Source organism: Agrobacterium sp. H141 (assembly GCF_057158725.1).
This window is the reverse complement of the sequence record NZ_CM169893.1, coordinates 3689185-3804527: the sequence shown is the minus strand read 5'-3', so window position 1 is coordinate 3804527 and position 115343 is coordinate 3689185. Positions and strand designations below refer to the sequence as shown.

The following is a 115343-nucleotide window of genomic DNA, read 5'->3' as shown; positions in this document are numbered from 1 at the left end:
GCCGTCATTCGAGGCGACAACGGCATCGACATTGTTGTCGTTGGCGGTCAGAAACTGCTCCATGTTCTTTTGGGCATTTTCCGGCTTCCAGCCGTCCGTGTAGGCTTCACCGACATTCTTGATCTTGCCGCTGTCGATGGCATCCTTGAGGACTTCCATCTGGCCGGAGAACAGGAAGTCGGCATTCGGATCCGAAGCGGAGCCCTTGATGAAGACATAGTTGCCTTCAGGCTGGACCTTGAACACTTCGCGAGCCTGCATGCGGCCCACTTCCTTGTTGTCGAAGGTGATGTAGAAGGCGGCTGGGTTCTCGATCAGGCGGTCATAGCCGACGACCGGAATTCCCTCTGCGCTGGCTTTCTCGATAGCCGGTCCAATAGCGTCGGAATCCTGAGCCAGAACGATCAGTGCAGTTGCGCCCTGCGAAATCAGCGATTCAACGTCAGTCAACTGCTTGGCTGCAGACGACTGTGCGTCAGCTGAAATATACTTTGCGCCAGCGGCCTCGAGGGCTGCCTTAATGGCGCCTTCGTCGGTTTTCCAGCGCTCTTCCTGAAAGTTAGACCACGATACGCCGACAACGACGTCTTCCGCGAACGCTGCGGTATGCATGGCAACGACGACGGCCGTGCTGGCCATCAGCTTGATAAGGCTCTTCATGATGTCCTCCCAAATGACAAAGCAACCACCAACTCCCCGGTGGCTACTGCAAGGTCTGTCGAAAAACTTATTTTTTCTCGACAGTCGAGAAATTAAATGTCAGATAAATCCGGGGCTGTCAACAAGAGCGGGCGAGGTTATAGAAGCCGGCCGGACAGTCCCGGGAGAAGCGCCGCGTAAGCCTGTCGATAGGGAGGGGACCTAGTGATGCTTGCCAAGTCGAGCACCGAATTGGTCCGGCTGCAAAACAGCATATTGGTACTGAAGGCAGTTCGCCGGAAGGGCCAGCTTTCGCATACTGAAATTGCAGACATCACACATTTGTCCTCGGCCACGGTCTCGGCCATCACAGCCGATCTCGAGCGCGCGCATATTCTGCAAAAGTCGGAAGCACAGGCTGCGGCGCGTCGCGGGCGTCCCCGTGTACTCTTCACGCAAAGACGCGACATCGCCTATCTCATCGTGATCATCATCTCTTCCGACGCCATGCAATATTCCCTTGCGGATTATTCCGGGCGCCTGATCGACCGTTTCGTCGAACCGCGTGTCGAGGGAGGCGCAGGCGCCTTTCTTCAGGCCATCCGCGACGGTTTGGGCCGGATTGCCGAGCGCTCGCAGATTTCTGCCGAACAGGTTCGGGCCATTTCAATCAGCAGCAAGGGCATCGTCGAGCCCAACGAACCGGTTTTGATGTGGTCGCCGGTGCTTGGCTCTGAACGTGTCGATTTCGCCGAAGGCCTATCGGATCGCTGGCCCTCGCGCATTCTTTTGAGCAATGAGACTTTGCTCGTCGCCCGCGCTCTTGGCCGGCGGGCCGCTCAGGAAAAGGGCAGGGCCTTCAAGGGACTGGCCAGCCTGTCGCTGGGCCACAGCATCGGTCTTGGATTGGCGCTGCGGCGCTCGGTCGATGGACTGGAAGTAACCGCTCCCAATTTCGGTCACATGCTGCATGTGCCCAATGTGGCTCTGTGTCGGTGCGGTGCGCACGGCTGTATCGAGGCCTATGCCGGTTTCTACGCCATTCTGCGCAGCGCCTTCGAGGTCCCAAGAGATACCATCCCGGCCAAATTCGTGCCCTTGGCCGAAGTCGACAAGCTTGCAGCCAGCGCCAGAAATGGCGAACGCCGCCCGGGCTATGCCTTCCGCGAGGCAGGCCTGGCACTCGGCTATGGGCTGTCGCGCGTTCTCAGCCTGAACGGCGGCATGCCAATCACGGTCACCGGACCGGGCGCTCGGTATTTCGACCTGTTGCGCGCGGGGCTGGTCGAGGGACTTTCACAGTCTCAGGTGGTCCGGATGGAGGGACTGCCGGAGATTTCAGTTGCTGCGGACGAACCGCAGCTCGTTTTCGAAGGTCATCTGGAGCGCGCGCTCGACCTCATTGACGAGGATATTGTTTTGACTGTTCCCTAAGCGGGAACAGGGGGAGGGAAGATGAAGTATTTGCAGAGGGTATTGCTATGGGGGCTGGTGGCAGCGGCATCGCCATCGGCGGCCGCTGAGCCCTGGGAGGAACGCACACCAGCGCTGGGCGCCGCCGGCCTGACCGTCTCTGGAGACTTGTCAGCAGAAGAGCTGGCCACCTTGCGGTTGATCGGGGAGGAGCTTTTCAAGGCCCGCTTCACCATGCTGGACGGTGCGGGGCGTCCTGGCGCCACCCAGGCGATCGTGCCCACCAAACGTCGTCACCCGGTGGCCAGCGAATTCAGTCGCACGGCCGGTCTCGACGCCAATTCCTGTGCATCCTGCCACAATATGCCGGTCGCCGGCGGGGCCGGGGACTTCGTCACCAATGTCTTTGTCTCGGAGGGGTTCGAGAGCGCAGATTTCGACACCACCGATCCGCAGTTCTCAAACGAGCGCGGCACCAATCACCTGTTTGGGTCTGGTCTGGTTGAACTCCTGGCCCGTGAGATGACATTAGACCTTCAGGCCGCGCGGGATGCAGCCCTGGAGAAAGCGGCACGATCGGGCGAAAGCCAGCGGGTCCCATTGTCGTCCAAGGGTGTCGACTTCGGCTGGTTGACGGTTCACCCCGATGGCATCGTCGATCTGGAGGATCTGGATGGCGTTGATATGGATCTCGTCATTCGTCCCTTCACCCAGAAGGGCGTGATGACATCGCTGCGTCAGTTCTCGGTCAATGCCATGAACCAGCATCACGGCATGGAAGCATCCGAGCGTTTCGGCTCTCGCTGGACGGGGACCGCCGACTTCGATGACGACGGAACCGCTGATGAAATGAGCGACGGCGATATTTCCGCCCTCGTTGCCTGGCAGGCCGGTCTGCCCGCGCCGGTCCGCATCACCCCGGATAACGAGCGCTGGCGGATCCTGGCCAAGGAGGGTGAACAGGTTTTCGACAAACTCGGCTGTGCCAGCTGCCATCGCCCCAGCCTTCCATTGAAAAGTCTGTCCTTTGCCGATCCCGGTCCAAGCGATGTCGCCGGCACCTTGAACGACACTCAGGTGGAGCAGGTCGCGACCTATGATCTGGCTCTGCTGGAATGGACGAAAACCCTGCCGCGCAACGAAAAAGGCGAGGTTCTGGTGCCGCTTTACGGCGATCTCAAACGCCATGTGATCACCGACAACAGTGTCGAACAACTGGGCAATGAATTGCTGGCCCAGCGCTTTGTCGATCGCAATATTTTCATGACCGCCGAACTTTGGGGCATCGCATCGACCGAACCCTACGGTCATCGCAATGATATCACGACCATGGACGAGGTCATTCGTGCACATGGCGGTGCAGCCCGCACCCCGCGCGATGCCTATATCGCTGCATCCGAAGACGACCGGAACCGCATCATTGCCTTTTTGAAAACGCTGGTGATCACGCCATGAAAAATCATTTCAGTTTACCCGTCATTGCATTGGCCATCACGGCTTTCGCCTCCTCCGTTGTCGCGGAAGACGAGAAGCCCTTCGCAGGCGACGTGCCGCGCTTCAACGAAGAGGCCTTGGCGGCCGGCATTGATCATTCCTACACCGGCGGCTGGGAATTCTTCGTCGGCGGCGGTGCGGCGAGCTTCGATTGCAACGGCGACCGCATGCCCGATCTACTGCTGGCCGGCGGCACGAGCGCACTTGGTCTCTATGTGAACCGGAGCGCCGCTGGCGGAGCATTGAAGTTCGAAAAGGTTACCCTTGATCTCACCGAACGCGACCTGAAATCCGTCCTTGGCGCCTATCCGGTCGATATCGACAATGACCGCCATCCGGATCTCGTTCTCCTCCGACTTGGCGAAAATATCGTGCTGAAGGGCGCTGCAGATTGCCGTTTTGAAAAGGCCAATCGTGCCTTCTCGCTCGCAGGCGGGCGCGACTGGACGACAGCCTTCTCCGCCACCTGGGAGGCGGCTGCGCACTATCCCACCCTTGCCTTCGGCAACTATGTCGACCGCAGCGCGCCCGGCACGCCGTTTGGCACATGCAGCCCCAACGAGTTGATGCGCCCCACGGCAAACAAGGAAACTCCGGACTATTCCGAGCCTTTCAAGCTCGATCCGAGCTATTGCACGCTCTCCATGCTCTTTACCGACTGGAACCGCTCTGGCCAGCCTTCGCTCAGGGTCACCAACGACCGGCAATATTATAGAGGTGGCAAGGAGCAGCTCTGGCAGATCGATCCGGGCCGTCCCCCACGCCAATACACAACCGCGCAGGGCTGGGCGTCGCTGAAAATCTGGGGCATGGGCATCGCCCAGGCCGATCTGAACGCTGATGGTCTGCCGGAATATGCGCTGACATCCATGGGCGATACCATGTTGCAGACACTGGATGACGAGGCCGAGGAGGACCGCCCCACCTATCGGGACATTGCCTTCGAGCGCGGCACCACCGCACATCGCCCTTATGCAGGGGATGATCGCCGACCCTCCACCGGCTGGCACAGCCAATTCGCCGATGTGAACAACGATACCAATCTCGACCTCTTCATCGCCAAGGGCAATGTCGAACAGATGCCGGAATTTGCCTCTTTTGATCCCGACAATCTGTTGCTGTCGGATTTCGCCGGCAAATTCCAGGAAGAAGGAGACGCAGCCGGCATTGCCCTTCGGACCAAGGGCCGCGGAGGTCTGGTGGAAGATTTCAATGCCGATGGCATGCTCGACATCCTCGTCGTCAACCGCAGCCAGAAAGCCAGCCTGTTCCGCAATCTGGGCGCCCGCACGGACTGGGGCTACCGCCCACTGGGCAACTGGACCAAGATCGAACTGGACAATGGCGAGATCAATCCGAACGGTATCGGTGCCAGGATCAACGTTCGTGCCGGCACACTCACGCAGGTCAGAACCGTGCAGGTCGGTGGCGGTCATGCCTCGGGGCAGTTGGGCTTTACCCATCTCGGGCTGGGCGTGAATGAGCGCGCGGTCGTGCGCGTTCAATGGCCTGATGGAGAGTGGAGTCCTCCCTATCGGATTTTCGCCAATCAGCACGTGGTCATCCGCCGGGGCGCAATAGCCGCCAAATACTGGTTCTCCTCAAGGCGGAACCTGCCGTAGTCGCTGATCTTGGGCGCCCCACATACGAGTTGCGTCTTTTTTAGGTCTTACTTGTATAAATGTGCCGTGGTGGTAACCTGAGTTAACCTTCGAGCAAGGAATTAACCATAAGACTTGGGGTATACGACGGATTGGACACACAAACGCGTGGTCCGCATATGGCATGACGCCGCACCGTTGTACCGGTTCTGGCCCGGTATGTTTTCATTAAAACAGTCTCAGGATTGATCTTTGGTGAGAACGGCTTTGCCTGCCGAGGAGTGATCCCCGGCACGGCGAAAACCCGCAATCTCACACAGAAAACCCTGATTGGTGTGGCCGCGCCGATGCCGAAAGGCATCGCGAGTGCTTGAGGACTTTGTGCTTGAACGAGGGGCAATCGACAGACAAGGCGACCAACACCCAGGCGGGCGGCCTGCGTGAACGGTTGCGCTTTGCCGGCTTCGATGCGCAAGCAGGCGAATGCCTGCGCTTGCACCGTTCCTTCATTGAGCCCTTTGTCAAAGCCGGCCTTCGTGACCTTTTCCACCGTTTCGCCAGCTTTCCGGATGCCGCCGCCTGTTTCACGTCTGAACAGCAGTTTGATCGTTTTCAGGACCTTCTGACCTCCCATTGGGATGTCCTGACGGATGCGCGCTTCGACGCACTGTATGCCGAGCGGGCCAAAGTGCTGGCCGATACCGAAAGTCGCCTTGGGCTCGATCCCCGCTGGCGCGTGCTTGGCCATGCCGTCGTGCTCGAGCATATCCTCACCGGTATCATGGCGGATCTGGGCAGCAGACGTTTTCTTTCATCGGCCAAGCGTCGCAACAACGAACTCAACAGTCTTGCCCACGCGCTGCTGCGTCTGGTCATGGTCGATGTCGACATCGCCGTTTCGCTGCGCTTCAACGAATTGCGTCAAAAGCACAAACGCGATCTGGCCGATCAGCGCAAGCATGACCGCGCAGATGTCGTCAATGCCTTCGGTGCCGTACTGGAAGCCTTTGCCGATCGTGATCTGAGCCGCCGCGTAGAGGGCGAACTCCCACGGGAATACAAGGGTCTCGCGGAGCAGTTGAATAACGGCATGGAAGAAATCCAGTCCGTTTTCACCCAATTCGACGAGCGCGTCGCCGTTGTCGAGGCGCAGATCGCAAAGACCCTGGCCAGCACGCAGCGCAACGCAACGCGTGCCGATACCCAGCTGCGTCTTCTCTCCGACACATCGTCGGAACTGGAAGACATGACCAGGCGCGTTCGCGAAAGTGCGGATCGCTGTCAGGTGGCAGAAAAAGCTGCCAGCCAAACGCGCAGTTCCGTTGAAGCAAGTGGTCAGGTCGCCGGCCGCGCAATTAGCGCCATGGCCGATATCGAAGCCTCGGCCGAACAGATCGGCAAGATCATCGGCTCGATCGACGAGATTGCCTTCCAGACCAATCTGCTGGCGTTGAACGCCGGTATCGAAGCCGCGCGCGCTGGCGATTCCGGCCGCGGTTTTGCGGTCGTTGCCCAGGAAGTGCGCGCACTTGCGCAACGCTCCGCAGAAGCCGCACGCGAAATCAAGAACCTTGTTGCGACGACCAAGAGCCAGGTCGAGGCGGGCGTGGATATTGTTGGCCAGACCCAGAAGGCCATCGGCGAGATTGCCGGACAGGTCGCCGGTATCAACGACACTGTCTCCATTCTGGCCCGTGGCACCGGAGAGCATGCGCAGGATGTCGATCGTGTCGCAGGTACCATCCGCGAGATCGGAGCCGGCGCCCGCGAGCATGCCCATGAAACAGAAGCGGCTCGCGCCGAAGCGGATGACCTTCAGACTGTCATCCTTGAATTGGGTGAAACAGTACGTCGCTTCCGCATTCGCCGCCGCGAAACGGTCACGGCCCGCCGGCCGGAAATAGCCCTTGCAGCCAATGGTGCACAGCACTCCGAGCTGTCCGGTTTCAATCGCGCCGACCCCGCGGTCGCGTTTGTTTCCTATGACGACGAGAATGTCTTTCCCGCCCAGATAGCGGGGTTGGCGACGTGAGGGGATTATTTACCACATTCGTATACACAGGAAGAAGGCGAACACGAAATGCGTCAGAAGGCGGCGGTTCACTGCTTCTGACACGGCTTTTCGCGAGCGCATGACATCCGGGAACGGAAGACAAGGAAAGAATTGATGGCACCCAAGAAAAGCGCGCAAGGCAGTTTGAAACTGTCCGCTGTGCTGGATCTCAATGAGGCCTCCACGCTTCGTGAAAGCCTTCTGTCTCTGCGTGGCAAGCCGCTGGCGATCGACGCCTCCGAGGTTGAGCGCGTCAGCACTCCATGCGTTCAGGTTTTGATGGCCGGCGCCAAGGCGTGGGAGGAGGACAAGAAGTCTTACTCATTCGCCAGCGTATCGGAGACTTTCACCAAAACTCTACAGCTCATCGGCGTAAATATTGATCATCTGCTCGCGAAGGAGATTCAGCAATGAAGAAGAAGGTTTTGACCGTCGATGATTCGCGGACAATCCGGAACATGCTTCTGGTAACCCTCAACAATGCCGGCTTTGAGACCATCCAGGCCGAAGACGGAATTGAAGGACTTGAAGTTCTCGAAGGTTGCGATCCGGACGTGATCGTCACGGACATCAACATGCCGCGTCTCGACGGCTTCGGCTTCATCGAAGGCGTTCGTCGCAACGAAAAATTTCGCGCTATCCCGATCCTGGTGCTGACCACGGAAAGTGATGCCGAGAAAAAGAACCGCGCCCGTCAGGCGGGGGCCACCGGTTGGATCGTAAAGCCATTTGATCCGACCAAGCTGATCGATGCGATTGAGCGTGTAACCGCCTAATACCGGGAACTTCTCCTATGGATATGAACGAAATCAAAGAGATCTTTTTCCAGGAATGCGAGGAGCAGCTCGCCGAATTGGAATCCGGTCTGCTGAAAATGAACGATGGAGATCGGGACCCGGAGACGGTAAACGCCGTTTTCCGCGCGGTTCACTCGATCAAGGGTGGTGCCGGTGCATTCGGTCTTGATGACCTGGTGGCCTTTGCGCATGTCTTTGAAACGACTCTTGATTGCGTTCGATCCAACAAGCTCGAGCCCGGCCCTGAAGTAATGAAGGTCATGCTCAAGTCGGCAGACGTGCTGGCCGATTTGACCAATGCCTCCCGCGACGGAACTTCGGTTGAAGCATCCCGCTCCGCCGGCCTCGTCAAGGAGCTGGAAGCGCTTGCAAATGGGGAGGCGCTGCCGGCGTCTGCACCGGCCGCAGCAGCGCCCGCACCGGCTGAAGCCGCAGCCCCGGCGCCTGCACCGACGGATGACAGTGGCTTCCAGCCCGTTCCGTTCACATTCGATGAGTTCGGTGGCGATGACGAAGCATCGGCCGCAACGACCTTCGACATCAGTTTCAAGCCACGCGCTGACCTCTACTCCAAGGGCAATGATGCGACGCTGCTTTTGCGCAATCTGTCCAAGCTTGGCGAGATGAGCATCAACTGCAACATGGATGACCTGCCGTCCCTGGCGGACATGGATCCAGAAGCAGCTTATTTCAAATGGACGATCCAGATTTCGCCTGAAGCGGGTGAAGAAGGAATTCGCTCGGTCTTCGAATTCGCTGAATGGGATTGCGAACTTGAAGTGACGGCGCGCGAAGAGACGGACGAAAGTGCAGCCAAGGAAGAACTTCCTATGGTGCCAGTACCTTTCGATCTCTCTGCTCTCGACGATGACGGACCGGCTGAAAGCGACACGGCGCAGGCTGTTGCCGCCGCACAGACTGCGACGGATGTGGTCAATGCGGCTGCAAGTGCGGCAGCAAGCCCGTCAAAGGCCATGTCTGCTGCAGCCGCCGCGGCCGCCGCTCAACAGAACAATGCCGCCGCCGCTGCCGCCAATTCATCGGCTGGCCAGACCATCCGCGTCGATCTCGATCGCGTCGACCGTCTGATCAACCTCGTCGGCGAGCTTGTCATCAACCAGGCCATGCTCTCGCAGAGTGTGACCGACAACGACAACAATGGTTCGTCCACTGTCAATATGGGCCTCGAAGAGCTGCAGCAGCTCACCCGCGAGATCCAGGACTCGGTCATGGCCATCCGCGCGCAGCCGGTGAAGCCGGTCTTCCAGCGCATGTCGCGTATCGTCCGCGAAGTGGCCGATATGGTCGGCAAGTCGATCCGCCTGATCACCGAAGGTGAAAACACCGAAGTGGACAAGACGGTCATCGACAAGCTGGCCGAGCCTTTGACCCACATGATCAGAAACGCCGTCGACCATGGCGTTGAAACACCTGAAAAGCGGACTGCCGCCGGCAAAAACCCGGAAGGCACCGTCAAGCTGACTGCGAAACACCGTTCCGGCCGCATTGTCATCGAACTGGCTGACGACGGCGCCGGGATCAACCGCGAACGCGTCAAGCAGAAGGCCATCGACAACGAACTCATCGCTGCCGATGCCAATCTGACGGACGAGGAAGTCGACAATCTGATCTTCATGCCGGGCTTCTCCACGGCGGACCAGATCTCCGATATCTCCGGTCGTGGCGTCGGCATGGACGTGGTCAAGCGGTCCATTCAGGCGCTGGGCGGTCGTATCTCGATCAACTCACGTCCGGGTCTCGGCTCAACCTTCACCATGAGCCTCCCGCTCACGCTTGCGGTTCTCGATGGTATGGTTGTCACAGTCGCTGGCCAGACCCTGGTGGTTCCGCTGACGGCGATCGTCGAGACACTGCAGCCGGAAGCCGAGAGCATCCACTCCTTCGGCGCCAATCAACGGCTTATCTCGATCCGCAATTCCTTCTGCCCGCTGGTCGATGTCGGTCGCATTCTCAACTTCCGCAGCTCGCAGGCCAATCCGGTGGATGGCGTCGCCCTGCTGGTTGAATCCGAAGGTGGCGGTCAGCGCGCGCTCATGGTCGATGCGATCCAGGGTCAGCGCCAGGTCGTCATCAAGAGCCTCGAAGCCAACTACACCCACGTGCCCGGCATCGCTGCTGCAACGATCCTCGGAGATGGCCGCGTTGCGCTCATTCTCGACGTCGATGCCGTTGTTGCCGCCTCGCGGGGGCAATCGTTGAAACAAGAAATGTCGCTAGCCGTCGCGGGATAAGGTCATGTCGGACGTCGTAAAAACTCTGAGCCAGGGCATACGGGAGCTTATTGCTTTCCGTATCGGCGATCAGGAATTTTGCGTCAACATCATGTCTGTACGCGAAATTCGAGGCTGGACGCCTGCAACGGGAATTCCCCATGCACCGTCTTATGTCCTCGGCGTCATTAATCTACGCGGTGCGGTTTTGCCCATCGTGGATACGGCGAAGAGACTTGGCATGCCGCCCACCCAACCCACGGCACGCCATGTCATCATCGTCGCGCAAGTGAAAAGCCGCGTCATTGGTCTTTTGGTCGATGCCGTTTCCGACATTCTGACAGTTACGGACGATATCATTCAACCAACCCCGGAAGTCTCATCAGACCTCGAAAAGCAATATGCCCGTGGCATTCTCGCCATCGAAAAGCGGATGATATGCCTTATCGAACTTGGTGCACTGTTCCCCGATGCTGAGAGTGAAGCTGCATGAGCATGTTGAGTCAAACAAAAACCCGGTTGAACGATGATGAGGTATTGGCATCTGGCGAATACCCTCTGACGCGCCGCGATCTCAATGAGATTGCTGCAATGATCTATTCGGATGCCGGTATTGCGCTCAACGATTCCAAGGCGTCTCTCGTTTATTCACGGCTGTCCAAGCATATTCGCAACCTCGGCCTGCGTGGCTTCCGTGATTATTGCAACCTGGTGTCCTCGCAGGAAGGTGCAGCCGAGCGTCGTGAAATGCTCTCGCATCTGACCACCAATTTCACCCGCTTTTTCCGCGAAAATCATCACTTCGAGCATCTGCGCGATGAGGTGTTGCCAGGTCTCATCGCCCGCGCCAAGAGCGGCGGGCGCGTGCGCATCTGGTCAGCGGCATCCTCAGACGGTCAGGAACCGTACTCCATCGCATTGACGGTGCTTGCCATGCTGCCGAATGCAGCGGAGTACGACTTCAAGATCCTGGCCACGGACATCGATCCGAAGATCCTGGCAATCGCCCGTCAGGGTGCCTATGACGAACAGGCGCTGGAGACGGTCAGCCCTGCCATGCGCAAGCAATGGTTCAAGGAAGTCGACATCAACGGACGTCGCAAATTCCAGGTCGACGACAAGGTCAAGCGCCTCATAACCTATAACGAGCTGAACCTGATGGCCCAGTGGCCGTTCAAGGGGCCGTTCGATGTGATCTTCTGCCGTAACGTCGTTATCTATTTCGACGAGCCCACCCAGGTGCGCATTTGGAACCGCTTTGCCGGTCTGCTTCCCCAGGGCGGTCATCTCTATATCGGACACTCCGAGCGCGTTTCGGGCGATGCGAAGAACCAGTTCGACAATATCGGCATCACCACCTATCGCTACACCGGAAAATTCGGCGGGAGGGGTGCATGACCAATCCGGCACGCGTTCTTGTCGTCGATGATTCACCTACGATGCGGGGACTGATCTCGGCTGTGCTCAATTCCGATCCGGAAGTGAACGTTGTCGGTCAGGCAGGCGATGCGATAGAGGCCCGTGCGGCCATCAAACAGCTCAATCCGGATGTCGTCACTCTCGATATCGAGATGCCGAACATGAACGGACTTGAGTTCCTCGAAAAAATCATGCGCTTGCGGCCAATGCCGGTGATCATGGTCTCCACCATGACCCATCACGGCGCGGAGGCCTCGCTCACGGCATTGGAAATCGGCGCTTTCGACTGCGTTGGAAAGCCGGCACCCGGCGAGCGTCAGCCCTTCGGTGACCTTGCTGAGAAGGTTAAAGCGGCCGCGCGTTCGGGATGGCGCTACAGCAACAAGCGTGCGGCTTCGCCGCCGCCAGCTGCCAATTCGGCGCCTACCGTTGAATTTCGGGTGGGTCGTAAAATCGTTGCCATCGGCTCTTCTACGGGCGGCGTCGAGGCATTGATCAACGTCTTGCAGAACTTCCCGCGTAACTGCCCGCCCACGGTGATTACGCAGCATATGCCGCCGACATTCACCAAAAGCTTCGCTGAACGGTTGAATCGTCTGTGCGCGCCGGTTGTTGAGGAGGCAACCGATGGAGCGCGCCTGGAGATCGGCAAAATATTTCTTGCGCCCGGTGGAAGCCGTCATTTACAGGTGACGAACGCATCGGCACCCTGCTGCAGGCTGGTCGAACGACCACCGATCAACGGTCATTGCCCGTCGGTGGATGCTTTGTTCGACTCCGTTGCCGAACTCGCTGGACGTAACGCTATTGGCGCTATCCTGACTGGGATGGGCCGCGATGGTGCGTCCGGTTTGTTGAAAATGCGGCACGCCGGTGCGCGCACGATCGGCCAAAACGAAAAAACGTGCGTCGTTTACGGCATGCCGCGCGTTGCCTATGAGCTGGGTGCCGTAGAGCACCAACTACCGTTGAATTCCATTGGCGAAGAAATTCTCAAACTTGCAGCCGCCCGAAAAGAAGGTATCGACTAATGTCTATCGCAGAAAAAATTAAAGTTCTGATCGTTGACGATCAGGTTACGAGCCGACTGCTTCTCAGTGATGCTCTGACGCAGCTCGGTTTCAAGCAAATTACTGCGGCAGGTGACGGCGAACAGGGCATGAAGATCATGGCCCAGCAGCCGCATCACCTTGTCATCTCCGATTTCAACATGCCCAAGATGGACGGACTGGTATTTCTGCAGCACGTCCGCGCGAACCCCACCACCAAGAAGGCTGCCTTCATCATTCTGACCGCACAGGGAGACCGTGCACTGGTGCAGAAGGCCGCTCAGCTTGGAGCCAACAACGTTCTCGCCAAGCCTTTCACCATCGACAAGATGAAGGCGGCGATTGAAGCTGTATTCGGAGCATTGAAATGATAGCAGAAGGCGCGGCCAAGCGGGTCCACATTATCCAGGGGGAGTACAAGGTTGTCAGTGATCCAGATGTGGTTCTGTCAACGATCCTGGGATCGTGTGTGGCAGCATGCCTGCGCGATCCTGTCGCCGGTGTTGGCGGCATGAACCACTTCCTGCTTCCAGGCTCGGCCACGCCGGGTGCGGGCGGCGGCGATGCGACACGTTACGGCGTTCATCTGATGGAGTTGCTGATCAACGGCCTCCTGAAGAAGGGCGCGCGGCGTGACCGTCTTGAAGCCAAGGTCTTCGGTGGAGCCAAGACAATTGCGACCTTCTCCAATGTCGGCGAACAGAACGCGGCATTTGCCATGCAGTTCCTGCGCGATGAAGGGATAACGGTTGTTGGCTCCTCCACGGGCGGGGACCATGGTCGAAAGCTCGAGTTCTGGCCGGTCAGTGGTCGGGCACGTCAGTATCCGCTGACGGGTGCAGAGACACAGAAGACGGTGGCACTGGAACAGAAGCCAGTCGTTCCGGTCAGCAAGCCGGTCGAGAGTTCAATCGAGTTCTTCTAGCCCAAGAGGCTGGAGCGTAATGTATGTAAGGGAGACCTCACTCGTGGAAGAAACTTTGCCTGACGTCCTGATGCGTGTGGTTTCCGAATTACATGATGTCGCATATCTGATCGAACGTATCGAACCGCAGGTTCTCGAACTTGGCGGTGAAAAGATCCTGGAGTCTCCCGACAGTCTCAAGATCATGCAAGGCATTGATCTGGCTGTGCAGAAGGCCCGCGGCCTGGCAGAATTCATCGACACGATCACCGGCACGATTTCGGACGATTGGGTCGTGGATGTCTCTACGGCCCTTAGCCTGGTGAAGCTTGCCGAGATGCAGAAATCTCTGGGCGCAGGCTTCCGTCACGGCCATTCGCAGCCCCTCGATAAAGCCTCGGGCGACTTTGATCTCTTCTAGGGAACGAGGCGAATACTGCGGCTGATCGGATGACGGCTTTCGAAGCATAACAAGGTCTTCGGGCGCACCTGTTGTGTCTGACCGACCATCTGTGCTGCGCGATCTACACCAATTCCGCCAGTATCTTGCACTGCATATATGCTCGCGAAACTTGCCTGAACGAAACGCTCGCACAAGTTTCGACTTATATTAGTCTCACTAAGGCAAGAAGCCTTAAACCCTTCGTTAGACGGTGTGAGACAGAATGAATCTGTTAAATCAATTAGTTCAGGTCACTAAAAACCTGGCCGGGCTTGGCCAGGCACGACTGATGGCTCTAGCAGGTGTCGGCATTGTTTCAATCGCCCTCATCCTGGCCGGTGCCATCTATGTCAACAAGCCTGCATATGAAACGCTCTATGTCGGTCTGGAGAATGTCGACCTTAATCAGGTGAGCATGGCGCTCGCCGAGACGGGCATCAACTTCGAAGTCGGCACCGATGGAAAGAGCATCAGTGTGCCCGCAGGCATGACCGGAAAAGCCCGGTTGATGCTGGCCGAGCGTGGCCTGCCCAACAGCGCCAATGCCGGCTACGAGCTTTTCGACAATGTCGGTTCGCTTGGCCTCACATCGTTCATGCAGGAAGTGACCAGGGTTCGCGCTCTCGAAGGCGAAATCGCCCGCACGATTCAACAGATCACAGGTATTGCCGCCGCACGCGTTCACATCGTCATGCCGGATGTCGGCAATTTCCGCCGTGGCGAGCAGAAACCAACCGCATCCGTCATGATCCGCGCCAGTTCGACGACTGGCCGCAAGGCGACCGCCTCCATTCGGCATATGGTCGCCTCGGCGGTACCGGGTCTCGATGTTGAAGACGTCACAATTCTCGATTCCACCGGTCAGCTCCTGGCCTCCGGCGATGAATCCGGTGGCGCTGCCACACGTTCCCTTGGCGTCGTCCAGTCGGTTCAGCAGGAAATCGAATCCAACATCGACAAGGCGTTGGCACCATTCCTCGGCATGGACAACTTCCGGTCCTCGGTCACTGCGCAGCTCAATACCGATACGCAGCAGATTCAGGAAACCATCTACGACCCGGAATCCCGTGTCGAACGCTCCGTCCGCGTGACCAAGGAAGCGACAAAATCGGAGTCACGGCAGCAGGATACCGCTGCAACGGTCGAACAGAATATCCCGCAGGGCGCCCCCGAAGGTGGCTCCGGTGGTCCGGCCTCCTCTGACGAAGCCGACAAGAAGGAAGAGCAGACCAACTACGAAATCAACAGCAAGTCTGTCGCCACAGTCAAGAACGGCTACACGGTAGAAAAGATCTCTGTTGCCGTTGTCGTCAACAAGGGTCGTCTTGCCAAAATGGTTGGCGAACCCGCTGACCAGGCCAAAATCGACGCCTATCTTGCCGAGATGCAGACAATCGTTGCGTCTGCCGCCGGCATTGACGACAAGCGCGGCGATGTGGTCACCCTGACCGCCATGGACTTCCTCGAGAACCAGTTGCTCGAAGAATCCGCGACCGGTCCAGGTGTCATGGACATGCTGAGCCGCAACCTCGGTGGCATCATCAACTCGCTGGCCTTTGTTGCAGTCGCATTCCTGGTCGTCTGGATGGGGATCCGTCCGATGGTTCGCTCGGTGGGCGGCGGAAGCACAGCCAGCATTGCAGCCGGCTCGTCGGAAGAAGGCGCTGGTCTGGAACTCCCCGACTTCTCGCCGGCCATGGCGGGTGGCGACAGCGGCGGGCTCATGGAAGGCTTCGGCTCGGACTTCGGCTTCGACTCGACGGACGATATGCTCGATCTGGACGACGATCCCAATGGCGGCTTCAATCGCCGGGTCAAGGAAGGCCCCGAACGTCGCCTGTCGCGGATGGTGGAGCTCAGCGAAGAACGCGCAGCCAAGATCCTCCGCAAATGGGCCGTCGAAAGAGACAAGGCGGCCTGATCGAGGCCGCAACAATCATCGAAAACCGCGCTTTTCAAAGGCGCGGTTTTTTTGTTTGCGAAGGAATAATGACGGGTCACGCCATAAAATCGCCTTTGTGACCGTCACGGCCGATCGAGCACGGGTGAGACCTGCCGCGCTGACGCTCGTCAATGATTTCATTCGACAAATGTTACCCACGCTTTTTTCTGCTGGCGGGATTGAGCACGGTAACACCCTGAACAATAAGCGTATGGATAGGCTGGCAGGCATGGCATGTTATGCTTGCGGGCTTCTGTGCCCCGTACAGGTTGTAGCCTTTCTAATCATATGACGTAGAATGAACTGATTCGTGGCCCGCTTCGAACAATATAAGATACGCCTTTGGGACGGTGCGGCATCCTGAAGCGCAGTATTAAAAGTGGGTACTGCCGTTTCATCCCGGAGAGGGGGAAACAAGAATGGAAGTGGAGTTTTCGAGAGGTGGAGCGAATTCGAGGCGCACGGCTGTGCCCGGTTCGGAGACGCCGGTTCGGAACCTCACCCGCGAAGAATTGATTGATCGGTTGTCGGTTGTTGTGGGTGTTGCCCATATATCCGCAGCTCTTCAGATGCTGACTGACTATGTCGGTGCTTCGCTTTTCCTTCTGATCCGCCACGAACTCATCCAGGAACAGGGCCTGGGCTCTGTGGTTTCGTCCAACTGGCCATTTGACCTTGTGCGCCGCGTGGAAACGGAACTGGCCGAGCTTCACACGCGCTCGACCGAGCTGGAAAAATGCATTTCGGTTCTCCAGCCCAAATTTGCCTTGCTTCCCGATGATGTCGAGCCCCCCGAAAACGTGAACCGCCAATATTGCTCGATGATGTTCAATGTCGGCCGTTCGCGATATTCCTTCATGCAGCTTTTTCCCTCAGATCTTGTTCTCTCGCCTGAAAAACTGAGGGAAGTGGGACTTCTGGCGAGCTATTGTGTGAGCCTTTCCGAGTACAAGGCCGAGCGGAGCGACCGCGAGTTCGAACTGACCGAGCGCGAACTCGAATGCCTGTTCTGGATTGCCGAAGGCAAGACCAGCGATGAAATCGCGGTGATCCTCGGCATATCCAAAAACACCATCAATAATTACATCACCAGCGTTATGCGCAAGACAGCCACCAAAACGCGCTCCGAGGCGATTGCCTATGCCGTGCGCAATAATCTCGTCTAGGGAGCCGTCCATGAGCCTAACATCAGGACCGTCAGGCGGGGGTCGAAAAGTCGAGATCCAGGCCATGCAGTTGCGGCCTTCCAGCCGAGCCGACGTATTTTCGAAATTTCTCGCCGTTCAAAAAACCTTGAAGGCAAGGTCTTTTGCCGTCTTCAAGCTCACCGCCGGCGGCGCACCGGGAAAACGAAAGCTCGTGTGCGAGATGGACAATACCGATAGCGCCGGCACTGCAACACCGGCAGATGTCGCGCGAGCCTATGGCGACAACCTGCTGTCACATATCGAAATGTCGATGCTGCCTCTCACGTGGTATGCAGAAGACGGTGTGAATATCGTCGACACGGCGGACATGCGGCCTTTCGTGGTGCATTTGAAACCCAGGCTTCTGCCTATCTCCGGCATTGCTTTTCCGGTTCGCCTGGGCGCGATCGGCAATGGCTATGTCATGTTCATCAGCAACAGCGGACTGGATCTGTCGGGCGAAGCCATTCTTGAGGCTCATGGCCGTAGCTGCAAGCTGATGATGGATATGCTGGCGCTCGACGAGCGACGAGCCATACCGGCCGAAACGCTCAGCGACCGTGAGATCGCCTGTCTTCAACTGGCTGGCGATGGTCGCATCAGCGACGAAATCGCTGGAAAGCTCAGCCTGTCGGTGCACACCGTCAACGCCTATCTCGGTTCTGCAACCATCAAGCTTGATTCGGTCAACCGGATCCAGGCGATCGCCAAGGCGATTCGCCTTGGCTACATCAACTGACGGTCAATTCGCTTCATAACGACAAAAAAGCCCCGGCGCTTGACGCCGGAGCCAGTTATCGATGCAGTCCGCGATGCTGTCAGGCAGCGATATCGTTCGTCTTGACGAATCGTGCCTCTTGCAGGCTGCGCGCGAGATAAGCGGTGTTGGAATTCGGATCGCCCATGGGCGTCTGAAAGGCGATGTGGTTGATCTCCAGTCCGGCATGGTCCCTGGTCAGCGTCAGCTTGGCATAGACCGTAATATCCTTGGGCTTGATCTCGATTTCCAGCGTGACTTCAGGAGCCTCGCCCCATTCGAGCTTGTATTCCCCTCCCGCGCCAAAATTGACGGTGCCGGGATGGAAATAGAGCTCTGCTGCCGACGAAACGAGGTCCGCCAGGCTGCTATGGAATTCAAAGCGCAGCAGTGAAATAAGGTCTGCTGCATCTAACAGGCGGAGTTCGGAGGCCACCGGGCTGATCGCTTCCGCAACAATCTTTTCGCGCTGATCGGTATAAGGGCATTTTTTCATTTTATTATGGCAACCGTTGTTTTGGGGCCTGCGCGGCGTAAACACGATGCACGAGTTCCGCCACGGCCTTGTAAAATATCGACGGTATGACGCTATCAACCGAGACTTGCGCAAACATGGAGCGAGCCAGCGGTGGATCCTCAAAAATGGGGATGTCATGCTCCCGGGCGATCTCGCGAATGCGCAGCGCAATCAGGTCCTGACCCTTGGCAATCACCACCGGAGCATCTGATTCTTCGCGCACATAGCGCAATGCCACGGCAAAGTGGGTGGGGTTCGTAATGATCATGGTTGCCCGCGGCACGTTGTCGATCATGCGCCGGCGCGCACGATCTCGCGCAATGGAGCGCTGGCGGGACTTGACGATCGGGTCGCCCTGCGCCTGCTTGTATTCGTCCTTGATCTCCTGCTTGGTCATGCGCAGGTTCGAATACCAGTGGTGTCGGGTCCAGAACAGGTCGACTACCGCCAGCAAGGCTGTGGCCATCAGGATGATGACCAGCACTTCCTTGATGATCGCGGTAAACTTGACGAGAATCACCTGCGGATCGGAAAACATCGCGTCCAGTGTCGCAAAATACTGACCACGCATGAAAACCATGATGATCGCCGACACGATGATGATCTTGAACAGCGATTTGCCGAACTCGACGAAACCGTTCACACTGAAAATACGGCCCCAGCCCTTGATGAGCGAGATGCGGTTTCCCTGCGGACGTATCCTCTCCAGCACGAATTGCGGCATGTTCTGTGCCACCGAGGCTGTCACCCCTGCCAGAATGATCAACAGAAGTGCCGGTGCCAGAACGCCTGCCATTGCCCAGCCCAGATACACAAACAGCGATATGACATCCGAGGCCGTCTCTATCTTCCATTGATCGGGCTGCTCGAACAGGTCGCGCAGGATAGCGCCCAGATGGGCTGCACCGGATGGCAGGAAGAAGACGAAATAGACATAGATGGCGAGCACCGAGACAAAGATCGGCAGCTCGCGGGAGGCGGGAATGTTCCCTTTGTCCGCGGCGTCCCGAAGTTTTTTGTCTGTCGGGTCTTCTGTTTTGCTGTCTTTGTCTTCATCGTCAGACAAAGTCGGTATTCCTTAATCCCGGAGTAAGATGCAGCACGATGCCTCGGCGGCAGCGTCAGCGAAGGGAATCAGGCAGAGATCGCCGGATGGCTGAAAATAGCAACCCGGCCGACTGGGGGCAATCGGCCGGGTTCGTAAGCTTCGTTTATCAACACTATGCCTGAGATCAGGCGGCAGCGCCTTCGCCGCCCTCGGATCCTTCCGTCTCCTTGAGCAGGATCTGACCGGAACCGGCAAGCCGGATGGCTTCCTGGGCAACAGCGCGGCGGGCCAGCGCCACTTCGCGCGGATTGATACCGCCAGTTCCGCCACCGAGATCGGCTTCGATCATGCGGCGCTGGCGAGGGCTGATGGCCGACAACACACATTCCTTGATTTCGTTGGATGCACCGCGAAGCGCCATCGTCAGAATGTCTGCGGAAATGTCGTTGAGCAACATGACGCGGCTGCGCTGCGGCATGGCCAGAAGGTCTTCGAACAGGAAGATCTTCGGGCGAACCTTGTTGACCGATTCCTTGCTGATGGTCTCGAGAGAGTTGAGCAAGGTATCGACCTGCGGCTTGTCCAGCTCGTTCATGAGCTCGGCAACCTTGTTCGAGCCGGTCGAATTCTTCTCTGCTTCGATTTCGTTGATCAGGTCCTGAACGCGATTTTCGATGATCTGCGCAGCCTTGGGGCTGACATTCTTCAGGTTGACCGTACGGTTCATGATATCGGCCCGGCGGCTGTCGGGCAGCTTCATCAGCACCTTGGCACCGAAGGAAGAGGGCATCATGGAAAGAATATAGGCAACAGTCTGGGGATGTTCGCGCATCAGGAACTTGCCGATGAAGTCCGGATCGGCATCCTGCAGGCGGTCCCAGATGGATGCTTCGAAGGCCTGGAACGCGGTCCGCCGACCGAGAAGGCCATCGACCTCCTCAGGTGTCAGGCCTTCTTCGAGAATGCTCTCGATGGCCTTGGCGTTGTCCATGAGACCTGCACCTTCAGTGAACAGATCTTCGAATTCATTAACGAGTTCAGCCAGTTCATCCGGTGGGATGGTGCGAAGCGTTTGCGCAGACGCGATGATCGTCTGCAGCTCCGCCTGGGTGAAATATTTCAGCAGCTTCCCGGCGACGCCCTTACCCATGGCAAGCAGCACGGCGGCTGCTTTATCTGCTTGGGATAGGGGCTTTCCAGCGACCGCGCCGCCAAAATCGTCAAAGTCCATCATGGTCTTTCCCCTCTGGCCCTAATCGGGTCAGTGTACCTTAGTACTCATTACTTCGATCAGTTTCACCCCGAAACGGGTGTCGTCATTCTCCAGGACAGTGATTTCGCCACGGGCGATTCGCCGGCCATTCACCATGATTTCAACAGGTTCACCGATTCGTCTGTCGAGAGCGATAATCGCGCCTTCTTCGAGATTCATCAAGCCCGAGACCTGCATACGGCTGGATCCCAGCACGATCTGCACATCAATCGGGATGTCCATGATCAGATCCATATTGGCATTCAGCGCGCTGCCGGGTTCCGGCATGGCCGATGCCCCGCCGAACGCGTCTCCGCCGCCGAAGCTGTCGCCGCCGAAATCGCCCATTCCGCCGGCATCATCGCCGAGCGGAGTGTCTGCGAGATCTCCGCCGAAATCCCCTCCGCCGAAATCGGCATCAAAAGACGAAGTTTCACCTTCCGCCCCTGCCGCATCGCCGAAGTCGCCGCCGAACTGGGCGTCGAGATCGAAGCCGCCGTCTGGCAAGGTGCCGTCAGCGTCGCTTTGCAGCACACCGCGAAGATCACCAACCGCCTGGTCGATGTCGGCATCGCTGTTTGGCATCGCCAGATCGTCGTCTTCGGTCACTGATGTTTTTTTAGGTGCCATGACTTTACTATTCCCATTGAAACTTGCCTCAACCTGCCTTTCGGTTTTTCAACCGCCGTCGGGTCAACGCTATCCCATTAGATGTTTGAGCAATTCGTCTTCGGTTGAAATATTATCTTTCACCCGAACGGTGTAGTTTTCACCGGACCGGCCAAATTCGCATTTGTACATTTCCTTGCCGTTCGCGTTGACGTCGACGGTCACCTCGCCCTTGTCGTTAAAGGCAATGACGTCGCCGATCGCGAGCCTGGAAACGGTGCCAAGTGTCAGCGACTGCAGGCGAATGCGTGCCTCGAGCGTGACTTGCGACCGGCGGACCTGTTCGGAAAGATGCTCCGCCCATTGTTTCTGGTCCCGGTTCTGCTGGCTGGTCGATTTTGGAACCGTCACAACCGTTTTCAAAAGCGCCTTCTGCGGAACGATCAGCACGAATTCGGACGACACGGACCCAAGGTCGATGCCCATCTTGATCGCGGCGGCATAGGGATCGACCTGATCGTCGTCGAGCTTTGGCCGGTTGTCGGCATTGTGCGGCGCTTCCACAAGCGGCTCGAAGCCGCCCGCGGCGTTGATGCCCGAACGAAGCACGTTTCCGATCTTGTCGAACACCATCTTGGCAAGATCGAGTTCGATATCCGAAAGCGGACGCTCGATCGGCTCTTCGATTGTTTCCGGCAGAGCACCCAGAAGGTTTTCCATCAAGGTGATGACAAAGCCGTTCCCGCAGGCGAGTGTGAAGCTCGGGCACCAGTTGCGCAATGACGTGTCGGCAAAGCAGAAATTGTCGCCCAGGTCGCCGATCAGATCGCTCATCAGGCCGGTTTCGTGGCTGTTGTAATAGACCTCGACCGTCATGCCTGTTTCGCTGTGCATGATGTCGGGCAGGAATTCGGAATAAAGACGTCCAAAGTCGCTGCACAGCTTTTCGACCGTCTTCGCGTCGCCAAGGCCGCCGGTCAGGCGAGCAAGCAACGCCGGATCCATAGGCTGTGGCGCAGGGGTGCCGGTTTTTGTCTCGCTCATGATCATGCCGCCTTGTTGTCGCCGCCAGGATTCATCATTTCCTGTTCAACAGCGTCGATGGACGGACGCTCGTAGGAAGAAATGGTCTTGCGTCCATATTCCAGAGCCACCTGCGGGACAGAACCGTTCATATAGGCAAGCAGGGTCTGCTTGACGATGATGTAGAGACGATGCTGCTTCGTTCTGACGGTCTTGATCTGCGAAATGACCGGGTTGCAAAGGCAGTAGGACAGGAAGATGCCGAGCATGGTGCCCACGAGTGCCGCACCGATGAGGCCGCCCAGAACTTCGGGAGATTCGTTGATCTTGCTCATCGCCTTGATAACGCCGAGCACGGCAGCAACGATACCGATGGCGGGAAAGGAATCGCCCATCGCCGTCACGGCGTGATACGGCTTCATCTTGTCGTAGAGGATTGTGTTGATTTCTTCATCCATCAACGCTTCGATCTCGTGCGAGCGCGCATTGCCGATAATGATCAGGCGGACATAGTCGCAGATGAAGGCAGTCAGTTCGGTGTTCTTCAGGACTGAAGGAGCCGCCTGGAAGATGCTTGATTCCGCCGGATTGTCGATATGGGCTTCGATCTCGTTGCGCGACTTTGTCCTCAGGTCGCGCATCAGGGAATAAAGCGCGCCCAGCACGTCGAGATAATGACGCTCCTTCGGCACCGAATGCTTGAAGGCCTCGCCCATCGCCTTGCCGGTATCTTTAACGACCTTCATCGGGTTTGCCATGATGAAGCCGCCGACACCCGCACCGCCGATGATCAAGAGCTCGAATGGCTGAATGAGCGCATCAACGTGTCCGCCCATGGCCATGAAGCCGCCGAGAATACAGCCGACAGTGATCACAAATCCAATGATAATATTCATTTCAAGCCCGCATCTGAGTGGTTTTCAGTACAACCGATACGATGGCTTCCTTGCGTGAGGCTGTTGGTCGGGCTTCACGGTTTGTGAACCTACAAACAGCTTCGCGCAAGCCTTTTGCGGCATTTAGGGAGATAACAGAAGTCCGATGGACCCCTTAGAGGTATAGGACAGTGACGACGACATTTGTAAGCTATCAGCAGATCAGCCGTGATTTGGCCACGTCTCTCGAACGTGTGTCGAAGAAACCGGACGTTGCCCGTGAGACCGAATACTATAATTCGAAGATCGGCGACATCAAATCGGTCGATGATTTCATGGCTGATACGCGTCTCTATAACTATGCGCTCAAGGCCCATGGTCTTGAAGACATGTCCTATGCCAAAGCCTTTATCCGTAAGGTTCTGACGGAAGGTATCGACGACGACGATGCCTTCGCCAATCAGCTTTCAGATACGCGTTACAAGGAACTCGCCACCTCATTCAATTTCAAGGCATTCGATACGGCAGCAACATCTTTCGACCGGGCCCAGACAGAGGTCGTCGACAAGTATATGCGCCAGACCCTTGAAGAGGATGCCGGCAACGAAAACACCGGCGTTCGCCTTGCGCTCTATTTTGACCGTACCGCTTCCACCATCACAACGGCGATGGATATTCTCGCCGACGATGCCTTGGCGCAGGTGGTGCGCACTGCTCTTCAGCTTCCTGCGGAAGTTGCAAGCTCGAATATCGACAAGCAGGCAGCTTATCTGGATCGGGTTCTCGATATCGAGGATTTTCAGGATCCGGAAAAAGTCGGCAAGTTTCTCGAGCGCTTCACCGCCATGTGGGAGATCGAAAATCCCTCGGATAACTACGATCCCCTGGCAGTGTTCAGCTCGTCCTCCGGTTACGGCATTTCGCCGGACCTTCTTCTATCCCTCAATTCCTTGAAATTAGGAGGCAGTTAAAGTGCAATCTGGGTTATATGTCTCCCTGTCCTCGCAAATGGCGCTCGAAAAGCGCCTGACAACCATCGCCGACAACATGGCCAATGTGAACACGGTCGGTTTCCGTGGCACCGAGGTCAAGTTCAACGAGGTTCTCAGCAAGACCGAGAACGACATCAACGCCAAGATCGCGTTCGTGTCGCAGGGTAACGACTACCTGTCCACCAAGAATGGCGAGCTTCAGCAAACCAACAACACGCTGGATTTTGCCGTCAAGGGCGACGCCTATTTTGCGCTGGATACGCCCGCCGGCCAGGTTTTGACCCGTGACGGTCGCTTCACCATTCAAGATACAGGTGCACTCGTCTCCGTGCGCGGCTTTCCTGTCCTGGATGCCGGCGGAGCACCGATCCAGTTGAATCGCGCCGGTAGCCCGCCGGTCGTCGGCCTCGATGGCAAGATTATGCAGGACGACAAGCTCGTCGCCACTATGGGCCTTTTCCAGGCAGACATTTCCAACGGTTTCGTGCGTTACGAAAACAGCGGCATCAATACCTCTGATCAGCCTCAGCCTGTCGTCGACGATGACACTGTTGGCGTCATGCAGGGCTATATCGAACAATCGAACGTCAACGGCATCTATGAAATGACCCAGCTTATTCAGGTCAACCGCGCCTTCGAAAGCGTCAGCTCGTTGATGCGCGATAGCGAAAGCGGTCTGAGCGAAGCAATCAAGATCCTCGGCGGATCCGGCTGAAATTAGGAATTTAAGACCCCATGGAAGCCTCCAACGCTGATATCACGCTGTCGCGCAAACTGACCGGTCTCGTCAGCCTCGCCGAGCGATATGCAAGCCCCGATCGTTCCGTGGCCCATGGTGGCCATGTGCGCACCATTGCAGCCGGTCACTATACGGTGACGGGCATGTCCAGACATGTCCGGCTTGGCGAATTCGTCGCGCATCGAAGCGCCACCGGCATCCATCTGGGCGAAGTCGTTCGCGTCGAGCCCGACCTGGCTTACGTCTGCCCGATTGAACCGGGCGAGCCTATCGGAATCCACGACACTGTCATTCGCAAGGGCGCATTCCGCATCGCGCCGGATGAAAGCTGGTGTGGCCGCACCATCAATGCGCTGGCCGAGCCGATCGACGGCGGAGCCCCCCTTGTCCCCGGATCCGTGCGTCGCTCCATTTCCAACAGTGCGCCGCCATCCATGGCGAGACGACGGGTGGAGCAGGGACTGCGGACCGGGGTGCGCGCCATCGATATCTTCTCACCGCTTTGCCTCGGCCAGCGCTTGGGCGTTTTCGCCGGTTCCGGCGTCGGCAAGTCGACACTCCTGTCCATGCTGGCGAAAGCGGATGCCTTCGATCGCGTCGTGATTGCCCTGGTGGGCGAACGCGGGCGTGAAGTCCGAGAATTCATTGAAGACACTCTCGGCGAAAACATGGCCAAGGCGATTGCGGTCGTTGCGACCAGCGATGAAAGTCCGATGCTGCGTAAGATGGCGCCGCTGTCTGCAATGACGATTGCCGAGCATTTCCGCGACAAGGGCGAAAATGTCCTCTTCATCGTCGACAGCGTGACACGCTTTGCCCACGCCATCCGCGAAGTGGCAACGGCTGCCGGTGAGCCGCCGATCGCTCGCGGCTATCCGGCCTCCGTCTTTACCGAACTTCCACGACTTCTTGAACGGGCAGGCCCGGGCGAAGAAGGTAAGGGCACGATTACCGCTATCATCTCGATCCTGGTCGACGGCGATAATCACAACGATCCGATCGCCGATTCGACCCGCGGTATTCTCGACGGCCATATTGTGCTGGATCGCAGTCTTGCCGATGAGGGGCGTTACCCGCCCATCAATCCGCTCACCTCGATTTCCCGTATGGCACGCAAGGCCTGGACAGCCGAACAGGAGAAGCTGGTGTCGCGTCTCAAGACGCTGATTCATCGTTACGAGGAAACGCGCGATCTGCGTCTGATCGGTGGCTATCGCGCCGGCAGTGACCCTGATCTCGACATGGCGATCAAACAGGTCCCTGTCGTTTATGAAGTTTTGAAGCAGACACCGTCAGACCCGGCGGCGGTCGATGCCTATGCGGATCTGGCAACGGCGTTGAAAGCGGCCCTTGGCGTCGGACAGAATGGCCAGGCGGGCATGCCCGCCAGGGGAAGGGGATAAGTCGTGGATGATTTGAACGGGCAGGAGCAGGCAGCTCCGGCAAAGCGGAGCGGTCCGCAGTCGTCCGGCATGGCCGACAAGGTATTGGCAACTGTAGGCGTCGCGATGGCGGTCGCCGCCGCAATGTATCCCTGGTACGTCTTCTTCAATCAGGATAAATTTGGTGTTCGGCTGGCCGATTGGGGCAACACCCGCGACCTTCCAGAAGGGCCGGGACGCAGTGTTTTCAGTGTGTCTCCGCTCGCGATGATCGACAAGGACAATAAAGGCCCCAAGATTGTCACGGAGCAGCAGATCGATCAGCTCTCGACCGCCACAGTCTCCAAGCGCGGTGCCGCCGGCGATAGTGACCCTGAAGCCAAGCCAAGTCAGCCATTCCCGGGACGCAGCGGCTTTCAGCTTCTGCACGTCGCCAATGGTCGCGCCCTGATTGAGGACAACGGCGGCATGTACATGGTTCAGGTGGGCTCGATGCTGCCAGACAACAGCCGCGTTGCCACGCTGGAAATGCGCGACGGCAAATGGGTGATCATCACCTCCAACGGCGATATTTACGAGAACCGCTAGCGGGTAAGTCCCACGCAAGATTAGCACCATAGGATTTACTCACGGAATATGGAGAAGCCTATGGACCCCATTCAACTTTTCTCGCTTGCATCAAGGCAAGCCGAATGGCTGTCGATCCGGCAGGAAGTCGTTGCCGGCAATATCGCGAACGCCAATACCCCGAAGTTCAGGGCTCGGGATATCACGCCGTTCAGCGCGGTTCTGGACACCACCACCTCGGTTGCCATGGCACGCACCAATCCTGGCCATATCTCTGCCAACACCTTGAGCGACGAGATCGAGGTCAAGGACGCCGAACTCAACAATGAGATCGGCATCCAGGAATCGGGCAACACCGTTTCGATTGCAGAAGAACTCACCAAGACCGGCGAAATCAAGCGTCAGCATGAGCTGAACACGCAGCTGGTTACCTCTTTCCATCGCATGATGTTGATGACCGTAAAGAAGTAAGATCATGGATCCTTTATCTGCCTCTCTCAAAATCGCCGGCAGCGGCCTGGAAGCCCAGTCCACACGCCTGCGTCTCGTTTCGGAAAACATCGCCAACGCCCGTTCGACAGGCGATACACCTGGCGCCGAACCGTACCGTCGCAAGACGATCACCTTTGGCAACGTGCTCGACAAGACGAGCGGAGCCGAACTGGTCAACGTCAAGAAGCTCGGCAACGATATGACCGATTTCACGATGGAATACGAACCGGGCAATCCGGCCGCTGACGAAAAAGGCATGGTCATGATGCCCAACGTCAACATTTTGATCGAGATGGCGGACATGCGCGAAGCAAACCGCACCTATGAGGCCAATCTCCAGACCATCAAGCAGACGCGCGATCTGATTTCCGCGACCATTAATCTTCTGAAGGCATCTCAATGATTGAAACTGTCCAGAAACTCAGCGCACTGTCGCCACTGAATGGCATCAGCGCCGTCACCAGCGAAACCACGGAAGCAGCCGGCAAGGCTCTTACGCCTGGAATGCAGACCGGGATGAGTTTCTCCGATGCGGTTGGCAGCATGGCAACCGACGCTGTGAAAAACCTCAAGAATGCTGAATTCATGTCCTTCGAGGGCATCAAGGGCACCGCCAACACGCGTGAGGTCGTCGATGCCGTCATGCAGGCTGAGCAGTCGCTTCAGACTGCTCTGGCGCTGCGCGACAAGATCGTGAGCGCCTATCTCGAAATTACGAAAATGCAGATCTGACCTGAATAAACCGGTTCAAAGGACAAAGACATGAGAGCGCTTGCCATTGCGGCTACGGGCATGGATGCCCAGCAAACCAATCTCGAGGTGATTGCTAACAACATCGCCAACATCAACACGACCGGTTACAAGCGCTCCCGCGCAGAATTCACGGACTTGCTTTATCAAAGCGAACGCACCCAGGGCGTACCCAACCGTGCCAACCAGTCCATCGTTCCGGAGGGTGCCAATATCGGTCTTGGTGTGCAGACAGCTGCCGTCCGCAACATCCATACCCAGGGCGAACTTGTGCAGACCGGCAACGAGCTCGATATGGCGCTGATCGGGCGTGGCTGGTTCCAGATTGCCTCGCCGGATGGCAATACGCTTTACAGCCGCGCCGGTGCATTCAATACCAATGCCGACGGCCAGCTCGTCACCATCGACGGCAATGTCGTTACGCCGGAAATCACGGTACCCACCGACGCCAGCGAAGTGGTCGTCAGCCGTACCGGTGTCGTCTCCGCCCGTATCGGTAACGATGTCGACTATACCGAACTTGGCCAGCTCACCATTGCCAACTTCGTCAACGAAGCAGGTCTGAAACCCCTCGGCGACAACCTCTTCGCGCAGACGGCAGCGTCCGGCCAGCCAATCGTGGCGGCACCGGAAGATCCGGGCTTCGCCTACATCAAGCAGAATTATCTGGAAACATCCAACGTCGATTCCGTCAAGGAAATCACCGACCTTATCTCTGCGCAGCGCGCCTATGAGATGAACTCCAAGGTGATCCAGACGGCCGACGAGATGGCCCAGATCGTCAGTAAGAACCTGAAGTAAACCGCCGGAACGGAAAAAGGGGCAAACATGATGTTTCGCCAGAAGTGGAATGGTCCGACATTGATGCTGGTGGCGCTGGCTGCCGCATCATTGTTTCTCAACACGGGAGAATTGGCCGCCGCGGACGGCAAATACGCGGTTGTCCCCACCCGTATCATCTATCCCGGCGATGTCATCGACTCCAGCCTGCTCGACGAGGTGAAGGTGACGAACCCCAACCTCGCCGGCGGCTACGCCGAATCCATTGATCAGGTTGTCGGCTTCGTGACCAAACGGACCCTTCTGCCAGGCCGGACAATTCCAATGTCCAGCCTGCGGGAGGCCTTTGCAGTCAAACGCGGCGCCAATCTTCGACTGACATTCATGATTGGCAATATGACCATCTCGGCTGCCGGCTCGCCATTGCAGGACGCCCTGATCGGTGACGTCATCAAGGTACGCAACCTGGACAGCGGCATAATCGTCAGCGGAACGGTTATGGCCGATGGCACGGTACAGGTGATGGCGAAATGAGTATCTTGAAGTCTCTGACGGCCGTGATCACAGCTGTCGTCTTCGTGGCGGCTCCCTTGGGCCAGGCCTCGGCGGCATCGCGCGTCAAGGATATTGCATCATTGCAAGCCGGACGTGACAACCAGCTCATCGGCTATGGTCTGGTCGTCGGTCTCCAGGGCACGGGCGACAGCCTCAGGTCGTCGCCGTTTACCGAACAATCCATGCGCGCCATGCTGCAGAACCTGGGAATTTCCACCCAGGGCGGCCAGTCGAACGCCAAGAACGTGGCAGCCGTCATGGTTACGGCAAACCTGCCGCCCTTCGCCAGTCCCGGCAGCCGCATCGATGCCAATGTCAGCTCGCTTGGCGATTCTACCTCGCTTCGCGGGGGTACGCTCGTCATGACCTCGCTTTCGGGCGCGGATGGCCAGATCTACGCCGTTGGCCAGGGTTCGGTGATTGTCTCCGGCTTCAACGCCCAGGGCGCTGCCGCATCGGTCACCGAAGGTGTGACCACTGCCGGCCGTGTCCCCGGCGGCGCCATCGTCGAACGCGAGCTGCCGTCCCAGTTCAAGGATTCCATCAACCTTGTCCTGCAGCTCAGGAATCCGGATTTCACCACCGCAATCGGCGTTGCAGACACCATCAATGCTTATGCTGCGGCCAATTACGGTGCCCCCATCGCGGAAGCGCGCGATTCCCAGGAGGTCGTCGTCGCCAAGCCGCGCACCGCGGATCTGACCCGCCTGATGGCCGATATCGAAAACCTCGTCGTCGAGACCGATACGCCAGCCAAGGTCGTCATCAACGAGCGGACGGGAACCATTGTCATCGGCGCAGATGTGCGTGTGTCGCGTGTCGCCGTCAGCTACGGCACGCTGACTGTCCAGGTCAATGAAAGCCCGCAGGTCATTCAGCCGCAGCCTTTCTCGAAGGGCACGACCGAGATCCAGCAGCAGACCGATATCTATACCGAGAAGACGGGCGACAAGATCGCCATCGTTGATGGCCCGGATCTTCGCACCCTCGTCGCAGGACTGAACAATATCGGCGTCAAGCCCGACGGCATCATTGCCATCCTTCAAGGCATCAAGTCGGCCGGCGCCCTTCAAGCGGAGCTCGTACTGCAATGATGGCAGACATGAACAAGTCGTTCGCGAGGAAGGCAGCACGTCTTCTTCTTGTGCCGGCACTGATGTTCGTTCCCGGATGGATGGCTGTCGCGGCGGAGCCCTCCGCACTCGACACGGTAACCCAGGAAGAAATCGCCAAATTTTGCGGCGGCATTGCCGATTCCGCACGCGACCAGCGCTATCTCCTGCAGAAGCAGGAGCTGGAAAAGCTGCAGGCCGATATCGACGGACGCATTGTCGTTCTCGAGGATCGCCGCGCCGAGTACGAAGACTGGCTGAAGCGTCGTAACGATTTCCTGCGCCAGGCCGAAATCGGCCTCGTCGAAATCTATAAGAAGATGAAGCCGGATGCGGCAGCACCGGCCCTTGCCGAAATCAATGTTGAACTGGCGGCCTCGATCATCATGAAGTTGCCGCCACGCCAGTCAGCGCTTGTGCTCAGCGAGATGGAGCCGAAGAAGGCTGCCATGGTCTCGGCAATTATATCCAGCGCAGCTGACCCGAATACCTCGAAGGAACCCTCATGAACAAGCGCGCCCCGGCCTTGATGGCCATACTTCTCCTTGCGGGTTGCGAAAGCCAGACGCTGAAGGAAATCGGCAATGCGCCGTCCATGAGCCCGATCGGCAGCGGTCTGCGCTATAGCCAGACCCCGCAGATGGCGCTTTATCCGAAGCAGCCGCGGCAGGTCGCCAGCGGCTATTCGCTGTGGAATGACAGTCAGGCAGCCCTGTTCAAGGATTCACGCGCCATCAATGTCGGTGACATCATGACCGTGAATATCCAGATCAACGACAAGGCGACGTTCGATAACAAGACAGATCGTAGCCGCTCCAATACTCAGGGCATAGGTTGGGGTGTCGCAGCTGACCTGATCGGCAAGACCGATGGTGATCTGTCTTCGAATTCCGATACCTCGACGGCTGGCAAGGGCTCGATCGCGCGGTCTGAAAAGCTGACACTCTTGGTTGCTGCCGTCGTGACGGGCATTCTCGAAAACGGCAACCTGTTGATCAGCGGCTCGCAGGAAGTGCGCGTCAACCAGGAAATCCGAATTCTCAATGTCGCGGGTATCGTGCGTCCGCAGGATGTCGATGCCGACAACACGATTTCCTACGACCGCATTGCCGAGGCACGCATTTCCTATGGTGGCCGTGGCCGTCTGACGGAAGTCCAGAATCCGCCTGTCGGGCAGCAGGTCATCGACCTGTTCTCGCCGATCTGACCAGGGCTGCTGCGGCAACAGAGGTAACGAGTGATGGATGAAGAAGAAGCCGAGGCCGGGAAAAAGAAGAAGTCAGCGACGATAATGCTTGTCGCGGCCCTGGCGATCCTGACCGTCGTTGGCGGCGGCGGCGGCTGGGTCATCGGTTCCATGATCACACCGCAAATCAAGGCCGCCGATGAGGCCAAGAAGGCGCAAGAGGCCAAGGCGGGTGGTCACGAGGGCGGAAAGGAAGAGGAGGGGTTACCCCATATCTCGACCGAGGAGAGAGGCGTCTACCAGCTGGAGCCGATCACCACCAATCTCGCTTATCCATCCGAAAGCTGGGTTCGTCTGGAAGTGGCCCTTCTTTTCAAGGGCCCGCCGGATGTCGCCATGGCCGAAAGCATCCACCAGGATATCCTCGCCTATCTGCGCACTGTGTCGCTTCAGCAGGTCGAGGGGCCGCGCGGGTTTCAATATTTGAAGGATGACCTTGAAGAGCGTGTTGACCTTCGCTCTGAAGGGCGCGTATCGAAGGTGATGTTCAGGACCTTTGTGATCGAATGATTCGATTTCTATTCTTGCTCGCTGTCATGATGATGGCGCCGGAGCTTGCTCACGCACAGCAACTCCCGACAGATCTTTTCAGCGCGCCGATCGATGGCTCGGTCGCCGCGTGGATTATCCGTACATTCGGGCTGCTGACCGTCCTCTCGGTCGCGCCGGGCATCTTGATCATGGTGACGAGCTTTCCGCGCTTCGTTATCGCCTTTTCCATCCTGCGTTCCGGCATGGGTCTGGCAACCACCCCGTCCAACATGATCCTCACCAGCCTTGCCTTGTTCATGACATTCTATGTGATGGCACCGACGATGGATCTGGCGTGGAACCAGGGCGCCAAGCCGCTGCTGGACAATCAGATCACCGAAGGCGAGGCCGTACAGCGCATTGCAGAGCCATTCCGCACATTCATGCAAAACAACGTGCGCGACAAGGATCTGGCGCTGTTTGTCGATATTGCCAACGAACGCGGGCAGCCGACCATTACCGATGACAAGGTTGACTATCGTGTCCTCATCCCGGCCTTCATGCTGTCGGAAATCCGCCGCGGTTTCGAGATCGGCTTCCTGATCATATTGCCGTTCCTGGTCATCGACATGGTTGTCGCAACCATCACCATGGCCATGGGCATGATGATGCTGCCGCCCACCTCTATTTCACTGCCCTTCAAGGTTTTGTTTTTCGTGCTGATCGACGGCTGGAACCTGCTCGTCGGCAGCCTGGTTCGCTCATTTTCCTGAAAAACGCTGTTTTTTTAAAAAAGTTAATGGCTGATTCCGATCCGGGATCGGCCATTTTTGTTTTCAAAAACAGATAGCTACGCGATTCGTCGCTCCGAGCGAAAAAATCTGAAATAGGAAAAACTTTACCAAATCTCTTCAATGCAACTTAAGCTGTATGCTGTCTTTTAGGAGACAGAGGCGGAATTAATTTTACCTATTAATTGACATGACGTCGCCCCCCTCTGCCGGTCCTAAAATCCGGCATGTCCCTCTCTCGTATATTGTACCCAAGGGGACACTCCTATGACTAGCATTATGACCAACGCTGCCGCTTTGTCGGCACTCGACACTCTTCGTTCGATCAACAAGAGCATGAACGAAACGCAGAACCGCATTTCGTCTGGCTATCGCGTCGAGTCGGCTTCCGACAACGCTGCTTACTGGTCGATCGCCACCACCATGCGTTCCGACAACAAGGCCCTCTCGGCCGTTCAGGACGCGCTCGGCCTCGGCGCTGCCAAGACCGACACCGCTTACACCGGCATGGAAGCTGCCATTGACGTGGTCACCGAGATCAAGTCGAAGCTGGTTGCAGCCCGCGAACCCGGCGTTGACAAGACCAAGATCAACAAGGAACTGACCGAACTGAAGTCGCAGCTGAGCTCGATCTCTCAGTCCGCTTCCTTCAACGGCGAAAACTGGCTCTACAACGAGTCGACAACGGCTGTTGGCACCAAGGAAATGGTTGGCTCCTTCGTTCGCGACTCGAGCAGCAATGTTTCGATTGAAACACTGGAATTCGACGCCTCCACTTCGGTTCTGATCGATACCAACAATGCGACCCGGGGTCTTCTGACCAAGGCGTATACGGTCTCGGTTGACAATGGCACGACAACGCCGACGACAGCGACCTACTTCCTGGTCGATGCATCCTCCACAACCAGCGCAGCTGGTACGGAAGTCGAGCTGACAACCGCGACGACTGATGAAGAAGTTGAAGGCATGTTGAGCGCTGTTGACGCCATCCTCGAGGACATGACAGACGCCGCTGCAACGCTTGGTGCGACCAATAATCGTATCGACATGCAGAACGAGTTTGCCGCCGACCTTCGCGACGTGATTGACACCGGCGTAGGCCGCCTTGTCGATGCCGACATGAACGAGGAATCGACTCGTCTCAAGGCCCTGCAGACACAGCAGCAGCTCGGTATTCAGGCGCTGTCGATTGCCAACTCCAGCTCGGAAAATATCCTCCAGCTGTTCCGCTAAAATCTTTCCCGATCCGGGGAATTTTGAGAGCTCCGCTGCAAGGCGGGGCTCTTTTTCGTTGCGTCGCTTTCGTCATGCCAGTCAAATTTTTTCCTTTGGCTTTAGTCTTCATTAACCGCGACGGTGTTGAATGAAGTTGTTAAAGCGGCAGATTAATTGTTTGTAAATAATAGTTAATTGCATGAGGCGGACTGTCGCTCTCCGGTAATTTGAGGCCGGAATGTCCCTGTTATTTTTTTTGTCTTTAGGGGCTGTGTCTACAATGACAAGTATCGTAACCAACACTTCCGCAATTGCTGCACTCGACACTTTGCGTTCGATCAACAAGGGTCTGGACGAAACCCAGAGCCGCGTATCCTCCGGTTACCGCGTTGAAACGGCATCTGATAACGCCGCATACTGGTCGATCGCTACAACCATGCGGTCCGACAACAAGGCAATTTCCGCCGTTCAGGACGCCTTGGGCCTCGGCGCTGCCAAGGTCGATACCGCCTATACCGGTATGGAAGCTGCCATCGACGTCGTCACCGAGATCAAGGCCAAGCTCGTTGCCGCTCGCGAACCGGGCGTTGACAAGGAAAAGATCAACAAGGAACTGACCGAACTGAAGTCGCAGCTGAGCTCGATTTCGCAGTCGGCTTCGTTCTCCGGCGAGAACTGGCTCTACAACGAGTCCACAACGGCCGTTGGCACCAAGGAAATGGTTGGCTCCTTCGTTCGCGCTGCCGACTCAACGGTGTCCATCGAGACACTGGAATTCGACGCTTCGACTTCTGTCTTGATCGACACGGACGATGCAGGACTTGGTCTTCTGACCAAGGCTTATTCGGTCTCGGTTGACAATGGCACGACCACGCCAGCGACTGCGACCTACTTCCTGATCGATGCATCTTCCACAACTTCGGCAACTGGCTCGGAAGTCACGCTGACATCGGCCACGACCGACGCACAGGTTGAAGGCATGGTCAGCGCAGTCGACGCCATGCTCGAAGACATGACGGATGCCGCTGCAACGCTCGGTGCCACCAAGACGCGTATCGATATGCAGAACGAGTTTGCCGCCGACCTCAGCGATGTGATCGACACCGGCGTTGGCCGTCTGGTCGATGCCGACATGAACGAGGAATCGACCCGCCTCAAGGCTCTGCAGACACAGCAGCAGCTCGGTATTCAGGCTCTGTCGATCGCCAATTCCAGCTCCGAGAACATCCTCTCGCTGTTCCGCTAAGACCAGATCGTCCGATCTTCAAAGTCGAAAGGGCTCCGCCGAAAGGCGGGGCTTTTTTTGTTTGGTGATCATCCAAACTTTCTTCGGAAAATATATTTTAATTTGATCTATTTTAGGTGTCGTTAACTTTAGCGTGTTTAGATTGAAGGGTGAAGACGGCGGATTAATCATTTGTAAAAAATGACTAATTGCATGAAGCGCCCGACCGTCATCCGGAGGAAAATAACCCGGAATGTCCCTGTATCATTTCTGTCAATAAGGGGCAGTGTCTCAACATGACAAGCATCATTACCAACGTTGCAGCAATTGCAGCGCTCGATACCTTGCGCTCTATCAGCAAGGGCCTGAACGAAACTCAAAACCGCGTATCGTCCGGTTACCGCGTTGAAACGGCGTCGGACAATGCCGCATACTGGTCGATCGCCACCACCATGCGGTCCGACAACAAGGCCCTCTCGGCCGTTCAGGACGCTCTGGGCCTCGGCGCCGCCAAGGTCGATACCGCCTATACCGGTATGGAAGCCTCCATCGAGGTTGTCACCGAGATCAAGGCCAAGCTCGTTGCAGCCCGCGAACCGGGCGTGGACAAGACCAAGATCAACAAGGAACTGACGGAACTCAAGGCTCAGCTGAGCTCGATTTCGCAGTCGGCGTCTTTCTCCGGCGAAAACTGGCTCTACAACGAATCGACAACAGCCCTTGGCACCAAGGAAATGGTTGGCTCGTTCGTGCGCGCGTCAGACAGCACGGTTTCCATCGAAACGCTGGAATTCGATGCTGCGACTTCCGTCCTCATCGACACCGACGATGCAGGTCTTGGACTTCTGACCAAGGACTATGCCGTCAGCGTCGAGAACGGAACGACGACACCGACACCCTTGACCTACTTCCTGGTGGATGCCTCTTCAACGACCGCGGCATCGGGTACTGAAGTTTCATTGTCCGCTGCCACGACCGACGAACAGGTTGAAGGTATGGTCAGTGCAGTTGACGCCATGCTCGAAGACATGACGGATGCCGCTGCGACGCTTGGTGCCACCAAGCAGCGTATCGACATGCAGAATGAGTTTGCCGCCGACCTGATGGACGTGATCGACACCGGTGTGGGCCGTCTGGTCGATGCTGACATGAATGAGGAATCGACCCGCCTCAAGGCTCTGCAGACACAGCAGCAGCTCGGCATTCAGTCGCTGTCGATTGCCAATTCCAACTCCGAAAACATCCTTTCGCTCTTCCGTTAAGATCGAAAACCTGGATATCCAGGCACAGAAGAGGCCCCGCCGAAAGGCGGGGCCTTTTTCTTTTCAAAACTCTGCCGGAAACTGTCTCCGATTTAGGGTCTGTTAACCATAATAAGATTGAATGGAGATATCAAAACGACGGATTAACCAATTGTAAACAATGGTTAATTGCATGAGGCGCGCTGTCGTTTTCCGGTGACGTTTTTCCGGAATTTCCCCGATACATTTCTGTCATCAAAGGGCAGCATTTTCCATGACTAGCATCATTACCAACACTTCCGCCATCGCTGCGCTCGATACCCTGCGCTCTATCAACAAGGGTCTGGACGAAACCCAGAGCCGCGTATCCTCCGGTTACCGCGTTGAAACGGCATCTGATAACGCCGCATACTGGTCGATCGCTACAACCATGCGCTCCGACAACAAGGCAATTTCGGCAGTCAAGGACGCTCTGGGCCTCGGCGCGGCCAAGGTCGATACCGCCTATACCGGTATGGAAGCCGCTGTCGACGTCGTCACCGAGATCAAGGCCAAGCTCGTTGCCGCTCGCGAACCGGGCGTTGACAAGGAAAAGATCAACAAGGAATTGACCGAACTGAAGTCGCAGCTGAACTCGATTTCGCAGTCGGCTTCGTTCTCCGGCGAGAACTGGCTCTACAACGAGTCCACAACGGCCGTTGGCACCAAGGAAATGGTTGGCTCCTTCGTTCGCGCTGCCGACTCAACGGTGTCCATCGAGACATTGTCATTCGACGCCTCGACCTCTGTCTTGATCGACACGGACGATGCAGGACTTGGTCTTTTGACCAAGGCTTATACGGTCTCGGTTGACAATGGCACGACGACGCCAACGACTGCGACCTACTTCCTGATCGATGCATCCTCCACAACCTCGGCAACCGGCTCGGAAGTCACGCTGACATCGGCTACGACCGACGCACAGGTTGAAGGCATGGTCAGCGCAGTCGACGCCATGCTAGAAGACATGACGGATGCCGCTGCAACGCTCGGTGCCACCAAGACGCGCATCGAGATGCAGGATGAGTTCGCCGCCGACCTGATGGATGTGATCGATACCGGCGTTGGCCGACTGGTCGATGCCGACATGAACGAGGAATCGACCCGCCTCAAGGCTCTGCAGACACAGCAGCAGCTCGGTATTCAGGCTCTGTCGATTGCCAATTCCAACTCCGAGAACATCCTCTCGCTGTTCAAGTAAGACCAGATCGTCCGATCTTCAAAGTCGAAAGGGCTCCGCCGAAAGGCGGGGCCTTTTTCCATGGCATCCAGGTCCAGGCCAGCATCGTGCAATTTTTCGCCTATGCAAATTTGCGTTGCATTAATCCTCTCCAACTACTCTGGACGTGTAAGGCGGCAGGTTGGTTATTTCGTATTTTGAAAAATGATTGATGGCATGATGCATGCTGCCGTTCTCCGGAAATATTGCGCCGGAATGTCCTTGAATATTTCTGTCTGATGAGGGCACGCGGCAGATGATGAGTATTATTACCAATGCCGGAGCAATTGCCGCTCTGGATACCCTTCGATCGATCAACGAGGGGCTTAAAACAACCCAGGGCCGGGTATCGTCCGGCTATCGGGTCGGATCCGCATCCGATAACGCTGCCTACTGGTCCATCGCCACCACCATGCGGTCCGACAACAAGGCGATCTCGGCCGTCCAGGATGCACTCGGCCTCGGCGCTGCCAAGGTCGATACCGCCTATACCGGAATGGAATCGGCAATCGACGTTGTCACCGAGATCAAGGCCAAGCTGGTTGCCGCGCGAGAACCAGGCGTCGACAAGGAAAAGATCGACAAGGAACTGACCGAACTCAAGTCGCAGCTTCGGTCTGTCGCGCAATCCTCCTCCTTTTCCGGCGAGAACTGGCTTTACAACGAATCGACGGCCGTATTGGGGACTAAGGAAATGGTTGGCTCCTTCGTTCGCGCTGCCGATGGAACGGTTTCCATAGAAACGCTGGCTTTCGACGCGTCGACCTCGGTTCTGATTGACGTCGAGAACGACCAGCAGGGACTTCTCACGCGATTTTACACCGTCGATGTTGAGCAATCGAACGGCTCAACCACCACCGCCAGCTACTATCTCATGGGCAATCCCGGCACTGGTGCCGTCATCGAACTGACAACCGCAACCACAGATGATGAAGTCGAAGGCATGCTCAGCTCGCTCGAATTGATGCTGGGACAGATGACCGATGCGGCGGCGACCCTCGGTGCCACCAAGCAGCGTATCGACATGCAGCACGAATTCGCTGCCGACCTGCGTGATGTGATCGATACGGGCGTCGGTCGGCTGGTCGATGCCGACATGAACGAGGAATCGACCCGGCTGAAGGCTTTGCAGACACAGCAGCAGCTTGGCATTCAGGCCCTGTCGATTGCCAATTCGAATGCCGAGAACGTCCTGCAATTGTTCCGTTAACGAAAATCATCGAAGACGTGAAAAAATGAAGAGCCTGCTGGGAAGCGGGCTCTTTGCCTTTCCGTGGCTTGCTGCGGTTGAACGAAAAAAATCGGCTGGACGTAAACGCCGAGGGATCAAACCTTAAACGCAGGTTCCGCTGAATGCTGTTTGGCCGCCCGGGGCGAGCCTTTCATTGACTTAAGTATCTGAAACAACGCGATCTATTACTCGTCGATGTGTTGGGCTTTCCCAATCCTGTAGACGGCGGTTCACCCAAAATCCGCCACGCTCGAGATCTGTTTCTCAAGGCAAACCTTAACGAAACAAGACCGTCGTTTGCACTTTCTGAACTTTAATTAACGAAGCCTTCCAGCCATTTAGGTTTCGTTAACCATAATGGTGTCTTCTGTGCTCAGCCAAGCGATAGGCCGGGGCAAACAAAGAGACCCTGGCTGGCATGACGCTCACTATCGTTGCCGGTACACTCAACCCGGTATGTCCCTTCCTACACTTCTGTCAAAAGGGGCAGTTTAATGACAAGCTTGATGACGAATACTGCAGCGATTGCTGCGCTCGATACCCTGCGCTCGATCAGCTCAAGCCTTGATACGACACAGAGCCGCGTCTCCTCCGGCTACCGTGTTGAAACAGCATCGGATAATGCGGCTTACTGGTCCATCGCGACCACCATGCGGTCTGACAACAAGGCTCTTTCGGCCGTCAAGGACGCTCTTGGCCTTGGCGCTGCAAAAGCAGACACGGCCTATACGGGCATGGAAGCCGCCGTTGACGTCGTCAGTGAAATCAAGGCGAAGCTGGTCGCCGCCCGCGAGCCGGGTGTGGACAAGACGAAAATCAACAAGGAACTGGAGGAGCTCAAGTCGCAGCTTGCTTCGGTCTCCCAATCCGCATCCTTTACCGGTGAAAACTGGCTCTACAATGAATCGACAGTTCCCCTGGGAACCAAGGAAATGGTTGGCTCCTTCGTTCGTGCCGAAGATGGAACCATCTCGGTCGAAGTTCTTCAGTTCAACGCTGCAAGTTCGGTGCTGATCGATACGGTCGATGCGACGCAAGGTCTGCTCACCAAGGATTATGTCGCCTCTGTCGACAACGGAACGACGACCCCGACAACGCTCACTTACTTCCTGATCGATGCCGGCGGCACGGGAACATCGGGCACCGAGGTCACCCTCACCATCGCCACGACGGACGAACAGGTCGAAGGCATGTTGAGCGCGGTCGATGCGATGCTCGAAGATATGACCGATGCCGCCTCGACCCTCGGTGCAACCAAGATGCGCATCGAAATGCAGGATGAATTTACCGTCGATCTGATGGACGTGATCGAAACCGGCGTCGGCCGTCTGGTGGATGCCGACATGAACGAGGAATCGACCCGCCTCAAAGCCTTGCAGACCCAGCAACAGCTCGGCATTCAGGCGCTTTCGATTGCCAACACCAGCTCGCAAAACATTCTGTCGCTCTTCCAGAACTAAAAGTAAGGGCGCGAATCACGCGTCATCACTTTCATCAATCAGGCCGCACCCCGCTATCCGGGGTGCGGTTTTCTGCGTTCTGCCCGTCCGTCGTCACGATTTTCAGGTGAAAAAACCTAAGAAAATTAACGAATTATTAGGAAGTTTCTCCAACTTCCCGGTTGCGTTAACCTTTTGTTAACCATATGATCAGTAACCATTCGTTAACAAACGTCGGGTCGACCCAGGGCAAAACAGGTCGATAAGCATGATGCACTCCCTCGTTGTCGGTAATTTTTGAAATCCGGCATGTCCCGCAAACTGCATGGGGCAACTAATGACCAGCATCATGACCAACACCGCCGCAATGGCGGCGCTTCAAACACTTCGTTCTATCGACGCCAATATGCAGGAAACCCAGGCACGCGTGTCCTCGGGCTATCGCGTCGGCACCGCTGCCGATAACGCGGCTTATTGGTCCATCGCCACGACCATGCGGTCGGACAATTCCGCTCTCTCCACCGTGCAGGATGCATTGGGTCTCGGTGCCGCAAAGACCGATACGGCCTATACGGGTCTCGAATCGGCCGTTGAGGTTGTGACCGAAATCAAATCCAAGCTTGTGGCTGCCCGTGAACCGGGTGTCGACAAGGAGAAAATCAACAAGGAACTCGCCGAGCTCAAGGCTCAGCTTGAGTCCATTTCGGAATCCGCGTCGTTCTCGGGCGAAAACTGGCTCTACAATACATCCACGGCCGCCCCCGGTACCAAGGAAATTGTCGCCTCCTTCAACCGCTCCGCCGATGGTTCGGTTTCTGTCACCACGCTTGCCTTCGATACTGCCGAATCCGTGCTGGTGGATATCGATGATGCCAGCCGCGGCGTGCTGACCAAGGACTTCATCGTCGATGTCGATGTCGCCGGCACGACCACGCAAATGACCTACTTCCTGATCGATGCAGACTCCAGCACAACGGCTGCAGGTGCAGAAGTCGCGTTGACCTCCGCGACCACCGATGACGAACTCGACGGCATGATCAGTGCGGTTGAAGAGATCCTTCAGGTGTTGACCGACTCGGCCTCGACACTGGGTGCGATCACCAAGCGTATCGAGTTGCAGGATTCCTTCGTGGCAACGTTGATGGACGTGATCGACAAGGGTGTCGGACGTCTTGTCGACGCCGACATGAATGAGGAATCGACAAGGCTTAAGGCTCTGCAGACCCAGCAGCAGCTCGGCATCCAGTCGCTCTCGATCGCCAATACCAACGCCGAAAACATCTTGACGCTGTTCAAGTAACCGGCCTCTCGAAAGGCCGGTATCGAGTTAAACTATTCTGCCGTGCCGCCGGTCATCGGCATAAGGTGGGAAAGCTGGACCGCGCAACTGCCCTGGCGCGGTCCAGCGCATTCATCCTCGCACAAGTTTTAACCCCTACCGTCCGCAGTGGAAGACTGCACGATTTCCGCATGATCATCGATGGCACGTGTCACCACGACATGCGGAACAGGGTTCAAATGAAGGCACGTCGCTTGAAGAAATTGTATAAAAACAATTCGATAGTCCGGTATGAAGCCGGTGCCGACATGCCCGTTGAGATCAGGGATTGGCAATTATGAACACGAATCTGGCGCGCTATTTGAAGGATTTCTCCGTTCCGGAAACCGCGCCTGTAAGCTTTGGCGATGGCGATCTTTCGTTCGGCGACACCGATCTGGACGATGCCTTTCCGATGCTCGAAGAGCCGGAACCTGTCGACATCGATCGCGAGCGCCGTGAAGCCTATGCCGAGGGTCATGAAGCTGCCACGACCGAATTGACAGAAATCCACTCCGCGGCCATCGCCGAAATGGAACGCATCCAGAATGAGCGTATCGCCGAGTTGGAGGCGCGTCACGCCAAGGCAATGGCCGAGACGCTAGCCGACGGATTGAAGAAGATAACAGCAGACATTGCGCTGTCCGTCAGTGAACAGGTTGCAGTCGCGCTTGCACCGCTGTTTTCCGCGCAGGTCGCTGAAAATGCCGTCGCCGAACTTGCCAGATTGATCGAGGTGGAAATCCTCGCGGGCCATGCCGGAACCATCGTGGTGCGCGGCCCCGCCAACCTTTTCGAACGGCTGAAAGATGCGCTTCCCGACGCTGAAGAGATCCTGCGCCATATCGAGGTCGATGACCTCGATCTGTCGGCGGAAATGGGCGAGGGGGTTATTGTCACCCGTATATCGGCCTGGGCCGACAGCCTTGAGAAGGTGACAAGATGAGCGACAGCGAAAATCACCATCACGGCAAGACCGAAATCCTGATCATCAAGCGCCACGGCGGCGGCGATCACGATGGCGCCCATGGCGGCGCCTGGAAGATTGCCTATGCCGACTTCATGACGGCCATGATGGCGTTCTTCCTCGTGATGTGGCTCGTCAACGCCGCAAATGAAGAGACCAAGGCCTCTGTCGCCAGCTATTTCAACCCGATCCAGCTTTCGGAAGAAAAGCCGGCTGAAAAGGGATTGGAAAAGCCGGTCGAGGCCGACGACGGTCAGGAAACGAGCGAACGTTCCAAGCAAAAGGGTGACAACGAGACCATCGGTTCCGCCGCAGCCACCGGTGACGACCAGACAGCCACCTCCGGCGACCAGCCCAATTATTCCGAAGCCGACTTCTTCGAAAATCCGTATTCCGTTCTGGCGGAGATAGCCCAGGAAGTGGGCCAGCAGGCCAATGTCAGCGCCAAGGGCGAAGGTGGTGCAGCGGATTCCGGCCCGTCGACCGGTGCCGATGGCGGCGAAGCCTATCGCGATCCCTTCGATCCCGATTTCTGGACCCAGCAGGTGCAGAATGTCGAGGGCCAGCCAGGTCCCAAGCGCGCCGATGTGCCCCCTGCGGGAGCGCCGGCAGATGCGACCGAGAATCCCGATCCGTTGACCGCCATTGCACAGCAGCCGACGCTGCCCAAGCCGGATCAGTTGCAGATCGTCCCGCAGGAAAAGCCAGCAGCTGAGACACAGGCAGCCGAGTTGCAGGCAAGCGAACAGCAGCCGCCAGCCGAGGATCAGTCGCAAGAAGTCGCCATGGTCGATCCGGATGTCGGCAACAATGTCGATGTCGCCGCCAAGACCGAAGATGCCGACAACACCGATGCAGCACCCCTTGCCAAGGTCGCCGACGATTTGAAGAGCCGGATCGAGAAGGAAATTTCCGGTATTCCCGGCAAACTTTCCGAGGGCTTGATCGTCACGCCGGCCGAAGGCGGTGTTCTGGTCACCCTGTCCGATCAGTCCGACAGTCCGATGTTCAACGTCGGTTCGGCTGTTCCAGGCCGGGAAATGGTCCTGGCCATGGAAAAAATCGGCAAGATTTTGTCTGATCGCCCTGGCCGGATCATCATTCGGGGTCACACCGACGGACGACCGTTCAAGGGCGGCGACAAGGACAACTGGACGCTGTCCATGGATCGCGCCCATGCGGCCTATTACATGCTGGTCCGGGGCGGGTTGCAGGAGAATCGCATTGCGCAGGTTTCCGGCTTTGCCGATCGTCGCTTGCAGGTGCCCGATGATCCATTGGCGGACGCCAACCGTCGTATCGAAATCCTGATCGAGTCTGATCAGCCGTCGAGCGCCGATCGGGGATAGGTCTTATGGCATTTGCCAGGCTAAAGGTTCTGACTGCCACCGCCGCCATTGGGTTCTTTGCAGCCCAGCCGGCGCGCGCCGTCGATATGGATACGCTTGAACCCTACAAGATGCTGCGGTCATTGCAGTTCGTTCAGGATTCGGTCGTCGTTGGCGACCATTCGGCAACGGACATGCAGCGTTTCATGCTGGGTACGATCGACAAGAGGCTGCGCGATTCGGACCCGTCCGCATTCGACGAAGTCCGCAATGTCGATGCGGCCCTGATCTATGCCATGAGCGGCGGAAACCCGGCCACTCTGGAATATCTGACCGCCCACGACATCAACGGCAATTTCGATAGTCGCGTAAGTGATGCATTACGCAAATATCTCAGCGGCAAGGGCGCGTTGATTGCCAAGACGCTGGCCGATATCGCGGTCGAGTACAAGAACAGCCGCATGGGACCCTACCTGGCGCTGGTCGCGGGAAATGTGACTGTCACGACCGAGCCCGCCAAGGCGCTGGAGTTTTATGACTGGGCGCGCCTGACGGCGCCTGGCACCATTATCGAGGAGGCGGCGCTGCGACGGTCGCTTGCCGTCGCGGTCGAGGCCAACATGGTCGACAAGGCACTGGGATACTCCCAGCGCTATGCCCGTCGCTTCCTGCACTCGCCCTATGCAAGCCAGTTCGCCGATCTCTTCGTTCAGCTCGCGGCGGATCATTATGAAGAACTGAGCGAGAGCGATATCCTGGCCACCCTCGGCTTCATGGATGCCGATCGTCAGCGCGAAGTCTATTTGCGCATTGCGCGCAAGGCCGCAATTGATGGCAATACGGAGCTGGCCGGGCTGGCCGCCGAAAAGGCGTCGTCGATCTCCGGCGAGGCGAACGACAATCTGGCGGCCCTTGCCAAGCTCTACGGTGGCGTTGCCGACATTTCCACCGCCGAAGTGGGCGATGTCATCAAGTCCATCAGCGCGATCCCGGATTCCATGTTGACACCGTCGGACCGCGCCTTGCGCAGCGCCGCCGAAATGGTGGCGCGAGAAGTGTTGCGCCCGCCCGTTCCAGAAAGCCTCACACAAGCCGATGGTGATAGACCATTGTCATCGGAGGAGGTGGTCGCTGAGGGGGAAGCGCCATTGCAGGATCCAACGCTTGCTGCACCGCAGGCAGTTGCTGCAAAGGCACCGGATATCGAAGCTCCGAATGTTGATCCCGAATTCAAGACATTTGTGACCAAAGGGCGTTCCAAGCTCGATGAGATCGATAGCTTGCTCGCAGAAGAAGGCAACTAAGATGATTGATCCTGGCATTCCAGCGAGAGTTCAAAGTTCTGATGCGGCCGGGCGCGCGTCCGGTAGCAGAAGCGACCGGAGCGAGGACGCAGGCGGCTTTTCCAACGCACTGTCCGATGCCGGCAGCAAGAGCCAGAAGTCGTCGTCTGCAAGCGATGAGAACAGCTCCCTGGCCAAGCCCGGTAGCGACAATGGCGCAGGCGGCAATGGCAATCTTGACCAGGCGGCCGAGGGCGAAACTGACGAACTCGGCAACTCGGGTCGTGGAACGTCGAACAAGCCGATCATAGACATTCGCGGTCACGCCAGTTTCAGCAATACGCGCCATGCCAAGGCTTCGGCAAGCGGCGAAGCCGAACAGCTTGCAGGCAATGGCGACGAGGCGGTCGCGCAGGAAAACAGCAAGGCCGATGGCAAGCAGCGCAGCGCTGCAAGCGGCACGAAGAACGCCTATGACACACTGTTGACGCAAGACGGCGCTGCCACAGCCGCGGCTGAAGGTACCAACAAGTCCGGCAGCCGCGACAAGAAGGCGGGCGAAACCGACGACGAAAATGCAAACGGGCTGGAAGATGTGCTCAGCCTTTTGGCAGGAGGCGCGGAGGTGGCCGCGGCCGCCGGCGCCCAGGGCAGCCAGGCTGCCCGCCACGCCATGCGCGGCAGTGACAATAGCGACCAGAAGGTTGACGCCGTCACGGCAAAGTCCGGTGAAGGCCGGCAAGTCTCTGTGGATGCGGATACGGCGTCCTTGTCTGCTGACGACACGACAGCGGATACAGCAGACACTGGCGGACGTAATTTCCGCTTTGCGCGCGCCGACGGCAAGGGTCAGCCGCTGATCCTGTCGATTGGCGCCGGCGCTGATGGCCGGGCGCGTGCCGAGGCAGCCCAGGCGGGCAGTGAGGGCACTCAGAATATTACCGTGGTCGACGCCAGACGCTATCTTGCACCGGCCTCCACCTCCAATCTCGCCAATGTCACCGGCGCTCTCACCGGTAATCCGGATTGGTCGAGCGCCATGCAGCCGGGCTCGGAGCTCGCCAATGCGGCAAGCCAGTCCAGCACCGGCAATGTGGTCAATACCCTCAAGATTCAGCTGCATCCGATCGATCTCGGTCAGGTGACGGCCACACTCAGGCTCTCCGGCGAGGCGCTGACCATCCATCTGACGGTCGAAAACAGTGCGGCCCTCAAGAGCCTGAACGACGATCACGGCGAGCTCATGAAGGCGCTTCGCTCCCATGGTTTCGCTGTCGACAACGTGCAGATCACGATGGCCAGCACGCCGGATCGCAGCGCCGCCGATAGCGGCCAGAACAATGCCCAGCAGCAAGCAGGCCAGCAGGCGTCTGCGCAGGGCGGCAACAATCAGTCGAGCTTTGCTGGCGGTGGCCAGTCGGGCGAACAGCGCACGTCCGGTGACGTGGATGTAACCAACAGAACTGGGATGACGAGCGATGACACCAATGCTGCCACGACTGCTTCTGGCAACGCTGGCGGCGCTCGCCCTGATCACGTCTATATCTGACGCGCAAGCCTCCACGGGCGCCTGCGAACGCGAAATTCAGGCAGCTGCGGCGAAATACGGCATCCCCGAAGGGATACTCTACTCTGTCGGTCTCACCGAGACTGGCCGCAAGGGTTCCCTTCAGCCTTTCGCCATGAATATCGACGGGCGCGCGGTCTTCATGGCCTCACGCGATGAGGCCTTGCGGGTCTTCGACAATGCGAAACACAAGGGCGCCAAGCTTATCGATGTCGGTTGCATGCAGATCAATCAGCATTATCATGGCGAGAATTTCGCATCCGTTTCTGCCATGTTTGAGCCCCGCGCCAACGTCGAATATGCCGCAAAGTTTCTCAATCAGCTGCACAAGCGTCACGAGACATGGACCATGGCGGTAGCAAGATACCACGCCGGACCGGATAACGACCCCGCTCAGAAGCGCTATGTATGCAGGGTGATCAGCAATTTGGTCGCAACCGGCTACGGAAACTGGACTCCGCCAGCGCGAAAATTTTGCGGTGAATAGCAATTGCAGGTTGTAGGTCGCGCGTGACCACGCACATTTCGACAATGAGGCGAGAATTAGGACGAAATATGTCTGGCAAGTCTCTTGTTAACCATCTGTTAATTTACGCACTGAAAAATAGTGGCAAAATACAGATGGGCTACTAGATGTTGATCAAATCACCACCGAAATCTTAAGCAATTATTAATACCCACCATTAACTTTCTACAGTTGTCGCTGATTCGCTCGATTCGTACTCCTATCAAATCGAGGCACCACACTGATTCGGAGGCGGACGAATGATCGTAGTGGTTGATGAGCGCGAGCTCGTTAAAAATGGGTATACTTCCCTGTTTGGACGTGAAGGCATTCCTTCGACCGGGTTCGACCCGGCTGAGTTTGGGGAATGGGTAAACACGGCGGCCGATACTGATATCGCGGCCGTCGAAGCTTTCCTGCTGGGGCAGGGTGAGCGGACGATTGATCTACCTCGCGCGATTCGCGATCGGACACAGGCTCCGGTTATTGCGGTCAGCGATCAGCCCTCCCTGGAGGCTACTCTCGCATTGTTCGATTCTGGCGTTGATGATGTCGTGCGCAAGCCGGTTCATCCGCGGGAGATTCTGGCACGCGCTGCGGCGATACGTCGTCGGCTGAAGGCCATCACCAACTTTACGGAAGTCGGCCCGATCCGGGTTTACTCCGACGGACGCGATCCCGAGCTGTCGGGCGAAGTCTTCCCGTTGCCGCGCCGCGAGCGCCGCATTCTGGAATATTTGGTCTCCAACCGCGGTCGTCGTGTTTCCAAGTCGCAGATCTTCAATGCGATCTACGGCCTCTTCGACGAGGAAGTTGAAGAGAACGTGGTTGAAAGCCACATCTCCAAGCTGCGCAAGAAACTGCGCAAGAAACTCGGTTTCGATCCCATCGATTCCAAGCGTTTCCTCGGCTACTGCATCGACTGGGAATAACCAGTCGATGACCCGGGCCTTGGGCGGGAATGATTTCCGGATCGAATTCGGAATTCCCGCCCGACAGACAGCTTCACGCAAGGCCCATCTCCTATTCTTTCCATGACTTCAGTAGCGAGGACATCCAATGAGCCTTTATGGAACTATGCGTACCGGTGTGTCCGGAATGAACGCCCAGGCAAACCTGCTTGGCACGGTCGGCGACAACATCGCGAACTCCAGCACCGTTGGCTATAAAAAGGCCAGCACGCAGTTTTCATCCATGATCCTGCCAAGCGCTGGCGGCACCTATAACTCCGGTGGCGTCAACACGGTTGTGCGCTACTCCATCTCGGACCAGGGCACGTTCAGCTATACCAATTCCGACACCGACCTTGCGATCAACGGCAATGGCTTCTTCATCGTCCAGGGCGGTGATGGTCGCGAATACATGACCCGCGCCGGTTCCTTTGTGAAAATGGATGATGGCACGCTGCAGAATGCAGCTGGCTACACGCTGATGGGTTATGAATACGACTCGAATGTTGATCCGACGATCGTCGTCAACGGTTTCGATGGCCTTCAGGCGATCGACCTGTCGTCAGCAGCCATTGCGGCAGAAGCCTCGGGCACCGGCAGCTTGATGGTCAATGCGCCTGCCAATGAAGCGATCGGCTACACGACATCGACATCTCTGGTCGCGGTGGATTCACAGGGCAATAGCCGACTGTTGACCTTCACTTACGAAAAGATCGCAGACAACCAGTGGAGCGTTTCCGCGTCTTACGACGACAACGGCACGCCGGTATCTGTCCTGGCGGCCACAACGCTCGACTTCGATGTCGACGGCAACCTGACCACGTCGCCGTCCACCGTGAACACGACGGCTATCCCGTCGACGACTCTCGGCGGTGCGGAACTCCCGTCCATAGCCATCGACCTGACCGGTACCACGCAGCTTGCTGCTGACTTCTCCGTTGTCGGTGACATTGACGGCACAGCAGCGGTCACAGTTGCCGGTTATGAAATTGACGAGGCTGGCATCGTGTCGGTCATGTACAGCAATGGTGACCTTCAGCCGCGCTTCCGTGTGGCTCTGGCGACTGTGCAAAGCCCGGATAACCTGACGCCGGTTGCCGGTAACCTCTACCAGCAGAGCAACAACTCCGGTGTGGTCGTCCTGGGTTATGCAGGCAACTCCGGTTTCGGTGACATCATCTCCAACGCATTGGAAGACTCCAACGTCGACGTTGCCGAGGAGCTGACCAACATGATTCAGGCCCAGCGAAACTACACCGCCAATTCCAAGGTGTTTCAGACAGGTTCCGAGCTGATGGAAACTCTCGTGAATCTGAAACGATAGCCGTGACGCACCGTTCCTAGGATGAACCTATGACGCTTACATCTGCCATTAATTCTGCGAAAAATGTATTCAGTAACACTGGCGAACAGTCAGCCGTTATATCGAAGAACATCGCGAATTCGAGCGACCCAAACTATGTTAAGCGTACAACGGTCAGCTATGGAACCCTGTCGGGTTCCACGCAGGTCTCCACGGAACGTGCAACCAACGGCCTTCTGCAGTCACAGATGTTCATGGCTCAATCGGAATCGAGCGGCCAGCAGACACTGGTAGACGGACTGGAACAGTTGAAATCCGTACTCGGCGGCAATGAATACGAGTTGTCGCCGAGCACCTATCTCTCCAAATTCTACGACAGTCTGCAGAACTTTGCCACCAAGCCTGGCGAAGTGGCGATGGCCCAGACGGCGATTTCTGCCGCAGGCGATGTCGTCAATTCTCTCAACACGGCGACAAAGGCCGTGCAGGATCTGCGCGAGCAGGCCGATCAGGATATCTCCGACTCGGTCACCGACCTCAATGCCCTGCTCAGCCAGCTTGAGACCCTGAATAACAAGGTCATTTCGATCACAACTGTTGGCGGGGATCCAAGCGATGCGCTTGACCTGCGTGATGGGGTGATCAGCGATATATCCCAGATCGTCGGCATCAATGTTCAGACGCGCGACAAGGGCGATGTCGTCCTTTACACAACGGATGGCACGACACTTTTCGAGACCATTCCCCGTACGGTGACATTCACGCCGCAGACCTTCTACGATGCCGGCGTCTCTGGCAATCCGGTGATGGTGGATGGCACAAGGGTGAATATCGGCGTCGGTGGGGACACGTCCGCCCAGGGCAGCATTGCCGCTCAATTGCAGATTCGTGATGAAATTGCGCCAGTGTTCCAGAGCCAGCTCGACGAAGTGGCGCGCGGACTCATCACCATCTTTTCGGAAACGGATCCTTCGCTGGTCAATCCGGATGAGCCCGGTCTCTTCACCTGGTCGGGCGGCACCTCATTGACAGCCGGCACAATCGAGCCAGGACTTGCCGGCACCATTGCGGTCAGCACCGCAGTGCAGTCATCGGCGGGCGGCGATCCCATGTTGCTGCGCGATGGTGGCATCAATGGCGCAGCTTACATCCACAATACAGGCGGTGCAGCCGGCTACACAGATCAGTTGAACGACTTTCTCGATGGCATGACAGGCGACATGATCTTCGACGCGGCCGCGCAGATCGACGATAATACAAGTCTTATGAGTTTTTCCACCAGCTCGGTCGGCTGGCTCGAGGAATATCGTTCGGGCGCGTCCAACGGCGCCGAGACCAAGACCGCAATGTTGCTGCGGGCCGAAGAGGCATACAGCAACAAGACAGGCGTGAGCCTGGATGAAGAACTGTCGTTGCTGCTCGATGTTGAGCAATCCTACAAGGCGGCGACAAAATTGCTCAATGCAGTAGATGAAATGCTGCAATCGCTCCTAGCTGTGGCGGGATAAGTCATGAAGACATCGAATATCTCCAATCTATCCGTTCAAAATGCCATGAGGCTGACGATCCTTCAGGCGCAGAACGAGCTGATCGATACCCAAAAAGAAGTCACGACAGGCCAGTATGCCGATATCGGCGCAGAACTCGGTTCGCGAACCACCCTGTCGCTGGATCTCAGCCGCGAAAGCACGCGCCTTCTCTCGCTGATCGATACAAATGGTATCGCAACGCAGCGTCTGGAATCGTCCCAGGCGGCCATGGAGCAGATGTCGGTATCCAACCAGACCATCAAGGAGCAACTGACGCTCCTGCAAGGCAGCGGTGACGAAACCACCACGAATGCCGCCATGCAGGAAATCGGCAATGCTCTTGCCACATTCACCAACGCAGCAAACACCGCCGTGGTGGGAGAATATCTCTTCGCCGGTATCAATACGGATGTGCGCCCGCTGGTCGATTATCAGGACACGACAACGGGTCTTCAGGCCAGTTTCGACACGGCATTTCAGACCTATTTCGGCTTTACGCAGACCGATCCGGCAACGGCGACGATTGCCGCCACGGGGCCAAGCCCCAGCATGGATGACTTTCTGACGACCGTCGTCGAGCCGATGTTCGATGAGCCGTCATGGTCGACCAACTGGTCGAACGCGACCGATGAAACGATGAAGACCCGCATCAGCCAGACCGAGGTCGTGCAGACGTCTGCCACCTTGAACAGCGACGGCATGAAGAAGTTCATGATGTCGGCGGTCGTGGCACTGGAGCTGGCGCCGATGAACCTGTCTGACGAGACGCGCGGCGTCGTCATCGATACCGTCACGGGATACAACAATGTCGCCTTATCCGGTATTGATGCAGAACGTACGCAGCTGGGCTTGTCTCAGGAACGGGTGAAAGACGCATCGGCATCGCTGGAGATCCAGCAGGACATCATGGAAAACAGTTTCAACTCGATGGTTGAGGTTGATGTCTACGAGGCTTCGACGAAGGTGAACAACCTTCTGTCTTTGGTAGAGACTTCTTATACATTAACATCTAAAATACAGCAGTTGAGTTTGGTGAACTTCCTTTGATGAGCAAGGGAATGGACTGACAATGAAGGACGCTTAGATGTATCAGTTTTCCTATGCCGAGATCATGGAGGATGGTGTCGCTGACGCGAAAGATCGCGAGAGGCAGGCATTGACCCGGTCGGTAGAACTGCTGACGGCAGCCCGCGATGAGAGCGGATACTCCCGACAGGCAATTGAAGCCATGTTCTATACCCGTCGGGTTTGGATACGCTTCATCGAAGATCTTAAGCAGCCCGACAATCAGCTCGATTCCGAACTGCGCGCCAATCTCATTTCCATTGCGATATGGATCTTGAAGGAATGCGATCAGATACGAAAACGGCAGTCGACGAACTACCAGGGCATTATTGACGTGACAACCATCATCAGGGATGGACTGAAATGAAGAGCACTTTGCGCATCTCGCTGAAATCCGGTGAGCGAATTTTTATCAATGGGGCGGTGTTGCGCGTTGACCGCAAGGTTGCACTCGAATTTCTCAATGACGTGACCTTCCTCCTGGAAAATCACGTTCTGCAGCCCGAAGACGCCTCGACGCCTCTGCGTCAGCTCTACTTCATCGCTCAGATGATGCTGATCAATCCCGAAGGCCGCGAACAGTCTTTGATCATGTTCCGCAAATCGGTGATCATGCTGCTCAACTGCTTCGAGAACGAGGAAGTTCTGGCCGAATTGAAGCGGGTCGATGGTCTGGTTGCATCCGGCAGGGCCTTTGACGCACTGAAGGCCATCCGTGGGCTTTATGCGATCGAGGACGAAATCCTGAACAACCAGGAAATGACGCCGGCGACGATCGAGCAAATTCGCAAGGAGATCGCACCATGGCGGTAGACAGCGTAAGCCCCTATTCGAGCGTCTCCAACAATACGGCATCGTCTGAGGCATCCAGCGCCGCCTCTCTCAATTACGATTCCTTTTTGAAGCTCTTGATCGCGCAGATGAAGAACCAGGATCCGACCGATCCGATGGATGCCAGCGAACAGGTGGCGCAGCTTGCCACATTCTCGCAGGTTGAACAGACCATCCAGACCAACACCAATCTGGAAAATCTGATCGCCGGTTCGGCACTCTCCAATGCCGCCTACTTTGTCGGCAAGACCATTACGAATAATGACGGCACCGAAAGCGGTGTTATCGCATCGGTCAAGGTCTACAGCGATGCAATCGTTGCAACGACGGTCGATGGCGAGGAAATTCCGATCTCGGTTGGCGTCACGGTTGGCACTCCGCCGGCAACCTCCACGGATGACACTGCAGATTCCAGCGACAGCACTGGCGACAGCGACACGTCTGATGATACGACTACGGACACGTGAGTTCGTCACTGATTCGTAGTTTCCCAGTTTAGGAGCCGCCGCAATGAATGAGGCAGACGCTCTGGATATCATGCAGGCCGCCGTCTGGACGATTTTGATCGCGTCCGGTCCGGCGGTTCTGGCCGCCATGGTGGTGGGCGTGACGATCGCCCTCATTCAGGCCTTGACCCAGGTTCAGGAAATGACCCTGACCTTTGTGCCGAAAATCGTCGCGATCCTCATCACAGCCGGGATCACCGCGCCTTTCGTCGGCGCCCAGATCTCGCTTTTTGCCAATCTGGTTTTTTCCCGGGTGCAAAGCGGTTTCTGACAACGCTTCCGGCGCGTGAACTGTCGCCCCGGGCGTCAGCCAAACTTCGCTTCTACCACCCTCGCGCAAGCTTCGTCTTCTACAGCAGACTGTGGAAAGGACTGCGGACACCTGTTGCCGCAGTCTGCCTTCTCATGAAGAGACGGGAATAACATGGCGCAAACACCTGCAATCATCATTCCGAAGGTCAGTCCGAAAGGGCGTGATATCGGCTTCGCGCTCGGTATCGTCGGTATTCTGTGCATTCTGTTCCTGCCGATCCCGCCATTCCTGATCGATATGGGCCTGTCCTTTTCGATCGCCTTTTCCGTGCTGATCCTGATGGTGGCCTTGTGGATTCAGCGTCCGCTGGACTTCTCGTCCTTCCCGACCATCCTGCTGATCTCGACCATGACCCGCCTGTCGCTGAATATTGCAACGACGCGTGTGATCCTGTCGCACGGCAATGAGGGACACACCGCAGCCGGCGGGGTCATCTCGGGCTTTTCCAGCCTTGTCATGTCGGGCGATTTCGTCATCGGTCTGATCGTCTTCATGATCCTGGTCACGGTCAACTTCATCGTGATCACCAAGGGCGCCACCCGTATCGCGGAAGTGGGCGCACGCTTTACCCTCGATGCCATTCCGGGCAAGCAGATGTCGATCGATGCCGACCTGTCCGCCGGCATCATCGACGAAAAGGAAGCCCAGCGTCGCCGTCAGGAACTGGAGCAGGAAAGCTCGTTCTTCGGTGCCATGGACGGTGCGTCCAAATTCGTACGCGGCGATGCGATCGCCGGCCTGATCATTACGGCGATCAACATTTTCGGCGGCATCGTCATCGGCTATTTCCGTCACGGCATGGAAATCGGCGAAGCCGCTGACGTCTTCGTCAAGCTGTCCGTCGGCGACGGTATCGTCTCCCAGGTTCCGGCGCTGATCGTTTCGCTGGCAGCCGGTCTGCTCGTCTCGCGCGGCGGCACGCCGGGCTCCACCGATCAGGCCGTTATCAATCAGCTGAGCGGCTATCCCCGCGCCCTGTCGGTTGCCGCCGCATTGATGTTCCTTCTGGCTGTCATTCCGGGCCTGCCTTTCGTGCCCTTCACCACGCTTGGCGGCATCATGGCCTTTGGCAGCTGGTGGATCCCGCGTGCCGTGGAAGCCGAAAACAAGGTCAAGCGCGAAGCCGAGGAAAAGAAGGTCATCCAGACCAAGGAAGCGGAGAAGGATTCCGTCAAGTCGGTCCTCAAGACCGCCGAAATCGAACTGGCCCTTGGCAAGCAGGTCTCGACCCGTCTGCTCGGCGCCCACCAGGAACTGGCCTTCCGCGTTGGCAAGATGCGCAAGAAATTCGCCAGCCAATACGGTTTCGTCGTTCCCGAGATCAAGGTCACCGACGATATCGGCATTCCCGAGAAATCCTACCAGATCCGCATCCACGGCACCACGGTTGCGTCAAACGAGCTGCGCGTCGGCGAAGTGCTGGTGGTGACCGGCTCGGGGCGCAAGCCAACCATTCCGGGCGACGAGATCCGCGAACCCGCCTTCGGCATGCCCGCCGTCTCGATCATGGAGACCTTTGTCGACGATCTGAAACGCGAAGGCTTCCACCCGATCGATAACGTTTCGGTTGTTCTCACCCATGTGAGCGAGGTCATCCGCAACAACCTGCCGCAGCTTCTCTCCTACAAGGACGTGAAGGTGCTGATCGATCGCCTCGATCCCGAATACAAGAAGCTGGCCGACGAGATCTGCTCGTCGCACATGTCCTATTCGGGCCTTCAGGCCGTGCTCAAGCTTCTGTTGGCCGAGCGCGTCTCCATCCGCAACCTGCATCTCATTCTCGAAGCCGTGGCCGAACTTGCACCGCATGTGCGCAAGACCGAGCAGATCGTCGAGCATGTCCGGGTCCGTATGGCCCAACAGCTCTGCGGCGATCTGACCGATCACGGCGTGCTGCGTGTTCTGCGCCTCGGTCCGAAATGGGATCTCGTATTCCACCAGGCGCTCAAGCGCGACGCCAAGGGCGAAATCGTCGAATTCGATATCGACCCGCGCAATCTCGAGGAATTCTCTGAACAGGCGAGCAAGGTTATCCGTGAATTCATGGATCGCGGATTGCCATTCGTGCTTGTAACTTCGCCCGAAACGCGGTCCTATGTGCGCATGATTATCGAGCGCCTGTTCGCAACGCTTCCGGTGTTGTCGCATGTCGAACTGGCCAAGGGCATCGAGATCAAGATTCTGGGCTCCATTTCATGATTTCAGACCCTCAGGGGACAATTCTGGCGCTATTCGTGGCCTTCTGTCGTATCGGCGGATGTTTCATGGTGATGCCGGGATTTTCCACCTCGAGGATTCCGCCGCTAATCAGGCTGTTCGTGGCTCTGGCCGTTTCCATGGCCATTTTGCCGGTGTTGTGGGACGTTATCTATCCGCGGGTTGCGGGCTCCAGGCTTGAAGTGGTCCAGCTTGTCATTGCCGAGACCCTGATTGGCACCATGTATGGCCTGATTGCCCGGCTTTATACGCTCGGGCTTCAGTTCGCGGGTTCCATCCTTGCCATGTCGATCGGTTTTTCCGCACCGGGTGCCGGCAATATTCTGGAAGATGCGCCGGAAAACCAGATCACCAACCTGATCACATTCGGCGGCCTCCTGATGCTCTTCATGATGGATTTCCATCATATGATCTTCCGTGCGCTGATCGATTCTTATACGGCCATGCCACTCGGCGGGATGATCGATAGCCAGAAGATGCTGATCACCCTGACAGACACGGTCGCAGCCACCTTTGTCATCATGTTGCGCCTCGCCAGCCCCTTCCTGATCTTCGGCCTGATGTTCAACTTCTCGATCGGCCTGATCAACAAGCTTGCGCCGCAGATTCCGATCTACTTCATCTCGACGCCGTATCTTCTGGTCGGCGGCCTGTTCCTGTTGTATCTTTCCATCGCGGCTATGGTCCGGCAATTTGCAGCGGGCTTCCCGGCGATCTTCCTTGGCTAGGCGTCAAGCCTGCAATGTCTGGAGAGGCTTATGGGCCCGAAGAAAAAATCCGACAAACTCAAGAGGCTGGTCATGGTCCAGCGCCATATGGAGCAGGTCGCCAGAAGCGATCTCGCCCAGACCGGCGTGCAACGCGAAGAAGTGGCGCATTCGATGGATGTCGTCATGGACGCAATCGGCTCGCTCGATCCGGTGCATCGCCTGTTTGCTCAAAATTACGCCGATCGCTTCGACCGCTTGACCAATGCCGACAAGCAGCTTGCCGGCATTCAGCGCGTGCAGGAAATGCAAACCCTGCGCGAGCGGGTCAAGGGCGACCGGCTGGAAGAGCATATGAAGGACGCCCGCGCCTTGGAACTGCGCGAAAGCGATGACAACGCCATTTATGACCTCGTCGATCTTTTGAGTGCAACACCAGCCTCCAGCAAGCTTCACGATACATAGTCCGCTGATACAAATCAGTGAGGACGAAGACGTGGCCATATCACCACCCAGCGATCTGGTTCTGGACGTAGTTCGGGCAGCTAACCCATTCGAGACACAGGCCGCGCAGGAGCAGCTGAAAGCCAGCCGCGCCGCCTTTGCCGCAACAAGTCTTGCGGAAAAGGGTGCAGGTTTCGAATCGGCTGTCGGCATTCTCAACGATGCAGCCTCAAAGGCCGGTCTGGGCAAGATCCAGAAGGCAGCGCCTGAAGATATGCCCAAGGTCTACCAGCAGTTTGAGTCCGTCGTGCTCCAGACCTTCGTCAAGGAAATGATGCCGGATGACACGGAGTCTGTCTACGGCAAGGGCAATTCGGGTGAGATCTGGAAGAGCATGATGGCCGAACAGATCGGTGAGGTCATGTCCAAGAATGGCGGCATTGGCATTGCCGAGCAGATGTATCGCGACATGCTGGCCGTGAAGCGGCATGAAGACACAGTCAACGTATCGACCAGCGAAACTGACCGCAGCATGGCTGTCAGCATGGTCACCGAATTGCAGCGGCAGACCATCGGTGTCTCCGCCAGCGAAGACAAGCAAGCTTAAATCCAGGTGAGGCCGGAAATGGAATTTGTGTCCAGCGAATATCGTATCAAAACGGTTCTGGGGCGTCTCGAGCGCATTGTCGATGACGAGAATCAGAGAATCGGACGTGATCCGGAATTCGACCTCAAGGTATCAAACGCCCACAAGAGCCGTTGTCTCTACGAACTGACGATGTTGTTTCGCGATACCGACCCCCGCGAATTGGCCAAGGGCTATGTCGAGCAGATGCACCATTTGAAGGCAAAGCTTGCTCTCAATTCAAAGCGTGTCGAAGCCCATATGAATGCGGTACGCGCGGTGGCGGATCTGCTCAAGAATGCGGTTCAGGACGCGGATGCGGATGGAACCTATTCCCAGGAACAATTTCTCTACAGTGAGTCCTGATGATCAAGATTATCCTGGCCGGCGTTTGGGTGTGTATCGTCTCACTCGGCGCCGTCTACATGTCGGTCCACATGGCAATGGCTCCTCCGGAACCCACCGACGAGGAAAAGCGCAAGGCCGCACTCCAGCTGGTCCGAGGTGAATCGATCACGATCCCGATGATTGCCGATGGCCGGGTCAACGGCTATTTCGTCGGTCGCATTTCCTTCATGATGGAAGGCGAGAAGATCAAGGGTCTCGATCTCCCGATGACGGAGTTGATGACCGATGAATTGTTCACATTGCTGGTCGGCAACGAGATGATCGATATTAGCCATGCGGCGGCCTTCAATGTCGGCGACTTCCGCGACACGATCAAGAAAGACCTGAACGAGCGTCTGGGTGACGAGTTGATCGATGAGGTTCTGGTCGAACAGCTCGACTATATCTCGAAGGATGACATCCGCGCCAATCCGGGTGAACGCCCTGCCGGCAAGCCCTTGACGATCGTCGAAGGCGTCAAGATCGAAGAGCCCAAGGCGAGCGGCGGCCACTGAAGGGCTTTCATCCCCGCGATCATCTGAATGGCAGCCGGCCGCGATTGCGCGCCGGCTTTTTCATGTCTGGTTTGCCCCCTCTTGCAACGCCCTGACAGATGCAGCCGCCCCGCTGCGCCAATCGCTCTTGCGCGGAAATCCGAGCGGGTCTGCCCGGCAGGCATTGATCATTGATGTTTGATATCACACGCAAAATGGCCAATTCTATAAAATTAGAGATATTTAATTAAGCCGAAATTGAGTTTTTGACGTTACACAACAGCATCGATTTCTCGCATGAGCGGCATGATGCTACTTCAGAGTCTGGTTATCCTTCCTGCCATCTTGCTGCGCAAATCGTACAGGTCACGTCCGAAAGCTTGCAGCATGAATATACTGTCCAGAGCGTCCCCCGTTACCAGCACTCGTTTGATTTTCGGAATACCCGTCTACGACCTGAGCTGGCAATGTGCCCTGTCGATGATCGGCACCTTCGCCGCGCTGCCGATGGGTCAGGCTCAGGTATCGTTTCTCAATGCCAATAATGCCAATATCCTGCATCGCGATCAGAAATATCGCGACATCCTGCGTGAGCATGTGGTGCTGCCGGATGGGTTTGGCATGGATATCGCGTCTCTCGCGCTGAACGGTCGTGCCTTCACGGCAAACCTGAACGGCACCGATTTCGTGCCGGCATTGCTCACCTATCTGTCAAAGCCCATGCGCATTGGCCTGATCGGCGGGCGCGCGGATGTTCTGGACGCAGCGACGGAGAGCTTTCGACGCCACGCGCCCTGGCATGAATTCATCCCTGTATCCGATGGCTATTTCGAAAAGACCGATCAGGCGTCCACGATCGACAGGCTCTCGGATCTGAAGCTCGATGTGCTCATCGTCGGCATGGGCACGCCACTGCAGGAGAACTGGATTCACGCCAATATCACCGCAGAGCATGCGCGGCTGGTCCTGGGGGTTGGAGCGCTCTTCGATTTTGTCTCTGGCCATGTTGCGCGCGCGCCGTTGTGGGTGCGTCGCTTGCGCTGTGAATGGGCCTTCAGATTGGTCAACGAACCGGCACGATTGTGGCGTCGCTATATTGTCGGCATACCGGTTTTCCTCTGGCGCGTGTTTCGCTATCGCAAACAGGCGCGAAGCGGCCAAATTTGACGGTGAACCCGTCACACGCGAGCCGGCGAATGTCGGCCCGACCAGACTGACCGCCCACCACGAACGCTCTCCTTGCTGTCGATGACACGCCAAGCGCCGCCTGCGGAATAGCCGGGGTCGTACCTGCGGCAGCCTATGCATTGCCTCTTGCAATTGAATGACCGTCACCATAGAGCGGAGGCGGGCTCGCCGGCCCCGGCCGGACACGCCCATTTATGGACTGTATTTGCGCGCGGGGAGAAGGCATGACCGAAATCATCGATGGCAAGCAGGTGGCTGCCTCCGTAATCGAGAAGGCAAAGGCGGCTTCGGCGGATCTTGAGGCATCCACCGGCGTCAAGTCCGGTCTGGCCGTCATTATCGTCGGCGATGACCCCGCAAGCCATGCCTATGTCGGCTCCAAGGGCCGCATGGCCAAGGAATGCGGCTTCCATTCGATCCAGCATACGCTGCCTGCAGAGACGCCGCAGGACGAGCTGATGGCCCTTGTTGCCTCGCTCAACGCCGATCCGGCGATCCATGGCATTCTCGTGCAGTTGCCACTGCCCAAGCATCTGGATTCCGAGGCTGTCACCCAGGCCATTCTACCCGAAAAGGATGTCGACGGCCTGCATGTCGTCAATGCCGGCAAGATCGCAACAGGCGATCTCGACACCGGTCTTCTGTCGTGCACGCCGGCGGGCTCCATGGTGCTGGTCAGGTCCATCCACGGTGCCGATCTGTCGGGCCTCAATGCCCTGGTCATCGGCCGTTCCAATCTCTTCGGCAAGCCGATGGCGCTGCTGCTTCTGGCCGCCAACGCAACCGTGACGGTCGCCCATTCCCGCACCGGCGATATCGCCGCGCTCGCCCGCAATGCCGATATTCTCGTGGCAGCGGTCGGCCGCCCGCAAATGGTCAAGGCCGATTGGGTCAAGCCCGGCGCCACCATCATCGATGTCGGCATCAACCGTATTCCCGCACCGGAAAAGGGCGAGGGCAAGACCCGCCTGGTCGGCGATGTCGCCTATGACGAATGCGCAGCCGTTGCGGGCGCCATTACGCCGGTTCCAGGTGGCGTCGGCCCCATGACCATCGCCATGCTGATGGCCAATACCGTGATCGCTGCCCACCGGGCGGCGGGTAAGGCAGCGCCGAAATTCTGATTTGGGGGAGGGGCCGTCTCAGTCGGGTGCCGGCCCCGTGGACGCACGAACGACCAGATCCGCCTTCCATAACTCATGATCCGGCGGTGCCGTTTCCGCCGGATTGATCATGGCGATCAACCTTTGCGCAATCCGGATGCCGGCGGCGCGCAGCGACGAGCGCGTGGTGGTCAACGGTACGGTGAAGTTCTCCGGCTTGAGCGTTGGCAACACGTCGTCATGGGCGATCAGCGAGATATCCCGCCCAAGCTTCAGTCCTGCCACATTGATGGCCCTCACGGCACCCAGCGCAAGCACGGTACTGGAGCAGAGAACGGCGGTTGGCGGCTTGTCCTGGGCCAGCAGTTCCGCCATGCATTGTGATCCGGCTTCGTCCGTCATTTCTCGATGATAGATATGGTTTTGCGGCATCGTCAGCCCATGCTCGGCAAGTGCCGCGATCATGCCTTTCTTGCGCCGGATGGCAAAGTCCAGATCCTCAGGCCCGTTCAGCAGCGCGAACCGCTTGTGGCCAAGGTCCAGCAACATCTTGGTCGCGTCGTAGAACGCAGCCTGGTTATCCACGTCCAGATAGGCAAAATCGCTCTCGATCCCGGTCGAACGGCCATGGACGATAAAGGGCACGCCCAGCGATTGGGCCAGCGGAATGCGCGAATCGTTGTTTCTGAGATAGGCCAGATAATAGCCGTCGACATTGCCGCTGGAGACCATCCAGCGGATTGCCTGTTCCTCGTCATGGGGATGTGCCGGCGTGATGACGAAATGAAAATCGTGTCTGATGGCCTCTTCGGCAAGCCCGGCCTGGAATTCGCCGAAATGCACATCCGAGTAACGACCGGGGTCGATCGGCATCACCACGCCGATAGAGCCGGAACGCCCGGTCGCCAATCGTTGCGCGGCCCGATTCGGTCTGTAGCCCGTGTCGCGTGCAGCCTGCGCCACGCGTTCGCGCGTTGCCGCACTCACCTCCGGATACCCGTTGAGTGCACGGCTGATCGTTGTCTGGGACAAGCCCAGCAACTGCGATAATTCTTTCAGATTCACCTGCCTGCTCCTCCCGGCCGTCCGCCGCAATCTGACAAGACGTCCAAAGCGGACCGATTATTGAACAATCTGGCGCGATGAAACAATGCCGAAACTGTGCTTTTCAGTACGCCGGAACAATGCGTCCGCAATAAGCGTTTGGAAAGGTTGAGGTGTCGGTGATGTCATGGCGCGTCTTTGACAAACTTCTTGACTCAGTCAACCATTGGCGGAATGACTGTGTCGGTCAAAGCGCTTTGGCTCGCTGTCTTTCATAGGCGTCTTCGAGCTGATAGTATGGTCTAATCCTGGGAGGGACATTATATGAAAAGCAAATTACTCATGAGCGTCGCAGCTTTCGCGCTGCTGACCAATATCGCCGGCGCGGCTGAACTCAAGTTCAAGCCCGGCGAAGATTCCAAGTTTCATTGGGACAGCTATGAAGAGCTGAAGAAGACCGATCTGAAGGGCGAACAGCTCACCATCTTCGGTCCGTGGCTTGGTCCCGACCAGGCGCTTGTCGAGAGCGTCTTGGCCTATTTTGCCGAAGCGACCGGCGCAGACGTGCGCTACACGGGTTCTGACAGTTTCGAGCAGCAGGTCGTCGTCGATCTCGAAGCCGGTTCTGCCCCCAATATTTCCATCTTCCCGCAGCCGGGCCTGGCATCCGACATGGCCAAGCGTGGCTTCCTGACGCCGCTTGGCAAGGAAACATCCGACTGGCTGGTTGAAAACTATGCCGCCGGCCAGTCCTGGGCCGATCTCGGCACCTATACCGGCAAGGATGGCGAAAAGGCCTTCTACGGTTTCCCCTTCAAGGCCGACGTCAAGTCGCTCGTCTGGTATGTGCCTGAAAACTTCGAGGATGCCGGCTATGAAGTGCCGCAGTCCATGGAAGAGCTGAAGGCGCTCACCGAAAAGATCGTCGCCGATGGCGGCACGCCCTGGTGCATCGGTCTGGGATCGGGCGCGGCCACCGGCTGGCCGGCCACCGACTGGGTCGAAGACATGATGCTGCGCACCACCACGCCGGAGAACTACGACAAGTGGGTCTCCAACGAGATGAAGTTCAACGATCCGATCGTTATCAACGCGATCAATGACTTCGGCTGGTTCGCCAAGAACGACAAATTCGTCGCCGGCGGCGCAGGCGCAGTCGCCTCCACCGACTTCCGCGACAGCCCCAAGGGCCTCTTCGATTCGCCGCCCCAGTGCTACATGCACCATCAGGCCTCCTTCATTCCGGCCTTCTTCCCGGAAGATGTGGTCGTGGGTGAAGATGCCGACTTCTTCTACTTCCCGGCCTATGCCGACAAGGATCTCGGCAAGCCGGTCCTGGGTGCCGGCACCACCTTCACCATCACCAAGGACAGCAAGGCCGCCGAAGCCTTCATCAAGTTCCTGGAAACCCCGATCGCGCATGAGATCTGGATGGCCCAGAAGGGCTTCCTGACCCCTTACAAGGGCGTCAACCCGGATGTCTTTACCGATCCGACGGTGCGCAAGATGAACGAGATCCTGCTCAACGCCACCACCTTCCGCTTTGACGGTTCCGACCTGATGCCGGGTGCCATTGGCGCCGGCGCATTCTGGACCGGTATGGTCGACTATGTGGGCGGCAAGTCCGCAGAACAGGTCGCCGATACCATTCAGAAGGCCTGGGACGGCCTCAAGAAGTAAGTCTTGCAAGCCTCGACAGATTTCTCCTGCCCGACAGTTTTCGGTCGGGCAGGAGACAAGACAATAAGTCGTCACTAACGACACTTCGGTATCTCGCGGGAGGGCACCATGAATCCGGCAATTCAGGCTGTGATCACCATCGTCATCGGCGTTGGCGGTTGTCTCGGCTACTTCTATTTGTCGAATGTCTTTCTCGACAAGGTCCTGTTTCCGGCCAAGGGCCCGCATGCCGGGCGCAATATCAACCGCGCCAATATGATCCGGCCCTGGCTGTTCCTCTTCCCCGCCATTTTCGCTCTCGGCCTTTACCTTGCCTATCCGGTTGTCGCCACCATCTGGCTGTCGCTGACGACCCGCAACGGCACGTTCATCGGCCTTTCCAATTACACCCGCATGGCCTCCGAGCCCAAGTTCTGGGAAGCGGTCAGCAACAATCTGCTCTGGCTGGTCATTGTGCCGGCGGCCTCCACTGCCTTCGGTCTGCTGGCCGCCCAGCTGACCGACCGCATCCGCTGGGGCAGCATCGCCAAGTCGCTGATCTTCATGCCCATGGCAATTTCCTTTGTCGGCGCATCGGTGATCTTCAAGCTCGTCTACGATGCCCGTCCCGCCAATCAGGACCAGATCGGCATTCTCAATGCCATGTGGCTGTCCTTCGATGGCGGCATTGGCTCCATCATCGTGCTGCGCGTGGTCCCGACGCTGCTGCTCCTCGCCTTTGCAGCCTTCGTCGCCTATGCCATTTTCAATCTCATCTGGCCGCTTGTCTCGCGCCGACCGCATCAGCCGCACACGCCGGTCTGGATGATGGGCCTTCGCGCCATCGCCTCGCTCATCGGCCTGTGGCTCATTTTCCTGTCGGCGCGCTCCATCATCGCCTTGTTCTTTGTCGACTATCCCTATGGCGAGCCGCAGAACTGGCTGACGATCCTGTTCTGGAACAATTTCTTCCTCATGGTCGTGCTGATCTGGATCCAGACCGGCTTTGCCATGGTCATCCTGTCGGCGGCCATTCGCGGCATTCCGGAAGAGACGATCGAGGCCGCCGTCATCGATGGCGCCAATCCGTTCCAGATCTTTTTCAAGATCAAGGTGCCGCAGATCATGGGAACCGTGGTCGTTGTCTGGACCACCATCACTCTGGTCGTTCTGAAGATCTTCGACATCGTCTTTGCCATGACCAACGGCCAGTGGCAGACGCAGGTTCTGGCCAATTACATGTATTCCAAGCTGTTCGTTGCCGGCGACTGGGGCGTGGGCTCCGCCGCCGCCATCGTCATCATGCTGCTGGTGCTGCCGATCCTCGTGTGGAACGTCTACAGCGCCCGCAAGGAAATGCGATGAGGGAGGGCTAAGCCATGGCAACGATCGCAGGAAAGAAATCCGGTCTCGTCTGGGCGGTTCACATCTCCGTCGTGGTGCTGGTCATTTTGTGGCTGACCCCAACGCTCGGGCTGTTTATCTCCTCCTTCCGCACCTCCGACCAGATCGCCTCGAGCGGCTGGTGGGACGCGCTCTTTCCCCAGCAGCAGAATATGATGCTGCGCACAGCCGAGCCCGACAAGCAGAAGCAGGACGGCAATGTCTTCGTCATCGAAGGCAATCTCTTCGTCGACAACAAGGAGAATGCCAAGGCCGACATTTCGGCCTGGGGCACGTCCTCGCTGAAGATTTCCGAATACAATCCGGGCGACACCGCCGATATGGGCAAGGACGGTCGTCTGACCGTTCAGGACAACGGCGACTACCGGCTGGAAAACACCACCGAATTCAAGGGCAGTCGGGGCGAGCGCGTGTTTCTGACGGCCTCCGCTCCGCCCAAGTTCACGCTCGACAATTATCGTCATGTGCTGTTTTCCGGAAACAGCACCGACTCCATGGCCAAGGCCTTTTTCAACACGCTGACGGTCACCATTCCCGCCACCATCATTCCCATTGTCGTGGCAGCATTTGCCGCCTACGCCCTGGCCTGGATGCGCTTTCCGGGGCGTGCCCTTTTGATCGCGGCGGTCGTCGCCCTGCTGGTCGTGCCGCTGCAGCTGGCGCTCATTCCGCTGCTGCGCCTTCATCTGGAAATCGGCATCGGCAAGGGCTATCTCGGTGTCTGGCTCGCCCATACCGGCTTCGGCCTGCCGCTCGCCATCTATCTGCTGCGCAATTACATGGTCGGTCTGCCGCGCGACATCATCGAATGTGCCAAGGTCGATGGCGCAACCGACTTCCAGATCTTCACCCGTATCGTGCTGCCCCTGTCCTTTCCGGCGCTCGCATCCTTCGCCATCTTCCAGTTCCTGTGGACCTGGAACGATCTGCTTGTCGCCAAGGTCTTCCTCATCGATGCGACCGGCGACACGACGGTGATGACGAACCAGATTGTCGAGCTTTTGGGAACGCGCGGCGGCAACTGGGAAATTCTGGCCACGGCCGCCTTTGTTTCCATGGCCGTTCCACTCGCCGTCTTCTTCGCCATGCAGCGCTATCTTGTCCGCGGTCTTCTGGCCGGCTCGGTCAAGGGTGGCTGATGGCAAACTGAACAGACTAGGATTTTAGAGAATGAATGCAGTTTCCCCAACCGTTGGTGCCGTCGATAAGGATTGGTGGCGTGGCGCGGTCATCTACCAGATCTATCCGCGCTCCTATCAGGACAGCAACGGCGACGGCATCGGCGACCTCAAGGGCATCACCGCCCGCCTTCCGCATATTGCCGAGCTTGGTGCCGATGCAATCTGGATTTCGCCCTTCTTCACCTCGCCGATGAAGGACTTCGGCTACGACGTCTCCGATTATTGCGATGTCGATCCCATGTTCGGCGCTCTGTCCGATTTCGATATGCTCATTGCCGAGGCCCACCGGCTGGGCATCAAGATCATGATCGATCTGGTCATGTCGCACACCTCGGACCAGCATCCCTGGTTTGTCGAAAGCCGCTCAAGCCATAACAACGCCAAGGCTGACTGGTATGTCTGGGCCGATTGCAAGCCCGACGGCACGCCGCCCAACAACTGGCTGTCGATCTTCGGCGGTTCCGGCTGGCACTGGGATGCGACCCGCATGCAGTATTACCTGCACAACTTCCTGACCTCCCAGCCGGACCTCAACCTCCACAATCCCGAGGTTCAGGACGCCCTGCTGGATTCTGTGCGCTTCTGGCTGCAGCGCGGGGTCGACGGTTTCCGTCTCGACACCATCAACTTCTACTTCCACGACAAGCAATTGCGCGACAATCCGGCTCTGGCACCGGAGCGGCGCAATGCCTCCACGGCACCGGCGGTGAACCCCTATAATTTCCAGGAACACATCTACGACAAGAACCGGCCGGAGAATATCGCCTTCCTCAAGCGCTTCCGCGCCGTGCTGGAAGAGTTTCCCGCCATCGCTGCCGTCGGTGAAGTCGGGGACAGCCAGCGTGGCCTTGAGATCGTCGGGGAATACACCTCCGGCGATGACAAGATGCATATGTGCTACGCCTTCGAATTCCTGGCGCCCGAACCACTGACGCCGCAGCGTGTCGTCGATGTCGATCGCGAATTCTCGGAAGCGGCCCCGGAAGGCTGGGCCTGCTGGGCCTTTTCCAACCACGATGTCGTGCGCCATGTCAGCCGCTGGGGGCAGGATGTCGTTGACCGCGACGCCTTTGCCAAGCTGCTCTCGGCCATTTTGATGACCCAGCGCGGTTCCGTCTGCATCTATCAGGGCGAGGAACTGGGGCTCACCGAAGCAGAGATCGCCTTCGAGGATCTGCAGGACCCCTATGGCATCCAGTTCTGGCCGGAATTCAAGGGTCGCGACGGTTGCCGCACGCCCATGGTCTGGGATAGCCGCGCGGTCGATGCCGGCTTCTCCACCGCCGAGAAGCCCTGGCTGCCGATACCGGTCGAGCATGTGTTGAAGGCTGTCGATACCCAGCACGGCAAGGACGCGTCGGTGCTCGAACAATATCGCCGTTTCCTCGCATTCCGCCGCGCGCATCCAGCCTTCGCCAAGGGTACCATCGCCTTCATGCCCGTTCAGGGCCATGTGTTGAGCTACACCCGCACGCTCGGCAACGAGACCGTGCTTTGCATGTTCAACATGTCGGCAGAGGAGACATCTGCCGATATTCCGGACGGCGACTGGTCAGCGCTTTCCGGTCACGGATTTACTGCGAAACAAGAGAACAACAAGATCAAGCTTCCGGCCTGGAGCGCCTATTTCGCGCGCCACGCCTGAGAGGGAGGAAGACAATGACGGGCCTCGTACTGAAAGACATCCGCAAGTCCTATGGACAGGTGAAGGTCATTCACGGCATCGACCTGGAGATCCAGCAGGGCGAGTTCATCGTCTTCGTTGGCCCGTCGGGCTGTGGCAAGTCCACGCTGCTGCGCATGATCGCAGGCCTTGAGGATATCACCGGCGGCGAGATGTGGATCGACGGGATCCAGGTCAATGACGTGCCGCCCTCCAAGCGCGGCATCGCCATGGTCTTCCAGTCCTATGCGCTCTACCCGCATATGACGGTCTATGACAACATGGCCTTCGGCATGCGGATTGCCGGAGAGAGCAAGGAAGAGATCGACCGCCGTGTCACCTCGGCAGCCTCCATCCTTCAGCTCGAGCCCTATCTCGACCGTCTGCCCAAGGCCCTGTCCGGCGGTCAGCGCCAGCGCGTGGCCATTGGCCGTGCCATCTGCCGCGACCCCAAGGTCTTCCTCTTCGACGAGCCGCTCTCCAACCTGGACGCGGCTCTACGCGTTGCCACCCGTATCGAGATCGCCAAGCTCAACGAGCAGATGGCCGACACCACGATGATCTATGTGACCCATGACCAGGTGGAGGCCATGACGCTGGCGGATCGCATCGTGGTGTTGTCGGCTGGCCGCATCGAACAGGTCGGCCCGCCGCTCGAACTCTATGAGCGTCCCGCCAACCTGTTCGTGGCGCAGTTCATCGGCTCACCGGCCATGAACATCATGCCGGGCAAGATCGAGGAGACCGGCGACAACACCGTCATCAGTCTTCGCGACGGCAGCCGTGTGACGGTTCACATTCCAACGCAGGCGGCAGAGAAGGGCAAGACCGCAAGCTTCGGCGTGCGCCCCGAAGACCTGTCCATGACGACGGGAGACACGTATCTGTTCGAAGGCAAGGTCTCGATTGCCGAGCAGTTGGGCGAAGTCACTCTTCTCTATGTCGAAGGGCCTGTCGAAGACGAGCCGGTGGTCATCAAGCTGCCGGGCGTGGTCGATGTCAGCAAGGGCGAGACGCTGCGTTTTGTCGCCGATCCTGAGAAGCTTCATCTGTTCGATGACAACGGGCGTACCTATTTGGGACGCTGAAGTCGCTTTTGGTTCTTTGTTAACCACGATGACTGCCGTTACGTCAGCCTATCAATAGTTGTGAGTGGAATCTCACTTTCTGTTAAGTCTCGGCCGTTATTCTGCGCCTGTGTTGATAACAAGAAGCAGGTAAGAAATGTCCGCAGCACCAAGAACCACTTATCTTCAGCGGGAGGAATCCTTCATGTACGACCGGGAAGCCCGGTTCCCCATGGAGGATACGATGAACGCGGCACGCATCGAATATACGGAGAAGGGTGTGATGCATATGGCATCGCGCCGGGCAGATGTCCTTCGTATTTCCATGAGCGGTGCCATTCTGGGAATGCTCACGCAGTATAATCTTCCCCAGCAGTTTTATCTCGATATTCCAGACGCCCGTATTTCCAAGGTCGGCTGCCTGTTGATGAAGACCTATACCAACAATACCGTCGAGGTCCGCTTTCTCCGTTTGATGACGCAGAAGGAACTGGATCGTATCTTCATCTTCTCCACGCATCCTGCCCACAAGGACAAGGTGCTCGACGTCCGCTCCTGGTAAGCGAAACATGACTGACGAGGCGAGCCCGGTTGCGGCTCGCCTGATCCGTCAACGGCATGTCGACCCAATTGGGTCTGAGACGACGCCTTCTTTCTCTGGACATTTTTCCGCCGACAGCCAATCCTTCTCCGATACTGGACAAGGAGAATTTTGCATGTCGGAATACAAGGTCGCCATCGTCACTGCCGGCGGCAGTGGTATGGGTGCAGCAGCAGCCAGGAAGCTGGCAGCGGAAGGGTTCAAGGTCGCAATTCTGTCGTCCTCCGGCAAGGGCGAGGCATTGGCCGGCGAATTGGGCGGCATCGGCGTGACCGGTTCCAACCAGTCGAATGATGACCTCAAGCGCCTGGTCGACATGACCATGAAGACATGGGGCAGGGTGGATGTTCTGGTCAACAGCGCCGGTCATGGTCCCAAGAAGCCGGTCCTCGAGCTGTCCGACGACGACTGGCACACCGGCATGGATGTCTATCTCATGAATGCCATCCGCCCCTCGCGTCTGGTCGCCCCGATCATGGTCGAGCAGAAGCGTGGCGCCATCATCAATATTTCCACCGCCTGGGCCTTCGAGCCGAGCGCCATGTTCCCGACCTCGGGTGTCTTTCGCGCCGGCCTTGCCGCCTTCACCAAACTTTTTGCCGACCGCTATGCTGCCGACAATGTGCGCATGAACAATGTGCTGCCCGGCTGGATAGACAGCCTTCCCATGAGCGAAGAGCGCCGCGATTCTGTTCCCATGAAGCGATACGGTTCGGCCGACGAAATTGCCGCCACGATTGCCTTCCTGGCGTCGGAGGGTGCCGGCTATATCACCGGGCAGAATATTCGTGTCGATGGCGGCCTCATGCGGTCTGTTTAGGATAACCTAAACAATTCAGCAGCTTCGCCTTGCCAAATACGCCAATAATACCCGTTATGGTGGTGCCGCGTTACCGCCAAATTTCCATGCGATGATATTTTATCGGACGCGTAAACCTTCTGGTTACCAAGTTTCTTCAGAGTTTGCCTGTCCGGTATTTCTTATCTGCATTAAGCCTGTGGGGGCTGAAGGGATTGGGTGACCGGATGAACACGAGCTGTGAGGCTTCCCTGGAAGCCACCGGCAGATTTTTGTGTCTGGTAACGAGTAATAGTATGGCGTCCTCGACAGAGTACAAGCGCAACGGTTCAGCCGTTGCCGAAGCGACTGCAATTCGACCGAAGAACAGACATGGAGCGAGAGGCGCGGGCCTGATTGGCGCGGGTCTGGCGGCTGTTCTGGTGGTCGGCGGCGGGGTCAGCGCCTTTTCGGCCCTGCGCACCACGCCGGGTCTGGGCAGCGACGATGACGCGGGCATCCAGATTGCGCTATTCGATCCGGATGCCGATGCAAAGGATGCAGACAAGCATCAGAGAGTGCGCCGTCACTATTCCGCAGATTCGCGTGAAGCCTTCAACGAGCGCATGATCAGTGCCATCACGGCCATGGACGATCCGATCGTCGCGGTGCTTCCGGGCTCGCTCGATTACGCAGCCGTCGACAAGTCGCAACGGCTGGAGCGTCCAAGTGCGCTGGAAGATGAGAGCAAGGTTGCCCTTCTGCGCGATGCGCTGACGAACTCGGTCAAGCAGCGTGCCGTCCGTCTGGCGCTGGCCGAGGAACTGTCGAGCCAGCGCAAGGAATACAAGCGCCAGCTTCAGGTCCTGGCATCGGCCCAGACCGACGCCGACGACGTGACCACCGGCGCGATTGCACCCGGCGCAGCGCTGGCCTATGCCTCTGCTCCGAGCGCCCGCGAGGCGCTGGCCGAGGCCAATGATCCTTTTGCCGATGTTCTGTCCGGTCAGGATGAGGCCGAAGCGGGTATCCTGCTTCCCGATGACGATATTCCGCTGCCGACATTCCGCCCGGAATTGCCCTCGATTGCCAAGACCACCATCGAGCCACCGGCCATCAAGCAACAGCCGAAGACCGCCTATGCCAAGCCGGACAAGCCGGAGAAGAAGACCCTGTTCTCCTGGTTCGGCGGCGGCAGCAAGGATCTGCCCGGACCGGGCAGCAAGATCGCCATCTATGATATCACCAATCAGGTGGTGATCATGCCCAATGGCGAGAGGCTGGAAGCCCATTCCGGTCGCGGTCCGACCAAGGACACGCCGAAATATGTGCATGTCAGCGGCCGTGGCTCCACACCGCCCAATGTCTATTCGCTGCGCATGCGTGAATCGCTGTTCCACGGCGTGGAAGCCATCCGCATGACACCGGTCGGCGATGCCAAGATGTATGGCCGCAACGGCTTCCTCACCCATTCTTACCTTCGCCGCATCCCCGGCGATTCCGCAGGCTGCATTGCCTTTGCCGATTACAAGAAGTTCCTGAACGCCTTCAAGCGCGGGCAGGTCAACAAGATCATCGTGGTGCCGAGCATGAAGGAACTTCCCGCCTATATGGCCATGCTCTGACGGAAGGCGGCACGCTCCTCGCCGATCGTTGAAACGCCCCGTGGCCGAAGCCGGCACGGGGCGTTTTCCATTGGTGAGTTCGGTCCGGTTCGCCTCAGGCGCCGGTCACCCTCCAGATGGCATTGCCGACATCGTCGGCAACCAGCAGCGACCCGTCCGGACCGATGGTAACGCCCACGGGGCGGCCATAGGAATACTTCTCGTCGTCGGAGAGGAAGCCATTGAGGATGATGCGCGGTTCGCCGGATGGCTTGCCGTTTTCGAACGGCACGAAGATCACCCGGTAGCCGGCAAGCGTGGAGCGGTTCCACGAGCCGTGCTGGCCAATGACCATGCCACCCTGATCGAAGCCGGGAAGCGTGCCGGCCGGCATCCAGCAAAGACCGAGCGATGCGGTATGACCGCCCAGCGCATAATCCGGGCGGATGGCCTTGGCGACCATGGCCGGATCCTGCGGGACGCGATCGTCGACCGTCTGGCCCCAGTAGCAATAAGGCCAGCCATAGAAGCCGCCATCGACCACCGATGTCATGTAATCCGGCGGTGTTTCGTCGCCGATACCGTCACGCTCGTTGACCACGGTCCACAGCACATCGGTGGAGGGCTCGAAGGCGAGGCCCACAGGGTTGCGCAGGCCCGATGCGAAGATGCGGTTTTCGCCGGTCTGGCGGTCATGCACATGGATGGCAGCCCGGCCTTCCTCGGCCTCCAAGCCGTTGTCGCCGATGTTGGAGAGCGAACCGACGCCGACATAGAGATAGCGGCCGTCCTTGCTGGGCAGGATCGAGCGGGTCCAGTGGCCGGCCGGCTTGTAGTCGGCAAGCTTGCGGCCCTCGCCCTCCAGCTTGGTTGCGCCCGCGACATAGGGAAAGGCCACCAGCGCATCGGTATTGCCGATATAGAGTGTGTCATCGAGCATCGCCATGCCGAAGGGGTGGTGCAGCTTGTCCCGGTAGACGGTCTGCACCTCGGCGACACCATCGCCATCGGCATCGCGCAGCAGCGTGATGCGATTGGCGCTTTCGCCAAGGGCCGCCGCGCGCCGCATGGTCGCCTGCATGGCGTAGTCGAAGGGCGACTTTGGCTTGTCCGACAGTCCCAGCGCCTCCGATACCAGTACATCGCCATTGGGCAGCACATGCATCCAGCGCGGATGTTTGAGCCCCATGGCCAGCGCATTGACCTTGAGACCGGTGGCGGCGACCGGAAGCCGGCCATTCTCCCAGCCCTTGGCCGTCGGCATTTTCAGGGTCGGCAACGGGCCTTGGGACTTGGCCTCGGGAATGATGGGCGCACCGCCGATGGCCGGCACCTCCGCCGGCTTGTTGAAGCGCCGGATTACGATCATCGCCGCGCCGATCAAGGCGACGAGGCGGGCATATAGCTCGGACATTCAGTTCTCCTCTTGTATTCGTGGCCGGCACCTTAGCCGAACACGGTGACGGTTGGAATTCACCGCGCCGGCTTTTCCCGGCTGCTGTGCGCGCCAAAAAACCACGCGTCAAAACCCCGGCCGGGCCGAAACCCTCCGCTTGATGAGAACTCAATCATGCCATCCATGTCGATGGCGGACGGGGCGCCGGAAGCTGCCGTGATTGAGTAGGTTAAAAATGGCACCTTTCGGCGCCCCGTTCGGCGGTTTTTGCAAGAGGCATCTTCGGTGGGCGCTGACATCGGCTCAACCCGATGCCTCGTCCGGCAGATCTGGCGCGTGTCAGACGCCCTGCCGGGTTTTAAAGGACGACGGTGTTGCACCCGCCGCCAAGGCTCCCACGCCTCAAGCCCCTGATGGATGGAGATTGCGTCCCTCTCAACCCACAAGCGCCGGCTCCACCTCGCTGACACGCCTGTCAGGGTATCCGCGGCGGAACACTGTCATTATCGCACAGGTTTGGAGGGTGTGGATAAATTGAGCATGGTTTCGTTGAAAACATTGGGAAATCGGCGTTTTTCTTCCACAGTTTCCGCAGGTTTTCAGGGGCGCGCAATGTCGGCATCGCCGGCGCGGCGCTGCGCCAGGCAGAAGGCAGAAAGCAGAAAGCAGAGGCGCTGCCGATTGCCCTTTACTGCGCTTCAGCCACCGCGATATCTGCCATGGCCAGGGCCGCTTCGCGTGTTTTGGCGGCGGCGATGAAGAGGGCGTTGTGACAGAAGGTGGCGCCTTTGACGCCTGAGGCGGCTTCGAGCGCGCCATTGGTGAGGCCGGCCCAGGCGGCGGGAAGGTCGGCGCGCTGGGCAAAACTGTCTTCCGATTTGCGGATGCCCGTCACGCACCAGTCATTGTCGCGCGGGTGAACGACAAACAGCAGGTGATCGGCACCGGCCTTGACCACGGCTGAGCGGAAGGGCATGCCCATCGGCAATTCCAGCACGCGGCTGTCGCCGGCACGGGCGATGGCATCCAGAACCATGCCTTCGGCGCGCAGTTTCGATGCCTTGCGGGCAATGCTGGCTTCCACGAAGCTGCGGGCGATCGCAAGGGCTGCGTGAAAGGCACGGTCGGTGGCATCGGGGTCGCGCTCGTCGAAGACCGGCTTGAGCGTTTCCAGCAGGGCAGGAAGCGTCAGATCCGACAGGGGACCGGCAACCGACGGGCTGATCGCGCCATTGTCGAGAAGATCGATCGGCAGCACGAAATCGCTGTCGAAACCGGCATGGACGGTGTCGACATGGGCTTCGGGAAGACCGCAAGCGGCAAGGTAGGCATGGCCGTAATGCTTCCAGATGAGGCCGAAGGAACTGTAGGGCTGGCCATCGTCGCGAAGCGGTGCACCGCGCTGATGGTGATCGAAGATCTGCGCCGCTGCATCATAGGCACCGCCGACATCGTAGATGATGCGGTCTTGGCCCGGCGTGATCCACTCCGGCGCGCGGCTGCGCACGATCTCCGCATCGGGATAAAGCCGGGTCAGAATGACGCTGGACAGCAATTCGTCCGCATGAAAGCCACCGGAATGCGTCACGAGATGGGTGGGGTTCATAGCGGGAGAGCCTTGTTGGTTGGAGATGGGATGTCCTGGGTCGCAACCAGATACCCTTTGATGGCGATCACCTCAAGCCTTGATGATCGAGGCGGAGGGGCGATGGCGCAGATTAGCTCAGACGAAAGTGAAGGCGTGCCGACCGCAGCATCGGGAGGCGCGGCCTTTACCGCGCGGACGCTTGCCGGCCGGGTTCCGATGGCGAGTAGAGCAATGACGGGGTGGGGAGAGACAGGCGCGCGCCTGCAAGCCTTACTTGTGACGTCAGCCGGTTGCACCGTAGCGCATGCCATCGACCAGAAGGCCCACCATGCGTTTGGCCTGGCAAGCGGTATCGGCACTGGCACCCGAGGTCAGTCTGGCGGTGGCCTGGATCAGGTCCGAACCGCTGACGGAGGGATCGATCTCGCCCGCTGTGATGGCGGCATCCAGCAGCGCATCGAGTGCCGGGCGCAGACGCTGGTCGAAATATTGCGGAAGCGCGGCATAGGCGGGATCGCCGGAGTGGAGGGCATCGGCAAGGCCGCGTTTAGCGGCAAGGAAGTCGACGAAGCGTTGCATCCACAATTTCAGCGCGTCCGCGGGCGCATGGGCCTTGGAAAGCACCGGGGCGGCATCGGCACAGGCATCGATTTCACGCCGCAACGCGGCCTTGATCAGGTCGGAGCGTTGCGGAAAATGGCGGTAGAGCGTGCCGACGCCGACGCCGGCCTTGCTGGCAATCTCCCGCACCGGCGCATCGACGCCGGAGACGGCAAAGACCTCCATCGCTGCCTGCAAAAGCCCATCCAGGTTGCGCTTGGCATCGGCGCGGACCGGGCGCGGCGCAAGGCCATTTGCGGACGTTGCAGTCTCTGCATCTTCCCTGTGCGCGTCGGGCGCAGATCTCTCGTCAGTGCCGGTCATGACAAGCTTCCTTGATAAGCGGAACATAGTTCCGTATATATGGATCACGGTTCCGTTTACGCTTTAACATGGATGGGCAGCGCTGCCTACCGCAATAGACATGGTCGCCGACGCATCCGGGCCAGGGGCGAAGTCGACACAATCAAGGACGAAAGAGTCATGAATTCCCTGATCAAGAAGGCGGCTCCATTGCCGCTGCCAAATGCCGTGCCTGTCATCTCCATCGCTCCGGTGACCCTGCCGGCACCGGGGCGCGGTCGCGACCTGGAAATGCGGGTATCTGCGCCCATGTCCGGCGACAGCCTGCCGGTGATCGTGCTCTCCCATGGCATGGGCCCCTCGTTTTATGTCGCCTCCATGGATGGCTACGGCCCGGTCGCCAATTTCTGGGCGGCCCATGGTTTTGTCGTCATTCAGCCAAGCCATATCAGCACCCGCGTCTATGCCACGCCCGCCGACGCACCGGGTGGTCCGCTGTTCTGGCGTTCACGCGTCAAGGATCTGAGCGATATCGCCGATCAGCTCGACGCCATAGAGGCGGCGGTTCCGGGGTTGAAAGGGCGGATGGACAGGACCCGGCTGGCCGTTGTGGGCCATTCCATGGGCGGGCAGACCGCCGGCATGATCCTGGGGGCGCGGCTGACCGATCCCAAGGACCGGACTGCGGTGGACGTCGACCTTCGCGATCGCCGCTACAAGGCCGGCATTCTTCTGGCCGCACCCGGCAATGGTGCGGATCTGAGCGACTTTGCCAAGGAGAACTATTCGGCGCTCAATCCTGATTTTTCGACCATGGACACGCCGGCATTGGTCGTGGTGGGGAACGCCGATAATGGCACGCATCTCAACAGCAGGGGCGCCGACTGGTATGCGGATGCCTACCATCTGAGCAAAGGGCACAAGGCGCTGTTGCGGCTGGAGGGCGGTGGCCATGGGCTGGGCGGGATTGCCGGTTATGACGCCAAGGAGACCGATGATGAAGATCCCGATCGTCTGGCGACCACGCAACGTATGACGCTTGCCTGGCTGCGGACCGCACTCGATGTGGACGACAAGGCCTGGGCCGAGGCCTGTGCGGCGCTTCGCCAGACCGCCGGTCTTGGCACCGTTGACGAAAAGTAAGGCGATGGGGACCGGTCAGCCGGTTCCCTCAGTCCCCGTTCCAGTCAGCCGTCGGCCCCAGCGAACGGCATTCCAGACCTTCTCATGCAGGAAGTAGAAGATGAAGCCGGTGGCAGAGGCGCTGAGCGCAAGGGTGAGCGCGGTGATCAGCGAGCCGGTCTGGCCATAGGTCAACGCCGTCATGGTGGCGATGCCGAGGAGTTGCCAGGTGAGGGCCTTGATGATGGTGCGGGCAGTCGTTTCCATGGGGTCCTTTGCGTCTCGTTGCGTTGCATCTGCCCGCTGTCTAACAGCCGCCCCGCACCCACCGATATTATGAACTAATAAATTTAATCGGCACATCCGTTGATTTTTTCTCACATATGCTGATTAAATGAACCATGGATAAAAGAGATCGCGCGGACCTGTTTCGCACCCGACTTGATGAAGCAATGAGGCGGGCGGAGATTTCCCGCAGTGCGCTGGCCCGGCAGGCGGGTGTGGATCGCTCCACGATCGCCCAGCTTCTGGGGGATGACGACGATGCGCGGCTGCCCAATGCGCACCTGGCCGCCGAATGTGCCGCAGCACTGAGGGTCAGCAGCGACTGGCTGCTGGGCCTGACCGACCGGCGCGAGACGGCGGCCGACCTTCTGGAGATCTCGCTGCGCATCACGGAGGCCGAACGCACCTTTGCCGATGCGCAGATCGACGCCTGGCACCGTGAAGCCGCCGGCTACAAGATCCGCCATGTGCCGGCCACTCTGCCCGATATCCTCAAGACCGATGCCGTCCTCGAATTCGAATATGCCGCCTTTCGCGACAAGACCCCCCAGCAGGCGATACTGACCACCCGCTATCGCAGCGACTGGCTGAACACGCCGGGATCCGACTACGAGATCTGCGCCTCGCGCGAGCTGGTGGAATCGCTGGCGCGCGGCGAAGGCTACTGGCGCGGATTGCCCGAGGATGCGCGGCGCGAGCAGATCGAGCATATGACGAGCGTGTGCCGCGAGCGCTATCCGTCGCTGAGGCTTTATCTCTACGATAGCAAGGTGGTGTTCTCGGCGCCGGTGACGATTTTCGGCCCGTTGCTCGCCGCCGTCTATATCGGCCGCTATTACATGGTCTATCGCGAGAGGCGCCAGATCAGCGCGCTGACCGACCATTTCGACCAGCTGGTGCGCGACAGCGAGACCGATGCCCGGGCCGCAGCCGACGTGATTGCGGCAATGATCTGACGGTTTTTCGGACCGCTTATATCGCAGGCGAAGCGGCGGCAACCGGCGTGCGGCTTGGGGGGTAGCCGGTCACACGCTTGAAGGCGCGGCTGAAGGCGGGAAGGGAGCCGTAACCGAGCTTCAGGGCGACGCTTTCGATCGGCATGGCATCCTGCGACATCCATTCGGCTGCAAGCCGCATGCGCATTTCGGTGAGGTATCGCAGCGGCGTCACGCCGGTGACGGCCAGAAACCGCTCGGCAAAGACCGAACGCGAGGCGCCCATTTCGCGGGCGAGATCGGCCAGCGTCCAGTTGCGACCGGGATCGCGGTGCAGGGCCAGAAGCACACGTCCGAGCCGCGGATCGCGAAGGGCGGCAATCCAGCCGCTGGCATCGCCGCAGCCGCATTCCACCCAGGCCCGGACAATGCAGGCCGCCACCACATCGGCAAGCCTCGACAGGATGCCAGCAGATCCGGCGCGCGCGCATTCAGCCTCGCGCGCCATGGCCTCCAGCATCGGCAGCACTTCCGGATAACGATCCGTCAGCGTGTCCACCCGCATCACTTCCGGCATCATGCCCACCAGCGGATGCATGCTGCCAAGGTCGAAATCCATGCAGGCCGAAAACAGCAGCGTGCGCTCTTGGCGAGGCGTTGCGCGCTCGTCGCAGGCCTTGATCTCGCTCACCATCCGGCAAAGCGGCGATGCGTTGAGCGTGGAGAGATCGCGGCACGGTTGCGCGACATCCTCGGAAGAGCTGATGACATGCAGCCCGCCGCGTGGCAGAAGCGCGACATCGCCGCTGCTCAATCGGTGCAATGTGCCGCCGGGCGCGCGCATGGAGATGCCGCCGCGTGCGACGAAGACGAATTTGGCCCGGTTGTCGCCATCGCCGAAGGAATAGCGAAACGGGGCGTCGAGTTCGATGCGCCGGTAGTCGATACCGACCAGACGCATGCCCATCAGCAATTCGCTGACCAGATCGCCGGCGACGGGCATGGCGGTGACCGCAGCGCCGGCCACCGGAAGGGCCGCCGGGGCGGGACGGGAGACGGATGTTTCGGACGTTCGATCAAGCATGGCGGATTTTGTGGCATGGATCGTCCGGAGAGTAAAGCCTAGTGTCACAGCCGATCCTCCTCCCTCCTCCTCCAAAGGACCACCCATGACTTCCGTGACCAACGATATGTCTGAACACCCGGCGCAGTCTGCCGGGCAGACACGACCGCAGACACCCGCCTGGGGTGCCGTTGCCTCCATGACCCTCGGCGTCTTCGGCCTTGTGACCGCCGAATTCCTGCCCGCCAGTCTTTTGACGCCAATCGCGACCGATCTCGGCGTGACCGAGGGGGCCGCCGGACAGGCGGTCACCACGACGGCACTGTTCGGCTTCCTGACCAGCCTGCTGATCACGGCGGCGGCGCGACGCATGGACCGCCGCCATCTGATGATGGTCTTCTCGCTCTTCCTGATCATCTCCAACCTGATGGTGGCCTTTGCCGTCGGCCTGCCCATGCTGCTGGTCGGTCGCGTGCTTCTGGGCATTGGCCTTGGCGGCTTCTGGACCATGTCGACCGCCGTCACCATGCGGCTGGTTCCACCGGCGCTGGTGCCGAAGGCGCTCGCCATCCTGATGAGCGGCGTGTCGGCGGCAACCGTTCTTGCCGCGCCGGTTGGCAGCTATCTCGGTGAAATGCTCGGCTGGCGCACCGTCTTCATTCTGGCGGCCGGCCTGGGCATGGCGACCATAGCGGTGCAATGGCGTCAGCTGCCCAGCATGAGGCCAGCCGGTGCCACGCGTTTGCGCACTATGATCGATGTGGTGATGCGCCCCGGTATCGGGCTTGGCATGCTGGCCGTGCTTCTGGTATTTGCCGGCCACTTCATGTTCTTCACCTATCTGCGCGCCTATATGGAAGGTGGCAGCGGATTTTCCGTCGAGGCCATTTCGACCATTCTTCTGGGCTTCGGTCTCGCCAATTTCCTCGGCACGTTTCTCGGCGGCCGACTGGTGCAGAAAAGCCTGCGCCTGACGCTGATCGTCGTGCCGCTTCTGATGGGAAGCCTGGCGCTTGCCATGGGCGCGGTCGGTGCCCATCCGCTGTCGGATATTCTGGCCGTGGTGCTGTGGGGCCTGCTGTTTGGCGGCGTACCGGTGGCCTGGTCGAGCTGGCTTGCCCGCACCGTGCCGGATGAAGCCGAAAGCGCCGGTGGCCTGTTCGTCGCCTCCATCCAGCTTGCAATCGCAATGGGTGCCGGTTTCGGCGGGGTCATCTTCGACATGGTCGGCGGCACCGGCACGATTGCAGCCAGCGGTATCGTGCTGCTGATCGCGGCCATCAGCGTCATGCTGGGCGTGCGCATGCGGGCCTCGGCGCCGGTGACGGCTTAACCTGCCCCATCAAGGAGATCGGCCATGGCAGGGATCACTCTGCCATGGCCGACCAGATGTTTCGGTGTCAGCGCTCGCCCCTTGGGGCGCAGGGCTGCCGGGACGGGTCCTAGAACTCTTCCCACTCGTCCTGCTTGACCGCGGCATTGCCGTTGAAAGCCGGTGCCGGACGCGATTTGGCAGCGGCCGGTGCCGATCTGGGCGCTGCAGCGGATGCAGCCGGTGCCGGGCGCTGGGCGGCATGACCGCCGGCCTTGGCCGTTCCACCCAGCTGGAAGCGGGAGACGAGCTCGCGCAACTGCGCCGTTTCCTGGGCAAGGGCAGCACTGGCGGCGGTCGATTCTTCCACCATCGCGGCGTTTTGCTGGGTTGTCTGGTCCATCTGGTTGACGGCCGAGTTGACCTCGGCAAGGCCCGTCGACTGTTCCTTGGACGAGCTGGCAATCGACTGCATATGCTCGTTGACCACCATGATATTCTGCTGAATGGCTTTCAGCGCCTCGCCGGTCTCGCTGACCAGCTGCACGCCGCTCTTCACTTCTTCGGAAGAATTGCGGATCAGTTCCTTGATCTCCTTGGCGGCCTGGGCCGAGCGCTGGGCGAGTTCCCGCACTTCCTGGGCAACGACTGCGAAACCCTTGCCGGCTTCACCGGCACGCGCCGCTTCCACGCCGGCATTGAGCGCCAGGAGGTTGGTCTGGAAGGCGATTTCGTCGATCACACCGATAATGTTGGAGATCTGTCCCGACGATGCCTCGATGCGCGACATGGCGCCCATGGCGTCGGTGACGATCTGGCCGGAATGGGTGGCGCTGGCATCGGCGGTGGCCGAGGCAGCGCGGGCTTCTTCCGCACGGGTTGAGGCATTCTTGACGTTGACGGTGATCTGGTCGAGGGCGGCTGCCGTTTCTTCCAGCGATGCGGCCTGTTGTTCCGTCCGCTTGGAGAGATCCTCGGCACCGCGGCTGATTTCGCGCGAGCCGCCATCGATCTGGTCGGTCGAATAGGCAACGGCCGACAATGTGTTGTTGAGCTGGCTGACCGCCTCGTTGAGGTTGGTGCGCAGGGTCTCGAAATCGGGTGCGAAAGCCTTGTCGATGGTGAAGGAAATGTCGCCCTTGGCCATCTTCATCAGCGCGTCGCCAATGGTGTCGACGGCATGCACGCGCTCGGTCACATCGGTCGCAAACTTCACCACCTTTTCGACCTGCCCCTTGTCGTTCATGATCGGGTTGTAGGAGGCGTTGATGACGATCTTCTTGTTGGCCTTGCCGTAGCGCACGAATTCGGCGGCCTGGAACTTTCCGGCGCGCAGCTGGCGCCAGAATTCCTGATAGTCCGGCGATCCGGCATAGGCCTTGTCGACCAGCATGCTGTGGTGCTTGCCCTTGATCTCGTCCAACCGGTAGCCGAGAGAATCGCAGAAATTCTGGTTGGCATCGAGAATTTCGCCATCCGGCGTGAAGGAAATGATGCCCTGCACGCGACTGATGGCTTCCATCTGGTTCTGATAGTCGAGGTTTTGCATGCGTGTCCGTGCATCCGTCCATTCGACGACGAAGCCGGTGACCTTGTTGCCATCCTTGAGCGGAGTGACGATCAGGTCGAACATGCGGGTGCCGACCGAGATGGTGGCTTTATGGGTCGTCTGCAGCTTGGCCAGCATGTTGCGTTGGTGCGACGGGTTCTTGTGAAAGATGTCGATATTGCTGCCGACCAGCTTGGCATGCTCGAAGCGCGGCAGGGCCTTCTTCAGGTCCGATTCCGCTTCCTTCAGGAGATCGCTCACCGCATCATTCATATAGGTGATATTGAGCTGGGGATCCGCGATCATGATATTGGCGCAGATTGTATCCAACGCCTCAAGGCGTTCTTTTGCGTAGTTTTTCGAAAGTCCGAACATGCCTTGATACCTTACAGGAGAGAGTGCAACCATCGCCGGGCTTCCTGGCGTTGTCGCAAGCCGGGCGGGCCTGCGACGGTCGTTCGAAAGCGCCCGATATGATTCGATTCTATTCATTCACCATTGCTAAAGTGTAAATGGCTTATGCAATCGCGTACCGCGCGAAAACACGATCGAGGAGCAATGGAAAGACCGCTCAGCTCTTTCAGCTACTCAGCCGGCTGTCCGAAAACGAAAATCGCCGTACCGAGCAGGGCCAGCGCCAGAAAGGTTACCGCACGCATGCGATGGCTGCGTCGTTGCGCCGCCGCCGCGGCAATGGCCGATTGTATCGCGTAATAGAGTGCAAAGGCGCGTGAGGCGTAGCTGACAATCTCGAACACGTTGAACACCCAGGTCAGCAGGATACCGATGGTGACCAGGGCCAGATAGGCGAAGCGCTGCGGAATGCGCCCGCCGCTTTCCTCCTCCATCAGTCCGCCGGCGCCACTGGTATCGGCAACCGCCGCACTGAACTGGGCGCTGAGGGCGGCGAGCACCAGCAGTCCCGGAAGGACCGGGGCCACCACGGCCATCATGTCGATGATGGCCGTTTCGTCGAGCTTGAATTGGCCGGCGCGAAACACATAGGAGAGCAGAACGATATAGATCATGTAGATGGCGGCCGACAGCCACTGGGACAGCCGCATGGCGCGGATGCGAATCCGAGGTTCATAGGTGGAACCGAGATAGCGCGCGGTCTCGAAACCCTGAACCGTGACAATCAGGCCGAAGGCGAGCGCAATCCCGGTCCAGCCGGTCTTGCCGGGCGGGTTGATTTGCAGCGCGCCCGCGGTCGTGCGGTCGTAGAAATACCAGGCAAGACCGGCCAGCAGCGCGGCAATGACCGCAAGCTTGATGCCGACGGACACCTGTTCCATCCGCTCCAGCGCCTTGAAGCCCCAGAGCCAGCCGACGCCCAGAATGAGAAGCAGCATCGCCGTTGTCAGCAGCCGGGCGTTGTCCGGCCCGTCGAAGGGTGTCAGGCTGACGCCAAAGGCACCGAACAGGTTGAGGTAATAACTGACCGAGATCACATAGGCGAAGGACAGCACCCAGGAGGCGATACGCTCCAGACGGGTTTCCAGCGCCGTGCGGCTCTCATCGGTCTCGATGGCCGCGATATTGTAGCGAATGGCCCAGCCGAACAGATAAGCCGTGGCGCACAGCGCTGCCATCACCAGCGGCGCGTAATAGCCATAGGCATCGTTGAGGATTGGCCCCAACACGAGAAAACCGCTGCCGATGATGGAGGCAAGCGGCGTGATCGTCGCCTGCCACAGCTTTGCCCCGGAAAGCCGGGGCCACAGCAATAACGCACCCGCAACCAGGGCGATGAGGATCAGCGCCCCGTTGAGCAGCATGGATCAGTAAAGAACGCTGGCGCCGAGATCGGCGGGGCCGGCCACCTGGCGGAAGGGTTCGAACAGTTCGCGGCCCATGCCGAAGGTGTTGTGGGTGAGATCCGGTGTGGCCGGGCTGCGGGCTGCAAATTCGGCGGCATCGAGCAGAAGTTCGATTGTGCCGGCATGGGCATCGAGCGTGATCATGTCGCCTTCCTGGATACGGGCAATCGGGCCGCCATCGACGGCTTCCGGTGTCAGGTGGATTGCAGCCGGCACCTTGCCGGAGGCACCCGACATGCGGCCATCGGTCAGAAGCGCGACCTTGTGGCCCCGATCCTGGAGAATGCCGAGCGGCGTGGTCAGGCGGTGCAGTTCCGGCATGCCATTGGCCTTGGGACCCTGGAAGCGAACGACGGCGATGAAGTCGCGGTCGAGCTTGCCGGCCTTGAAGGCGGCCTGCAATTCCTCCTGATCGTGGAAGATCATGGCCGGTGCGGTGATCACATGGCGCTCCGGCTTGACCGCCGAGATCTTGATCACGGCGCGGCCGACATTGCCGGTCAGCATTTTCAGGCCGCCGGTTGGCTGGAAAGGTGCTTCTGCACGGGCCAGGACCTTTGGATCGGCACTGTCTTCGGCGGCAGCCTCACGCACGACATTGCCATCGGCGCCAAGGCGCGGCTCGATGGCATAGGCTTCCAGTCCCTGACCGAAGACGGTGCGCACATCGTCATGCAGATAGCCTGCCTTCAACAGCTGCTTGATCAGATAGCCCATGCCGCCGGCAGCGTGGAAATGGTTCACATCGGCAAGGCCGTTGGGATAGACGCGGGCCAGCAGCGGCACGGTATCCGACAGATCGGAAATATCCTGCCAGGTGAGCTGGATGCCGGCAGCGCGCGCCATGGCGACCAGATGCAGGGTGTGATTGGTCGAGCCGCCGGTGGCATGCAGACCGACCACGCCGTTGACGATCGAACGCTCGTCGATCATTTCGCCAACGGGGGTGAACTCGTTGCCAAGGGCGGTGATGGCAAGCGCCCGTTTGGTCGCTTCCTTGGTCAGCGCATCGCGAAGCGGGGTGCCGGGATTGATGAAGGAAGCGCCCGGCATATGCAGGCCCATGATTTCCATCAGCATCTGGTTGGAATTGGCGGTGCCATAGAAGGTGCAGGTGCCCGGGCCGTGATAGGACTTGGATTCGGCTTCCAGCAATTCCTCACGCCCGACCTTGCCCTCGGCAAAGAGCTGGCGAATGCGCGTCTTTTCGTCATTGGGCAGGCCCGAGGTCATCGGGCCGGCCGGGATGAACACCGTCGGCAGGTGACCGAAAGTGAGGGCGGCGATGGTAAGCCCCGGCACGATCTTGTCGCAAACGCCCAGGAAGACGGCTGCGTCGAACATGTTGTGGCTGAGGCCGACGGCGGCTGCCATGGCAATGACATCGCGCGAAAACAGCGACAGTTCCATGCCCGGCTGGCCCTGGGTCACGCCATCGCACATGGCCGGAACGCCGCCTGCGACCTGCGCCACGCCGCCGGCTTCGTGGGCTGCGGCACGGATCAGGGCTGGAAAGGTCTCGAACGGCTGGTGGGCCGACAGCATGTCGTTATAGGAGGTGATGATGCCGAGATTGGGGACGGTGTCGCCGGACAGCGCCGTCTTCTCGGCGGGGGAACAGACGGCAAAGCCGTGCGCGAGGTTGCCGCAGGAGAGCGTGGAGCGATGCACGCCCTTGGTGATCTGCGCCCGCACCCGGTCGAGATAGGTCTCGCGGCTGGGTTTCGAGCGTTCGACGATGCGCTTTGTGATGGCTTCGATCTGGGCATTGGCGGTCATGACAAATCCTCCTGTCGGGGCGCAGGCGCCTGGGAAGGGCGCCACTATGCGCGCGAACTGCCGCTTAGGCGTAAACTGTTGGAGCGCCTCAGGGCGCCCAGTAGATATCGACGGGCGTTGCTGCCCGGTTGAGCACGGCGCGGATCGGCATCTTTGCCTCGTCGCTACCGGACATGGCCGCATCCAGTACGGTCTTCTTTTCCTCGCCCTCGATATGAAGCACGAGAAGCCGTGCATCATGGAGGGCGGAGAAGGAAAATGTCAGGCGCGGCTCACCCGCACCTGCGGCTTCCATGGTCATCACCTGCCGGGGGGCCGACAGGTCGAGCGCTTCGGCAAGCTGGTCGCCGCCGGGAAAGAAGGAGGCGGTGTGGCCATCGGTGCCCATGCCGAGAATGACGACATCGAAGGGATGGCCAAGCTCTTCCGCCTGTGCGGTACCGAGCTTGGCAGCCTCATCGGCGTGAATACCGTCCTTGTAGAGCGGCAGAACCTGGGCCTCGGCTGCCTTGTCCTGCAACAGATGTTCGGCCAGCAGAAGGTGGTTGGAGCGCGGGTTGTTGGCCGGCACATAGCGCTCGTCCACCAGGGTGATCGTGACCTTTTCCCAGTGGAGCGGCCGGGTGGACAGCGCCTCGAAGAACGCCTTCGGTGTCGATCCGCCCGAGACGGCAAGGGTGGCCGCGCCGCGGGCGTCGAGCGCGTCGGTCAGCGCTTTGGCGACCGTATCGGCCAATTGCTCTGCCAGTTCCGCGCGGGTGTCGATACTGTGAAGGCGAAAGGTCATCGGCTGCTCCTCAGTCCACTTCGTGCCAGGTGCGTCCGTCACGCTCGATGAGAGCGATGGCCTGGCTCGGACCCCAGGTGCCGGACGTATAGCCCTGCGCCTTCTGTCCGGTCTCTTCCCAGCCCTGCAGGATAGGATCGACCCATTTCCACGCCGCCTCGACCTCGTCGCGGCGCATGAACAGGGTCTGGTTGTTGCGGATCACGTCGAGCAGCAGACGCTCATAGGCATCCGGATTGCGCACGTTGAAGGCCTGGGCAAAGCTCATGTCGAGCGACACATGGCGCAGGCGCATGCCGCCCGGACCCGGGTCCTTGATCATCAGCCACTGGCGCACGCCCTCATCGGGCTGCAGGCGGATGACCAGCTGGTTGGCCACCACGCGACCGGCGGCATCGCCGAAGATCGAATGCGGGATCGGCTTGAAGGTGATGACGATTTCCGACATGCGTTGTGCCAGGCGTTTGCCGGTGCGCAGGTAGAAGGGCACATCGGCCCAGCGCCAGTTGCCGATCTCGGCCTTGATGGCAACGAAGGTCTCGGTATCGGATGCTTCGCCCAGTTCTTCCAGATAGCCATCGACCGGGCCGCCGGAAGAGGCGCCGGCGCGGTACTGGCCGCGAACCGTATATTTTTCCACATCGCCATCGACGATGGGCTTGAGCGCGCGCAGGACCTTGAGCTTCTCGTCGCGAACCGCTTCGGCATCCATCGATGCCGGTGGCTCCATGGCCACAAGGCACAGAAGCTGCAGGATGTGGTTCTGCACCATGTCGCGCAGCGCGCCGGCCTTGTCGTAATAACCGACGCGGCCTTCCAGCCCGACCGATTCCGCAACCGTGATCTGCACGTGGTCGATATGGGCCGAATTCCACAGCGGCTCGTAAAGCGCGTTGGCAAAGCGCAGCGCCATCAGGTTCTGCACGGTCTCCTTGCCGAGATAGTGGTCGATGCGGAAGATCTGCTCTTCCTTGAAGGCCTTGCCGATATTGTCGTTGAGCGCACGGGCAGAGGCCAGATCGCGACCGATCGGCTTTTCCACCACGATCCGGGTCGAATGGGTGATCAGCTTGTGGGCTTTGATCTTGTCGGCGATATCGCCGAAGATGCCGGGCGCGACCGCCAGATAGAAGGCGCGGACCACGTCCTTGCCGCTGTCGAGCAGCTTCTTCAGCTCGTCCCAGCCCTGATCGGACTTGGCATCGACCGAGACGTAATGAATGCGGGCGCAGAACTTGGCGACTTCGTCCTTGTCGAACTCGCCTTCCTTGAGGTGCTCCTTCAGCGCCTTTTCGGTGTATTTGCGATAGTCGGCATCCGACATCTGGGTGCGCGAGGCGCCGATGATACGGGTCGGCTCGGTCAGCTGACCCTCGACCTGGCGATGATAGAGTGCCGGCAGAAGCTTGCGCTCGGCAAGGTCACCCGTTGCGCCGAAAACGACGTAGTCAAACGGTTCAACAGGAATGATCTGGCTTGTCATTTTCGACGTTCCTTAGTCCGCATCATGTTGGCGTTCTTGTAATCTAATCGATTTAAAAAAGCCAGAACATGTTCAGTGAAATTCATGTGACGTTTTTGCGCCGCCCTTGGACGGCTGTGAGAGGCGAGGCGGCTGGAGGATGATCCAGCCACTGTCTGGTGGCACGATGCCGGTGACGAACCAGACCAATGTAAGGCCGATGGTCCGCCAGCGAAAGCGCCACCAGGGTCGTTTTGGCTCCGGCCCGGCTTGTTCCTTAACATTGCGTAGCAATGCGATGGCGTCCTCAGCCTCACTGGCGGGCACCGACAGTATGATGCCGCCGAGTGCATTCATCCATTGCCAATTGACCGTGGCGTGATGATGGCCTTGATCAAACACAGTCATGCCGGCTGCCATCAGCCTTGATCTGACCACGGCCCATTCGCCGGCGCCATAGGTCTTTGCGACGGGTACGAGGGGAGAATGCTGGCTTTCCCGCCTTTCGCTCCGGTTTGCACCCGTCACGCCGTTCACCTCTTAGAATTTGTCCCGCAAGGCGTAATAAGTCAGCGCGAGGAACAGCAGCGGGCTGCGCAGCCTGGAGCCGCCGGGGAAGGCACCGATGTTCAGATCCCTGATCAGATCGAGTTCCCTCGATCGCCCCAAGATGCCCTCGGCCCAGAGCTTTCCGCAATAGTTGGAAAGCATGACGCCATGACCGGAGAAGCCGCCAACGGAGGTGACGCCCGGCATGACCTCACGGGCAAACGGCTTGCGCGACATGGTGATGCCGACCGAGCCGCCCCAGGCATGGGTGATGCCGATATCATGAAGTTCCGGGTAGATCTCGGCGATCTGCCGGCGGATGTGCTCGGAAATATCGCGCGGGGTATCGGAGGTATAGGCCTCGCGTCCGCCGAACAGCAGCCGTCCGTCATTGGTCTTGCGCCAGTAGCGCACGACGAATCGGGAATCGGCAATGGCATCGGAGCCCGGAATGACCGACGGAAACTTGTCGAGCGGAACGGTGGCACCGATAAAGGAGCGGATCGGCATCACATGCGCCGCCGTGACCGGTTCCAGGCCCTTGATGTAGGCATTGGTGGCCAGCAGCACCTTGTCGGCAGTGATCGTGCCACGCGCCGTCTCGATCGTGGTCTTGCCGCCGCTCTGGCGGATGCCGGTCGCACGCGTCATTTCAAACAGGTCCGCGCCGGCAGCCTTGGCCGCCTTTGCAAGGCCGATCACCAGCTTGAGCGGATGGATATGCCCGGTGCCGGTATCGCGGGTGCCGCAATAGAAGCGCTTGGAGCCGACCCGTTCGGCGGTTTCCGCGATGTCCATATAGGAAATGTCGGTATAGCCGAAGCGGTGGAAGGCTTCGACCGACTTCTGGTAGTCGCGCTCGTGGCCGGACTTGTGTGCGACATTGAGCTGGCCCGGCATGAAATCCATGTCGATGGCCTGGTCTGCGGCAAAGCCGAGGATGTATTTCTTGGCATTCTCGGCAAGGTCGAACAGCGCCTTGGCGCGCTCGAAACCGTATTCGTCTTCCAGTTCATCCGGCTCGGCGCGCTGGCCGGTGCCGAACTGGCCGCCATTGCGACCGGACGCACCATCGCCGAAGCGACCGTCTTCGATCAGCGTGACCGACACGCCGGCCCTGGCCAGCGTGTAGGCTGCCTGAAGGCCGGTGAAGCCGCCGCCGACAATGGCGATGTCGGTCTGTCTGGAGCCGTCGAGCACCGGATATTCCGGACGCTCGCCAGCACTGTCTTGGTACCAGGAAATCCCTGGGGCGATCGGGCTTTGCCAAAGCATGGGGGGCACTCCTTGTATGCGACTGTCAGACATTCAGGAGCAGGAATTCCCGCTCCCACGGGCTGATCACCTGCATGAATGTCTCGAATTCCCCCCGCTTGATGCCGGCGTAAAGACCGACGAATTCCTTGGAAAACACCTTTTCGAAATCGGGCTGCTCCTCCAGCAGTGCGACCGCCTCCAGAAGTCCGCGAGGAAGATCGATGGATCCCTCATTGGCCGAGATTTCCGTCGCTTCCGTGGGCTTGATGGAGTTCATGATGCCGAGCATGCCGCAACCGAGCGACGCCGCAAGCGCCAGATAGGGATTGGCATCGGAGCTCGGCAGGCGGTTTTCCACGCGCCTTGCCGCCGCATCCGACTGCGGCACGCGGAAAGCCGTGGTGCGGTTGTCATAGCCCCAGGCATTGTTGACGGGGGCTGCCATATCGGGTGCCAGACGCCGGTAGGAATTCACGTAAGGGGCCATCATCACCAGCGCACTGGGCACGTATTTCTGCATGCCGCCGATGAAGTGGAAGAATTCCTCCGACGGTGAGCCGTCGGCATTGGAAAAGACATTCTTGCCCGTGTCGATTTCCACCACCGACTGGTGGATATGCATGGCGGACCCGGCCTGTCCCTGCATCGGCTTTGCCATGAAGGTGGCATAGATGCCGTGCTTGAGGGCTGCCTCGCGGATGGTGCGCTTGAACAGGAAGACCTGGTCGGCCAGCGCCACCGGATCGCCGTGACGAAGGTTGATCTCGAGCTGGGCGGGACCCTCCTCGTGGATCAGCGTATCGATCTCGAGGCCCTGCTTTTCGGAGAAGTGATAGATATCGTCGATCAGTTCGTCGAATTCGTTGATGCCGGCAATCGAATAGCTTTGACCGCCCAGGATCGAGCGGCCGGAACGGCCTTTGGGCGGACGAAGCGGATAATCCGGGTCGTCGTTCATGGCCACCAGATAGAATTCGATTTCCGGGGCCACCACCGGCTTCCAGCCGCGCTCTTCATAAAGCTTGACCACATTGCGCAGCACATTGCGCGGCGTATAGGCGACTTGCTCACCCTCGGTGTTGATCACGTCGCAGATCACCTGCGCGGTGGGATCGCTTTCCCACGGCACCACCGAAAGCGTGGACAGATCGGGCACAAGCTTCAGATCGCCATCGCGCGGCTCATAGCGGAACGAGGCGGTCTCATCCGGATAATCGCCGGAAATGGTGTGGCGATAAAGCGCCGACGGCAGAGCCAGCGATGTGTTGCTGGTGAACTTGGACGACGGCATCATCTTGCCGCGGGCCACGCCCGCAAGGTCCGGCGTGATGCATTCGATATCCTCGATGCCGCGGGCGCGAAGCCAGTAGGCAGCCTCCTTCCAGCTTTTGACTCCTCGGGACGATCGCAGGTCTGGAGGCACAGAAGCCTTTTTGGAAGCGGCGCCCTGGGGTCTCAGCATATTTTTCTTCGGAGGCATGTCTCACCAGTCTGTTGTTGATGGCGCCATCATAGCCAGACTTTCCCGCTTGGCGAGGGGGGGATGATTGACTTTATGCCGCTGATCGCAAAAGACAGGGCCGAATTTTACCGGGAGAAGCACGTGGCGCGCGAATACGATGTCCTGATACTCGGCGCAGGCGCCGCCGGCATGATGTGTGCCATCGCCGCTGCCAAAAGGGGTCGCACGGTGCTGGTCATCGACCACGCCAAGGCCCCCGGAGAGAAGATCCGGATATCGGGCGGCGGGCGCTGCAACTTCACCAATATCCATGCCGGACCAAAGAACTATCTCTCGGAAAACCCGCATTTCGCCAAATCGGCGCTTGCCCGCTACACCCCTGCCGATTTTGTCGCCATGGTCGATGCCCATGGAATTGCCTGGCATGAAAAGACGCTGGGCCAGCTGTTTTGCGATGACAGTGCGCGCCAGATCATCGACATGCTGGTGCGGGAGATGCGCGACGGCGGTGCCGAATTGAAACTGTCCTGCTCGATCGAGACGGTTGAGAAATCCCCTGACGGCTACAAGGTTGCCACCAGCGATGGCGTCTTTCACGGCAAAAGCGTGGTTCTGGCCACTGGCGGCAAGTCGATCCCGAAAATGGGGGCGACCGGTTTTGCCTACAGGATTGCCGAGCAGTTCGGGCTGAAGACGACGGAGACGCGTCCGGCATTGGTGCCGCTGACGCTGGAGCCGGGTTTTCTGGCGGAACTGTCGCCGCTGGCCGGCCTTGCGGTGGATGCAAAGGTGCGCCACGCAAAGACCAGTTTCCGCGAGGCGCTTCTGATTACCCATCGCGGCCTGAGCGGCCCGGCCATCCTGCAGATTTCCAGCTATTGGCGCGAGGGCGACGAAATCGAGATTGCCCTTGAGCCGGAGACGGATTTTGCCGAATTGCTGAAGGCGGCCAAGCGCGAAAACGGTCGCCAGTCGGTGCAGACGGTGCTGGCCCACCGCCTGCCCAAGCGGCTGGCGCAATACTTCGCCGAGCGCAATCAGTTGTCTTTGCCGCTTGCCGATATGGCCGATCGCAAGCTGGACGCCTGCGGCGAAAGCCTGAAACGCTGGACGATCAAGCCTGCGGGGTCTGAAGGCTACCGCACGGCCGAAGTGACCATCGGCGGCGTCGATACCAAGGGGCTCGACCAGAAGACCATGGAAGCCAGGGGCGTGCCGGGGCTCTATTTCATTGGCGAATGCGTGGATGTGACCGGCTGGCTGGGCGGCTATAACTTTCAATGGGCCTGGGCATCGGGCCGTGCCGCCGGAGAAGTTGCATAGACGTTCGAATGCGTCCTCCGATATTCAGCGCTTATTAATGGATCTCCGCCAATCTGGTTGAATGCCAAAGCCGCGATCGCATCGACGCTCTGGCCTGCGCCATTTGTCATTCAAGGAGTCCAGCATGCCAAAGTCCAGCCGTCGTGCCCGCGCAATCGCCATTGCCAAGACCGAAGATGCGGCAGCCCAGCGCATGACATTTCTGACCGGTGCGGCACTCTTTGCCCTGGCGGCCATTGCTGCTGTCGTGCTGGCAATCGTTTCCTGATCATAATGGCCGACTTGCCTTGCCGTTTCCCGCACGATCGGGACGGCAGATGGGTAGCATGCGTATCGTAAAGTAGCGATAGCTTAAATAAAAATTTAATTCATCAGCGTCACATTGGAGATACCGAAAGGTCTGCGCGCGTAAAAGCAGAGCCGAATTTTTTTTGAGGGCATGGGTGGCGCAGATCCGGAAGGGAGACCGGGCGCCGCATGGCATGCTGAGGGGGTAGTTTTAGATGTTTGTAGACAAGTTCCTGTCTCGCTTTTCCATTTCGACCAAGGTTTTGGCCTTCGTCTTTCCATTCGTTCTGTCCATTTCCGCCGTCGGCCTGATGGGGCTCTACGCGTCCGGCCTGTTGCAGCACCGCATGGAAATCTCCAACGGCATGATGGGTGCGTTGAGCGGTTTCCGCGATGTCAGCACCGCCATGGACAAATTTCTGGTCGAGCCGTCAGAGGAGACCCGCGGCGCGGTCAGCGATGCGCTCACGGTGCAGCAATCGGCGCTTCAGACCAGCCTTGCCGGGCTCGATGACACGGCGGTCGGCCGCGAGGATCTCGAAAAGGCGATCCGCGCGACGGAAGGGATCGATGGTCGCATTGGCGGGCTTTGGGATCTCTATCAGCGTGAATCCGAACTGGATGCCTCGATCGCCGGCGGTTTGAGCGCCCTGGTCTCGGCACAGATGGAACTCTCCGATGAGGCGACACGCCTTCAGCGCGCCGTGCGCAACGAGGAAAATGAAGCCAAGGCAGCGTTGCGCCAGGCGGCACGCCTGACCGATGGCGGCCAGTTCGTCACCTCGCTGGTCAACCAGACCATGGCTGCCGGTTCGCCCGAGCGCCAGTTTCCCTTTCTGACGGCAAAGCTTGGCGACCTGGTGAAGACGCAGCGCAAGGTGCTCTCCGCATTGACCGGCAATCAGGGCATTATCGGCAAGAATTTCGCCGAATCGATCGCCGATCTGCGCGAACGCGTGCAATCGGGCGATATGGGTCCCGACAATGCCGATGCGGTCAAGGCGATCCTGCGCAAGTTCCGCCAATATGCAGAGGCCTTCGATGAGGCATCCGCCTCCAAGACGTCGGAGGCCATCAACCAGTTTGCCGATGTGGACGCCAAGGTCGTGGTGGCCGAAGAGGTTCTGGCCGGTAGCCGCAAGCTGATTACCGGCGTCTACGACCTGCGTATCGTTGCCGAAGCCTTCCGTATCAGCAAGGATCAGGAGGGAATGGAGCGGATCGACCGTCAGGTGAAACTGATTGCCGATAATCTCGAAACACTCGGTGCCAGCATCGAGGACAAGGCCTTCTTCGACAAACTGTCTGCGCATATCACGCCGGCGCTTGCTGCGCTGAAGGACAGCAGTATTGCCCTGGTGGATGTCAGCGCCGAACGCAAAACGGAATATGCCGAGGCCAACCAGGCCATCGTCACGGCCTGGAGCAATCTCACCACCTTCTCCGACATGCAGAAACAGGCAGCCGTGGAAGAGCGCGTTCGCGCCAATGGCGTCTCGATCTCCACGACCGTGATCGGTATCCTGCTGGCGGTTCTGGGCGGAATTGCCCTGGTCCTGACCCTGCAGCGGCCGATTGCCGCCATTACCGGCACCATGCGCCGCATTGCCGATGGCGATCTTGAAACGACGATTGCCGGAGAGGCCCGTGGCGACGAGATCGGTGCCATGGCCCGTGCGCTCGGCATCTTCAAGAACAATGCCCGTGCCAAGATCGAGGTCGAGGCGCAAAGCGAGCAGCAGCGCGAAAGTGCCGAAGCCGAGCGCCGCCGTAACGATGAGGAAAAGCAGGCGCTGGACGCCGAGATCGATCATGCGGTGACGAAGCTTGCCGCAGCGCTGGAACGGTTGGCCGCGGGCGATATTTCCTTCCAGATCGAAGGCAAGTTCAACGGACGGCTGGAACGCCTGCGGGTGGATTTCAACCTGTCGCTGCAGCGCTTGCGCGACACCATGGGCAAGATCACCCATAATGTCGGTCTCATCCAGAACAATGGTCGCCAGATGGCAGGCTCCACCGGCGAGCTTTCCAAGCGGACCGAGCAGCAGGCCGCCTCGCTGGAACAGACGGCCGCCGCCGTCGACGAAATCACCGCAACCGTGCGGGGGGCCGCAGAACGCGCCAAGGAAGCCGACAGCATTGTCGGGGACACCAAGCGCAATGCGGATGAATCCGCCGTCGTGGTCGGCAATGCCATTTCGGCAATGGGGCGCATCGAGGAGGCCTCACGCAAGATCGAGCAGATCATCGACGTGATCGAGGATATTGCCTTCCAGACCAATCTGCTGGCGCTCAACGCCGGCATCGAGGCGGCACGCGCCGGCGACGCCGGCAAGGGCTTTGCCGTTGTCGCCCAGGAGGTGCGTGAACTCGCCCAGCGCTCCGGCGGGGCCGCGCAGGAGATCAAGGGCCTGATCAACAGCTCGTCCGAAGAAGTGGCAACGGGCTCGACCCATGTGAAGGAAGCCGGCGACGTGCTGCAGCGCATCAGCGAGCAGATCGCCACCATCAGCCAGCATGTCAATATGATCGCCACCGCCAGCCAGGAACAGTCTGCCGCGTTGCAGGAGATCAACACCTCCGTCAACTACATGGATCAGATGACCCAGCAGAATGCGGCCATGGTGGAAGAGGCGACGGCCGCAAGCCATGATCTGGCCAATGAGACTGACGATCTGATGGTTCTGGTCCGGCAGTTCCGCATCGAGGCGGAAGGCGTGGCGACCCGCCATCCATCGACTGCCGCCGCCTGATCCGGGCGCGATCTCACGATGAAGTGTTTGTCGGGCTGGCCTTCGGGCCGGCCCTGCTGTCTTTTTAAGGCGGTGCGGCAGTTTGCCGTTTATGACAGGTATGTTACACGGACGCGCAATTAAGGACCGCTGTGATCGCCGTGCGACCCTCGTTCCGTTGGCAGATGAAGCCCCAAGGCGCAGGCACCCGTGATGAAGACGTTACAATTTTCCGACAAGATCGATCTCGCCGAATGGCAGCTTATTGCCGGTGGTGCCTCGCGTGACGTTTATGTTCACGATGACTATCCCGAAATCGTGCTCAAGGTCATTCGCGAAAACAGGCGCGGTCCCAACGGCGAAAAACGACTGCGCTCCAGGCGCAAGTTCTACCGCCATATCCGCCGCTTTGGTGCCTATCTGAGCTTCAGCCGAGAATTCGACGAATTCCTGGAACAGGCGCGCCGGTTTTCCGGCGACGAAGATGTCGCGCTGCCGATTGCCCGCATCTACGGCTTCATACACACCACCAGGGGGCTGGGCATGCTGGTCGAACGGTTGCGTGGACCATCGGGTGAAACAGCCCCGACCATTCGCGATGTGCTGCGCAAACATGGGCCGCAGCCGTGGGTCTTCGAGCTTGTGGATGAATGTTTCGAGGTCATGCGCAAACATCATATCGTCATGGCCGATTGTAGCCCCGACAACTTTGTCCTGACCGGCGACGGCAAGGGTGGCCAGCGCATTGTCTGCATCGACGGCACCGGCGACAAGAGCGCCATCCACATCTATGCCGTGAGCGGCACGCTGAACGCGCTGAAACTGAAGCGCTATCGTAAGCGTCTGCAAGACACCATCGATGCCTTTGTTGTATCCGAAGGCCTGTCGGTGAATGGTGAGGAACTGGCGGCTCAGGCTCAGGATCCATCGCGAGACGCGTCTCGCCAGACGGTCTGATCAGTCAGGCGGTCTGATCAGTCAGGCGATGGCGTTTGACATTGCGCCGCAGTGTCGCCATCCGGTCGGACCGGCATTGCTGTCCCGCGACAAAGAAAGCCGGCCAGAAGGCCGGCTGAGGTGGTGCAGGACAGTGATGAAGCCTGATTAGGCCATCTTATTGTGGCGTCAATTCGACCACGGTGTCGGATATGCGATGGGCCTGCGTGACAACGACGGGGATCAACAGGTCGCCCCAGTTGCCGTCGCCGCCATGGTGGCGGGCGGAGCGGATGAGTTCGACCGAGACGCCACCATCGACGGCCTTCATGACGGAATGGTTGAGGCGATGCAGATCATTGGCGATCATGCGGATCAATGCCTGCTGGTCGCCGTTCATGGCCGATGACTGTTCTTCGGCGCGTTCCTTGACTCGGGTTCTGGGTGTCATGGGTATTTCTCCTCTCATTGCTCGGGGTTGTTGAATTCTGGTTCGATTGGTTGGTGCAGTCGGGACAAGTCCCCCTCTTACTCCGCCGCCGGGCGGAACTGTTCGGTCTCGGTCGACCCCCGCATCGCCGTGGTGGAGGACGTGCCGCCGGAGATGGCGAGCGAGACCGCGTCGAAATAGCCGGTGCCGACTTCGCGCTGGTGCTTGGTCGCCGTGTAGCCGTTGGTCTCCGCTGCGAACTCGGCTTCCTGCAGCTCCGAATAGGCGGCCATCTGCCGGTCCTTGTAGCCGCGGGCCAGTTCGAACATGCCGTAGTTCAGCTGGTGGAAGCCGGCGAGCGTGATGAACTGGAACTTGTAACCCATGGCGCCCAGTTCGCGCTGGAACCTGGCAATGGTCGCGTCATCCAGGTTCTTTTTCCAGTTGAACGACGGCGAGCAGTTATAGGCCAGCTTCTTGCCCGGATGCACCTTGTGCACGGCCTCGGCAAACCGGCGCGCCTGTTCCAGATCCGGCTTGCCGGTTTCCATCCAGATCAGATCGCAATAAGGCGCATAGGCAATGGCGCGGGCAATGCACGGATCGATACCGTTCTTGACGTGGTAGAAGCCTTCCGGCGTGCGGCCGGCATCGTAGTCGACAAAGGGCTGGTCGCGCTCGTCGATATCCGAGGTCAACAGCTTGGCAGCCTCCGCATCGGTGCGGGCGATGATCAAGGTCGAGACGCCCATGACATCGGCGGCCAGGCGTGCGGCCGTCAGGTTGCGGATATGGGCAGCCGTCGGGATCAGGACCTTGCCGCCCAGATGGCCGCACTTCTTCTCCGACGCCAGCTGGTCCTCGAAATGCACCCCGGCCGCGCCCGCCTCGATGAAGGCCTTCATGATCTCGAAGGCATTGAGCGGTCCCCCGAAACCGGCTTCGGCATCGGCGACGATCGGGGCAAACCAGGTGTCCACGGAAAGTCCGTTGCCTTCCTGCGTTTCGATCTGGTCGGCGCGCTGAAGCGTGCGGTTGATGCGCTTGGCAAGCTCGGGTGCCGCATTGGCGGGGTAGAGCGACTGATCGGGATACATGGCAGACGCGGTATTGGCGTCGGCGGCCACCTGCCAGCCGGACAGATAGATCGCCTTCAGCCCGGCACGAACCATCTGCATGGCCTGATTGCCGGAAAGCGCGCCGAGTGCGTTGACGTAACCCTCTTCGTTGATCAGCTGCCAAAGGCGGCTGGCGCCCATTTCGGCCAGCGTATGGCGGATTGCGACGGAGCCACGCAGGCGTTGAACGTCGTCCTGACTATAGGGCCGCTCGATGCCGTCATAACGGCCCCGGGGTGCGTTTGGAATCAGTTTGTCAAAATCGGTCATAATAGAGCTCCTCGCCGTAGATGCCTCCGGTGCACGCCTAAAATCGCGTTCTGTACGCCGGCTTCGATGTGACTGTTTTTACAGTGCGTCGCAAAATACTGCTAGAAACAAAAGGAATTCTGGGGTTTAAATGAGGTTATCTTGTCTGGTCTTTGACAGCAGGGCGGTGTAAATTTGTAAATATTGTAAATGCGGATTTTCTGGCAGACTTGTAAAGGACGGTAAAAATGGCGGAGAACAAGATATTTGCCGGTCCCCGCGTCCGGCGGATCCGCAACGGATTGGGGCTGACCCAGACGGCCATGGCCGAGGCCCTGGAGATCTCGCCGTCCTATCTCAACCTGATCGAGCGCAACCAGCGACCGTTGACCGTGCAACTGCTGTTGAAGCTTTCTGCCGTCTATAAGGTCGATCTGGATGAATTGCAGGGCGAGGCGGGCGGTACGGTGAGCCAGCTGCGCGAGGTCTTTGCCGATCCGCTGCTGGCAGGCGAGGTCCCGGGCGATCAGGAACTGATCGAGGTGGCGGAAGCGGCCCCCAATGCCGCCACCGGCATTTTGAAGCTTTATCGCGCCTATCGCGAACAGGCGGAACGTTTGACCGACCTTGCCGATCTGCTGGCGCGCGAGGGCCATGAAACCTCACTGTCCGGCACAAGGCTGCCAAGCGACGAGGTTCGCGAGACGCTGGAGAAGCGCGCCAATTTCTATGCCCGGATCGAGGATGCGGCGGAAGCCTTTCACGCATCGCTTGGGCTTTCCGCAGGCGACGATCTGGGCGGCGCGCTGAAAGCCTGGCTGCGGACAAAACACGGCATTGCCGTTCGGGCGCTGCCGGTTCATGCCATGCCCAATCTCAGGCGCCGCTATGACCGCCATACCATGCGGCTTTTCCTGTCGGAGCGGCTCTCGCCCTATGACCAGTTGCGCGAGGTCGCCATGGAAGCCTGCCTGCTGGCGCTGCCCGACGAGATTTTTGCCGAGTTGCAGGATCTGCCATTGTCATCCAACGAGGCCCGGCGCCTGGCCCGCTTCGAGCTGGCGCGCTATGCCGCCCATGCGTTGATGATGCCTTACGCAGGCTTTCTGGCGGCCGCACAGCGGGCCCGCTACGATGTCGACGTGTTGCGCGCGCGTTTTTCGGTGTCCTACGAGCAGGCCGCCAACAGGCTGACCATGCTGCAGCGACCGGGGGCCGCTGGCATCCCCTTCTTCCTGCTGGAAATCGACAATGCCGGGCATCGATTGCGAAAGGCAGGCGCTCAAGGCTTTCCCCAGGCCCGCTTTGGCGGCGGCTGTCCCAAGCTCAACATTCATGCCGCCTTTGCCCAGCCGGGGCAGGTTCTGGTCGATCATGTGGCCGTGACAGATGGGGGCGGATATCTGACGATATCGCGCACGCTGGAAGGCCCGCAATCGGGATTTAACGAGCGGGTCAGGCGTTCCGCGCTTCTGATCGGTTGCGATGCCGCATTCCGTCACGATGTCATCTATGGAGAGGCGGTTGCGGGCGACGCCGCTGTGCCGGTTGCCATCGGCACGGCCTGTCGGTTGTGCGAGCGGCCCGGATGTCTGTCGCGGGCCGAACCGCCGGTGACGAGGCCGCTTGGCCTCGATGAAATGGTCACCGGCCTCTCGGCCTTCGATTTCCAATAGCGGTCGACAGCATTTTTTTGCACTGCGAATATTTTTCTTGTCGCCCGTCCAATTCCTTCCTAGTCTTGAGAAAACAAAAGGGAATGGCACGGGGAACAAGCCCGGCTGTGATAAAAAGAACTGGAGAGAAAATGAGATCCAATCTGATCAAACTGGCGTCTGTTGCGCTCGCGACGATTTTCGCAGGCGGTGCCGTCCAGGCTGAAGACCGCGTTGTGAATGTCTACAACTGGTCGGACTATATCGACGAATCGATCCTCGCTGATTTCACCAAGGAAACCGGCATCAAGGTCGTCTACGACGTCTTCGATTCTAACGAGACGCTGGAAACCAAGATGCTTGCTGGGGGCTCCGGCTATGACATCGTGGTTCCGACCGGCAGCTTCCTGCAGCGCCAGATCCAGGCCGGTGTGTTCCAGAAGCTCGACAAGTCCAAGCTGCCGAACCTGAAAAACATGTGGGACGAGATCTCCAAGCAGGTTTCGGTCTATGATCCGGGCAATGACTACGCCATCGATTACATGTGGGGTACCACGGGCATTGGCTACAATGTCGACAAGTACAAGGAAATCATGGGCACCGACGATCAGCCCGACTGGAATGTGATCTTCGATCCGGAAGTGATCGCCAAATTCAAGGATTGCGGCATCTACATGCTGGATGCGCCGACCGAAACTTTCCCGGCTGCACTCAACTATCTCGGCCTGAATCCGGATTCCAAGGATCCGGCTGAACTGGAAAAGGCGGCCGCTCTTCTCGAAAGCATTCGCCCGAATATCCGCAAGTTCCACTCGTCGGAATATATCAACGCGCTCGCCAATGGCGATATCTGCCTGGCACTCGGCTGGTCGGGTGACGTGCTGCAGGCGCGCGATCGTGCCGCCGAAGCCGATGCTGGCGTTCACGTCGAATATTCGATCCCCAAGGGCGGCGCTCTGATGTGGTTCGACCTGATGGCCATCCCGGCTGACGCCAAGCATGTCGAAGAGGCACACGAGTTCCTCAACTACATGATGAAGCCGGAAGTCATCGCCAAGGCATCCAACTATGTCTTCTATGCCAACGGCAACAAGGCCTCGCAGGAATTCCTCGACAAGGACGTTCTGGACGATCCGGCGATCTATCCAACCGAAGAAGCCATGAAGAAGCTTTACACGGTGACCCCCTATGCCCCCAAGGTGCAGCGCATCGTGACGCGAGCCTGGACCAAGGTCGTCACCGGCCAGTAACCGCAAGAGACACAAGGCTCGGGAGAAAAACTCCCGGGCCTTTTTTAAGACACGAGTGCTTCGGGGGAAGAAGACATATGAAGTCACTGGGTAGTATTAGACGTTCCTTCGCGCCCTGGACCGATCCGGACGCAAAGCCCTATATTTCTTTCCGCAATGTGACCAAGCGCTTCGGCGATTTTACCGCCGTCGACAATCTCAATCTCGACATCTATCACCGCGAATTCTTCGCTCTGCTCGGTGCCTCCGGTTGCGGTAAGTCAACGCTGTTGCGCATGCTGGCCGGATTTGAGCAACCGACCGAGGGCGAGATCATTCTCGACGGCCAGAACATGGCCGGCACGCCGCCCTACAGGCGCCCGGTCAACATGATGTTCCAGTCCTATGCGCTGTTTCCGCACATGTCGGTGGAAAAGAACATCGCCTTCGGCCTGCGCCAGGACGGCATGCCCAAGCCTGAGATTGAAGAGCGCGTGAAGCAGATGCTGAAGCTGGTGAAGCTCGAGCAATTTGCCGGGCGCAAGCCGAGCCAGCTGTCCGGCGGCCAGCGCCAGCGCGTGGCGCTCGCCCGCTCGCTTGCCAAGCGACCCAAGGTGCTGCTGCTGGACGAACCGCTTGGCGCGCTCGACAAGAAACTGCGCGAAGAAACCCAGTTCGAGCTGATGGACCTGCAACAGGAACTGGGCCTGACCTTCGTGGTGGTGACCCATGACCAGGAAGAGGCCATGACCATGGCCGACCGCATTGCCGTGATGTCGGCGGGTCACGTGATCCAGGTGGCGACGCCGGCGGAAATCTACGAAGAACCCAAGAGCCGCTTCGTGGCCGAGTTCATCGGCGACGTGAATGTCTTCAACGGCACCTGCAAGGGTGTGGTCGATGGCAAATGCGAGATTGCCGGCGATGACGGCCTGACGATCCGGGTTCAATCGGCTGACGTGCCGCCGGCCGGCACCAAGGCCGGCTTTGCCATTCGACCGGAAAAAATGCGCATCAGTGCCGGCCCTCCGGCCGATGCCGCGGTCAATGCCATAAGCGGCGAGATCTGGGATATCGGTTATCTCGGCGATATGACGGTGTTCTACGTCAAGCTGGAAAGCGGCAAGGTGGTCAAGACCTCGCAGCTGAATGCCGCGCGCACCGTGGATGATCCGTTCGGCTATGAGCAGCAGGTCTGGGTGTCATTCGCCGAGGATGCCGGCGTCATCTTGAAGGATTGATGCCATGACAGGATTGCAAGCCTTCCTCACCAAGCGGATCGTCATCGCCGTTCCCTATGCCTGGCTGTTCGTCTTCTTCCTCGTGCCGTTCTTCATTGTCATGCGCATTTCGTTGTCGACGACGGCGATTGCCATGCCACCTTATACGCCGGTCTTCAGCTTCTCAGAGGGATTGTCGATCTGGCAGGAGAAATTCTCCGAGTTCTCGCTCGACAACTATGCCTGGCTGTTCAGCGATGCGCTCTATATCAACTCCTATATTTCCAGCGTCACCATTGCCGGAATTTCCACCCTGTTCACGCTGCTGATTGCCTATCCTCTGGCCTATGGCATGGCAAAGGCGCCGCGCACCTTGCGGCCGACCTTGCTGATGCTGGTGATCCTGCCGTTCTGGACCAGCTTCCTGATCCGCGTCTATGCCTGGATCGCGATCCTGAAGCCCGAAGGCCTGCTCAACCAGCTTCTGCTGACGCTGGGCGTCATCGACAGCCCGCTGATCATCCTCAACACCAATACTGCCGTCTATATCGGTATCGTCTATTCCTATCTGCCCTTCATGGTGCTGCCGCTTTATGCCGCGCTGGAGAAGATGGATGGCACGCTGATCGAGGCGGCCGAGGATCTGGGTTGCCCGCCGATGACCGCGTTTTGGAAAGTGACATTTCCACTGTCGTTGCCCGGCATCATTGCCGGCTGCATGCTGGTCTTCATCCCGGCTGTCGGTGAATTCGTGATCCCCGATCTGCTCGGTGGCTCGCAGACGCTGATGATCGGCAAGACACTCTGGAACGAGTTCAACGCCAACCGCGACTGGCCGGTGTCATCTGCGGTGGCGACCATTCTGCTGTTGCTGCTGGTCGTACCGATCGTCTTTTACCAGAATGCCCAGGCACGGGCGCAGGAGCGGGAGAGATAAGTCATGCTCAAATGGTCTCGCTTCAACATCGCATCGGTCACGCTCGGCTTCGCCTTCCTCTACCTGCCGATCGTGCTATTGGTCATCTTCTCCTTCAACGAGTCCAAGCTGGTGACCGTCTGGGGCGGTTTTTCCACCAAGTGGTATGTCTCGCTGATGAGCAACCAGCAATTGCTGGATGCAGCATGGGTGACGCTGCGCATCGCTCTGTTATCGGCGTCGATTGCGACGGTTCTGGGCACGATGGCGGCAATTGCCCTGACGCGTTACACGCGCTTTCGCGGACGCATGCTGTTTTCCGGCATGGTCTATGCACCGCTCGTGATGCCCGACGTGATTACCGGCCTGTCGCTGCTCCTGCTGTTCGTCTCGATCGGCATGGACCGCGGATTCTGGACGGTGCTGATTGCCCATATCACCTTTTCCATGTGCTATGTCGCCGTCGTCGTCCAATCGCGACTGATCACGTTTGACCGTTCGCTGGAAGAGGCAGCGCTCGATCTGGGCGCAACGCCGACCAGAACCTTCTTCGAGGTGACCTTGCCGATCATTGCCCCGGCGATCATCTCCGGCTGGATGCTGGGCTTTACCCTGTCGCTCGACGATCTGGTGATCTCGAGCTTCACCACCGGACCGGGTGCCACCACGCTGCCGATGAAGATCTACAGTCAGGTGAAACTGGGCGTGACGCCGGAAATCAATGCGGTCTGCACCATCCTGATCGCCATCGTCACCTGCGGCGTGATCGCAACCTCGATCATCACCAAGCGCCAGGAAGTCCAGCGCCAGCGCGACGAGCATATCGCAGCCCAGGGCGGCTGATCCGACGGCCACGCGCGGTGGAGCATTTTGGCGAAGAAGTTGGCGAAGAAGGTTGCCGCTTTTGCTGGAGTGCTTTAACCGCGCGGCGGCAACAGGATGTAGGTGATGAACCAGATCGGCACCACGAACAGCGCGCCCAGCATGATCTTGGGCGCGCACCATGTCATCCATTGACCGGCAAGTTCGACAAGGCGTTGCGGGGTAAGCCCCACCAGGCCGATCACGCTTTCCCATGTGATGCCGAAGAAGGAAAGGCCTATGCCCGCAAACAGCGAGGCAAGGGCAATCTTGAACAGGGCGATGATCATGTGGCGCATCAAAGCCTCCCCACGCCGATGATTCGCCACGATATTAGCGCGTTCTGATTTAACGGGACATGGGCGAGAGGATGGGATCTGGCCAGGATCCACCGACAAACAGGGTGGTTTGTGCGCTTGCGCCCTGACTTTTTGCGGGATCTGCCGTCCACTGCGCCATCAGTGCCAGACCGTTGTCGGCATAGGGAACGATCCCCGACAGAGTGAGGGTCGAACCGGAACTCTCCAGAAGGCCCTTGTCGATCCGGGCCGCGCCATCGGCGAGAGTGGCGACCAGCTCGATCTTGTCGTAGTCGAGGCTGCCGGTGCCGGTATCGCTCAGGCGGAAAAAGCGCTCGCTGGCCGCACGCGCCAGGACAGCGTCCAGATTGAAGGGCTTCAGCGTTCCAGACGACGCGGTAAAACGCAGCGTGCCGTCAACATCGTCCAAGCCGGCAACCGCCATCGGCTTGTTGAAATTGAGCGAGAGGTCAAGCGAGCCACGACCCCGGGGAAGCGGGCCTTGCATGGGCATGCGCTCGAAGATCGCCGCCAGATCGACATCCGATGCTGACAATTGCAACTGGTCGCCATCCGGCCCGCCAGTATCGACGAGCTGTGCGGTGAAGGCACCGCCTTCCAGCCGGGAATCGATGATGTTCACCTGGCGCCTGGTGCCGGATGTGACGATGCTGGCTGCCATCTGCTCGAGCTTGAATGGCTCGAGGCTTGCCGTCGCGGCAGACAAGGTCACATCGAAATCGAGCCATTGCGGCAACAGACCGGGTGTCTTTTCAAAACCGGGTGGAAGGGCGGAAAACGTATCGATCAGGGCGCCAAGATCGATATCGTCAAACGCAAGCGTGCCGCCGATTTTCGGCCTCTTCCCCGAGGGCATCATGAGATCCAGCACGCCGCTTGCGCTGCTGTCGTCCGATGTTGCCGCAAACTTGTCGAGCCGCATGCTGTCGCCAAGCGTTTGCACCTCGGCACGGACACTGGCGCGTTTGACGTTGACGAACGGTCCCTGTTTCCAGCCTCCCCAGGTGAGGAAGGCTGCCATATCGGGAATGCCCAGCCTGAGCGCGCCGGACAGCAACTGACCGGCATAGAGGTTGGCCGGACCATCGAAAGAGGCGCCAAAGCCCGGAGCGCGCAGCGTGAGCGAAATCGCGGTGTCCTTGCCGGCAAACAGAACGAGCGGCTTTGCAGCGGAGAGATCGATCGTCAAGGCCCGTCCGGCCACGCTGGCGGTGACCTTGCCCTCGAACCTGGCCGACAGGTTTGCCCATTTGATCTCACCGGAAATGGCATCGATGGTGACGTTTCGTCCCGACGAGACATCGGTGAACTCGACGGTGCCATCCTCAACGGTCACATTGCCGATCTCTGTGTTCAATGTCTCCTCGGAGGCTGGCTTGGCCTGCGCGTCCGCCCTGGCGCGCGCCACAGCCTGGCCGAGCAGCCCGCCTCCGGTCCAGACGATATGGTGGTCCCGATCGCGGGTGACGGAAATGACGGGGCGGACAAATTCGAAATCGCTGAAGGCCGGTTCGCCGCGAAGGGCGGCGATCACACCAAAGCTCGCGGTCAGCCGCTCGATACGGCCGAGCACTTGATCGCCGCTGGCCGACGGCTTGACGATCGTCACATTGGGCAGGGTGATGCGGGGCTCCGGCCAGAACCGGACCTGAGGTGTGCCGCCGATGCTGGCCTGCTCTCCCGTCCAGGCCGACAGGCTGCGTTCCATGGCACTTCGCACGGCGCTGGTGGAGACCAAAAGAGGGGCAAAGGCCAGAAGAGCGACGTAAAGGCCAGCACCTGACAGCATGATGACGGCGATGGTGCGCACGAGCTTGATCGCGCGTTCTGTCCGCGTGCCGGGGCAGACCGGCCTGCCATCTTTTTTATTCTGCGCCATGATCACATGTGGCCCGCTGTCGCAGGTCCTCTCCTGTTGTCTGCCCGATATAGGAATTGTCGGTTTCTGGCAAATGCAGCCACGCTTGAGACCGGTAGAAGCACTTCATATTGCGGCGCAACCTGATATACAGGCAAAGACTTTGTGGAGGATAGCATGCAACAGGAAAAGCCGCTTTGGGAGCCCTCTGAAGCGTTTCAGAAAAACACACCGCTCTACGCATTCATTCAGTCCTGCGGCGAGCGCGCCGGACGGGCATTTGACGGCTATGACGACTTTTATGCCTGGTCGATCGCGGATCGCGGCGCCTTCTGGTCGGCGGTGTGGGACGAATGCGGGATTCGCGGCGAAAAGGGCAGCATTGCTCTGACCGATACCGGGCGCATGCTGGATGATCGCTTCTTTCCGCAGGCGAAGCTGAATTTCGCGGAGAACCTGCTGGCCGGCGCCGGCGATGGCGACGCGCTGATTTTCCGGGGCGAAGACAAGGTGTCCTATCGCTGGTCGTGGAACATGTTGTCGCAGACGGTTTCCCGCCTGCAGCAGGCCTTTCGCGCGCTCGGTATCGGCGAGGGCGACCGCATTGCCGCGATGATGCCCAATATGCCGGAAACGGTTGCCTGCATGCTGGCGGCCACATCGATCGGGGCCATCTGGTCGTCCTGTTCGCCGGATTTTGGCGATCAGGGCGTGCTCGACCGGTTCGGACAGATCGAACCGAAGCTCTTTATTGCCTGCGACGGCTACTGGTATAACGGCAAGATGCAGGATGTGGCCGACAAGGTGCGCGCAGTCACCGCCAGGCTTGGCGTGCCATCGCTGATCATTCCCTATGCCGGCGATGCCAAGGCATTGGCGGCATCGATCAGCGACGCAAAGATGCTGGACGATTTCCTCGCGCCTTATCAGGCAAAGCCGGTGGACTTTGTTCAGCTGCCATTTTCCCACCCGGTCTATATCCTGTTTTCGTCCGGCACCACGGGCGTGCCGAAATGCATCGTTCATTCCGCCGGCGGCACGTTGCTGCAGCATGTGAAGGAGCATCGCTTCCATTGCGGCGTCGCCAGGGGCGAACCGATCTTCTACTTCACCACCTGCGGCTGGATGATGTGGAACTGGCTGATCTCCGGTCTTGCCTGCGGGGCAACGCTTTGCCTTTATGACGGCTCGCCCTTTGCGCCCGATGGCAATGTGCTGTTCGATTATGCCGAGGCGGAAGGCTTTACCGTCTTCGGCACCTCGGCCAAATATATCGACGCCGTGCGCAAGGACGGGCTGACGCCGAAAACCACCCATGACCTGTCCAAACTCAGGCTGATCACATCGACCGGCTCTCCGCTGTCGCCGGAAGGCTTTTCCTTCGTCTATGAGGGGATCAAGGACGATGTGCATCTGGCCTCGATCTCCGGTGGCACGGACATCGTGTCCTGCTTCGTTTTGGGCAATCCGCTCAAGCCGGTCTGGCGCGGCGAGATCCAGGGCGCAGGCCTTGGCCTTGCGGTCGATGTGTGGAACGACGAGGGCAAGCCGGTCAAGGGCGAGAAGGGCGAGCTGGTCTGCACCAGGGCCTTTCCGGCCATGCCGATCATGTTCTGGAACGATCCGGACGGGGCGAAATATCATGCCGCCTATTTCGAGCGCTTCGACAATATCTGGTGCCATGGCGATTTTGCCGAATGGACGGAGCATGGCGGCCTGATCATCCATGGCCGTTCCGACGCGACGCTCAATCCGGGCGGCGTGCGCATCGGCACGGCCGAGATCTATAACCAGGTCGAGCAGATGGATGAAGTGGCAGAAGCGATCTGCATCGGCCAGGACTGGCAGGACGACGTGCGGGTGGTGCTGTTCGTGCGGCTGGCTGCAGGTGTGACCCTGACGCCGGAGCTGGAAAAGGCCATCAAGACCAAGATCCGCACCGGCGCCTCGCCGCGTCACGTGCCGGCCAGGGTGATTGCCGTTGCCGATATTCCGCGCACCAAATCCGGCAAGATTGTCGAACTGGCCGTGCGTGAAGTGGTGCATGGCCGGGCCGTCAAGAACAAGGAGGCGCTGGCCAATCCGGACGCGCTCGACCTGTTTCGGGACCTGCCGGAGCTGAAGACGTAAGCTATTGCTATAAAAGGGTGATCTGTAATGCGTAAAGAGCCGGCACGACGATTTTTTTATGCCGACTTAATAGCCTGTTAATGGCTGTTGCCTACAACGGTCGGCAACTTGAGCGCGACTGATGAACACGTCGCGAGGGATCGTTCAGTCCCGGTTTGGCATGATGCCGATCACCCCCGGCTCTGGTTGAACAGCATAACTTTTACGGGCGGCTTCGGCCGCCCTTTTTTCTGCGGCACGATCGCTCGTGTCAGCGCTTGCCCTCGAGCGAGCGCGAGACCAGCAGCACCGGCACCAGCCCCGCCAGAATGATGATGATGGCGGCAACCGAGGCATCCTGCACGCGCGAGCGCGAGGCATCTTCATAGACCAGCGTGGCCAGCGTGTTGAAGTTGAACGGGCGCAGCAGAATGGTGGCCGACAGCTCTTTCAGCGTTTCGATGAAGACCAGCAGGGCGGCGGTCAAAACGGCCGGCCGCATATTGGGCATGAGCACATTTTTCAGGGTCTGCAAGCCGGTGCGCCCGAGCGTGCGCGAGGCCATGTCGAGATGCGGCGACAGTTTCTGGAAGCCGGCATCGATGGAGCCTTCCGCCATGGTGAGGAAACGCACGCTTGCGGCATAGACAATGGCAAAGCCGGTGCCCGACAGCAACAGCCCGGTGGACAGGCCGGCATAGTCGCGCATGACACCGTCTATGGCATTGTCGAGGCCGGCCAGCGGAATGAGAACGCCGATGCCGAGCACCGTTCCGGGAATGCCGTAGCCAAGGGCCGCGATCCGTCCGGCAATGGCGGTCGGGCGCGATTTTCCCACCCGGGCGGCATAGGCAAGGGCAAAGGCAAGCACGACGGTGATGGCGGCAGCCGACGACGACACCAGGATCGAATGGCCGAGCGCGGACAAAAGCCGGCTTTCGGCGAACTGGTCGATCCGGCGGGCGGCAAATTGCGCCATGACGCCGGCTGGAATGAAAAAGCCGATGACCACCGGCAGGATGCAGGCGGTGACGGCAGCCAGGCTGCGCCAGCCGGAAAGCCGGCGGCGCAACTGGTCGGGAACGGCAGCCGTGGTCTTGTTGCTGGCAAAGCGCTGGCGTTTGCGCGCGGCCCGTTCGACCGCCATGACCGCCACCACGATCAAGAGCATCACGCAGGCGATCTGGGCGGCACCCGACAGGCTGCCGCGATTGAGCCAGGTATCGTAGATGGAGAAGGTCAGCGTCTTCACCCCCAGATATTCCACCGCACCGATATCGTTGAGCGCTTCCATCATCACCAGTGTCAGCCCGATCATGATGGCAGGCCTGGCCATGGGGATCTGCACCCGCAGAAACACCTTGAGCGGCCCGGCACCCAGCGTGCGCGCCACATCGGCCGCAGCCCGGCCCTGCATCAGGAACATCGAGCGGCAGGCGAGAAACACATAAGGATAGAGCACGGCGCTCATCACCAGCACCGCACCGCCGAGCGAACGGATATCGGGAAAGACATAGTCCCGTGCCGACTGATAGCCGAACAGGCCGCGATAGAAGGTCTGGACCGGACCGGTGAAATCGAGGAATTCGCCGAAGGCATAGGCTGCCAGATAAGACGGGATGGCAAGCGGCAGCACGAGCGCGATGGACAAGCTGCGGCGCAGCGGAAAGTCGAAGGCGGTGACCAGCCAGGCGCACAGGATGCCGATGAAACTGGTGACGATGCCGGTATAGAACACCAGTTCGAAGGTCTGCACCGAGGCGCGCGGCACGACATTCAGCATCATGTGACGCCAGTTGTCGGTATCGCCGGAAAAGGCAATCCAGAAGATCGCCACAATGGGCATGGCAACGATGGCGGAAATCAACAACGCCAGCGGCGCCAGCCTGTTGACCGGTCGCTTTGTCGCGCCCAGATGCGCCTCAATGGGAGGCGCCTCCATGGGATATGTGGCCCGATCGCGCTGCAAACCCGCTATCCTTCATCCATCTCACCGTGCCCGCTCTAGCCCAAACCGGCGCGGAAGGAAACGGGGGAGGGGAAAAGGGTGGTGCGGGTGGAGGAGATGAGGCGCAATTGGCGGCAGTCGGTCGCCCGGTGCCGATATTGCATCGGTCGTAATAATCTCTAATCTCGCTTTTAGGCCCTGTTGACAAAGTATGGCAGCCAGATTTTAGCGGCGGCCAACGCGAGGAATGCCGAGAAGGATTCTCGGGTCTTATCGTATCGTGTCGCGACTCGACGGAACTGTTTGAGCCGATGGAACATCCGTTCGATGCGGTTTCGATCCTTGTAGGCTCGAAAGTCGCAGGGAGGCGGGTTCTTCCGGTTAGCCTTCGGAGGAATGACGGGCCTGTTCCCATGGATCAGCAGTTCCTCGCGCAGGAAATTGCCGTCATACCCTTTGTCGGCAAGAAACAACCTCGGTTTGCCGACCGGTATTGCTAGTAGAGCGGGAACTGCACTGTAATCCGAAGCCTCTCCGCCGGTCAGGATAAAGCCGAGAGGGCGTCCCTGACCGTCCGCGCGGGCGTGGATTTTCGTCGTAAAGCCGCCGCGTGATCGACCAAATGCCTCCTGATAAGTCCCCCTTTAGCGCCCGCAGCCTGAGAGTGGCCGCGAACAGTGGTGCTATCGATCATGTGTTGCCAGTCGTCCGCCAGCCCTAATTCCACGAGGGTTTCAAGGAGGGCGTCCCACACGCCTTGTTCAGCCCAGCGACGGAAGCGCACGTAAACTGAATTCCACTTGCCGTAGCGCTCATGCATATCGCGCCAAGGGCATCCGACCCGGAGAACATGCAGCATTCCGTTGAGATACCGTCGATTATCGTGAGCGGGGCGAGACTTCCTCCCACGCTCGGTTGGCAATAGCGCCTCGATAATCTTCCATTCCGTGTCGCTAACATCGCCTCTTGCCAAGACCATCTCCTAAAAGGCAGTCTTGAATCACGCTTTGAGCAAATTGGGAATCGGCCGCAGGGCTAAATAGATGGCGAAACCAACAGTCAACGATACCACGCTACAGGGCGTAAACTACTCGACGTGGGCCGAGGTTGAAACGACTATCAGCGGTCTTGCCGCTGAGACGCCAAGCCTCGCGCAGAGTACACTCGAAAACGCAAAGCTTTTCTCGAGGTTTGCCTCGGGGCGATATCTGACACCCGACGAGATCGTGTTGGGGTATTGGCCTACAATCGGACTTATGTGGTCGTCGACGACTCCGCCGATAGAGATCGAGATACACGAAGATCACTACGAGTTTTATCGGTTTTCTCAGGGAGCCACCGACATTCAGCATGTGGCCCCTACGTCGGGCAACTTTCCCGAAGCCCTAAAGCTTCTCCTTGACACGGCTATCCCGGACGCTCGCACGTGACATCAGTAGCTAACTACTTTGTCAACAGCGCCTAGGTCAAAGAGATTGCATGGGCTTCATTCTCACTTCGACGTCTTTTCCAGGGTCTTCATGTTCGTGCTCACAAAGCCAAATTTTGGCGCATCACATTGAATGCTGCGGTCGGCAAGACAAAGGACCGGTTTGACCCGCAATATGTCGCAGCCTCTGTGCTGCTGCATCTTCTCCTGCTTCCTCTGATATTGCTGTGGCCCCATCCCGCCGCAATGCCCTCTCCGCAGGAGGATATCCTTGATGTGCAGATTGTCACCCAGGCACCTGTGGTCGCGCAACAGAACCAAAGTCTGCTGCCACTGGCTGTCGTATCCAAGACTGGCAAATCCCGGCCAACGGAAGCGCAACAACCTCAGTCGGCATCTGCTGTGCCTGCAAAGCCCCCGACGGATTTATCGACCAGCGTCAAACCGACCCATATGCTGTCGCAAGACGTTCTTGCCGACCGCCGCAGCCTCCAGGCGAGGCTTGCCCTGGCCCAACTATCTCCCGCCGAGCAGGTCGAGCAGCTTTGCAATATCGAGGCCATGGCACAGGTCGGGCATTGGAATGGAAGCCTGCACCCCGATCGCGTCGTTGCCTATGCGATGGCTGGCACCCAACTCAAAGAGAACGCTTTTTCCGCAGACGGAGCTGCGGTGCACAGCCAAAGGGACTGGTACCGGCTCAAATTTCAATGTGGCTTGACCCCGGACCACAAGAAGGTGGTGAACTTCGAGTTCACAATGGGCGACCCAATTCCAAGGAAAGACTGGACGGAATACGGCCTGCCCGACGAAGAGGGAGAGCTCGATTGACGGCAAGAGAGTTGTGTCCGGATCGCGCTGCAAACCCGCTATCCTTCATCCATCTCACCGTGGCCGCTCCAGGCCAAACCACGGCGGCAGGAATCGGGGAGGGTGTCGAGCACGGTTCTTGTTGGAATATCTGCTATGGCAGGTTTGGGGGGGCGGTGGGGACTGTCCAGTGACGGAGCTCTGAACGGCGAAAGCGGACATCCAGGCATGTGGTGATGCGGTCCGAGTCCGGCCTTGAGCGGTCATGGCCATAAAGTCCGGGAGGCGGTACACGTTTGATCTCGGTATTCAGTCAGACAACCGACGATCGGGGATGCTGCAACAAGCGGTCCAGGCGAAGGGCTGCGTAGAAAAGAACGAAGGGCAGCAGAATGCTCGCTAATCTAGCCGCCACTCCCTCCTGATTTCTCCATCAGCGCGCTTGAGCAAGCGCGGCAGCGTCCGCTCCGGCAGGAAACCGAAGCTGATTGTCGGTATCGTGGACGGCCCGCCAAATCGCCTCTGCAACATCGTTTTCCGTTGTGGTCAGCAATGGATGTGCAAACGCCTCTAGGATTGGCCTTGCGAAGTCCGCATAGCCGCCGGGAAGGAGATCAGAGACGGGAACGATGGCATTCGCCCCAAACCGGGTGGTCGGTGCATAGCCCGGCTCGACGAGTTTCACGCGCACCCGGAAATGACCAAGCTCATGCGCCACCGAAGCCGAGAAGCCTTCGATGGCCTGTTTAGTGGCGGTGTAGGCTGCTGCGAGTGGGAATTCTCCCAACGCGACGCTTGATGTGACATTGATGATGGTTCCGGATTGACGCGCGCGCATCTGTGGGATGACCGCCTGGCACATCGCCATAACGCCGATCGTGTTGGTCTCGAAAAGCTGTCGAATGAGGGACATTGGCATCGCCTCGAATGCACCAACGCCGCCAAGCCCAGCGTTGTTGACCAGCACATCAATCGGACCAGCATTTTCGATAAGGCTGGCGATGCTCTCGGGGCTGGTGACATCGAGCGGCAGCACACGCAGCCGGTCAGTCTGGGCGAACAGCGACGGATCGGGGCGCCGCATGGTCGCGAGAACATTCCAACCTTGAGCGAGAAAGTGTTCGGCGGTGGCCTTGCCGTAGCCAGATGATGTGCCAGTGATGAGGATCGTCTTGGTCATGTTCGTCTCCTTGGTTGCGGTCAGATAGCAATAGACAGCAGTCTTGGGACGATCTATGGTTCATGATCCAAGAAAGATTACGGATCGTCCAAATATGGATCCCCTCAGCGATATCGTCACTTTATTGCGGCCGAGAGCCGCGATAGCAAAACCCATCTCCGGGCGCGGCACATGGGGCGTTCGCTACGAATCCTACGATGCACCCGGATTCACGCTCGTCCTGACTGGTGAAGCATGGCTCACATTCGGTGACCGGGAACCGCTCCGGATATCCGAAAACGATTTTCTCCTGTTGCCGACGACGCCCGCCTTCTCATTAGGTAGCCACCCCGGCGCTCCCTGCGTTGCCACAGAACCTCTGGCCGAAGCTGTTCGCCACGGCGAGCAGGAAGGAGAGCCTGAATTCGTGGCGCTGGGGGGAAGCTTCTCGATTGAAAGCGTCAACGCGCCGCTGCTGCTGGCGCTGCTGCCCGATGCAATTCACATCCCCGCTTCGGCGGGACGCGGGACGCGATTTGGCCGCGTAATCGAACTGCTCTCCGAAGAATGCGCTGCTGACTATCCCGGCAAAGATCTGATTGTCCAGCGCTTGCTGGAGACGCTACTGATAGAGGTATTGAGGTGGGACATTATCGGGACCAACACAGCCTCGGCGGGTTTGCTGAATGGGCTGCGCGATCCCGCCATGGCCCGGGTCCTGCGTGCAATTCACGAGGACGTTCGCCGGAGGTGGACGGTAGCCGATCTTGCGGGGGTAGCTGGCATGTCGAGATCGGGTTTCGCCGCGCGGTTCAACGAGACCCTCGGGTGCGGGCCAATTGAATATCTGTCTCGCTGGCGCATCGCTATTGCCAAGCAAGCCCTGCTGAGCGGTTCAAAGTCACTCGACCGGATCGCGGATGAAATAGGTTATGAATCTGCGAGCGCCTTTAGCACAGCGTTCAGCAAGAAGCTCGGCTGCTCCCCTGGCAGGTTCGCTAAAAGGCATGAGCTCAGTGCCAGCGCCAGCATTCCAGTGATCTAATGACGCTACCCGACGCAGACCGCCGCCCGTGATAGTCTCACATGTCCGCAATTGGCGCCAAGGCGACATG

General features: G+C 58.9%; 109 protein-coding genes and 1 pseudogene (1 of these 110 running past the window's edge). 82 read left to right on the top strand and 28 right to left on the bottom strand.

Features of this window, described 5'->3' with window-relative positions:
- Positions 1-660 carry the 5' portion of a D-xylose ABC transporter substrate-binding protein gene (xylF, locus tag ACWPM9_RS17900; RefSeq protein ID WP_428185995.1) on the bottom strand. 381 nt of this gene lie to the left of the window's left edge, so 660 of the gene's 1041 nt are visible here — the first part of the coding sequence; its start codon is at positions 658-660; the stop codon falls past the left edge of the window.
- A gap of 207 nt (positions 661-867) precedes the next feature.
- Between xylF and ACWPM9_RS17895 the strand changes: the two genes are divergently transcribed.
- The 16 genes from ACWPM9_RS17895 (at position 868) to visR (ending at position 17910) form a co-directional block, all read left to right on the top strand.
- Positions 868-2073, top strand: a complete 1206-nt coding sequence (locus tag ACWPM9_RS17895; protein ID WP_428185994.1) for an ROK family transcriptional regulator — start codon at positions 868-870, stop codon at positions 2071-2073.
- Between the two features lie 21 nt (positions 2074-2094).
- Complete coding sequence (locus ACWPM9_RS17890; RefSeq protein WP_484756012.1) at positions 2095-3507, top strand: cytochrome c family protein; 1413 nt, start codon at positions 2095-2097, stop codon at positions 3505-3507.
- The gene (locus tag ACWPM9_RS17885) at positions 3504-5168 is read left to right on the top strand and encodes a CRTAC1 family protein (RefSeq protein WP_484756011.1); all 1665 of its coding nucleotides are present in this window, start codon (positions 3504-3506) and stop codon (positions 5166-5168) included. Before ACWPM9_RS17890 ends, ACWPM9_RS17885 begins: the two co-directional genes overlap by 4 nt.
- A 364-nt stretch (positions 5169-5532) precedes the next feature.
- On the top strand, positions 5533-7179 hold the full coding sequence (locus tag ACWPM9_RS17880; protein ID WP_484756010.1) for a methyl-accepting chemotaxis protein: 1647 nt from the start codon (positions 5533-5535) through the stop codon (positions 7177-7179).
- 135 nt (positions 7180-7314) lie between these two features.
- Positions 7315-7614 carry an STAS domain-containing protein gene (locus ACWPM9_RS17875; protein ID WP_428185990.1) on the top strand — a complete coding sequence of 100 codons (300 nt, stop codon included), beginning with the start codon at positions 7315-7317 and terminating at the stop codon, positions 7612-7614.
- Complete coding sequence (gene cheY1, locus ACWPM9_RS17870) at positions 7611-7976, top strand: chemotaxis response regulator CheY1 (RefSeq protein ID WP_428185989.1); 366 nt, start codon at positions 7611-7613, stop codon at positions 7974-7976. Before ACWPM9_RS17875 ends, cheY1 begins: the two co-directional genes overlap by 4 nt.
- A 17-nt stretch (positions 7977-7993) precedes the next feature.
- Positions 7994-10249, top strand: coding sequence for a chemotaxis protein CheA (locus tag ACWPM9_RS17865; RefSeq protein ID WP_428185988.1), 2256 nt, complete (start codon positions 7994-7996; stop codon positions 10247-10249).
- Positions 10250-10253: 4 nt separating this feature from the next.
- Positions 10254-10721, top strand: a complete 468-nt coding sequence (locus tag ACWPM9_RS17860; RefSeq protein WP_428185987.1) for a chemotaxis protein CheW — start codon at positions 10254-10256, stop codon at positions 10719-10721.
- Positions 10718-11626 (top strand): protein-glutamate O-methyltransferase CheR, encoded by a 909-nt coding sequence (gene cheR, locus ACWPM9_RS17855; RefSeq protein WP_428185986.1) that lies wholly within the window; start codon positions 10718-10720, stop codon positions 11624-11626. The genes ACWPM9_RS17860 and cheR overlap by 4 nt, the downstream gene beginning before the upstream one ends.
- Complete coding sequence (gene cheB / locus ACWPM9_RS17850; protein ID WP_484756009.1) at positions 11623-12678, top strand: protein-glutamate O-methylesterase CheB; 1056 nt, start codon at positions 11623-11625, stop codon at positions 12676-12678. The genes cheR and cheB overlap by 4 nt, the downstream gene beginning before the upstream one ends.
- Positions 12678-13067 (top strand): response regulator, encoded by a 390-nt coding sequence (locus ACWPM9_RS17845; RefSeq protein ID WP_428185984.1) that lies wholly within the window; start codon positions 12678-12680, stop codon positions 13065-13067. Before cheB ends, ACWPM9_RS17845 begins: the two co-directional genes overlap by 1 nt.
- The gene (cheD, locus tag ACWPM9_RS17840; protein WP_428185983.1) at positions 13064-13621 is read left to right on the top strand and encodes a chemoreceptor glutamine deamidase CheD; all 558 of its coding nucleotides are present in this window, start codon (positions 13064-13066) and stop codon (positions 13619-13621) included. Before ACWPM9_RS17845 ends, cheD begins: the two co-directional genes overlap by 4 nt.
- Before the next feature lie 70 nt (positions 13622-13691).
- Complete coding sequence (locus ACWPM9_RS17835; RefSeq protein ID WP_484757676.1) at positions 13692-14021, top strand: hypothetical protein; 330 nt, start codon at positions 13692-13694, stop codon at positions 14019-14021.
- 244 nt (positions 14022-14265) lie between these two features.
- Positions 14266-15963 carry a flagellar basal-body MS-ring/collar protein FliF gene (gene fliF, locus ACWPM9_RS17830; RefSeq protein WP_428185981.1) on the top strand — a complete coding sequence of 566 codons (1698 nt, stop codon included), beginning with the start codon at positions 14266-14268 and terminating at the stop codon, positions 15961-15963.
- Positions 15964-16403: 440 nt separating this feature from the next.
- A complete protein-coding gene (gene visN, locus ACWPM9_RS17825) occupies positions 16404-17150 on the top strand; it encodes a transcriptional regulator VisN (protein ID WP_428185980.1) in 747 nt (248 codons plus the stop codon).
- A gap of 10 nt (positions 17151-17160) precedes the next feature.
- The gene (gene visR / locus ACWPM9_RS17820; RefSeq protein ID WP_484756008.1) at positions 17161-17910 is read left to right on the top strand and encodes a transcriptional regulator VisR; all 750 of its coding nucleotides are present in this window, start codon (positions 17161-17163) and stop codon (positions 17908-17910) included.
- 79 nt (positions 17911-17989) lie between these two features.
- Here visR and ACWPM9_RS17815 read toward each other — a convergent pair whose 3' ends face one another.
- From ACWPM9_RS17815 to motA, 6 genes are all read right to left on the bottom strand, one after another.
- Positions 17990-18424: a hypothetical protein gene (locus ACWPM9_RS17815; RefSeq protein ID WP_428186488.1), complete on the bottom strand. Its 435-nt coding sequence runs from the start codon at positions 18422-18424 to the stop codon at positions 17990-17992.
- A gap of 4 nt (positions 18425-18428) precedes the next feature.
- Positions 18429-19511: a flagellar biosynthesis protein FlhB gene (gene flhB, locus ACWPM9_RS17810; protein WP_428185978.1), complete on the bottom strand. Its 1083-nt coding sequence runs from the start codon at positions 19509-19511 to the stop codon at positions 18429-18431.
- A gap of 166 nt (positions 19512-19677) precedes the next feature.
- The gene (fliG, locus tag ACWPM9_RS17805) at positions 19678-20727 is read right to left on the bottom strand and encodes a flagellar motor switch protein FliG (protein WP_428185977.1); all 1050 of its coding nucleotides are present in this window, start codon (positions 20725-20727) and stop codon (positions 19678-19680) included.
- A gap of 27 nt (positions 20728-20754) precedes the next feature.
- Positions 20755-21375, bottom strand: coding sequence for a flagellar motor switch protein FliN (gene fliN, locus ACWPM9_RS17800; RefSeq protein WP_428185976.1), 621 nt, complete (start codon positions 21373-21375; stop codon positions 20755-20757).
- 69 nt (positions 21376-21444) lie between these two features.
- Positions 21445-22404 carry a FliM/FliN family flagellar motor switch protein gene (locus ACWPM9_RS17795; RefSeq protein ID WP_428185975.1) on the bottom strand — a complete coding sequence of 320 codons (960 nt, stop codon included), beginning with the start codon at positions 22402-22404 and terminating at the stop codon, positions 21445-21447.
- Positions 22401-23273: a flagellar motor stator protein MotA gene (motA, locus tag ACWPM9_RS17790; RefSeq protein ID WP_428185974.1), complete on the bottom strand. Its 873-nt coding sequence runs from the start codon at positions 23271-23273 to the stop codon at positions 22401-22403. The genes ACWPM9_RS17795 and motA overlap by 4 nt, the downstream gene beginning before the upstream one ends.
- Positions 23274-23443: 170 nt before the next feature.
- Between motA and ACWPM9_RS17785 the strand changes: the two genes are divergently transcribed.
- The 42 genes from ACWPM9_RS17785 to folD all read left to right on the top strand — a co-directional run bounded on the left by ACWPM9_RS17785 (position 23444) and on the right by folD (position 61389).
- Positions 23444-24223: a DUF1217 domain-containing protein gene (locus tag ACWPM9_RS17785; RefSeq protein WP_428185973.1), complete on the top strand. Its 780-nt coding sequence runs from the start codon at positions 23444-23446 to the stop codon at positions 24221-24223.
- Position 24224: 1 nt separating this feature from the next.
- Positions 24225-24959 carry a flagellar basal-body rod protein FlgF gene (flgF, locus tag ACWPM9_RS17780; protein WP_484756007.1) on the top strand — a complete coding sequence of 245 codons (735 nt, stop codon included), beginning with the start codon at positions 24225-24227 and terminating at the stop codon, positions 24957-24959.
- Positions 24960-24979: 20 nt separating this feature from the next.
- On the top strand, positions 24980-26386 hold the full coding sequence (gene fliI, locus ACWPM9_RS17775; RefSeq protein WP_428185971.1) for a flagellar protein export ATPase FliI: 1407 nt from the start codon (positions 24980-24982) through the stop codon (positions 26384-26386).
- 3 nt (positions 26387-26389) lie between these two features.
- The gene (locus ACWPM9_RS17770; RefSeq protein WP_484756006.1) at positions 26390-26953 is read left to right on the top strand and encodes a flagellar protein; all 564 of its coding nucleotides are present in this window, start codon (positions 26390-26392) and stop codon (positions 26951-26953) included.
- Between the two features lie 60 nt (positions 26954-27013).
- Positions 27014-27403 carry a flagellar basal body rod protein FlgB gene (gene flgB / locus ACWPM9_RS17765; RefSeq protein WP_428185969.1) on the top strand — a complete coding sequence of 130 codons (390 nt, stop codon included), beginning with the start codon at positions 27014-27016 and terminating at the stop codon, positions 27401-27403.
- 4 nt (positions 27404-27407) lie between these two features.
- The gene (gene flgC, locus ACWPM9_RS17760; RefSeq protein ID WP_428185968.1) at positions 27408-27827 is read left to right on the top strand and encodes a flagellar basal body rod protein FlgC; all 420 of its coding nucleotides are present in this window, start codon (positions 27408-27410) and stop codon (positions 27825-27827) included.
- A complete protein-coding gene (gene fliE / locus ACWPM9_RS17755) occupies positions 27824-28156 on the top strand; it encodes a flagellar hook-basal body complex protein FliE (RefSeq protein WP_428185967.1) in 333 nt (110 codons plus the stop codon). The genes flgC and fliE overlap by 4 nt, the downstream gene beginning before the upstream one ends.
- Positions 28157-28186: 30 nt before the next feature.
- On the top strand, positions 28187-28975 hold the full coding sequence (flgG, locus tag ACWPM9_RS17750; RefSeq protein ID WP_428185966.1) for a flagellar basal-body rod protein FlgG: 789 nt from the start codon (positions 28187-28189) through the stop codon (positions 28973-28975).
- A gap of 27 nt (positions 28976-29002) precedes the next feature.
- Complete coding sequence (gene flgA / locus ACWPM9_RS17745) at positions 29003-29488, top strand: flagellar basal body P-ring formation chaperone FlgA (protein WP_428185965.1); 486 nt, start codon at positions 29003-29005, stop codon at positions 29486-29488.
- 5 nt (positions 29489-29493) lie between these two features.
- Positions 29494-30603, top strand: a complete 1110-nt coding sequence (locus tag ACWPM9_RS17740; RefSeq protein WP_484757675.1) for a flagellar basal body P-ring protein FlgI — start codon at positions 29494-29496, stop codon at positions 30601-30603.
- Positions 30604-30611: 8 nt separating this feature from the next.
- Complete coding sequence (locus tag ACWPM9_RS17735; RefSeq protein ID WP_484756005.1) at positions 30612-31130, top strand: MotE family protein; 519 nt, start codon at positions 30612-30614, stop codon at positions 31128-31130.
- A complete protein-coding gene (gene flgH, locus ACWPM9_RS17730) occupies positions 31127-31828 on the top strand; it encodes a flagellar basal body L-ring protein FlgH (RefSeq protein WP_428185963.1) in 702 nt (233 codons plus the stop codon). Before ACWPM9_RS17735 ends, flgH begins: the two co-directional genes overlap by 4 nt.
- 33 nt (positions 31829-31861) lie before the next feature.
- Entirely contained in the window at positions 31862-32377 is a 516-nt protein-coding gene (locus ACWPM9_RS17725; protein WP_428185962.1) for a flagellar basal body-associated FliL family protein, read from the top strand.
- Entirely contained in the window at positions 32374-33111 is a 738-nt protein-coding gene (fliP, locus tag ACWPM9_RS17720) for a flagellar type III secretion system pore protein FliP (protein WP_428185961.1), read from the top strand. Before ACWPM9_RS17725 ends, fliP begins: the two co-directional genes overlap by 4 nt.
- Positions 33112-33396: 285 nt before the next feature.
- Positions 33397-34362 carry a flagellin N-terminal helical domain-containing protein gene (locus ACWPM9_RS17715; RefSeq protein WP_428185960.1) on the top strand — a complete coding sequence of 322 codons (966 nt, stop codon included), beginning with the start codon at positions 33397-33399 and terminating at the stop codon, positions 34360-34362.
- A 262-nt stretch (positions 34363-34624) separates the two neighbouring features.
- Complete coding sequence (locus ACWPM9_RS17710) at positions 34625-35590, top strand: flagellin N-terminal helical domain-containing protein (RefSeq protein WP_484756004.1); 966 nt, start codon at positions 34625-34627, stop codon at positions 35588-35590.
- A 275-nt stretch (positions 35591-35865) separates the two neighbouring features.
- Complete coding sequence (locus ACWPM9_RS17705; RefSeq protein ID WP_428185958.1) at positions 35866-36831, top strand: flagellin N-terminal helical domain-containing protein; 966 nt, start codon at positions 35866-35868, stop codon at positions 36829-36831.
- A gap of 253 nt (positions 36832-37084) precedes the next feature.
- Positions 37085-38050, top strand: a complete 966-nt coding sequence (locus ACWPM9_RS17700) for a flagellin N-terminal helical domain-containing protein (RefSeq protein WP_428185957.1) — start codon at positions 37085-37087, stop codon at positions 38048-38050.
- Positions 38051-38324: 274 nt separating this feature from the next.
- The gene (locus tag ACWPM9_RS17695) at positions 38325-39278 is read left to right on the top strand and encodes a flagellin N-terminal helical domain-containing protein (protein WP_428185956.1); all 954 of its coding nucleotides are present in this window, start codon (positions 38325-38327) and stop codon (positions 39276-39278) included.
- A 515-nt stretch (positions 39279-39793) separates the two neighbouring features.
- Complete coding sequence (locus ACWPM9_RS17690) at positions 39794-40759, top strand: flagellin N-terminal helical domain-containing protein (protein ID WP_428185955.1); 966 nt, start codon at positions 39794-39796, stop codon at positions 40757-40759.
- Positions 40760-41075: 316 nt separating this feature from the next.
- Positions 41076-42038 carry a flagellin N-terminal helical domain-containing protein gene (locus ACWPM9_RS17685; RefSeq protein WP_428185954.1) on the top strand — a complete coding sequence of 321 codons (963 nt, stop codon included), beginning with the start codon at positions 41076-41078 and terminating at the stop codon, positions 42036-42038.
- A 316-nt stretch (positions 42039-42354) separates the two neighbouring features.
- Positions 42355-43002, top strand: a complete 648-nt coding sequence (locus tag ACWPM9_RS17680; protein ID WP_428185953.1) for a GTPase — start codon at positions 42355-42357, stop codon at positions 43000-43002.
- A complete protein-coding gene (locus ACWPM9_RS17675) occupies positions 42999-44372 on the top strand; it encodes a MotB family protein (RefSeq protein WP_484756003.1) in 1374 nt (457 codons plus the stop codon). Before ACWPM9_RS17680 ends, ACWPM9_RS17675 begins: the two co-directional genes overlap by 4 nt.
- A 5-nt stretch (positions 44373-44377) precedes the next feature.
- Positions 44378-45655, top strand: a complete 1278-nt coding sequence (motC, locus tag ACWPM9_RS17670) for a chemotaxis protein MotC (RefSeq protein ID WP_484756002.1) — start codon at positions 44378-44380, stop codon at positions 45653-45655.
- 1 nt (position 45656) lies between these two features.
- Positions 45657-47183 (top strand): flagellar hook-length control protein FliK, encoded by a 1527-nt coding sequence (locus ACWPM9_RS17665; RefSeq protein WP_484756001.1) that lies wholly within the window; start codon positions 45657-45659, stop codon positions 47181-47183.
- A complete protein-coding gene (locus tag ACWPM9_RS17660; RefSeq protein ID WP_428186486.1) occupies positions 47122-47688 on the top strand; it encodes a transglycosylase SLT domain-containing protein in 567 nt (188 codons plus the stop codon). The genes ACWPM9_RS17665 and ACWPM9_RS17660 overlap by 62 nt, the downstream gene beginning before the upstream one ends.
- A gap of 278 nt (positions 47689-47966) precedes the next feature.
- On the top strand, positions 47967-48638 hold the full coding sequence (gene rem / locus ACWPM9_RS17655) for a transcriptional activator Rem (RefSeq protein ID WP_428185949.1): 672 nt from the start codon (positions 47967-47969) through the stop codon (positions 48636-48638).
- Positions 48639-48765: 127 nt separating this feature from the next.
- A complete protein-coding gene (locus tag ACWPM9_RS17650; RefSeq protein ID WP_428185948.1) occupies positions 48766-49980 on the top strand; it encodes a flagellar hook protein FlgE in 1215 nt (404 codons plus the stop codon).
- A 29-nt stretch (positions 49981-50009) separates the two neighbouring features.
- Positions 50010-51467, top strand: a complete 1458-nt coding sequence (gene flgK / locus ACWPM9_RS17645; RefSeq protein WP_428185947.1) for a flagellar hook-associated protein FlgK — start codon at positions 50010-50012, stop codon at positions 51465-51467.
- Positions 51468-51470: 3 nt separating this feature from the next.
- Complete coding sequence (locus ACWPM9_RS17640; protein WP_428185946.1) at positions 51471-52535, top strand: flagellar hook-associated family protein; 1065 nt, start codon at positions 51471-51473, stop codon at positions 52533-52535.
- A gap of 37 nt (positions 52536-52572) precedes the next feature.
- Positions 52573-52920 (top strand): flagellar biosynthesis regulator FlaF, encoded by a 348-nt coding sequence (gene flaF, locus ACWPM9_RS17635; RefSeq protein WP_428185945.1) that lies wholly within the window; start codon positions 52573-52575, stop codon positions 52918-52920.
- Positions 52917-53366 (top strand): flagellar biosynthesis repressor FlbT, encoded by a 450-nt coding sequence (gene flbT, locus ACWPM9_RS17630; protein ID WP_428185944.1) that lies wholly within the window; start codon positions 52917-52919, stop codon positions 53364-53366. Before flaF ends, flbT begins: the two co-directional genes overlap by 4 nt.
- On the top strand, positions 53357-53851 hold the full coding sequence (gene flgD / locus ACWPM9_RS17625; RefSeq protein ID WP_428185943.1) for a flagellar hook assembly protein FlgD: 495 nt from the start codon (positions 53357-53359) through the stop codon (positions 53849-53851). The genes flbT and flgD overlap by 10 nt, the downstream gene beginning before the upstream one ends.
- A gap of 43 nt (positions 53852-53894) precedes the next feature.
- On the top strand, positions 53895-54161 hold the full coding sequence (gene fliQ / locus ACWPM9_RS17620) for a flagellar biosynthesis protein FliQ (protein WP_428185942.1): 267 nt from the start codon (positions 53895-53897) through the stop codon (positions 54159-54161).
- A 153-nt stretch (positions 54162-54314) separates the two neighbouring features.
- Positions 54315-56402, top strand: coding sequence for a flagellar biosynthesis protein FlhA (flhA, locus tag ACWPM9_RS17615; RefSeq protein ID WP_428185941.1), 2088 nt, complete (start codon positions 54315-54317; stop codon positions 56400-56402).
- Positions 56399-57148 carry a flagellar biosynthetic protein FliR gene (gene fliR / locus ACWPM9_RS17610; RefSeq protein WP_428185940.1) on the top strand — a complete coding sequence of 250 codons (750 nt, stop codon included), beginning with the start codon at positions 56399-56401 and terminating at the stop codon, positions 57146-57148. Before flhA ends, fliR begins: the two co-directional genes overlap by 4 nt.
- A gap of 30 nt (positions 57149-57178) precedes the next feature.
- Positions 57179-57592 (top strand): hypothetical protein, encoded by a 414-nt coding sequence (locus ACWPM9_RS17605; protein ID WP_428185939.1) that lies wholly within the window; start codon positions 57179-57181, stop codon positions 57590-57592.
- A gap of 31 nt (positions 57593-57623) precedes the next feature.
- Positions 57624-58178, top strand: a complete 555-nt coding sequence (locus ACWPM9_RS17600; protein ID WP_428185938.1) for a rod-binding protein — start codon at positions 57624-57626, stop codon at positions 58176-58178.
- Positions 58179-58196: 18 nt separating this feature from the next.
- Complete coding sequence (locus ACWPM9_RS17595) at positions 58197-58562, top strand: hypothetical protein (protein WP_428185937.1); 366 nt, start codon at positions 58197-58199, stop codon at positions 58560-58562.
- On the top strand, positions 58562-59098 hold the full coding sequence (locus ACWPM9_RS17590; protein WP_428185936.1) for a hypothetical protein: 537 nt from the start codon (positions 58562-58564) through the stop codon (positions 59096-59098). The genes ACWPM9_RS17595 and ACWPM9_RS17590 overlap by 1 nt, the downstream gene beginning before the upstream one ends.
- A gap of 366 nt (positions 59099-59464) precedes the next feature.
- Entirely contained in the window at positions 59465-60244 is a 780-nt protein-coding gene (locus ACWPM9_RS17585; protein ID WP_484756000.1) for a WecB/TagA/CpsF family glycosyltransferase, read from the top strand.
- Positions 60245-60489: 245 nt separating this feature from the next.
- Positions 60490-61389: a bifunctional methylenetetrahydrofolate dehydrogenase/methenyltetrahydrofolate cyclohydrolase FolD gene (gene folD, locus ACWPM9_RS17580; protein ID WP_484755999.1), complete on the top strand. Its 900-nt coding sequence runs from the start codon at positions 60490-60492 to the stop codon at positions 61387-61389.
- Positions 61390-61407: 18 nt separating this feature from the next.
- Here folD and ACWPM9_RS17575 read toward each other — a convergent pair whose 3' ends face one another.
- Complete coding sequence (locus tag ACWPM9_RS17575; RefSeq protein WP_484755998.1) at positions 61408-62433, bottom strand: LacI family DNA-binding transcriptional regulator; 1026 nt, start codon at positions 62431-62433, stop codon at positions 61408-61410.
- Positions 62434-62736: 303 nt separating this feature from the next.
- Between ACWPM9_RS17575 and ACWPM9_RS17570 the strand changes: the two genes are divergently transcribed.
- The 8 genes from ACWPM9_RS17570 (at position 62737) to ACWPM9_RS17535 (ending at position 72390) form a co-directional block, all read left to right on the top strand.
- Positions 62737-64092, top strand: coding sequence for an ABC transporter substrate-binding protein (locus ACWPM9_RS17570; RefSeq protein WP_428185932.1), 1356 nt, complete (start codon positions 62737-62739; stop codon positions 64090-64092).
- A gap of 108 nt (positions 64093-64200) precedes the next feature.
- Positions 64201-65436, top strand: a complete 1236-nt coding sequence (locus tag ACWPM9_RS17565; protein ID WP_428185931.1) for a carbohydrate ABC transporter permease — start codon at positions 64201-64203, stop codon at positions 65434-65436.
- 14 nt (positions 65437-65450) lie between these two features.
- Entirely contained in the window at positions 65451-66614 is a 1164-nt protein-coding gene (locus ACWPM9_RS17560) for a carbohydrate ABC transporter permease (RefSeq protein ID WP_484755997.1), read from the top strand.
- A gap of 31 nt (positions 66615-66645) precedes the next feature.
- On the top strand, positions 66646-68301 hold the full coding sequence (gene bglA, locus ACWPM9_RS17555) for a beta-galactosidase BglA (protein ID WP_484755996.1): 1656 nt from the start codon (positions 66646-66648) through the stop codon (positions 68299-68301).
- Between the two features lie 14 nt (positions 68302-68315).
- On the top strand, positions 68316-69407 hold the full coding sequence (locus ACWPM9_RS17550) for an ABC transporter ATP-binding protein (protein ID WP_428185928.1): 1092 nt from the start codon (positions 68316-68318) through the stop codon (positions 69405-69407).
- 184 nt (positions 69408-69591) lie between these two features.
- Positions 69592-69948 (top strand): hypothetical protein, encoded by a 357-nt coding sequence (locus ACWPM9_RS17545; protein WP_428186485.1) that lies wholly within the window; start codon positions 69592-69594, stop codon positions 69946-69948.
- A 154-nt stretch (positions 69949-70102) separates the two neighbouring features.
- Positions 70103-70807, top strand: coding sequence for an SDR family oxidoreductase (locus ACWPM9_RS17540; protein ID WP_484755995.1), 705 nt, complete (start codon positions 70103-70105; stop codon positions 70805-70807).
- A 275-nt stretch (positions 70808-71082) separates the two neighbouring features.
- A complete protein-coding gene (locus ACWPM9_RS17535) occupies positions 71083-72390 on the top strand; it encodes a DUF2778 domain-containing protein (RefSeq protein ID WP_484755994.1) in 1308 nt (435 codons plus the stop codon).
- A gap of 94 nt (positions 72391-72484) precedes the next feature.
- Here ACWPM9_RS17535 and ACWPM9_RS17530 read toward each other — a convergent pair whose 3' ends face one another.
- From ACWPM9_RS17530 to ACWPM9_RS17520, 3 genes are all read right to left on the bottom strand, one after another.
- Positions 72485-73783 carry a PQQ-dependent sugar dehydrogenase gene (locus ACWPM9_RS17530; protein ID WP_484755993.1) on the bottom strand — a complete coding sequence of 433 codons (1299 nt, stop codon included), beginning with the start codon at positions 73781-73783 and terminating at the stop codon, positions 72485-72487.
- Positions 73784-74453: 670 nt separating this feature from the next.
- Entirely contained in the window at positions 74454-75371 is a 918-nt protein-coding gene (locus ACWPM9_RS17525; RefSeq protein WP_484755992.1) for an MYG1 family protein, read from the bottom strand.
- A 264-nt stretch (positions 75372-75635) separates the two neighbouring features.
- Entirely contained in the window at positions 75636-76277 is a 642-nt protein-coding gene (locus ACWPM9_RS17520) for a TetR/AcrR family transcriptional regulator (protein ID WP_484755991.1), read from the bottom strand.
- A 159-nt stretch (positions 76278-76436) separates the two neighbouring features.
- Between ACWPM9_RS17520 and ACWPM9_RS17515 the strand changes: the two genes are divergently transcribed.
- Positions 76437-77399, top strand: a complete 963-nt coding sequence (locus ACWPM9_RS17515) for an alpha/beta hydrolase family protein (protein WP_484755990.1) — start codon at positions 76437-76439, stop codon at positions 77397-77399.
- A gap of 15 nt (positions 77400-77414) precedes the next feature.
- Here the strand turns inward: ACWPM9_RS17515 and ACWPM9_RS17510 are convergent, their stop codons facing one another.
- A complete protein-coding gene (locus tag ACWPM9_RS17510; protein WP_484755989.1) occupies positions 77415-77645 on the bottom strand; it encodes a DUF2061 domain-containing protein in 231 nt (76 codons plus the stop codon).
- Between the two features lie 134 nt (positions 77646-77779).
- On the opposite strand from ACWPM9_RS17510, the gene ACWPM9_RS17505 reads away from it, so the two are divergent.
- A complete protein-coding gene (locus ACWPM9_RS17505; protein ID WP_428185921.1) occupies positions 77780-78619 on the top strand; it encodes a transcriptional regulator in 840 nt (279 codons plus the stop codon).
- A 16-nt stretch (positions 78620-78635) separates the two neighbouring features.
- On the opposite strand, the gene ACWPM9_RS17500 is transcribed toward ACWPM9_RS17505, so the two are convergent.
- Positions 78636-79682, bottom strand: coding sequence for an AraC family transcriptional regulator (locus ACWPM9_RS17500; protein ID WP_484755988.1), 1047 nt, complete (start codon positions 79680-79682; stop codon positions 78636-78638).
- An 85-nt stretch (positions 79683-79767) separates the two neighbouring features.
- On the opposite strand from ACWPM9_RS17500, the gene ACWPM9_RS17495 reads away from it, so the two are divergent.
- Positions 79768-80994 carry an MFS transporter gene (locus ACWPM9_RS17495; protein ID WP_484755987.1) on the top strand — a complete coding sequence of 409 codons (1227 nt, stop codon included), beginning with the start codon at positions 79768-79770 and terminating at the stop codon, positions 80992-80994.
- Between the two features lie 109 nt (positions 80995-81103).
- Here the strand turns inward: ACWPM9_RS17495 and ACWPM9_RS17490 are convergent, their stop codons facing one another.
- From ACWPM9_RS17490 to ACWPM9_RS17455, 8 genes are all read right to left on the bottom strand, one after another.
- The gene (locus tag ACWPM9_RS17490; RefSeq protein ID WP_484755986.1) at positions 81104-82897 is read right to left on the bottom strand and encodes a methyl-accepting chemotaxis protein; all 1794 of its coding nucleotides are present in this window, start codon (positions 82895-82897) and stop codon (positions 81104-81106) included.
- 209 nt (positions 82898-83106) lie between these two features.
- Complete coding sequence (locus ACWPM9_RS17485; protein ID WP_484755985.1) at positions 83107-84300, bottom strand: APC family permease; 1194 nt, start codon at positions 84298-84300, stop codon at positions 83107-83109.
- A gap of 3 nt (positions 84301-84303) precedes the next feature.
- Entirely contained in the window at positions 84304-86121 is a 1818-nt protein-coding gene (gene edd / locus ACWPM9_RS17480; RefSeq protein WP_428185916.1) for a phosphogluconate dehydratase, read from the bottom strand.
- A gap of 88 nt (positions 86122-86209) precedes the next feature.
- Positions 86210-86908, bottom strand: coding sequence for a 6-phosphogluconolactonase (gene pgl / locus ACWPM9_RS17475; RefSeq protein WP_484755984.1), 699 nt, complete (start codon positions 86906-86908; stop codon positions 86210-86212).
- Between the two features lie 10 nt (positions 86909-86918).
- Positions 86919-88391, bottom strand: a complete 1473-nt coding sequence (zwf, locus tag ACWPM9_RS17470; RefSeq protein WP_428185914.1) for a glucose-6-phosphate dehydrogenase — start codon at positions 88389-88391, stop codon at positions 86919-86921.
- A 72-nt stretch (positions 88392-88463) separates the two neighbouring features.
- Positions 88464-88898: a hypothetical protein gene (locus ACWPM9_RS17465; RefSeq protein WP_428185913.1), complete on the bottom strand. Its 435-nt coding sequence runs from the start codon at positions 88896-88898 to the stop codon at positions 88464-88466.
- 12 nt (positions 88899-88910) lie between these two features.
- Positions 88911-90194, bottom strand: a complete 1284-nt coding sequence (locus ACWPM9_RS17460; protein ID WP_484755983.1) for an NAD(P)/FAD-dependent oxidoreductase — start codon at positions 90192-90194, stop codon at positions 88911-88913.
- Positions 90195-90219: 25 nt separating this feature from the next.
- On the bottom strand, positions 90220-91656 hold the full coding sequence (locus ACWPM9_RS17455) for a glutamine synthetase family protein (RefSeq protein WP_428185911.1): 1437 nt from the start codon (positions 91654-91656) through the stop codon (positions 90220-90222).
- A gap of 63 nt (positions 91657-91719) precedes the next feature.
- Between ACWPM9_RS17455 and ACWPM9_RS17450 the strand changes: the two genes are divergently transcribed.
- From ACWPM9_RS17450 to ACWPM9_RS17435, 4 genes are all read left to right on the top strand, one after another.
- Positions 91720-92961 (top strand): BaiN/RdsA family NAD(P)/FAD-dependent oxidoreductase, encoded by a 1242-nt coding sequence (locus tag ACWPM9_RS17450; RefSeq protein WP_428185910.1) that lies wholly within the window; start codon positions 91720-91722, stop codon positions 92959-92961.
- Positions 92962-93085: 124 nt separating this feature from the next.
- Positions 93086-93229, top strand: coding sequence for a hypothetical protein (locus ACWPM9_RS17445; protein ID WP_428185909.1), 144 nt, complete (start codon positions 93086-93088; stop codon positions 93227-93229).
- A gap of 235 nt (positions 93230-93464) precedes the next feature.
- Positions 93465-96002 (top strand): methyl-accepting chemotaxis protein, encoded by a 2538-nt coding sequence (locus tag ACWPM9_RS17440; RefSeq protein WP_484755982.1) that lies wholly within the window; start codon positions 93465-93467, stop codon positions 96000-96002.
- 192 nt (positions 96003-96194) lie between these two features.
- Complete coding sequence (locus tag ACWPM9_RS17435; protein WP_428185907.1) at positions 96195-96938, top strand: YrbL family protein; 744 nt, start codon at positions 96195-96197, stop codon at positions 96936-96938.
- Positions 96939-97095: 157 nt separating this feature from the next.
- Here ACWPM9_RS17435 and ACWPM9_RS17430 read toward each other — a convergent pair whose 3' ends face one another.
- Positions 97096-97368, bottom strand: coding sequence for an SMc00767 family acetate metabolism repressor (locus tag ACWPM9_RS17430; protein WP_484755981.1), 273 nt, complete (start codon positions 97366-97368; stop codon positions 97096-97098).
- A 77-nt stretch (positions 97369-97445) separates the two neighbouring features.
- Entirely contained in the window at positions 97446-98735 is a 1290-nt protein-coding gene (gene aceA / locus ACWPM9_RS17425; RefSeq protein WP_484755980.1) for an isocitrate lyase, read from the bottom strand.
- A gap of 227 nt (positions 98736-98962) precedes the next feature.
- Here aceA and ACWPM9_RS17420 point away from each other — a divergent pair, with 227 nt between their 5' ends.
- The 5 genes from ACWPM9_RS17420 to ACWPM9_RS17400 all read left to right on the top strand — a co-directional run bounded on the left by ACWPM9_RS17420 (position 98963) and on the right by ACWPM9_RS17400 (position 104577).
- Positions 98963-100390 (top strand): helix-turn-helix domain-containing protein, encoded by a 1428-nt coding sequence (locus ACWPM9_RS17420; RefSeq protein WP_428185904.1) that lies wholly within the window; start codon positions 98963-98965, stop codon positions 100388-100390.
- 131 nt (positions 100391-100521) lie between these two features.
- A complete protein-coding gene (locus tag ACWPM9_RS17415) occupies positions 100522-101619 on the top strand; it encodes a polyamine ABC transporter substrate-binding protein (protein ID WP_484755979.1) in 1098 nt (365 codons plus the stop codon).
- Positions 101620-101696: 77 nt separating this feature from the next.
- A complete protein-coding gene (locus tag ACWPM9_RS17410) occupies positions 101697-102839 on the top strand; it encodes an ABC transporter ATP-binding protein (protein ID WP_484755978.1) in 1143 nt (380 codons plus the stop codon).
- Positions 102840-102843: 4 nt separating this feature from the next.
- Positions 102844-103755 carry an ABC transporter permease subunit gene (locus ACWPM9_RS17405; RefSeq protein WP_428185901.1) on the top strand — a complete coding sequence of 304 codons (912 nt, stop codon included), beginning with the start codon at positions 102844-102846 and terminating at the stop codon, positions 103753-103755.
- 3 nt (positions 103756-103758) lie between these two features.
- Positions 103759-104577 carry an ABC transporter permease gene (locus ACWPM9_RS17400; protein WP_428185900.1) on the top strand — a complete coding sequence of 273 codons (819 nt, stop codon included), beginning with the start codon at positions 103759-103761 and terminating at the stop codon, positions 104575-104577.
- Positions 104578-104651: 74 nt separating this feature from the next.
- On the opposite strand, the gene ACWPM9_RS17395 is transcribed toward ACWPM9_RS17400, so the two are convergent.
- Positions 104652-104894: a DUF6460 domain-containing protein gene (locus tag ACWPM9_RS17395; RefSeq protein WP_428185899.1), complete on the bottom strand. Its 243-nt coding sequence runs from the start codon at positions 104892-104894 to the stop codon at positions 104652-104654.
- A gap of 49 nt (positions 104895-104943) precedes the next feature.
- Entirely contained in the window at positions 104944-106794 is a 1851-nt protein-coding gene (locus ACWPM9_RS17390) for an AsmA family protein (RefSeq protein ID WP_484755977.1), read from the bottom strand.
- A 156-nt stretch (positions 106795-106950) separates the two neighbouring features.
- Here ACWPM9_RS17390 and ACWPM9_RS17385 point away from each other — a divergent pair, with 156 nt between their 5' ends.
- A complete protein-coding gene (locus ACWPM9_RS17385; RefSeq protein ID WP_484755976.1) occupies positions 106951-108903 on the top strand; it encodes an acetoacetate--CoA ligase in 1953 nt (650 codons plus the stop codon).
- Between the two features lie 250 nt (positions 108904-109153).
- Here ACWPM9_RS17385 and ACWPM9_RS17380 read toward each other — a convergent pair whose 3' ends face one another.
- Complete coding sequence (locus ACWPM9_RS17380) at positions 109154-110728, bottom strand: ABC transporter permease (protein WP_484757674.1); 1575 nt, start codon at positions 110726-110728, stop codon at positions 109154-109156.
- Positions 110729-111021: 293 nt separating this feature from the next.
- Positions 111022-111803 (bottom strand): annotated as a pseudogene (locus ACWPM9_RS17375) (IS5 family transposase).
- Between the two features lie 70 nt (positions 111804-111873).
- On the opposite strand from ACWPM9_RS17375, the gene ACWPM9_RS17370 reads away from it, so the two are divergent.
- Both ACWPM9_RS17370 and ACWPM9_RS17365 read left to right on the top strand, forming a co-directional pair.
- A complete protein-coding gene (locus ACWPM9_RS17370; protein ID WP_484755975.1) occupies positions 111874-112260 on the top strand; it encodes a hypothetical protein in 387 nt (128 codons plus the stop codon).
- 128 nt (positions 112261-112388) lie between these two features.
- Positions 112389-113090, top strand: coding sequence for a DUF930 domain-containing protein (locus tag ACWPM9_RS17365; RefSeq protein ID WP_484755974.1), 702 nt, complete (start codon positions 112389-112391; stop codon positions 113088-113090).
- Between the two features lie 412 nt (positions 113091-113502).
- Here the strand turns inward: ACWPM9_RS17365 and ACWPM9_RS17360 are convergent, their stop codons facing one another.
- Positions 113503-114249 carry an SDR family oxidoreductase gene (locus tag ACWPM9_RS17360; protein WP_484755973.1) on the bottom strand — a complete coding sequence of 249 codons (747 nt, stop codon included), beginning with the start codon at positions 114247-114249 and terminating at the stop codon, positions 113503-113505.
- A gap of 94 nt (positions 114250-114343) precedes the next feature.
- On the opposite strand from ACWPM9_RS17360, the gene ACWPM9_RS17355 reads away from it, so the two are divergent.
- A complete protein-coding gene (locus ACWPM9_RS17355; RefSeq protein WP_428186482.1) occupies positions 114344-115273 on the top strand; it encodes a cupin domain-containing protein in 930 nt (309 codons plus the stop codon).
- The last annotated feature ends 70 nt before the right edge of the window (positions 115274-115343 follow it).

Bases quoted from the DNA above. Each gene is read 5' to 3' on its own strand.
- ACWPM9_RS17700 (WP_428185957.1), top strand. From the start codon at position 37,085: ATGACTAGCATCATTACCAACACTTCCGCCATCGCTGCGCTCGATACC.
- fliI (WP_428185971.1), top strand. From the start codon at position 24,980: ATGGAAGCCTCCAACGCTGATATCACGCTGTCGCGCAAACTGACCGGT.
- cheY1 (WP_428185989.1), top strand. From the start codon at position 7,611: ATGAAGAAGAAGGTTTTGACCGTCGATGATTCGCGGACAATCCGGAAC.
- ACWPM9_RS17380 (WP_484757674.1), bottom strand. From the start codon at position 110,728: ATGCCCATTGTGGCGATCTTCTGGATTGCCTTTTCCGGCGATACCGAC.
- motC (WP_484756002.1), top strand. From the start codon at position 44,378: ATGGCATTTGCCAGGCTAAAGGTTCTGACTGCCACCGCCGCCATTGGG.
- ACWPM9_RS17390 (WP_484755977.1), bottom strand. From the start codon at position 106,794: ATGGCGCAGAATAAAAAAGATGGCAGGCCGGTCTGCCCCGGCACGCGG.
- ACWPM9_RS17385 (WP_484755976.1), top strand. From the start codon at position 106,951: ATGCAACAGGAAAAGCCGCTTTGGGAGCCCTCTGAAGCGTTTCAGAAA.
- ACWPM9_RS17710 (WP_484756004.1), top strand. From the start codon at position 34,625: ATGACAAGTATCGTAACCAACACTTCCGCAATTGCTGCACTCGACACT.
- ACWPM9_RS17560 (WP_484755997.1), top strand. From the start codon at position 65,451: ATGGCAACGATCGCAGGAAAGAAATCCGGTCTCGTCTGGGCGGTTCAC.
- ACWPM9_RS17890 (WP_484756012.1), top strand. From the start codon at position 2,095: ATGAAGTATTTGCAGAGGGTATTGCTATGGGGGCTGGTGGCAGCGGCA.
- ACWPM9_RS17530 (WP_484755993.1), bottom strand. From the start codon at position 73,783: ATGTCCGAGCTATATGCCCGCCTCGTCGCCTTGATCGGCGCGGCGATG.
- fliN (WP_428185976.1), bottom strand. From the start codon at position 21,375: ATGGCACCTAAAAAAACATCAGTGACCGAAGACGACGATCTGGCGATG.
- ACWPM9_RS17500 (WP_484755988.1), bottom strand. From the start codon at position 79,682: ATGCTTGATCGAACGTCCGAAACATCCGTCTCCCGTCCCGCCCCGGCG.
- fliR (WP_428185940.1), top strand. From the start codon at position 56,399: ATGATTTCAGACCCTCAGGGGACAATTCTGGCGCTATTCGTGGCCTTC.
- fliF (WP_428185981.1), top strand. From the start codon at position 14,266: ATGAATCTGTTAAATCAATTAGTTCAGGTCACTAAAAACCTGGCCGGG.
- motA (WP_428185974.1), bottom strand. From the start codon at position 23,273: ATGAATATTATCATTGGATTTGTGATCACTGTCGGCTGTATTCTCGGC.
- ACWPM9_RS17685 (WP_428185954.1), top strand. From the start codon at position 41,076: ATGACCAGCATCATGACCAACACCGCCGCAATGGCGGCGCTTCAAACA.
- rem (WP_428185949.1), top strand. From the start codon at position 47,967: ATGATCGTAGTGGTTGATGAGCGCGAGCTCGTTAAAAATGGGTATACT.
- ACWPM9_RS17545 (WP_428186485.1), top strand. From the start codon at position 69,592: ATGTACGACCGGGAAGCCCGGTTCCCCATGGAGGATACGATGAACGCG.
- ACWPM9_RS17590 (WP_428185936.1), top strand. From the start codon at position 58,562: ATGATCAAGATTATCCTGGCCGGCGTTTGGGTGTGTATCGTCTCACTC.
- flhA (WP_428185941.1), top strand. From the start codon at position 54,315: ATGGCGCAAACACCTGCAATCATCATTCCGAAGGTCAGTCCGAAAGGG.
- zwf (WP_428185914.1), bottom strand. From the start codon at position 88,391: ATGACAAGCCAGATCATTCCTGTTGAACCGTTTGACTACGTCGTTTTC.
- ACWPM9_RS17510 (WP_484755989.1), bottom strand. From the start codon at position 77,645: ATGGAAACGACTGCCCGCACCATCATCAAGGCCCTCACCTGGCAACTC.
- cheD (WP_428185983.1), top strand. From the start codon at position 13,064: ATGATAGCAGAAGGCGCGGCCAAGCGGGTCCACATTATCCAGGGGGAG.
- fliG (WP_428185977.1), bottom strand. From the start codon at position 20,727: ATGATGGACTTTGACGATTTTGGCGGCGCGGTCGCTGGAAAGCCCCTA.
- pgl (WP_484755984.1), bottom strand. From the start codon at position 86,908: ATGACCTTTCGCCTTCACAGTATCGACACCCGCGCGGAACTGGCAGAG.
- ACWPM9_RS17795 (WP_428185975.1), bottom strand. From the start codon at position 22,404: ATGATCATGAGCGAGACAAAAACCGGCACCCCTGCGCCACAGCCTATG.
- ACWPM9_RS17460 (WP_484755983.1), bottom strand. From the start codon at position 90,194: ATGCTTTGGCAAAGCCCGATCGCCCCAGGGATTTCCTGGTACCAAGAC.
- bglA (WP_484755996.1), top strand. From the start codon at position 66,646: ATGAATGCAGTTTCCCCAACCGTTGGTGCCGTCGATAAGGATTGGTGG.
- ACWPM9_RS17565 (WP_428185931.1), top strand. From the start codon at position 64,201: ATGAATCCGGCAATTCAGGCTGTGATCACCATCGTCATCGGCGTTGGC.
- ACWPM9_RS17405 (WP_428185901.1), top strand. From the start codon at position 102,844: ATGACAGGATTGCAAGCCTTCCTCACCAAGCGGATCGTCATCGCCGTT.
- ACWPM9_RS17550 (WP_428185928.1), top strand. From the start codon at position 68,316: ATGACGGGCCTCGTACTGAAAGACATCCGCAAGTCCTATGGACAGGTG.
- ACWPM9_RS17495 (WP_484755987.1), top strand. From the start codon at position 79,768: ATGACTTCCGTGACCAACGATATGTCTGAACACCCGGCGCAGTCTGCC.
- ACWPM9_RS17505 (WP_428185921.1), top strand. From the start codon at position 77,780: ATGGATAAAAGAGATCGCGCGGACCTGTTTCGCACCCGACTTGATGAA.
- fliP (WP_428185961.1), top strand. From the start codon at position 32,374: ATGATTCGATTTCTATTCTTGCTCGCTGTCATGATGATGGCGCCGGAG.
- ACWPM9_RS17515 (WP_484755990.1), top strand. From the start codon at position 76,437: ATGAATTCCCTGATCAAGAAGGCGGCTCCATTGCCGCTGCCAAATGCC.
- ACWPM9_RS17360 (WP_484755973.1), bottom strand. From the start codon at position 114,249: ATGACCAAGACGATCCTCATCACTGGCACATCATCTGGCTACGGCAAG.
- ACWPM9_RS17395 (WP_428185899.1), bottom strand. From the start codon at position 104,894: ATGCGCCACATGATCATCGCCCTGTTCAAGATTGCCCTTGCCTCGCTG.
- ACWPM9_RS17535 (WP_484755994.1), top strand. From the start codon at position 71,083: ATGGCGTCCTCGACAGAGTACAAGCGCAACGGTTCAGCCGTTGCCGAA.
- ACWPM9_RS17355 (WP_428186482.1), top strand. From the start codon at position 114,344: ATGGATCCCCTCAGCGATATCGTCACTTTATTGCGGCCGAGAGCCGCG.
- ACWPM9_RS17660 (WP_428186486.1), top strand. From the start codon at position 47,122: ATGCTGCCACGACTGCTTCTGGCAACGCTGGCGGCGCTCGCCCTGATC.
- ACWPM9_RS17860 (WP_428185987.1), top strand. From the start codon at position 10,254: ATGTCGGACGTCGTAAAAACTCTGAGCCAGGGCATACGGGAGCTTATT.
- flgA (WP_428185965.1), top strand. From the start codon at position 29,003: ATGATGTTTCGCCAGAAGTGGAATGGTCCGACATTGATGCTGGTGGCG.
- ACWPM9_RS17835 (WP_484757676.1), top strand. From the start codon at position 13,692: ATGCGTGTGGTTTCCGAATTACATGATGTCGCATATCTGATCGAACGT.
- ACWPM9_RS17445 (WP_428185909.1), top strand. From the start codon at position 93,086: ATGCCAAAGTCCAGCCGTCGTGCCCGCGCAATCGCCATTGCCAAGACC.
- ACWPM9_RS17650 (WP_428185948.1), top strand. From the start codon at position 48,766: ATGAGCCTTTATGGAACTATGCGTACCGGTGTGTCCGGAATGAACGCC.
- edd (WP_428185916.1), bottom strand. From the start codon at position 86,121: ATGACCGCCAATGCCCAGATCGAAGCCATCACAAAGCGCATCGTCGAA.
- visR (WP_484756008.1), top strand. From the start codon at position 17,161: ATGAGCCTAACATCAGGACCGTCAGGCGGGGGTCGAAAAGTCGAGATC.
- ACWPM9_RS17735 (WP_484756005.1), top strand. From the start codon at position 30,612: ATGAACAAGTCGTTCGCGAGGAAGGCAGCACGTCTTCTTCTTGTGCCG.
- ACWPM9_RS17430 (WP_484755981.1), bottom strand. From the start codon at position 97,368: ATGACACCCAGAACCCGAGTCAAGGAACGCGCCGAAGAACAGTCATCG.
- folD (WP_484755999.1), top strand. From the start codon at position 60,490: ATGACCGAAATCATCGATGGCAAGCAGGTGGCTGCCTCCGTAATCGAG.
- aceA (WP_484755980.1), bottom strand. From the start codon at position 98,735: ATGACCGATTTTGACAAACTGATTCCAAACGCACCCCGGGGCCGTTAT.
- ACWPM9_RS17865 (WP_428185988.1), top strand. From the start codon at position 7,994: ATGGATATGAACGAAATCAAAGAGATCTTTTTCCAGGAATGCGAGGAG.
- flgD (WP_428185943.1), top strand. From the start codon at position 53,357: ATGGCGGTAGACAGCGTAAGCCCCTATTCGAGCGTCTCCAACAATACG.
- ACWPM9_RS17585 (WP_484756000.1), top strand. From the start codon at position 59,465: ATGAATATACTGTCCAGAGCGTCCCCCGTTACCAGCACTCGTTTGATT.
- ACWPM9_RS17705 (WP_428185958.1), top strand. From the start codon at position 35,866: ATGACAAGCATCATTACCAACGTTGCAGCAATTGCAGCGCTCGATACC.
- ACWPM9_RS17540 (WP_484755995.1), top strand. From the start codon at position 70,103: ATGTCGGAATACAAGGTCGCCATCGTCACTGCCGGCGGCAGTGGTATG.
- ACWPM9_RS17400 (WP_428185900.1), top strand. From the start codon at position 103,759: ATGCTCAAATGGTCTCGCTTCAACATCGCATCGGTCACGCTCGGCTTC.
- ACWPM9_RS17440 (WP_484755982.1), top strand. From the start codon at position 93,465: ATGTTTGTAGACAAGTTCCTGTCTCGCTTTTCCATTTCGACCAAGGTT.
- ACWPM9_RS17690 (WP_428185955.1), top strand. From the start codon at position 39,794: ATGACAAGCTTGATGACGAATACTGCAGCGATTGCTGCGCTCGATACC.
- ACWPM9_RS17570 (WP_428185932.1), top strand. From the start codon at position 62,737: ATGAAAAGCAAATTACTCATGAGCGTCGCAGCTTTCGCGCTGCTGACC.
- ACWPM9_RS17520 (WP_484755991.1), bottom strand. From the start codon at position 76,277: ATGACCGGCACTGACGAGAGATCTGCGCCCGACGCGCACAGGGAAGAT.
- flgK (WP_428185947.1), top strand. From the start codon at position 50,010: ATGACGCTTACATCTGCCATTAATTCTGCGAAAAATGTATTCAGTAAC.
- ACWPM9_RS17675 (WP_484756003.1), top strand. From the start codon at position 42,999: ATGAGCGACAGCGAAAATCACCATCACGGCAAGACCGAAATCCTGATC.
- flgH (WP_428185963.1), top strand. From the start codon at position 31,127: ATGAACAAGCGCGCCCCGGCCTTGATGGCCATACTTCTCCTTGCGGGT.
- flbT (WP_428185944.1), top strand. From the start codon at position 52,917: ATGAAGAGCACTTTGCGCATCTCGCTGAAATCCGGTGAGCGAATTTTT.
- ACWPM9_RS17525 (WP_484755992.1), bottom strand. From the start codon at position 75,371: ATGAACCCCACCCATCTCGTGACGCATTCCGGTGGCTTTCATGCGGAC.
- ACWPM9_RS17370 (WP_484755975.1), top strand. From the start codon at position 111,874: ATGGCGAAACCAACAGTCAACGATACCACGCTACAGGGCGTAAACTAC.
- ACWPM9_RS17885 (WP_484756011.1), top strand. From the start codon at position 3,504: ATGAAAAATCATTTCAGTTTACCCGTCATTGCATTGGCCATCACGGCT.
- ACWPM9_RS17665 (WP_484756001.1), top strand. From the start codon at position 45,657: ATGATTGATCCTGGCATTCCAGCGAGAGTTCAAAGTTCTGATGCGGCC.
- ACWPM9_RS17420 (WP_428185904.1), top strand. From the start codon at position 98,963: ATGGCGGAGAACAAGATATTTGCCGGTCCCCGCGTCCGGCGGATCCGC.
- ACWPM9_RS17450 (WP_428185910.1), top strand. From the start codon at position 91,720: ATGATTGACTTTATGCCGCTGATCGCAAAAGACAGGGCCGAATTTTAC.
- ACWPM9_RS17455 (WP_428185911.1), bottom strand. From the start codon at position 91,656: ATGCCTCCGAAGAAAAATATGCTGAGACCCCAGGGCGCCGCTTCCAAA.
- visN (WP_428185980.1), top strand. From the start codon at position 16,404: ATGGAAGTGGAGTTTTCGAGAGGTGGAGCGAATTCGAGGCGCACGGCT.
- fliE (WP_428185967.1), top strand. From the start codon at position 27,824: ATGATTGAAACTGTCCAGAAACTCAGCGCACTGTCGCCACTGAATGGC.
- ACWPM9_RS17640 (WP_428185946.1), top strand. From the start codon at position 51,471: ATGAAGACATCGAATATCTCCAATCTATCCGTTCAAAATGCCATGAGG.
- cheB (WP_484756009.1), top strand. From the start codon at position 11,623: ATGACCAATCCGGCACGCGTTCTTGTCGTCGATGATTCACCTACGATG.
- cheR (WP_428185986.1), top strand. From the start codon at position 10,718: ATGAGCATGTTGAGTCAAACAAAAACCCGGTTGAACGATGATGAGGTA.
- ACWPM9_RS17875 (WP_428185990.1), top strand. From the start codon at position 7,315: ATGGCACCCAAGAAAAGCGCGCAAGGCAGTTTGAAACTGTCCGCTGTG.
- ACWPM9_RS17815 (WP_428186488.1), bottom strand. From the start codon at position 18,424: ATGAAAAAATGCCCTTATACCGATCAGCGCGAAAAGATTGTTGCGGAA.
- ACWPM9_RS17845 (WP_428185984.1), top strand. From the start codon at position 12,678: ATGTCTATCGCAGAAAAAATTAAAGTTCTGATCGTTGACGATCAGGTT.
- ACWPM9_RS17490 (WP_484755986.1), bottom strand. From the start codon at position 82,897: ATGTTCGGACTTTCGAAAAACTACGCAAAAGAACGCCTTGAGGCGTTG.
- fliQ (WP_428185942.1), top strand. From the start codon at position 53,895: ATGAATGAGGCAGACGCTCTGGATATCATGCAGGCCGCCGTCTGGACG.
- ACWPM9_RS17695 (WP_428185956.1), top strand. From the start codon at position 38,325: ATGATGAGTATTATTACCAATGCCGGAGCAATTGCCGCTCTGGATACC.
- ACWPM9_RS17895 (WP_428185994.1), top strand. From the start codon at position 868: ATGCTTGCCAAGTCGAGCACCGAATTGGTCCGGCTGCAAAACAGCATA.
- ACWPM9_RS17680 (WP_428185953.1), top strand. From the start codon at position 42,355: ATGAACACGAATCTGGCGCGCTATTTGAAGGATTTCTCCGTTCCGGAA.
- ACWPM9_RS17715 (WP_428185960.1), top strand. From the start codon at position 33,397: ATGACTAGCATTATGACCAACGCTGCCGCTTTGTCGGCACTCGACACT.
- flgG (WP_428185966.1), top strand. From the start codon at position 28,187: ATGAGAGCGCTTGCCATTGCGGCTACGGGCATGGATGCCCAGCAAACC.
- ACWPM9_RS17725 (WP_428185962.1), top strand. From the start codon at position 31,862: ATGGATGAAGAAGAAGCCGAGGCCGGGAAAAAGAAGAAGTCAGCGACG.
- ACWPM9_RS17410 (WP_484755978.1), top strand. From the start codon at position 101,697: ATGAAGTCACTGGGTAGTATTAGACGTTCCTTCGCGCCCTGGACCGAT.
- flaF (WP_428185945.1), top strand. From the start codon at position 52,573: ATGTATCAGTTTTCCTATGCCGAGATCATGGAGGATGGTGTCGCTGAC.
- ACWPM9_RS17595 (WP_428185937.1), top strand. From the start codon at position 58,197: ATGGAATTTGTGTCCAGCGAATATCGTATCAAAACGGTTCTGGGGCGT.
- ACWPM9_RS17605 (WP_428185939.1), top strand. From the start codon at position 57,179: ATGGGCCCGAAGAAAAAATCCGACAAACTCAAGAGGCTGGTCATGGTC.
- ACWPM9_RS17485 (WP_484755985.1), bottom strand. From the start codon at position 84,300: ATGCTGCTCAACGGGGCGCTGATCCTCATCGCCCTGGTTGCGGGTGCG.
- flgB (WP_428185969.1), top strand. From the start codon at position 27,014: ATGGACCCCATTCAACTTTTCTCGCTTGCATCAAGGCAAGCCGAATGG.
- flgC (WP_428185968.1), top strand. From the start codon at position 27,408: ATGGATCCTTTATCTGCCTCTCTCAAAATCGCCGGCAGCGGCCTGGAA.
- ACWPM9_RS17435 (WP_428185907.1), top strand. From the start codon at position 96,195: ATGAAGACGTTACAATTTTCCGACAAGATCGATCTCGCCGAATGGCAG.
- ACWPM9_RS17415 (WP_484755979.1), top strand. From the start codon at position 100,522: ATGAGATCCAATCTGATCAAACTGGCGTCTGTTGCGCTCGCGACGATT.